Raw genomic sequence first — 111,491 nt, 5'->3', positions numbered from 1 at the left:
AAGAACAAGATACCATAGCGAACACGATTGCTAAGGGCAACAATGCTCTAAACATTTTTGCTTTCATAGTAGTAGGTTAAGTTTTTAATAAAGTAGATGTGGGGCAAACACTTTATTTAATTAATAATGACAGAACGTATTGTTTGATTTGGTTGAGCAATACTACATATTTTATCGTTTAAAATACAAATAAAATCGATGAAATACACTTTTTATTTTATTATATAAGATAATTTCTTACTTATATATTGTTTTTCGATTGTTTTAATCGGATACCTGCAAAACTAAAAAACCACTCCGAAGAGTGGTTTATATAATTACGGGATTTGTTTATAATATTTCAAGGTGACAGACGGTCAATCTTCCAGGAATAGTCTTCCTGAAGCTCGTATCGAATTCGGTCGTGAAGTCGGTTCGCCCTACCCTGCCAAAATTCAACTGCTACCGGGCGCACTAAAAAGCCTCCCCAATGTTCGGGTCTTTTAATTTCTTTTCCTTCCATGGCGGCTTCAAGCTCTTTTAACTTTTCATCTAAAAAGTTTCGAGACGGAATGACTTCACTTTGAGGCGATACTATAGCACCCAATTTACTGCCTTCCGGTCTTGAATCGAAATAATTATCAGAGGTTATGGTAGAGGTTTTTTCGGCTATTCCTTTGATGATGACCTGACGTTCCATACTGTGCCAAAAAAAGGATAGGCAGATTTTTGGATTGGCAGCTATGGCTTTTCCTTTTTCGGAGTTATAGTTGGTGTAAAAAATAAACCCTTCTTCGTTAAACTTTTTAAGCAAAACAACTCTTGATTTTGGGAAACCGTCTAAACCAATGGTAGATACCGTCATGGCGTTTACCTCCTCGGTTCCGTTAAACTCTTCGGTTTCGTAGAACCATTTGTGAAAAAGGTTGATAGGGTCTTCCGGAATTTGGGTTTCGAGTAATTCACTTTTTTCATAGGATTTTCTATAGTCGCTTAAGTCTTTCATAGTATTGTAAGTTGTGTAGTGTAAAGGTATTAAGTTTTTGGGTAAAATATGGACTCCTCTTTAGCCCCGATGGGAGCAACTACCGTGTAGTGCGGACAGCGGGAATTGCCATTCCAGGCACACACCGAGCCATTCGCTCCTAATCGTATTCGAATACTTTACCATCATCGGCCAAGACCGTATTGGGGAAAATGGTTGTGGCTTCCTCTCTGAACAGTTCGATATTGGCGTAGCGCGTGCTGTAGTGGCCGAGTATGAGTTGACCTACATTGGCTTTGAGTGCAATAGTGGCGGCTTCTTTAGCTGTGCTGTGCATGGTTTTTTCGGCTTTGTCGGCTTCGGTTTCTAAGAACGTGGTTTCGTGGTACAACACATCGGCATTTTGAATGAGAGGCACAATAGATTCATCATACATGGTATCGCTGCAAAAGGCGTAGCTCTTGGGTTTTATGGGGTCGAATGTCAGCTCGTCATTTGGGATGACGGTTCCGTCGTCGAGGGTGATGTCTTTTCCGTTTTTAATTTTTTGGTAATAACACGCGTCTATTTTGTATTCGCGCACAGCATCGATGTCGAGTTTGCGATCGCCCACTTTTTCCTGAAATAAAAATCCGTTGGTGTAAATGCGGTGTTTTAAGGGTATAGTTTTCACCACTACTTTTTCGTCTTCATAAACAACTTCGCTGGTTTTAGCTTCTAATTCATGGAAATACAGGTTGTAACCGGTAAACGAATTGGAATAACGCAACTGTAGCAATACGATTTCTTTGATGCCTTTGGGTCCGTATACATGCAAGTCGGTTTGACGGTTCAGAAGCATGAAGGTAGATATCAATCCTACCAATCCGTAAAAATGATCGCCGTGCAAATGTGAAATAAAAACATGATTGATTTTGGAAAACTTGAGTTTGTTTTTGCGGAGCTGTACCTGTGTTCCTTCGCCACAATCGATGAGGAACATGTGGTTTCTGATTTCGAGTATTTGTGAAGTTGGGTTGGTAATGGTTCTTGGTGTGGCTGCATAGCAGCCCAGTACGGTTAATTTCATTCTGTTAAAATCCTAAATCGCGTTCAATTTCTTCCAATTCGATGATGTCGTGAGCTTCTAATAAAGTAGGAACCACCGTAATGCTTTTGGGTACAGCATTGAAGTTCACATTATCGGCTACCAATACCAAAGACTTTTTTTCTTTTTTATGCGATTTGGTAATATCGGCAAATGCTTTTACATCATCAACCGTCAGTGCTTTATCATGGGATAAGTCGAGAATCAGATTTTGATTTTTAAAAGTATGGTATTCGTGAAGCAACTTTTGAAGAAATTCTTCGGTTTTACCTTGGGTATTTTTGATAATAGTGGTGTGCCCTTTGTGTTCTACTTTCATTTTTGATTAAGAATTAAAGATTGTATGATTGAGAATTCAGCAAACCAATTAAAGTCCTGATTCCTTTTTCCCAAATCCTGCATTTTGATGACGCTAATTTACTAAGATTTGGTCACTCATCGACTATCCAATCGGTAAAATGTAAAGGGGGTTGTCGTTCATGGAATATACTGGTTTTTCATCGATAAAACACCTCTTTTTTTAACACTTTCTAGACAAACTGCATCAAAAAAACGCTGAAAACCCCCGAATTCACTGGTTTTGTGCTTTAATCGAGTTTTGGAGTTAGTTATCGAAATTTTTTTCGCTCTGAGTACCGTCGCCGTAGTTTTGACTCAGAAATAACAACAAAAACAAAATATCATGACAACAGCTAATAACACTACAACTCAAAAAAATGTAACTAACGTTAGATTATTTGTTTTATTCGTTTTATTAGTATTATCATCAACCGGAGTTTTTGGACAAAACACTACTGTTACAGTTTTACCAACAACTACAACTCAGGTTACTGTTGCCAAAGAAACTACAATGACCGTTACTACTGAAAACGCTGTAGCTTCAAACAATATGGACGTTGCAGCTTGGTTAGTTGGGGGAAACAACACTAACAGTGTTAAAACAAACGCTTCTAACTTCGGTAAAAAACAATTGATTAATGCCGGCGTAATCACTAACAGTGTTTTGGTTAGATCATTCTTGAAAAAAGTAATCTCTCAAGAAAGCAGCGTAGCATAACAACAATAGAATTTGGTTAGATTCAATATATAATTTGGTTAGTTTTGGAAATGAAGAGTCCCGATGAAAATCGGGACTTTTTTTATTTTGTATTTTGTTTGAAATAAACCTCGGTGGCACCCGAACCGTACTTTTGATAATTGGCATCCTGAAACGAAAGGTTATCATAACGGCTCAACATAAAATCGAGTTCCGATTTTAAAACCCCTTCCCCCACTCCGTGTATGAACACAATTTTGGGAATGCGGTTTCGCATGGCAAACTCGATGTGGTATTTGGCGGTGTCCATTTGCAGGGTCAGTATATCAAAGTTATTCATGTGCTTGAAATTCTTCACCAGCTTTTCGATGTGCAAATCAAACTCGGGTACCGGAAGCTCTTTTTTTGATTTTTTCTCTTTATTGATATAATTAGGCTTAGCAATTTCCTTTTCACTGATGATTTTGCTTTTATTGAAACTGAAATTCATGGTTTCATCTTCAATTTTAATCAATTCATAGCTTTTAAATGTCATAGTAAAACCATCAGCTGTTTCAATGGTCACCTCTGAACCGGCTACCGAAACCACAATACCGTCAATGGAATCATCTAATACCGAAACTTTGTCTCCTTTATTCATCACTTTCTTGATTTTCTTCAGATTCGTCTTTTGAACTGCGGTTTTTATAATGCAGGGTTTTAGCACTCAACTGCATCATCCCGTACATGAATATGACTATAGCTACAATTAAAATGTAGATGTTGGGTTTGGCTTTGGTTTGTTCGTATAAAGCAACTGCGATTGCCACCAGCATAAGGGGCAGTATTATTTTTTTCATTTGAATAAATTGAAGAATCAAAAATAAAAAAACCAGCCGGATAAGCTGGTTTTAACTGAAATATATTTTGTCTTACATACCCGAAGCCGCACCCGCCATACTTACGGCAAAAATCATAGCTCCCACAAACAATAATACGTACAACGAAATGATGACAATAGTCATAATACCCAAAAATTTGTGATGCGATTTGAGGTAAACCAAGGCTTCAGAAAGTATGTCGCTGTTACTCGATTCTAAAGCATCTTTCATTCCTTTGGCATATTTATATAAATAATATATCGGAAAGAAATACACTACCGCTAATACGATATACATCGCCGAAAGAACTCCTCTCATAGCACCAAAAATTCCGGCTCCCATGCTTGGAGGCATCCCTGCTCCTGCTTCTGCCATAGCCATATCGGGTATAGCCGACATTGTAGCATACATAACCATAGCACCGATTAAGAGTAATCCCAGTCCGATGAATCCGACTATGGATAAAAAAAGACACCACCTGCCACTAACTCTCAAAGCATCAACAGCCTGGTCGTTTAACGTTAAATTGTTTTGGTTTTCCATAAATATAAAGGTTTGGTTGGTTACCGGCGGATATTATTTTTCGAATTGCTTTAATGTTTTGATGATTATCGAAACACAATCCAATAATTGTTCTTCATTCATGACCAATGGCGGTGCAAAACGAATGATATTGCCATGAGTGGGTTTGGCCAATAAACCGTTATCGCGCAATGCCATACAAATGTTCCAAGCCGTATCACTTTCTTCCGTATCGTTAATAACCACGGCATTCAACAAGCCTTTACCTCGCACTAAAGTAGCAACGTTAGAAGTTTCGATGTATTTGGCCAGTTCAGCACGGAAAATTTTTCCTAAACGTTCTGCGTTGTCAGCCAAATTCTCGTCTTTCACCACTTCAAGTGCTGCAATGGCAACTGCCGCTGCTACCGGATTACCGCCAAAAGTTGATCCGTGTTGTCCCGGTTTGATTACATTCATGACAGTATCATTGGCCAAAACTGCCGAAACCGGATAAGCACCTCCGGAGATAGCTTTTCCTAAAATCAGAATGTCTGGTTGGATATTCTCGTGGTGTACGGCTAATAATTTTCCGGTACGGGCAATTCCGGTTTGTACTTCATCAGCAATAAACAGAACGTTGTTGTCTTTACACAACGACTTAGCTTTGGCCAGATATCCTTCACTTGGCACATACACTCCGGCTTCGCCCTGAATAGGTTCTACTAAGAAACCGGCAATATTTTTTGACGATTGGATGGCTCTTTCCAAAGCATCAATATCGTCGTAAGGAATTTTTATAAATCCGGCTGTATACGGCCCGAAGTTTTTACGGGCATTTTCATCATTGGAAAACGAGATGATCGTAGTCGTTCTTCCGTGGAAATTACCTTCGCAAACAATGATTTGTGCCTCGTTTTCGTGTATGCCTTTCTTTTCATAAGCCCATTTTCTGCAAAGTTTTAAAGCGGTCTCAACTGCTTCGGCACCCGTATTCATCGGTAATACTTTATCAAACCCGAAATATTTGGTTACGTATTCTTCGTAAACACCTAATTTATCATTGTAAAAAGCACGTGATGTTAAGGTTAACGTTTGTGCCTGCTCTATCATGGCTCCTACTATCTTAGGATGGCAGTGGCCTTGATTTACGGCCGAATAAGCCGAAAGAAAATCGTAATATTTTTTACCTTCTACATCCCAAACATAAACACCTTCTCCTCTGCTGAGTACTACCGGCAGCGGGTGGTAATTGTGGGCTCCATACTTGTCTTCTAATGCAATAGCATCGGCTGAAGTTACTTTTTCTAAAACTGACATTGTAATTGAATTTTTAATCTGTTCCGGCGTTTCGGAATTTTTACAGATTATTTATTAAATCGCCATTCCTTCTTAGTGGAGAGAAATCATCCATGTTTTACAAAAGTAAAACTTAATTACGAATTATAAATTACGAATTACAAATTGTTAGCTCGTAATGTTTTTTGAATAGCACCAATTGATGTTCCTGAGCGTCATAACTGTTTACTTAATACAAATTCTTTCTTTTCTGCAGATAAAAGTTGGTTATCCTTTTACAACTCTGACTGCAAAAGCTTAACTCTCAACCTGAACCATATTTTCTTTCATCAAATCTTATAACATTTACATTCATAATTCGCAATTTTCAAATTAATTGAAAAACTGTAAATAAAGGAGTGTCACCGCTGCCGCTGTCATTAGTATCAAAGCAGCAAAGCCGAGCAGGTTTGAAAATCTGCTGTTGGTAAAATTACCCATTACCCTTTTGTTATTTGAAATATGCAAAATAATAGCAATCAGAACCGGAGCAGTCATACCGTAAAGAATGGCTGTATAAATCAACGCCTTTACCGGAGAAACACCTATGTAATTGAGTGACAATCCTAATATGAGTGAAATAGCCATTACTATATAAAAAGCTTTGGCTTCGTGAAACTTTTTATCCAATCCCTGCTCCCATCCGAAAGTTTCGGTAATAATGTACGACAGTGAACCACTCAATACCGGAATGGCTAACAAGCCTGTACCTATGACCCCAATGGCAAACAATAAATAAGCAAAGTCACCGGCCAAAGGTTTCAGGGCAGCAGCAGCCTGTTCAACAGTATCAATTTGATGAACACCTCCTTTGAATAATACGGTTCCGGTGGTCAGGATGATAAAGAACATCACCACTCCTGAGAATCCCATACCAAAGTCAACATCCTGCTTCATGTCGTGAATGATTTTTTTGTTGACAATCAAATGTTTTCGTTTATGTTCCATCTCTTCAACCTCCATAGAAGCCTGCCAAAAAAACAGATATGGAGAGATTGTCGTACCTAAAATTCCCACCAAAACCGCTACGTAGTCTTCATTGAACTGCAGATTAGGAATAAACGTATTCTTGGCAATATCAAACCAATCTTGTTTGTATAAGAACGGTACGATTAAATACACCAAGAGTACTATACAAAGGTATTTAAGGATAGCCGCAATTTTCTGATACGGCAAGTAAATAATCAGAAATAAGAGTATTATGGTAAATACCACACTAAAATAAGTAGCTTCAATTTTTGGAAATAACAAATTACCGACGGCTCCCATACCGGCAATATCGGCACCAATATTCATTACAATAGCCGGAAAACTAAAGAGCAACATTAAATACAAGACCCACTTAGGATAATGGGTTTTCAAGGCTCCGGTAAGTCCTTGTGAAGTAACCAAACCGATTTTGGCACACATTTGTTGTATAGCCGCCATCAATGGAAAGGCAACTATAGAAGTCCATAAAGTAGAAAGCCCATAAGCTGCACCGGCCTGAGAATAAGTAGCAATACCCGAAGGATCATCATCACTGGCACCAGTAATCAGACCGGGACCGAGTATCTTCCAAAAACGCATAAACTTGTTAGGTCGCTTCACTTTGATGTATTTACAGCTAATTTACAATTAAAAGCTATTAGTCTGAGAACGCTCTTGAAACATTTTCAACAAAGTATTAACGGTATTCCAATTGCGGGTGGTAGAGATTACGTTCATGCTTTTTTCAATCCACTTATTGTCGAGTTTTGTTTTGGCGGGGGAAGTATCGTATTTCAGGTAAATGCGTTTGCCATCCAATTGAATTTCATCGGGATGAATGAAGTTTAAATTGAGCTGTGTAATCATGTTTTCGGGCAATTCCGAAGAAATAAAAGAAACGTAAAGCTTTTTCAAATCAACCCCTTCTTCATTCAAAAACTCATTGCGGTCTAAACAGGCCTGCAAATCTTCCTGACCTATGACAATAACCGGTACATCGTGACCAAACTGTTTATAAATTTCCTGTTTAATCAGAAAACCAACTTTGGCCGGACTCTCTTCCTCGGTATCTACAAACACGTTTCCCGATTGAATGTAAGTGACCACATTAACAAACCCAATGCCTTCTAAAACCTTTTTTAAAGCTTCCATCTTTATCATTTTGTGTCCCGAAACATTAATGCCGCGGAGAAGTGCCAGGTGGGTTTTCATGGAATTTATATTGAGTATTCATCAATCATTATTTTTCAAATATACTAATTCTTTAGACCAGTGCGATTTAAAAACCGGTAGATTCAACCTACTGTTTATCCGTTTGCTTTTGTCTTTCTTCGGTAGTTGTTCGGTAAATATCCCGTTTTACCGAAGCGTTGCCGAACAAGTACCGAAGAAGTATCGAAGAAAACCCCTAAAAATCAGCACAAACCGGACATTTTAGGACAATTCAGGACTTTTACGGACAAATGGGGACAATTGCAGACAGTACTAATTAGTAGTACAAATTATAAACTAAAATTGTAACTCATAACTCCAAATTACCAACAACTAATCTCCAATTCGTAATTGGTAATTGCTAATTCGTAATTCTTAACTACTTTTGCGCCATGGGAAGAAAAACAACAAAAAAAGTCATTTTTGAAAACATAACGGTTTTAGATGCCGGTGCCAAAGGCGTATCGGTAGCCAAAGCCCCCGAAGGTCAGGTCATTTTCATACCCAATGTCGTTCCCGGCGATGTGGTTGATGTACAGACTTTCAAGAAACGCAAAGCCTATTTTGAAGGCAAAGCCATTAAATTTCATCAGTACTCTACTGACAGAGTTGAGCCGGTTTGCCAACACTTCGGAGCCTGTGGCGGTTGCAAATGGCAAAACATGAATTATGACAAACAGTTATTCTATAAAAATCAGGAGGTATTCAACAACCTTAAACGCATCGGGAAAATTGAACTCCCAGCTTTTGAACCGATATTGGGCTCTGCCAAACAATTCTTTTATCGCAACAAAATGGAGTTTGGTTTTTCTGATAGTCGTTGGATGACCGAAAACGAAATCAAATCGGGGAAAGAATTTGACGATAAAAATGCCTTGGGCTTTCACATTCCGAAAATGTGGGATAAAATATTGGATATTGAAAAATGCCATCTGCAGGAAGATCCGTCAAATGCTATCCGCAACGAAATCAAACGTTTCGCAACCGAAAACGGACTAACTTTTTTCAATGCCCGAAACCATGAAGGCTTGCTGCGTACCTTAATGATTCGCACCGCATCAACAGGAGAAATCATGGTGCTGATTCAGTTTTACCAAGATAACAAAGCCCAAAGAGAATTGTTGTTGAATCATATTTATACTGTGTTTCCGCAAATTACTTCATTGCAGTATGTGATTAACGGTAAGGCCAACGATACACTTTATGACCAAGACATCAAACTCTACAAAGGCAGGGATTATATATTAGAAGAAATGGAAGGCCTGCAATTCAGCATCAATGCCAAATCATTCTACCAAACTAATTCTGATCAAGCCTACGAACTATACAAAATAACCCGTGAATTTGCCGGATTAACCGGAAATGAAGTGGTTTACGATTTATACACAGGAACAGGAACTATTGCCCAATTTGTTTCCAAACAAGCCAAAAAAGTAATTGGTGTAGAAGCAGTTCCCGAAGCCATAGTGGATGCCAAAGAAAATGCCCGACGCAACAGTATTACCAATTGTGAATTCTTTGTAGGCGATATGAAAAACGTATTCAACGATGCCTTTATCGCCCAACACGGTCAGCCCGATGTAATCATCACCGACCCACCAAGAGATGGTATGCATAAAGATGTGGTGGAACAAATCCTGAAAATAGCGCCTGAAAAAGTGGTATATGTAAGCTGCAACAGTGCTACACAAGCCCGAGATTTAGCCTTGATGGATGAACAGTACCGGGTAACACGGGTAAGGCCTGTGGATATGTTTCCGCAAACGCACCATGTAGAAAATGTTGTACTTTTGGAAAAAAGATAGAAGAATTACGAGCTGCGTTATGAAAAAAATACTTTTAGTGCTGTTGATTGCTTTTTCGTTCTCCGCTTGTGAGAAAGACGATATTTGTACAGAAGAAACCACACCCCGATTGATTTTGGAGTTTTATGACATTTCCAATCCGGCGAATACCAAGAATGTAGTAAGCTTGAAAGTAAAAGGTTCCGGAGCTTTTGATGACTTGGATTTGGGTGTTTTTAGTGGGGAAAGCAAAATTAAACTCCCTCTCAATCCGACAGCAACTACTACCAAATACAGCTTGATACTGAACAGTGCGAACACCACCTTGGCCAATGAAGATTTCATCGAGTTCAATTACACCACACAAACCGTTTATGTGTCCAGAGCCTGTGGATACAAAACTACGTATCAACTGAACAATCAGGATGGTGTAGTACAAAGTAATGCCGCCTCTCCAGATGTTCCTTGGATTCAAAATCTTACTATTCAAACCAATTCAATAACTACTGAAAATGAAACACATATCAAAGTTTACTTCTAGTACAATCTTGGTTTTGCTTTCATTTTTAAGCATGGCGCAAGAACAAAACACAACGGTCAAAGATTCGATTAAAAAAGACAGTATAGTTCCCAAAAAAGAGCGTTATGGGTTACGTGTTGGAGTCGATTTATTCAAACTGACCCGTTCTTTTTATGAAAAAGATTACCGCGGTTTGGAACTTGTAGGTGATTATCGTTTGACCAGAAGACATTACTTGGCGGCAGAAATTGGTAACGAAGACAAAACCGTTGATGATGATCGGGTAAATTTTACCACCAAGGGAACCTATATAAAAGTTGGTTTTGATTACAATGCCTATCAAAATTGGGGCAACATGGAAAATATGATTTACGTAGGATTGCGATACGGGGTAAGCAGTTTTAGTCAAACACTGAACAGTTATCTGCTTTACAATCCTTACCCTTATTTTGGTCAGGCCACCGAAGTAACATCAGGAGAACCATTCAACGGATTATCCGCTCAATGGATTGAAGTGGTTACCGGTGTAAAGACACAAATTTTCAATAATTTTTATTTAGGATTCAGTTTCCGCTTAAACCGTCTTTTATCACAAAAAAAACCGGATACCTTTGACAATCTTTACATTCCGGGATTCAACCGAACCTATAACGGTAACTTTGGGGTAGGCTTCAACTATACAGTTTCCTATTTCATTCCGCTTTATAAAGCAACTGTAAAAGCCAAAAAAACAGCAGCAAAAAAACAGCAAAAATAAAGCCCCATTTGCCGATAACAGAAAAATTCGTAATTCGTAATTCGTAATTCGTAATTATTTAATTTCTTTTACTCCCTTTATAAACAACCATTTCACAAACAATTTTTCTCCGTCTTTGGTTTGCACAGCCTGAAACTTAGGTCCCACCAAAGTCAGGACAACAAACGCTGTAACCGGCACCCAAATTCCTCTTAAACTGGTATATTCCTGTACCACATAAATAAAGGCTACAAAAAGAATTACAAACGAAATAAGGTTGAAAAGAAAAGCTTTTATCTTTTTAGACATGATAAGATTTGTTTTAGAATGCCAAAGATAAACAAATTCCCAAACCGAAAAATAAGCCGTCAAAGATTCATCCTAAGCTTTTTTGATTAAATTTGGGTATTGTATCGCGATACTCAATACTGATTTACAAACTTTTAACTTTACGGATTATGAAAACGCTGAACCAACTCATGCAGGACATCATACAGTTGACTACCGTGATAGAAACCCAATATCCTGAGCTCTACAAATATTTGAGTGAAACCCCCATTTCTTTGGGAGTAGCACAGGAAAAGAAAATCAGCACAACTGATTTGAATCAGTATCTGGAAACATTAAAATCTCAATTACAACACCATATAGACACCCACAATGGCAAAAAATAAACTCAACCTTACCGCAATCAAATATACCGCTGCCGGTTATTTCATTCTCATTGCAACATTGAATTTGGCCGTAACGGTATGGAATTCTAAGGCCAACGCCTGGCAAGATGTTTTAATACTGGCCATGGTTTCTCTTCCGCTACTCATCAACAAAAAGTGGCTATATTTGGGATATGGTATCCTTTTGAGCTTGATTAGCTTAACCATACTAACGGCTTATATAGCGACGTACTATGATACTGCATCCAATAACTTTTTGGCTTACTTTGTATTGGGCTGTTTCATCCATCTTTTTACATTAGGGTGTGCTTTGGCACTCGTTTATGTTGGAATATACGATTTGAAGAAAAATTACAACGGCGTTTAAGATAATTGCTAATCCGTTCCAAATTTTCTGTAACGTTTCATCACTTCTTTTAACTTATAGCTTAAATTTAGAGTCAATACTAAAGATGAGCCGTTTGGTTATTGCCGTTGTTTTAACAAAAATAACTCACAACTCAATTCATTTAAAATAATCCTCTCTTTTCATCCGAAGTATTCACTCCAAACAGAAAAATCAAACATCATAAAAAACAACAATGAAATCAACTCTGAAAATTTGTCTCATCCTTGGGATGCTGATTATGAATCAGACCGAAGCCCAAAACAAGATGAGAGCGCGGGAATTCGGAATTCCGTTTGAAGGTAAAACCGGAACGTTCAATGCCATTACCGATGTCTCCGGAGTTTTGGTGGGATATAAAACCAAAATAACAGGCAGCGGAAAGTTAGAAACCGGTAAAGGCCCCGTAAGAACAGGCGTCACCGTAATTCTTCCTAAAGGAATATCCAACGACCCTGTGCCTGCAGGATGGTTTTGTTTAAACGGAGATGGCGAAATGACCGGCACTACGGTTATTGATGAATACGGATTCAATTATGGTCCTATTGGTATTACCAACACCAACAGCGTGGGCGTCGTAAGAGATGCTATAGGAGAATGGAACATCAAACATTTTTCAAAGGGAGCGTTCATTGATTTTTCATTCGGTCTGCCCGTTGTAGCCGAAACATTTGACGGCATTCTTAATGATATTAATGGTTTACACATCAAAAAAGAAGATGTTTTTGAAGCCTTAGATAATGCACACTCCTGAAAAATTGCAGAGGGCAACGTAGGTGGTGGTACCGGTATGTGTTTATTTCTATTCAAAGGCGGAAGCGGCACCTCGTCGAGAATTGTTTCAGTAGATACTAATCAGTACACTGTTGGGGCTTTTGTGCAGGGAAATTTCGGAGGAAGAAAAGACCTTACCATTGCCGGAGTTCCGGTGGGTAGAGAATTAACAAGTGCCAAACCCATTATTACAACCAAAGAAAAAGACGGTTCTATCATTGTGGTCATAGCTACCGATGCCCCACTTTTGCCTATGCAACTGAAACAAATTGCCAAAAGAGCTTCGCTGGGCGTAGCAAGAACCGGAGGAATAGGACGCAACAGTTCGGGAGATATTTTTCTGGCTTTCAGCACCAAAACTCCAACTCTGAATGAGCAGGAAACGCTTGAAACCTGGCAAAGCATACCAAAAGATCAGATGGATGTCTTATATGAGGCCGCAGTGCAGGCCACCGAAGAAGCAATCATAAACGCCCTGATGGCCGCTGAAACCATGGAAGGAATCAACGGTAATACGTTATATGAAATCCCAAAAACTGAATTAAAAAGCCTATTGCAAAAATACAACCGATACAAGAAATAATGATTACCATCCAAACCTTAGCAAATACCGATATCAATACCATTCTGAACACTTTTAATCTGGCTTTCTCCGATTATGTAGTGCCCATGCGGATTACAGAAGAACAATTAATCAACAAAATGAAAACCGAAAATATCCGATTGGAGTATTCGGTGGGGGCTTTCAACCAAAACGAACTGATTGCTTTTATACTGCATGGTCAGGATACCCTCAACGGAAAATCAATTGTTTATAATGGCGGAACCGGAGTCATTCCTCAGCAGAGAGGGCAAAAACTCACCGCTCAGTTATACGAATTCATACTTCCAAAATTAAAAGCCGAACAAATCGATTCTGTATTACTCGAAGTCATTACCACCAATATGCCGGCGGTTACCACTTATGAAAAAATAGGATTCAAAACCCTGCGCACTTTAGACTGTTTTAAAGGCAACATAATTCAGCAACCCATTAATCAAGCCTATGAAATTAAGGAACTCAAAAATTGGGATTGGAACCAATTAAGTTCTTTTTGGGACTGGGCTCCAACAAGCCAAAACGGCATCTCTGCTGTTGAAATCAACCAAGCGTATCTGATTTCATTGGGTATTTATCAAAATGAAGAACTCTGCGGGTATCTGATTTTCAATCCGAAAAGCAATCGCATTCAGCAGTTTGCTGTCGCCAAAACACATAGGAACAAAGGATTGGCAAGCCAACTTTTCGGTTACATTGCCCAAAATTATACTGCAGAGGTTTCAATGATTAATATAGATCATGCTTCTGCAACTACTTTGTCATTTTTACAAAATATCGGATTCGAAAAAACAGTTTCCCAGTACGAAATGGAACTAAAACTGTAATCTTTTTTTATTTCATGTAAATTCCTATTTTAGTGGCTTAATACTAATAAATATGAAACTCTTAGGAATAGGCTCCAGAATTAATCACTCCGAATATGGTAAAGGTGTAGTAACCAATGTATCATCTAAAGACTATTGGGTCACTTTTATAGATGGTGGTTTAGAAACCATAGCTATTGACAGCGAATTTGAAGTGATTGAAGCAGCAGAAAACGAAGTTGATACGGTCAGCTTTTACGATGTCGAACAAAGTCTGTTATCCATCCTGAAAAAATGGAACGGTCTTGGCGAACCTGTGGCCATTGGCGACAAATGGAAAGGCGGCAACATGAAATTAGAACCGGGACAACCGGGACTGGCCAGCAAAGATGTGCCTATTGATACGTTTTTTCACAAAATTGTCATGCTTCGTGACCGTCTGAGAGTCATGGAACAAAAGATAAATGCCAGCAATTTAGAAGAAATCGAAAAAGTAGAATTACAACAATACATTACCCGTATTTACGGTAGTTTAACCACATTTAACGTGTTATTCAAATCGCAAAGCGATTATTTTGTCGGAGAAAAAAGCAAATAAATTTTAACCCAATTTTAAAAAATCCCATCAGGTTATTGCGTACATTTATGCTTCTAAAATAAGCTCTTATGAAAAAAATAATCTTGGGAATAGCAGCACTTGGTTTGTTGATATTCAGTTGTAAAAGTTCAAATGCCAATGACAACTCCAAAAAGCTTGACATTACATTTGAATCTAAAAGCGGCAGCAATGTAAAAGGAAATGCCGTATTCACCGAAAAAAACGGAGAAGTTACTCTCGTTGCCAAACTAACAGGATTAAAACCGGGGATTCACGCTATTCACATCCACGAAAAAGCAGATTGTTCTGCAGCCGATGCCGCCTCTGCGGGAGGACATTGGAACCCAACTTTCAAAAAACACGGTAAATGGGGTGACGCAGAACACCACAAAGGCGATATTGGAAACTTTACGGCCGACGTAGACGGAAATGCAACTGTTTTATTCAAAACAGATGAATGGTGTATCGGTTGCGGTGATGCCACCAAAGACATTTTAAACAAAGGGCTGATAGTGCATGCCAATGCTGATGATTACACTACTCAACCCACCGGAAATGCCGGAGGAAGAGTAGCTTGCTCGGCTATTATTAAATAATACTGTTTGGAAGAAAAAGAACACTTATACTTTAAAAATGCGCAGGAATGGCGGGAGTGGTTGCATGACAATCACCTGACGTCAGCCGGTGTTTATCTTATCTTTTATCGGGTAGACAGTGAATTTGAAAGCATGCGATGGGAAGAAGCTGTACAAGTTGCCATATGTTATGGCTGGATAGATTCAACCGTGAAGAAACTGGATGAACACAGGAGAAGGCAAATGTTTACTCCACGTAAAGACAAAAGCGTTTGGAGTAAACTCAACAAAACATATATCGAAAAGCTGTTGGCTGAGAACCTGATACACGAAAGTGGTTTGCGAAAAATTGAAATCGCCAAACAAAACGGTTCTTGGTCGGCTTTAGATCATGTAGAAGATTTGGTAATTCCGGATGATTTGGCTCTTGCATTTCAAAAAAATAAAACAGCTTTTGAAAATTATAACAATTTCAGCAAAAGCTATCGAAAAGGATACTTGTATTGGCTGAACCAAGCCAGAAGAGAAGAAACCCGCGCTAACAGAATTGCAGAAATTATCCGTTTGTGCGAACAAAACATCAAATCGCGCGGTACATTTTAAATTTGATAACACTAACGGTACACAATCATTCTAAAAATGATTTAGTTTTGCAGCATCAAATGATCAAAGATGATTAACCCCTCGGTTCACGGTTGGATAGATAAATATTTTGCAGAACAGCAACCTTTACCTCAAACTTTCAACAGTAATGAGGAGTTATTTTATACGCAAACCAGAGCTACCGGCTTTATATTTGGGCACATCATCAGTTTTGATACGCCCAGTCCTATTGAACAGCAAGACTGGTTGCCCGAAGAAATTTCGAAATTGGGTATGCTCAATACGCTTTTTCAGATGTATCGCCTTACCAGGCAAAATAATGATTTTGGTCATTTCATCAACGAAGCGGTAGCTTTTTACCATCTCTTGACTCCCAAAGGATTTAATCCGTTGCAAAAAATGTTGGCGAGCAGTTCTCCTTCGAGCAAATTGGAGAAAATCATACACGAAAGAGTACAAACCAACGAAGATTTATTCAGCAAAAATTTTTCACATGTCATTACCAATGCGCTGCTTTTTATTGACGTATTGGCTTTTAAGCAGTATTTAGAAAATGGCTCTTTGCCCGAAAAATATTTTAACCGTATTGAAGATACAGTCATCAGTGTGATTTCGCTTTCATTAAAAACCAAAACCGGAATTTCACCTCATGATGATTTACTGCTGAAACTGTTTGAATCTTCAGTAAGGTATAACAAATTCAGCCCAACCACCATTCCCAATGTTGAAAGTTTGGATTTGAGTTATCTGCAAAATGATCTGGAGAAATTTTACATCATTGATTTGGCCGGAATCAGTTTGTGGAGCGATGCTAAAGTTGAAAATGAAGAACGTTATTTTTTGTATAAACTGGGAGAACGGCTAAACATCCCCGATACTTTTGTATTAGAGAGCATTCATTTTGTCAACGAATTTATCTCTCAACACAAAGCGGAAATTCCGTATTTCAACAACTCGAATCCGGTTAAAAACTTTTATGATCAAACAACGGAAAGTGTTGTGGTGCTTATCAAAAGAAACAAAAACCGTTTCCTCAAAGAAATAACAGAGAGCAAAGAACTGATGCAGCTTTTGGCCAAATCAACCCATAAAGATTTGGATAAAGAAGAAAAGAAAAAAATCAAAAAACAATTGTTGGACATCTGTAAAACTGTGCCTTCGCTAACGATATTTCTTTTGCCGGGCGGCAGTTTGTTATTGCCTATTCTGATAAAATTCATTCCGAAAATGCTTCCTTCCGCTTTTAACGAAAACGAGGAATAAGAATAAAAAAAGTCGCTTTACAGCGACTTTTCTCTTCTTCATAGCAAATTAATTAATCATGGAGAATTTCTTTTAAGAATTCAACTTCACCGGTTTCTACGTCATAATAGCCTCCGGCAAAGCCAATTTCTCCATTATCGAACATCTCACGCAATACAGCGCTGCGATTTAATATTTCATCCATAACGTGAATTACGTTGAAGTGCGCCACTTCCTCCACAAATTCAGGTGACGTTTTCTCCGTTTTTCCCTGAACAGAAACTTCATTAATAGCCGGTTTAATTTTGGCCAATAAACCCGTCAAATTACCCAACTCAACTCCGGAACATGCTCCTTTGATAGCACCACATTTACTGTGACCGAGTACCATTACCAATTTGGAACCGGCGACTTTACAAGCAAACTCCATACTGCCTATAATGTCATCGTTCAGGATATTTCCGGCAATTCGGACACTGAAAACATCACCCAGTCCCTGGTCAAAAATCAGTTCAGCCGAAGTTCTTGAGTCTATACAGCTCAGGATAATCGCAAATGGCCACTGTCCATTTTTTGTGTCGTTGACCTGTTCTAAAAGATTGCGGTTCACTTTTAAATTGTTCATGAATCGCTTGTTTCCTTCTTTTAAAAACTGCAGGGCTTTATAAGGAGTTAAGGAAGATTGTGTTTCTAATGTATGTGCTTTCATATTATTTTTTTTTATTTGTGTTCAACAAAAACGTGTTTTTCTTCTTCGCCTGAATTTACTAAATCATACGATTCTTTAAACCCGACTAATTTAACTTTTATATTTTCATCTTCAGCTCTGATATTTTTGAATTCATTGATTAAATCCAATACATCGTGCGCAATATAAACGGTGTCCGAGGCATTAATGATTACCGAAGAATTCTCGGGTATAGCTGCCAAGGTTGATTTTATTGCAGCTTTATTGAGGAAAGAAACCTCCTGTGCCAAATCAATGTGAATGACATCACCATCTTTGTATTCATCTTTTCTGAATTGGTAAGCGCGTTTCATATTTCCTCTGACGATGAACAAAATGCTGATGATCATTCCCAGCGCAACACCTTTTAGTAAATCGGTAAAAACAACCGCTACAAAGGTAGCCATGAAAGGAATAAATTGATACTTTCCTTTGGTCCAAAAATGAACTATGTGTTTCGGATTGGCAAGTCGATATCCAACTAACAGTAAAATAGCGGCTAAAGTTGCTAACGGAATTTTATTCAGAATTGCCGGGATTGTTACAACACTTATTAACAATAAACCACCATGAATAATTGCAGACATTTTTGACTTAGCACCGGCATTATTGTTAGCCGAAGTTCTTACGACAACCGAAGTCATTGGCAAACCACCCAAAAGTGAACTCACTATGTTTCCGATACCCTGTGCCTTGAGCTCTACATTGGTATTTGTGTAGCGTTTTTGAGCATCCATTCTGTCGGCTGCTTCAATGCATAACAGTGTTTCAATCGAAGCTACTATTGCTATGGTTAGCGCTACTATCCACACTTTAACATTTACAATACCTGAAAAATCAGGCAGTAAAATAATATCTTTAAATTCGGAAAAAGATTGTGGAACCGGTAAGGAAACCAAATGCTGTTTTCCAATAGCCAGGCTACTGCCGTTTTGGATAAAGATTTCATTCAAAACAACACTGAAAACCACCGCAATTAAGGCCGCCGGAATCAATTTCACCTTTTGGAGAAAACCAAATTTTGTCCAACCAATCAAAATGAAAAGGGATAATACCGTAATAATAACCGAACCCAAATTAACCGCATTGAGAAAGGAGAAAAATTCTGAAAAAGCATAACTGCCATTTTCTTTCAAAAAGGATTCGTCACCTTCAAAATTGGCATCATAGCCTATAGCATGCGGAATTTGTTTCAGAAAAATGATAACGCCTATACCTGCCAACATTCCTTCTATGACACTGGTGGGAAAGTAGTTGGAAATAGAGCCGGCTTTTATAAAACCTAAAAGCAATTGAATAACTCCGGCTAAAACACCGGCTAAAAGAAACAATTCAAACGAACCTAAATCCGTTATAGCTGTTAACACTATAGCTGTTAACCCGGCAGCAGGACCGGAAACACTAATGTGGGATTGACTTAAATACCCCACTACAATTCCGCCAACAATACCCGAAATAATTCCTGCAAAAAGAGGTGCACCGCTGGCCAATGCAATACCCAGACACAAGGGTAAAGCCACGAGGAAAACCACTAAACCTGATGCAAAATCAGCTTTAAGGTTTGCCAAAAGATTAATTTTCTTTGTCATACCTGTAAATTTATTTAATACATAAACACTCCGATCACTCAGAACGAAGCAAAAACGGCTGTATTAAATCAACTCGGGAGGTGGTGAAAATATAGAAGAGAAAACATTATCGTGTTTGGATAAGTTTTCAAAAGTAATTTTAGCATTTTTTTGTTGACTCCAATCGAAGAATACAAAGGGCACATCACCATTTAAATTGGCTTTAATTTCTTTGCAGTTTTTGTGGATTTCCTCTTCGGAGAAATTGTAGAAGACAGAAACATCTGTGTTCTTTTCTATCAAAGTCACTATAGTTGGTGTTGAAAGAAAAGTAACAAACAAGAGTATTAATAATCCCGCTATGTGTTTCATATTGCAAAAGTAAACATTCAACTAATGAAAATACAACTGTTATAAAAAATTTAACACCTAATTGCCATAATCCAAATTGATAGGTTTTATATTTGTATAAAATTTTACTATAAATGACTATTACTCAACTTAAATACGTGTTGGCTGTAGCCGAACATAAAAATTTTACCCTAGCAGCCGAGAAGTGTTTTGTAACACAACCTACCCTGAGCATGCAGATTCAAAAAATTGAAGAAGAGCTTGATGTTCAGATTTTTGACCGAACCAAAAAACCCATTCAACTTACAGAAATTGGGCAAAAAATTGTCAACCAATCTAAAAATATCGTCAACGAAGCCGAACGAATTCAGGATATAGTTGACCAGCAGAAGGGTTTTATAGGTGGAGAATTTCGTTTGGGCATCATCCCCACTATAATGCCTACGCTACTCCCTATGTTTCTGAATAATTTTATCAAAAAGTACCCCAAAGTAAAACTGATCATTGAAGAGTTAAACACCAATGACATCATCGAAAAACTGAAAAACGGACATTTAGATGCAGCCATTGCCGCTACACCTTTGGAGGAAGAAAAAATAAAAGAAATTGTCTTGTATTTTGAGCCATTTGTGGCATATATACCTGAAAATAATCCGGCTCACCATAAAAAAGAAATCAGCATCGACGATTTAAATATAGACGAAATTTTATTATTGCAGGACGGTCATTGCTTCAGAGACGGAATTTTAAATTTATGTAAAAATCAAAATCAAAACGAAAAGAATCACTTTCAACTTGAAAGCGGTAGTTTTGAGACTCTGATTAAATTAGCGGATGAAGGTTTAGGCATAACACTTCTGCCCTACCTACATACCATGAATCTAAGCGAAAAGGACCAACAAAAATTAAGACATTTTGCAGAGCCGAAACCGGCACGTGAAGTAAGTCTGATTTATCCTAAAAATGAATTAAAAATTCACATTATTGATGCCTTAAGAAACACGATTTCGGGCATTATAAAAGGAGCCATTACTTTTCAAAACGTTCAAATCATCAGTCCACTACAAAAAAAATAAGGAGCTGTTGCACCAACTCCTTATTTTTTCTGTTAACTAACTACAGATAAACATTGCTTCAATTCGGGATGTTCATTAGTGAAATATTGAAGCCATTTTTTTAATTGTTCGACCTCATAGGGCAGTAAATTTTTAACTGCTTTTTTTAATTCTTTAGCAAAAAGAATCGGATCGAAGCTCACTCTTTCGAGTACCGATTTTGTGTAATCATAAATCATTCTAGGCATAATAGTTAAGATTTGGGGTTATCTTAGTGTAAGAACGTTTAGTAAATGTAAAACAAAAAAAGATTTACTGCAACATTTTTCATCAAAAAACATCGTTAAAACACGTATTTAATCGTTAAAATACAATTTTAATATATTTTTTAAAGATTTAACTTACTAACTTGTTTTTATCCAAATACTCATAGAGCCAATTTTTTAATTCGGGTTTATCGGCCGTAAAATAAAACAACCAATTTATTAGTTTATCCCATTCATAAGGCATTAATCGCTTTGACGCCTTTATTAATTCTTTGTAAAAAAGTGACTTATTGCTGCTCACTTTTGTGATGGCTGATTTTGTGTAATCATATAGCATTTGTCCCATGACTTTCAAATTTAAAGTTACTACACCTATATGCATGAAAACAAGTAAATCAGATTTTTCCCTGCCATTAAACCATAAAAAAAGGAACCATTTAAGTTCCTTTTAGTTTTATTAATTATTAATACGCAACACACAATGTTGCAATTCGGGTTTTTCTTTGGTAAATTGTAAAAGCCATGATGTTAGTTCTTCTAACTCGTAAGGCAATAATACTTTAAAGGCTTTTTCAAGCTCTTTGGTAAAAAGAGAGGCATCAAAACTTACTCTTTTCAATACAGACTTGGTGTAGTCTAACATTGATTTGGACATAAAAAGTAATTAGATTAGGTTAAATGTGATTAAGTAAGAACGAATTTTTATATCTCAAATTTAATTAATCTGTTTCGATTTAAAGTTAAAAATTACCTTGTAAAATGTTAAAGTTTGTCTGTTGTTTTGATTGCTCGTAACATTTCTCTTTTACCCGGAGCCCCCGGTAGTTTTTGCACGGTAAAACCCGCTGTTTGCATAGCCGATTTAATAGCCGTACGACAGGCATAAGTGACCAATACTCCGTTGGGCTTCAAAGCAGTATACATTTTGGCAAAAACAGCTTCTGACCATAATTCGGGTTGCACACGAAAACCAAAAGCATCAAAGTAAATCAAATCAAAAGACGCTTCATCACTAATATCCTGAAAAAATTGTTTACGTTTAGTCAGGGTAAAATTTTCTGAAATCACATTTTTCCGTTCCCAATCAACTTCATGCAGTTGTCTGAAAACAGTATTTTCAGATGCTTGAATTTCGTGAGCATAATTCATTTGTAAAGCTTCATCTAAAAGAACAGGATAAGCCTCTACTCCAACATAATCAACATTCTGATTATTCTTTTTAGATTCTAAATAAGTAATAAAACAATTCAGTCCGGTACCAAAACCGATTTCTAAAACAGTAATGGGTCTTCCCTCAAACAGAGAAAACCCATTTTTTATAAACACATGATATGCTTCTTGTATGGCACCGTGTTTTGAATGATAACTTTCATTCCATTCCGGTAAATGTATGGTGGTCGAACCATCATTGGTTTTGATGATTTCTCTTTTCAAAATCTACTCGATATACAGTTTTTTAATTCTAGGAATAGGCCCTCCACATTTTTGTTGATGACACTGAATACAGGCATCCACTCCGGCATTAAAATGCACCTTGGCATTCTTTGGATCTTTATAAATAAGTTCCTGTGCTTTGATAAATTTTGCAGCTTGCTCTTTGAAAAAAGCATCGTTATCAGAATCATCAGTCATTACAGCTTTATGAATTTTGAGGAAATGCTGAGGAAACTGACCAATAGTGTCGCCCTTTTTTATACGCTCTTTCAGTCGTTGATTATCTACATACATCTGTTCCATCAAAGCAGCCATTTCTGACATTTGATACATTTCGAGCTTTTTGCCCGAACCCGATGTACATTCCTTCTTCTCTTCTTTTTTTACTTCCTTCTTTTCTTCCTTTTTTTGGCAAGAAAACAAACTCATCGCAACAACAACTAAGATTATCTTTTTCATGTTGTTCAGGGATTATTTTTTGATATAAACACCCTCTGCAGTAAACGAGTAAGTAACCTCGGGCTTAGTGATTTTAGCAATTTCAGCAGCCGATTTTCCGCCGTCTTTGGCATAATGTCTTAACTCATCAACCGATACTACGTCAACAAAAGCTTTTCCGTTTACAATGGCTGTACTGTTATCTGCGTTCAACGGAACAAAGAATCCGTAATCTTTAAATTTCACAAATGATTCATCATCACCGGCCAATTCCATTTTCATCCAACATCCTTTCTTTTTACAAACCGCCTTGATATTAGATTCAAATTGCACAGCAATAGTATCACCCTTTTTGAGGTTTTTGTACTTTTTTAGCATTTGGTCTTTGGTCAAAATCTTGCCTACTTTAAATTTCTGACCAAATAAAGCATAGTCTTTACTGTCAAATTTCTTTGATGTTTTAGCCGTTGACTGTGCCATGGCGGTAACACCCACAAACAGTGTTAAAGCAAGAAAAATAGTTTTTATTGTTCTCATAAGTTAAGTTTTTTTAATTGTGATACAAATGTAAACAGATAAACAAATCCACATAATGATTTGAAGATTAATTTTATGAATCCAGTTAAAATTAACTTGTGCCATTGAGGATAACTATCGGGATTTGGAAAAATTTTCACACTTGCCCAAGACAATTATATTTTTATTAGTTTTACAGAAAAATAACAACACAACACTAATTCTCAAGAAACAGAATTAAGTATTTGATTATGATATACTTACATTCTAATCCTGATTAAAAAAAATCTGAAATATGTTAAAAAACTCCTCTGAAATCGACATTACAAGAGTTACTCAATCCAAAATTAAAGACGTCGATTTTGAAAATCTTACCTTCGGAAATGTATTCACAGACCATATGTTGATATGCGATTACAAAGAAGGAAAATGGCAAAAACCCATCATCAAACCTTATGAACCTTTTCTGATTGATCCGTCAGCCAAGGTTTTTCATTACGGTCAGGCTATTTTTGAAGGAATGAAAGCCTATAAGGATGAAAACGATGATGTTTGGCTATTCAGACCTGATCAGAATTTAGACCGATTCAATAAGTCAGCCATACGATTAGCAATGCCCGAAATATCAGAACATATATTTATTGACGGCTTAAAAACCTTGGTGGATATGGAAAGAGACTGGGTAAAAAAAGGATTGGGAAATACCTTGTACATCAGACCTTTTATGATTGCCATAGGTTCGGGCGTTATTGCACAACCTTCCACACAATACCGATTCATGATTATTCTTTCGCCTGCCCGTTCTTATTACTCTGGAGAGGTAAAAGTTACCATTGCTGAACACTTCAGCAGAGCGGCCAATGGTGGAATCGGTGCGGCCAAAGCTGCCGGAAACTACTCCGCTCAGTTTTATCCGCAGAAATTAGCTCAGGAACAAGGATTTCAACAAATCATTTGGACGGATGATGCCACACATACCAAATTGGAAGAAGCCGGAACCATGAATGTATTTTTCCGAATCAATGACACGATTTACACCGCACCGGTTAGTGAGAGAATTTTAGACGGAGTAACCCGTAAAAGTTTGATTGAACTGGCTAAACGCGAAGGCATCAAAGTTGAAGAACGTTCGGTATTGGTAGATGAATTGGTAGTTGCCGCCAAAGACGGAAGCCTCAAAGAGATTTTCGGAGCCGGAACCGCCGCAGTCGTGAGCCCAATCGTAGGTTTTCAATACAAAGAAACTTATTACGAACTGCCTAAAACAGAAGACTCTATTGCTTTACAACTAAAAGATAAATTGACGAAAATTCAATACAAACTGGCCGAAGACACCTTTGGCTGGACCGTAAAAATCTAATAGATAATTCGAACGAAAATCCTCTTAACAGAGGATTTTTTGTTTCTATGATAATTGTCATTTTTATTCTGTCAAAGGGCTGTTAATTTTGACTTTGCAAATAATTTTAGGTATGGCAATTTCATTAGTACAAAAATACAACGTTCCCGGTCCGAGGTATACCAGTTATCCTACGGTTCCCTATTGGGATGAAAGTACTTTTACCCCACAATTATGGGAAACAACATTCATCAAAAGTTTTAAAAAAAGCAATGCAAATGAGGGTATCAGCCTTTATATCCATTTGCCTTTTTGCGAAAGCCTTTGCACTTTTTGCGGGTGTCATAAACGCATAACCAAACGACATGAGGTAGAGCATCCCTACATAGATGCTGTTCTAAAAGAATGGCAATTGTATTGTGATTTGTTTCCGGAGAAACCCATTATCAGAGAGATTCATTTAGGAGGCGGTACACCAACTTTTTTTTCACCCGATAATTTAGAACGATTGATTCTCGGAATTTTAAGTCGGGCCAAAAAAGCAGCTCAACACGAATTCAGTTTTGAAGGACATCCTAATAATACAACTCGAGCACATCTTCAAAAATTATATGATTTAGGCTTTCGCAGAGTCAGTTTTGGTGTGCAGGATTATGCCGAGAAAGTACAAACAGCCATCCATCGCATACAGCCGTTTCACAATGTTGCAAAGGTTACTTTTTGGGCTCGTGAAATTGGATACACCTCTATTTCGCATGATTTGGTTTTTGGCTTGCCGTTTCAAACACTGGAAAATGTGATTGATACGATAGACAAAACCAATTCATTGGCTCCCGACAGATTAGCGTTTTACAGTTATGCACACGTTCCCTGGATAAAAGGCAACGGGCAACGCGGATTTAAAGATGAAGATGTCCCTAAAGATGAAGCCAAACGCGAATTATATGAAGTGGGAAAAGAATTACTGGCGCAAAAAGGCTATCATGAAATCGGGATGGATCATTTTGCTTTGGTTAATGACAGCATGTATACGGCTTTCAAAGAGGGAAAATTGCACCGCAATTTCATGGGATATACTGCATCTAAGACTCAACTGATGATTGGTTTGGGTGTTTCATCTATCAGCGACAGTTGGTATGCGTTCGCTCAAAATGAGAAAGAACTGGAAGCTTATTATAGCCGTTTAGCCCATAACGAATTAGCGGTATTCAGAGGTCATGTTTTAAGCTCTGAGGATCTAATCATTCGAAAACATATTCTGAATCTGATGTGCCGATTTACTACTTCTTGGAAAAACGACGACACAACTTTTTCAGCATTGCCTGAAGTCCTCAACCGTTTAGCTGAAATGGAAAAAGATGGTTTAGTCAGACTTTATGAAGATCACATAACCGTAACCGACAAAGGAAAACCTTTTGTGCGCAACATTTGCATGGCCTTTGACTTGAAATTACAACGCAATGTTCCAAAAACCCAATTGTTTTCTATGACAATTTAAGTGCTTTTCAGTACCTTTATTTGTTTCTAAAACTACCCTATTGGATTATTTGATTTACTTTATTCTATTGGCACTCCTGGCAGAAATTTTGGGAACTGTCGGAGGTTTCGGTTCTTCTTTATTTTTTATTCCGATTGCCGGTTATTTTTTAGATTTTCACTCCGTTTTGGGTGTAACAGCTTTGTTTCACGTATTGAGTAACACGACCAAAATTGCTTTTTTTCATAAAGGTTTTGACAAAAAACTGATCGTCAGTTTGGGAATTCCCGCAGTTGTCTTTGTTATTATAGGTGCCTATCTGAGTCAATTTATAGCTACCCAATGGCTGGAAATGAGTTTGGCTGTTTTCCTGATAGCATTGAGTTCACTTTTTCTCATTTTTAAAAATATCGTCATCAAACCTACTCACCTGAACAGTGTGGGTGGCGGAATAGCCTCAGGGTTTGTTGCCGGAATATTAGGTACAGGAGGGGCCATCAGAGGGATAACTTTAGCGGCTTTTAACTTAAAAATGGAGATTTTTATAGCTACTTCAGCCATCATTGATTTGGCAATAGACAGTAGCAGAGCAGTCGTTTACGGATTCAATGGATACATTCACAAAGACGACTTGTATTTAATTCCTATACTTTTGGTGGTGAGCATCTTTGGAACTTACATTGGCAAAAAAATATTGACTAAAATATCTGAAGAACAATTTAAAAAAACGGTGTTGGTCTTGATTTTAATCACCGGAATTACGACTGCCGCTCGTGTCATACATGCCTTATAAAATAAAAAAAGCACGTCAATTACGTGCTTTTTTTCAAATTGAATTGTTTTATTTATTCAAATGAGCATAAATCTCATCTTTAATGAATAACAATTTGGCTTTTAACTCGTGAATAAAATTATCATTGGCAACTTCTGAACCCATATTAATGCGGTGGATTTGATGTTCTATTTCATGGTATTCATCAAATAATTTTCTGAAATGCTCATCCGAAATTTTAAGTTCGTGAATTTTTTCCTTGTGTTCTGGGAATTCGTGTAATAAATCGTGTTTTTCCATACTATATTATTTTGGTGATTATTATTCTTATCTGTGGCAATTAGCCACTGCCTGCACAAACAAATGCACATTGCCGGGCGATATGTAAGCAATATCTAACCCCATGCCTCTCAAGATAAAGAGCATCCCAATTACAACTGTAACTATAGGTACAGCCTTTTGAAGTTTATTGCGAAAAGGCAAGGCTAAAAAATTGGCCACATAAACTACAGCACTCATCAACGGAATGGTTCCTACTCCATAGAGTATCATGTATAGTGTACTTCCTGTAATATTTTGCATGGCTATGGCTCCAAATAAAGCGGCATAAACCAACCCGCAAGGTAGCAAACCATTAAACAAACCTATGGTAAACAAAGCATCGGGGGATTTTCTTTTGAACTGTTGCCCCAAACTGCTTTTTACTTTTGATATGGCTGTATAAATTGGTCTTGAGAAATTATATTTGGCAAAAATTTTCTCAGGCACCACTGCAATGGCAATCATCAAAACTCCAACCGCTATAGAAATGTGTTGCTGAATCCCTGCCAAATACAACCCTTTCCCCAATAATCCGAAAAGAAACCCAAGCGTAGCGTATGATGTCAATCTTCCTGCGTGATACAACATGATTTGAATTGCTTTCTTGGCCGAATTGTTTCGGGAAACCGGTAACATCATAGCTATAGGGCCACACATGCCAATACAGTGCAGGCTGGAGATTAATCCGAATATGAGAGCCGTGTAAAGCATGACTTACTGAAAATACAGTTGCTCTTTATTCAAATAGGATTTGCCTTCATAGGTCCATTCTACAGCAATATCCCAAAGACCGCCCACCAGATTATTTTTAGGTATGAGCAAATCGGAGTTAGAAAGTGTAATTGGGTTAACAAAGTCTAACTTTTTGTTGGACGGTCTGTAAAGGGATACTTTTCCTTCTATTTTTTTAAAATCTAAATCTTTCGGAAAGCTAATCAATATACCTTCCGTAGTGTTACTGATGGTTAGTTTCTGACTCAAAGCTTTGGCATTTTGTTCGCTGTCGATGTCACTCTGAACTGTTGCCTCTTTCTTATAATATTCATCCGTTACTAACTCATTATCGTACTTGCTGTCCGATTGTACCCGGAATACAAAAAACAATATAAAACTCATAAATAATGCAAACGCTATAACGATTGCAGTTCCCCAATTAATTTTAATTCTCATACCTATTTATTTTTGTTACTCGAAACTTCTCGGCCCAAGGAAATTGGTGACTTCAGTATCGATTAACTTGTTATCATTATAAACATCTAATGTCAGTTTGGTCTTATCACTCTCCAGTAATGCTTCTTTTATTTCAATAAACAGTGTCCCTTCGGTAATACCTTCTTTAGGCACCTTGAAATAGCGCGACCCAACCATTTTCACTTCTCCTTTTTGATTGGCCAATTCAATATGCACTTTATCAAAATTAATCGAAGTTTTATTGACAATTTTGAACGTGTACACATTACTGATTTTATCGCCTTTACGTTGAAACAATTGTCCCGGAAGGCGCAATATGGTGGCTTCTACCTCATTTCTTAAAAACAACATACCAATGAACACTCCGGTTAATATAGCCAAAATTGCTACGTAGCCTTTCATTCTGTTGGTAAAGACGAACTTTTCTTTTTTGACAATTTCGTCTTCACTGGCGTATCGGATTAAGCCTTTAGGCAAGCCCACGTTCTCCATCATACTGTCGCATACATCAATGCAGGCTGTACAATTGACACACTCCAGTTGTGTTCCGTTTCTGATATCTATTCCGGTTGGACAAACATGTACACACAAACTGCAGTCAATACAATCACCTTTACCCGAAGCAGCTCGATCTTCTTTTTTATTGAATTTGGCTCTTCCTTTTTCTTTTTCTCCCCTTACGTGATCATAAGCGACATTAATGGATTTGTTATCCAATAAAACTCCCTGCATTCTTCCGTAAGGACAGGCTATGATACATACCTGCTCTCTGAACCAGGCATAGATAAAATAAAAAACACCTGTAAAAATTAATAAAGCTATGAGCGTTGATTTGTTGTTGGTTGGTCCTTCTTTTATGAGTTGAATCAACTTATCGCTGCTAATCAAATAGGCCAAAAATACATTGGCAATCCAAAACGAAATCACAAAAAAGATAAACCATTTGGTCAATCGCTTTCTTATTTTTTCAGCATTCCATTCTTGTTTATCCAGCCGAATTTGGGCTCCGCGGTCACCGTCAATCCAGAATTCAATTCGACGGAATACCATTTCCATAAAAATGGTTTGGGGGCAAAACCAACCGCAAAAGATGCGTCCGAAGGCTACTGTAAAGAGCGTTAATCCGACAACTCCAATAATCATAATGATTACGAATATGTGAAAATCCTGTGGCCAAAAAGGAAAACCAAACAGATTAAAACGACGCTCTAACACGTTGAACATCAAAAACTGGTGATGGTTTATCTTTATAAAAGGTGCAGAAAACAGAAACAGCAGCAAGAAGTAACTCAACCATTTTCTGCGCTCGTATAACTTTCCTTTTGGTATTTTCGGAAAAATCCAAGCTCTTTTACCTTTGGCATCAATAGTACTTATACTATCTCTAAAACTTTCATCGTGCTCGTCGGACATTTTTTATAATTTTAATAATCGCGTTTAATTCAATTATTTCGCGGCTACTTTAGTACTGTCAGTAACAGCTGTAGCGGCAGGAGCAGCAGCTCCGTCTTCTTTCCATTCTTTAGCTTCCGGCTCTGTCGGTTTAGGATCTTTCGGATTGGTTCCTTGTAATGACAGTACATAACTGGCTACTTTTTGTATATCAGAAGGTTTGATGGTAGCTTTCCAGGCAACCATTCCTTTTCCGTCGCGTCCGCCTTCCATAATAGTGTTGAATACATTTTTGATTCCGCCACCGTTTATCCAGTAGTTATCGGTTAAGTTTGGACCAATCTGCCCTCCACCGTCAGCTCTGTGACAAGCTATACAATTGGTTTGAAAAATTGCTTTACCGGCAGCAATACTTGGCGCATCAGTTAGTAGAGTCACTTTATCTTTGCTCATCATATCCGGAGCTGTTTTCATGTAAGCATCAACTGCCGCTTTGGCTTCATTCATTTCGGTTTGAAATTCCTGATCTTGGTTGTAATCACCCATGATGTGGAAACGAACCAAATATATACCTGCGAATATGATGGTTCCGTAGAATAGATACACCCACCACGGTGGCAAAACATTGTCTAACTCACGAATTCCGTCATAATTATGGTCGAGCATCACATCGGCTTCCTGTTCAACACTTTTGGAACGGGTTAGTTTTTTCAAGATATTTTTATAGAAAGTACTTTCGGTGAAAGGAACAGATTGCGCTTCATCCAATTGTTTTTTCTGTTCTTCCGTCAACATGTGGTAAGTAACGTTGTCAACCGCACTGACTACCATTTCAATGGCAATCAGCAAGAAGAGAAACACTACTAAAAACAAGGCGACCATAGGGTATTTGATAAAAGCTGGTCGGTCGCCAGAGTCGATGAAATACTCTAATGCTGCAAATACACAGACAAAGATCAACGGAACTCTGACATATACTGGGATTAATTTTTTCATGATTATAACTTTTGGTTTATTATTCTTTGATAGGAAGTTCACTCATTTCCTGAATCTTTTCTTTTTTATAGGTAAAGACCCAAAAGAACAGACCCACAAAAAATGTAAAGCAAATCAGCAGAGAAATAATCGGATAAATGGCTACTCCGGCTATTGACTCTAAATTGTGTTGAACAAACTTTAACATGGCTTTACTATTTATTATCTTTTACTTTAATATCTGTTCCTAATCGCTGTAAGTAAGCAATCAAAGCAACGATTTCTCTGTCTTTCATCGGAACGAAAGTTTCTCCTTTAGTCAAAGCTTTTGCTTTACTGGCCTCATACGACTTTACAAAGTCGGGATCATTGTGCAGATTTTGTTCGATAGTTGCAGCCTGCGTTTCTATACTTTGTTTCGCATTAGCAATGTCAGCTTCTGTATACGGAACTCCTAATGTTTGCATCACTCTCATTTTAGCTTCGGTAGTTGAGTAATCCATAGCTTTATTGTCAAACAACCATTTGTAAGCCGGCATTATTGAACCTGGTGAAATACTTTGCGGATTCCACATGTGATTGAAATGCCAGTTGTCATTGTACTTACCTCCTTCTCTGTGCAAATCCGGACCGGTACGTTTAGAACCCCATAAGAACGGGTGATCATACACATACTCTCCTGATTTGGAATAATCACCGTAACGCACTACTTCTGAACGGAAAGGACGAATCATTTGAGAGTGACAACCCACACAACCTTCACGGATATACAAATCACGACCTTGTAATTCAAGCGGTGTATATGGTTTTACAGCGGCTATAGTTGGAATGTTTGATTTTACCATAATGGTTGGCACAATTTGTATAACACCTCCAATTAAGATAGCAATTGTTGCCAAAATAGTTAACTGGATAGGACGTCTTTCTAACCAAGGGTGGAATTTTTCACCTTTTAATCTTCCGGTTGAAATTTTGGCTAATTCAGGTGCTTCGGCTAATTCATCTTCAACTGCACTACCTTGTTTAACGGTTTTTACAACGTTGTAAATCAATACAATCATACCTATTAAATACAAAGAACCTCCAATAGCTCTCATCCAATACATTGGCATAATTTGCGTAACGGTTTCTAAGAAGTTACCATATTGCAAGGTACCGTCCGGTTTGAATTGTTTCCACATTGAGGCCTGTGTAAATCCGGCCACATACATTGGTAAAGCATACAACACGATACCTAAAGTTCCAATCCAAAAATGGAAGTTGGCTAATTTTTCAGAGTATAAAGTAGTTTTAGTCAAACGAGGAATCAACCAATAAATCATACCGAAGATTAGGAATCCGTTCCAGGCTAATGCTCCCACGTGTACGTGAGCAATAATCCAGTCGGTAAAGTGGGCAATTGCGTTAACGTTTTTAAGCGATAACATCGGACCTTCAAATGTAGCCATACCATAACCGGTAATGGCAACTACGAAAAATTTCAAAACTGAATCGGTACGCACTTTGTCCCAAACTCCTCTAAGAGTTAACAAACCATTAATCATACCACCCCATGATGGTGCAATCAACATAACTGAGAAAACAACCCCTAAGTTTTGTGCCCAATCCGGTAAAGAGGAGTACAACAAGTGGTGAGGTCCAGCCCAGATGTAAATGAAAATCAAAGACCAGAAGTGGATGATGGAAAGTCGGTAAGAATAGACTGGACGGTTAGCGGCTTTTGGTACAAAATAGTACATCATTCCCAAGAAAGGCGTAGTAAGGAAAAAAGCAACCGCATTATGTCCGTACCACCATTGTACTAAGGCGTCTTGTACTCCGGCATAAACCGAATAACTTTTTAAGGCAGTAACGGGCAATTCTAAACTATTGAAAATATGCAACACTGCAACGGTAACAAAAGTAGCAATGTAGAACCAGATGGCCACATACAAGTGACGCTCTCTTCTCTTTAAAATAGTACCAATCATGTTGATACCAAAGGCAACCCAAATCAACGCAATGGCAATATCAATTGGCCATTCCAATTCGGCGTATTCTTTAGAAGATGTGTATCCTAACGGAAGCGTGATTGCTGCCGCTACGATAATCAACTGCCATCCCCAAAAGTGAAGATTGCTTAAAAAATTACTGTACATTCTGGCCTTCAGCAAGCGTTGCAAAGAGTAATACACTCCGGCAAACATGGCATTACCCACAAAGGCAAAAATTACTGCATTGGTATGTAAAGGTCTCAATCGACCGAAGCTTAAAAACGAAATCCCGTCAGTTAAGTTCGGAAAAAGAAAAAATAAGGCCAATAAAAGCCCCACCAGCATACCTACAAGACCAAATACGATAGTCGCGTAGATGAACTTCTTTACAATTTTGTTGTCGTAATAAAATTGTTGCATTTCCATTGTTTAAATTATTTTGGTTTTTATTTTAGTTTGGATATTCTCTTTTTTTGAAGTCGGAAGCTCTTTTTTGCCACTCCCTTTTACCAACTCATCGTCAAAAAGCATTCGGACAGATGGGGTATAATCATCGTCATACTGACCCGTCTTCACGGCTCTCAAAAAAGCGTACAAAAACACTATCGCGACAATGATACTGATGGAAATTAATAAATAAATGACACTCATACCTCTAATTTGTGTAAGCAAAGTTACTCTTGGAACTACTCTTAAAATATGATAAATATCATACCTCTATATTTATTTTCTTGCGAAATAATTACTCATAATCGTTACAAAACTAACTATGGTAATGGTGCTCAACGGCATGATGATAGCCGCTACTATTGGCAATAAATTTCCTGATACTGCGAAACTTAGTCCTACAATATTGTACAATAAAGATAAACAAAAACTCATATAAATTGTAATCATAGCGTTTTTTGAATACCTTAAAAAGAAATCAATCCGCTTAAATTGGCTGGCATCTAAGATTCCGTCACAGGCAGGAGAAAACACATTCACATTTTCAGAGATAGAAATTCCCACATTACTTTGGGCCAGTGCGCCGGCATCGTTCAGACCATCACCAATCATAAGGACATTCTTCCCTTGCTTCTGAAGGTTCTCGATAAAAGCTAATTTTTGTTCCGGCTTTTGATTGAAAACCAATTCGGTATTTTTAGGAAGTAATTGCTCTAACACTTCTTTTTCACCTTCATTATCTCCCGAAAGTACCTTGACTTCGTATTTTTTACTCAATTGACTGAAAAGTTCTTCCAAACCATCGCGATATTGATTGTCAAAAATGAATTTTCCTGTATAAATACCATCAATGCTTACGTATACATTAGTTTGTTTCAGCTGGTTTTCTTCAGCATCGCCAACAAACGAAGCTGAACCAACTTTTATGGTTTTTCCGTTAACTATGGCCTGAATTCCCTTTCCTGTTGTTTCCTCAAAATGAGTAACGGCAGCCACGGGAAATTCGGGCAGATAATCATACAATCTTCGACTCAGCGGATGGTTAGAACCCCTTAAAGCATTTTTGAGTAGAACCAAATCAGATTCCTCAAAAATTCCTTCCTGAACTATCGCCGATTTTTTATGAGTGGTGATGGTTCCGGTTTTATCGAAAACAATAGTGTCAACTTTGGCCAATTGTTCAACTACTATAGCATTTTTGAGATACAATTTACGGTTGCCCATAATGCGCAAAACATTACCCAAAGTAAACGGAGCAGTCAAAGCTAAAGCACACGGACAAGCCACTATCAAAATAGCGGTAAATACATTAAATGCCGTGGTAACATCTATAAAAACCCAGTAAGTAAACGAAATTATGGCTAATAATAACAATGCAGGTGTAAAGTAATGGCTGATTTGGTCAGTAATAGACTTGTGTTTTTGCTCAACTTTTTTCTGAAAAACATCATTACTCCACAACTGGGTCAGATAACTTTGAGATACTGAAAACATCACTTCCATTTCGATAACTTTACCAAGTTGTTTCCCTCCGGCAAAAATTTTATCACCCGATTTTTTTTCGATGGGGACCGCTTCACCCGTCACAAAACTATAATCAATGGAAGCCGAATCGGAAATTAATATTCCGTCAACCGGAATCAATTCCTGGTTGCGAATCAACAGCCTGTCGCCCTTTTCAATATCATACACTTGTACCGCTACTTCTTTACCACCGGGCAAAATTTTGGTAATGGCTATAGGGAAATAGGATTTGTAATCACGTTCAAATGAAAGAAAATCGTAAGTCTTTTGCTGGAATAATTTCCCCAACAACATAAAGAAAATCAAACCGCACATACTGTCAAAAAAACCCTGTCCGTAGTTAAAAACGATATCAACAGTGCTTCGGACGAACATTACCACTATGCCCAGAGCAATAGGAATTTCTATGTTCAGCATGCCTTGTTTAATGCTTTTCCATGCCGCCACATAATAACCGGAAGCCGAATAAATAAACGCCGGTAAGGAAAGTAAAAAAATCAGCCAACGGAAAAAATCTTTGTATTGATCAATCCAGAATTCATTGACTTCAAAATATTCGGGAAACGACAACAGCATAATATTTCCGAAGCAAAAAAATGCTACCCCAATCTTGTAAATCAACGAACGGTCAACCTTCTTTTTGCCTTCATCATAATTTTCCAAACTGATGTATGGTTCGTATCCAATAGAACAAAGCATCTCTACAATTTCCTGTAGCGAAGTTTTTTCGGGATTGTATGTAATACGGACTTTCTTCTCGGGGAAATTAACCTGAGAAGTACTTATTCCTGCCTGAAGCTTTTGTAAATTCTCCAAAATCCAAATACACGAACTACAGTGTATATGAGGAATGTAGAGTGAAACAATATGTGTTGAATTCTCCTTGAATTCCAACAATTTGTCGACAATATTTTCATTGGCTAAAAAATCATATTTACCTTTTATGTCCTGCGGAGTAGCACCAGGATTGGCTTGAAAATCGTAGTAACAGGACAAATCGTTTTGACTGAAAATTTCATAAACGGTCTTGCAACCGTTGCAACAAAAACTTCTGTCATCAAAAAGAATCTCTTCTTTCTTTACGACCTCGTTACCACAATGGAAACACTGTGATGTATTCATAATTTGCTCATTTACCTGATGCAAATATTAAATTTTGTTGAAAATTAAAATATGATAATTGTCATACTTTAGATATATTTGTAAAGGTTAAACCCTTATTTGGAATTATGAGTAAATGTGAACAGTGTATCGTTAGACAATTCAGCTCGCTCAAGGCTTTGGGTAAAGAGGAACTTTTAAAAATAGCTGAATGTAAGACATCCTACACGATTAAAAAGGGTGAACCGGTTTTTGAAGAAGGTGAAATGACTAATGGTATTTACTGTGTAAAAGATGGCGTGTGTAAACTTTCAAAACTCAGTTCCAACGGTAAAGACCAAATCGTCAAACTGGTAAAACCCGGAGAATTATTAGGCCAGCGTTCCATGATTAGTGAAGAACCGGCCAACCTCAGTGCCGTAGCCTTAGAAGATATGGAGGTGTGTTTCATTCCCAGAACAGAAATCATGCAGTTCTTCAATCAAAACAATCAGTTTTCTATGAATGTGATGAAAACCATTTGTGGTGACTTAAAAGATGCTGACGAACACATGGTCAATATGGCTCAAAAAAGTGTAAAAGAACGCTTAGCCGGTACCCTTATTTATCTCGAAGAAACCTTTGGCAAAGAAGCTGACGACACTTTGCGGTTACAACTTTCACGTGAAGAATTAGCCGGTATGATTGGTACTGCAACCGAAAGTTGCATCAGGCTGCTATCAGAACTCAACAAAAATAACCTGATTGAATTGGTAGGTAAACGCATCAAAATTATTGATAAAGCCAAACTACGACGCTTATCCGAATAATTACATCACTTCTTTTGAAACAAATTAAATCCTTACTGTAACAGCGGATACTTTTTTACTACTAAAGGGTATCCTTTTTTTATACATTTATCACAACAAACAAATACTTAATTATGAACAAAAAAATAGTTTTGGCATTCACATTCTTTATTGCTGTTTCGATGCAGGCGCAATTAAAGAAAATTACCTTAGACGATGCCGTAATGCAGCAAAACAGAGCCTTCAGAGCTGATAAATTATTAGGCTTTCAATGGATTCCGAACACGAATCGCTATGTGTATTATACCGACACATTTACCAAAATGATGACGGCCGACACCAAGAACAGTAAGGCAACTGAACTCATAACACTTGCTGACATCAATAAAGAATTGGGCACCAAACTGAAGAATTTTTTCGGAGTCTCGTTTATCGATTCCAACACCCTGTTAATCAATGATACCAACAAGTATTACACTTACAATATGACCTCAAAATCAGGGAAACTGATACAGACCACCGAGGAAGAAGCTGAAAATCCAACCTTTGACAGCAACCATGCCAACTTGGCTTTCACGGTAAAAAACAACTTGTACTTTTACAACAGCAAAGGAGAAAAAATTGCCGTAACTCAGGAAACAAACGAAGCGATCGTTTCGGGACAGTTTATTGCCCGCAACGAATTTGGTATCAACAACGGAATTTTCTGGTCACCTAAAGCCACTTTTTTAGCTTTTTATCAAAAAGATCAAACCGAAGTCGCCGATTATCCTTTGCTCGATATCAATGAAACTCCGGGCAAATTAGACAACATCAAATACCCGATGATTGGACAAAAATCGGAAAAACCCAAAGTAGGAATTTACAATTTGACCACTCAAAAAACCGTATTTATTTCACCTAGAGGCAATTCCGATGACTATTTGACGAATCTTTCCTGGACTCCGGATGAGAAATATGTGTTGATTGCTGAATTAAACCGCGGTCAAAACGATATGAATTTGAATGTATACGATGCCAATACCGGGGCTTACGTGCGAACAATTCTCAATGAAAAAAATCCAAACTGGGTAGAACCGGAGCACGAAGCATTCTTTCCGAATCCGAAATCCAATAATTTTGTGTGGTTCAGCGAAAAAGACGGTTTCCAAAATCTATACTATTACAGCATCGACGGGAAATTAATTAAGCAATTGACCGCTAATAAATTCCCGGCCCGAGAAATCCTGGGCAGCAACCCGGCCGGTACCGAAATTTACTTTACCGCAACAGGAGCTAATCCTACCAATATGTTAGCCTATAAAGTAGATTTAAAAGGAAAACAAACTCTAATCACCAAAGACGAAGGCGTACACGCCGTTTCGGTTTCTACTGATGGAAATTGGTTTTTTGATGAATTTTCAAATCATACCACACCGTCAAAATCATTATTGTACGACAAAAACCTGAAAGCAACCACTTTGTTGGTCAGCCCAAACAAATACGAGGGCTATGTGATGGGAACTTCCGAAATCAAAACTATCAAAGCGGCAGACGGCACGACCGATTTGTATACACGTTTGATTAAGCCCAGCGATTTTGACCCCAACAAAAAATATCCGGTTTTGGTGTATGTCTATGGCGGACCTCATGCGCAAATGATTACCAATTCGTACTTAGATGGTGCCAACCTTTGGATGTATTGGATGGCAGAGCAAGGCTATTTGGTTTTCACGGTAGACAATCGCGGTTCGGATAACCGAGGATTTGCTTTTGAAAGCGTAATCCATGGCAAATTAGGGACCAACGAAATTGAAGATCAAATGAAAGGTGTTGATTATTTGAAATCCCTACCTTATGTTGATGCCAATCGTTTGGCCATTCACGGTTGGAGTTTTGGTGGATTCATGACAACCTCTATCATGTTGCGCAAGCCCGATGTCTTTAAAGTAGGGATTGCCGGCGGACCGGTAACCGATTGGAAATACTACGAAGTGATGTATGGCGAGCGTTATATGGATACACCTGCGGAAAATCAAAAAGGATTTGACGAAGCCAGTACCTTGAATTATGTCAAAAATTTAAAAGGCAAATTGCTTTTAATCCACGGTACCAGTGATGATGTAGTCGTAATGCAAAACAACTTTGCTTTGATTAAGAAATTTGTGGAAGCGCAGAAACAGGTTGATTTCTTTGCCTATCCTATGCACAAACACAACGTAATGGGTAAAGACCGTGTGCATCTTATGACCAAAGTATTGAATTATGTGATTGACAATAATAAATAATTGAAAATACCGGATTATCAGTAAATGTAATCCCGATGAATCAAGACTAAAAAAAATCCCAAGCAGAAGCTTGGGATTTTTTTATTTTATGTTTTTTGCGGTTTCTTTCTTGCTGCCGGAAACAAAACATTGTTCAAAATCAGCCTGAAACCTGGTGAATTAGGATGTAAGTCCAAAACCGTTGGTTCGTCTCCTACTCTATGTTGGTAATCCTCGGGATCGTGACCACCGTAGAACGTGAAGAAACCTTTTCCTTTTTGCCCATGAATATAGCGAGCTTCATCATTGAGTTCGTTTTTTCCTAAAATCAAAACATTCGATTTAATCAAATTACTGTCAAAAGCCGTGGTCTGTCCCATAAAACCTTTAACGAGTTGCGTATGATTTTGACAAAGCATACTCGGAATTACATCCCATTTTGCTGAAAATTCCATTAATGTAAAATAATCCTTTTCAAACGGAATACGGCGTTTTTCGGTCATATCAATATCCGAGAATTCATAATGATCCGGTTTTCTGTCTAAAATAAAATCTTTGAAGGCAAAAGTTTTGGAGTAATCAATTTTTGATTGATAATTTGCATCGCTTCCATCCCCGTCAAACATGGGCTCACATATATCAACCCCTTCTGCAGATAATGCAATATCAAAACTATCCGTTGCCGAACACATGGCAAACATAAAACCACCTCCAATAACAAAATCCCTGATTTTTTTGGCCACCGCCAATTTTTCCTGTGATACTTTGGTAAATCCTAATTTAGTCGCTAAAGCTTCGGCTTCTTTCTTTTGATCAATATACCAAGGGGCATTTCTGTAGGCTCCGTAAAACTTACCATATTGACCGGTAAAATCCTCGTGATGCAAGTGCAACCAATCATACAAGAGCAATTGATCGCTTAATACCTCTTCGTCATAAACCACTTTAAACGGAATCTCCGCATACGTCAGCACCATGGTAACGGCATCGTCCCAAGGTTGCTTGCCCGGTGGTGAATACACCGCAATTTTAGGCGCTTTTTCTAAAACTACGGTTTCCATATTTTGAGACGGACTTGAGATATCATCCAGAATGGATTGTGCCTCTCCATCGGATAATATTTCAAAGCTTACACCTCTGATTTGACATTCTTTTCGAATCTCGGAAGCATCTGGCAAAAGGAATGAACCACCTCTGTAATTCAGTAACCAACTCGCCTTGTAATGTTTATCCAAGGCCCAATAGGTAATTCCGTATGCTTTAAGGTGATTTTTTTGCGCCGTTTCATCCATTGGCAGCAAAATAAAATTGGCTTTAACGGAGAAAGAAATCAGCAAAAGAATACTAAAGATTGATTTTTTAAACATCTTTTAAAAAAATTATATCCAAAGATAACAGATTTACTGTGAAGAAAAGCATAAAAAAATCCCGATGCACGGGATTCATATTTTTAGAAAGGAACATCACTGTCATCATCATCATCACGATTAATATTGCTGCCGAAAGCTTCATTTGGTGATGGCAAATTCTTGGTAATAAACGGATTGTCATCGAGATTCATTTTAGAAGGTAAATCATCAAAGGCACTGCCGTATTCTTCAAGGTTGTCAAACTTACCAAGACTTCCGATGAATTTCAATCGGATGTTTTCCAACGAACCATTACGGTGTTTGGCTATGATAAACTCAGCCTGACCGGCGGTTGGAGTTTGTTCATCATCATCCCATTCGTCAATTTTATAATACTCCGGACGGTAAATAAACGAAACGATATCCGCATCCTGCTCAATGGCTCCCGATTCACGCAAATCGGAAAGCAATGGTCGCTTGCTCGAACCACGGGTTTCAACCGCACGCGACAACTGCGATAAGGCAATAACCGGAACTTCCAATTCTTTGGCCAAGGCTTTTAAGTTTCTGGATATGGTCGAAATTTCCTGTTCGCGATTTCCGCCGCCTTTTCCATTGCTGCCTCCGGCGGTCATCAACTGAAGATAATCAACAATAATTAGCTTGATGCCGTGTTGTGATGATAAACGTCGCGCTTTGGCTCTTAAATCAAAGATGGAAAGCGAAGGAGTGTCATCAATATACAATGGTGCTTTTTCTAAATCTTTAACTTTGGTGGAAAGCTGTTCCCACTCGTGTTTTTCCAGTTTTCCGGTTCTCAACTTTTCAGAAGATAATCCGGTTTCAGAAGAAATTAAACGGGTAATCAACTGTACCGATGACATCTCTAACGAAAATACAGCTACGGGTTGGTTGAAATCTATTGCCATATTTCTTGCCATCGACAATACAAAAGCGGTTTTACCCATACCCGGACGAGCCGCAATAATAATCAAATCTGATGGTTGCCATCCGGAAGTAACCTTATCCAACTTCTCAAAGCCGGTTGGTATCCCGCTCAATCCTTCTTTGTTGGCTATCTCTTCTATCCTTTTTTTGGCCTGAATTACCAAACTTTGTGCTGTTTCCGAGCTTCGTTTGATGTTACCTTGAGTTACTTCGTACAATTTAGATTCAGCTTTATCCAACAAATCAAACACATCCGTCGACTCATCATAGGATTCTTCAATAATTTCGGAAGAAATTTTGATCAGGCTTCGCTGAATATATTTCTGAAGAATAATTCTGGAATGGAACTCGATATGTGCCGATGAGGATATTTTTTGAGTAAGTTGAATCAAATAAAAATCGCCTCCCGCCAATTCCAGCTTCCCATTCTTTTTTAATTGAGCCGAAACCGTTAATAAGTCAATAGGTTGAGAATCTGTGAATAACTGAAAAATAGCTTCAAAAATATGTTTGTGAGCATCTTTGTAAAAGGCATCAGGCTGCAGTATGTCAATGACCTCGTCTACCCCTTTTTTATCAATCATCATGGCGCCTAAAACTGCCTCTTCCAAGTCCATAGCCTGAGGAGGAAGCTTGCCTTTTTCTAAATTGATAATGGTGGTTTTATCAACTTTTATCGGGTTTATATTTCTGAGATTTTCCATAAGACGAAAGTAGCTATTTTATAACAAGTATCGGAGATGAGTTATCCCAAACCAATGTTTATAAGTTTAAGTTTTTTGTTAATAACCAAAAAAAAATCCGAAACCAGAGGGCTTCGGATTAAGATATTTTTTATAAGAAATTACTCTTTAAATTCACCCATTTTGCTGTATTTATCCATCCTTTGTGCTACTAATTCTTCTGTTGATAAATCTTTCAACTCATTGAACGCTTTCATGATGTATTGCTCTACAGTTTTGAAGGTTGTTTCTTTATCGTAATGAGCTCCGCCCAGCGGTTCAGGAATTACGTCGTCTACTAATTTCATTTTTTTCATATCAGATGACGTCAGTTTCAATGCTTCAGCCGCTTGCTCTTTGTATTCCCAGCTTTTCCACAAGATAGAAGAACAAGATTCAGGAGAAATAACCGAATACCAGGTATTTTCCATCATCAATACTCTGTCTCCTACTCCAATTCCTAATGCTCCTCCCGAAGCGCCTTCTCCTATAATCACACAAATAATCGGTACTTTCAGACGGACCATTTCCAGAATATTACGGGCAATAGCCTCACCTTGACCTCTTTCTTCAGCCTCTAAACCAGGATAAGCTCCCGGAGTATCGATTAATGTTACAACCGGAATGTTGAATTTTTCAGCCATTTTCATCAAGCGCAATGCTTTGCGATAACCTTCAGGACTGGCCATACCGAAATTACGCAACTGACGCATTTTGGTATTGATTCCTTTTTGTTGCCCGATAAGCATGAACGATTGTCCGTCAATTTTTCCTAAACCGCCTACCATGGCCTTGTCGTCTTTGAAATTTCGGTCACCGAACATTTCCAAAAAAGTACCTTTGGTCAGGTTAGCAATATGTTCTAAAGTATAAGGACGATTAGGATGGCGTGAAAGTTGTACACGTTGCCAAGCTGTTAAATTTTTATAAATTTTACGCTTGGTTTCCTCTAGTTTTTTTTCAATTTGTTTACAAGTAGCACTGACATCTACATTTGATTCAGCACCTATTAACTGGCATTTATCGAGTTGTTCTTCTAATTCTTTGATTGGAAGTTCAAAATCTAAATATTCCATAGGGTTGTTGGTTTTATTTAATCGAGCAACAAATATAAAATTTTATATCGTGATAAAAAGCACTTTTTCAAGATTACTTTTAAATAAAAATTAACAATAGCTGTCGTCTAATTTAATTGATTCTTTCTCGATTTAATGATGGCATTTAAAACAACTGTTACTAAGATGATAACAGCGCCCAAGTAGAATTCAAAGCTCATTTTTTCTTTTTCTTCAAAAACAATCACAGCCAAAATAATTCCGTAAATGGGCTCTAAATTAATAGTAAGCATCACTGTATAGGGGCTCAAAAATTTCATTACCGAAGTGGAAGCAATAAATGCATAGGCCGTACAAAAGGAACTCAGGATGAATAAATAGAATAAATCATTAACCGAAAGTACAAAAAAATCAGAAGAAAAACTACCGGTAAACAACAAGAATAAAGTAAAGAAAATCACTCCTCCGCTGAGTTCATAAAACGAAATAACGGTTGCCTCGTGTGACTTTACCAGTTTACTGTTGATGACTGCAAAAAGGGCAGAAAGAAAAGCAGAAGTCAGCGCTGTCATCATTCCCCAAAAGTAGTTTCCTTCCACGTTAAAAATGATGTACAATCCGGCAACTACGAGCAAGCCGAAAAAAACTTCATACCAAACTATTTTTTTTCCGAACAAAACAGGCTCTAACAACGAGGCAAATAAAGCTCCGGTAGAAAGACAGGCCAAGGTTACAGATATATTAGAAATCTTGATGGCATGAAAAAAGGTATACCAATGCAGGGCAATGATTAACCCGGAGAACAAAAACTGGACTAAGGCTTTTGCAGAAACTTTTACGGAAAGTTTTTTGAAATAAATATAAATTCCGATAAAACCAACCGCAAAAAGCATTCGGAACCAAACCAACGGCAAGGCATCAAGGGTAATTAAAGCCCCTAAAACCGCTGTGAATCCCCAAATAAAAACAATAAAATGGAGATGCAGGTAGCTTTTTACATTATCGCTTGGCATTGCGCAACAGATAAATGGCTAAAATTCCGAAAACAATATTGGGAATCCATACAGCTATGATGGGCGGCATGGTTGATTTTTCGGCGAGAACACCGAAAATTTTATCAAAAAAGACAAATGAAAAAGCCAGGATGATTCCGATGGCTAAATTGGCTCCCATTCCCCCTCTTCGTTTCATGGAGGAAACGGCCACCGCTATAATAGTAAGAATGAAAGCCGAAACCGGAATGCTGTATTTTTTATATAAAACCACCAAATAAACATTGATATTGGAAGACCCACGGGCCTTTTCCTTTTCGATGAATTTATTTAAATCTCTCAGGTTAAGCGTTTCCGCAATGTAAACTACCGGTGCTAAATCTTCTAAATCAAAGTTAAAAACAGTATCTTTTTTTTCTCCTGATTCGATAATATCCCCAAACTCTCCAATCTTTCTTTTGTTGTAATTGTAAAGTGTATACGTACTGTCTTGGGGATTCCATTTAATTCTTCCGGCAGTGAGTTTGTATTGCAGTTTATCGTCTTTAAATTTCTCCATAGAAAAATTAAACGCCATTTTGGAAACATCATTAAAACTACTCACAAAAATATATTCGTCTTTACTAATTTGACGAAAAACATCGGAGTCGTCGCGCATTTCGCTGATACCGTTTCCTATGAGGTAGCGGTACCTGAAATCCTTAAACCCGGCACTGGCATTGGGTACCAAAAAAACACTCATTATCAAAGCAAACAATGAAACTATGGTTGCTCCTATTATATAAGGACGCAGAAATCGTGAAAAAGAAATTCCCGAACTCAAAATGGCAATAATCTCGGTGTTGTTGGCTAATTTAGAGGTGAACCAAATGACCGAAAGGAATAAAAATATCGGAAATAATAAATTGGCAAAATAAATAGTGAAGTCGAGATAATACTTAGCAATGGCACTAAAAGGTACTTTGTTTTCAATCATCTTATTGACCTTCTCCGAAACATCAATCACAATTCCAATCGGAATAAACATCAACAACATTACTATAAATGTAACTAAGTAGCGTTTAAGGATGTATTTGTCAATTATTTTTAACATCGATTGTTAGATTATTTAGAAAGTTAGACTTTTAATGGGTCTGCCGAGTCTAAGTACCGCAAAGTTCTATAGACGTTGGCTCATTTGTTTCACCATCATGTCTTTCCAAACTCTGAAATCTCCTGCTAAGATATGCTTTCTGGCTTCACGAACCAACCACATGTAAAAACCCAAATTGTGAATAGTTGCAATCTGTTTCCCCAGATATTCGTTAGCGGCAAACAAATGACGTAAGTAGGCTTTGGTATACTCGGTATCCACAAAGGTATGCCCCATTTCATCAATCGGAGAAAAATCATCTTCCCATTTTTTATTTTTGATATTGATGGTTCCGTTGGCCGTAAATAACATTCCGTTACGGGCATTCCGGGTTGGCATCACACAGTCGAACATATCAATTCCCAAAGCTATATTTTCCAGAATATTTATTGGCGTTCCCACTCCCATCAAATAACGAGGTTTGTCTTGGGGCAGAATTGCAGTGACCACTTCGGTCATCGCATACATTTCCTCGGCAGGCTCTCCTACTGATAATCCTCCGATGGCGTTGCCCTGAGCTCCGGCATTGGCAATATACTCAGCTGATTGTTGACGTAAGTCTTTATAAGTACTTCCTTGAACAATTGGAAAAAGTGTTTGCTCGTAACCGTACTTCACCGGTACTTTTTCCAAATGATTGATACATCTGTCTAACCATCGGTGCGTCATGTGCATAGAACGTTGGGCATAACGGTAATCGCACGGATAGGGTGTACATTCATCGAATGCCATGATGATATCGGCGCCAATAGTGCGTTGAATTTCCATCACATTTTCGGGGGTAAAGAAATGATACGAACCATCGATGTGTGATTTGAATTTCACTCCTTCTTCTTTAATTTTTCGGTTGGAAGAAAGGGAATATACTTGGTACCCGCCACTATCGGTCAGAATATTGCGGTCCCAGTTCATGAACTGGTGCAAACCACCGGCTTTTTCCAAAATATCGGTTTGCGGTCGCAAATATAAATGGTAGGTGTTTCCCAAAATAATATCAGGATTAACTTCTTCTTTTAATTCGCGTTGGTGTACCCCCTTAACAGAGGCAACAGTTCCAACCGGCATAAATATAGGGGTTTCAATCACTCCGTGGTCAGTGGTAATCGTTCCGACACGGGCTTTCGAATTGGGATCATTCGCTAGTAATTCAAATTTCATTATAGGTAATTTTCAGTCGGCAAAGATAAAAGAATTAGGTTTTAGGATTCGAGGATTTAGGATTTTATTTAACAGTAGATTTTTTTGTGAAGGATTTAAGTTGAGATGGATATATTATTTTCAAAACAGAGAATATAACAATCAAATTATGTAGAATTACTCTAAATTTTCCAAACAATACAAACAAAAACGTTTTTGTTAGTAACTTTGTGAATCGAAATTTAAATATTTCAATCCTAGCATGAAACGAATATTGGCCTTGGCCTTTTTATCGCTTTACTTATTTTCGACAACCGAATTCCACGAGTTGTTGAAGCTACCTGCTATGGCCGAACACTATGACGAGCATAAAAAAGAAAAACCCGAAATTTCAGTATGGCAGTTTTTGTGCATTCATTACGCCCATGGTGATGTCAACGACCATGACCACGACAAAGACATGAAGTTGCCTTTCAAGACCCATGACAATTGTAGTTCTCCAAATTTTATTTCTCTGATTCCCGAACACAAATTCACTATCGAAAAACAGGCTTTATTTGTAACAGCCAAAAATACGCCCAATTACTACAAAGAAGTCCTTACGACTCATTCTTACAACAGTATTTGGCAACCGCCCAAAATTAGTTAGTTTTTTATCTCAATAAAAATCATGTGTTCTGTAAAAAGACTCTTGATTTGTCTCTTATCGAAGTAAAAACTAATTAATAGTTACATTCATGCTAAATAAAATTATCGAGTTTTCTGTTAGGAACAAACTCTTGGTAGGGCTCATGGTTATTGCCCTTGTAGGTTACGGTATATACGAAACCACTAAATTACCCATTGATGCGGTACCCGATATCACCAACAATCAGGTACAAGTTATCACCATTGCTCCCTCATTCGGAGCCACCGATATTGAACGGTTGGTAACCTTCCCCATAGAACAAGCCAATACCAACATTTCCGGATTAAAGGAAATCCGAAGTTTTTCGCGTTTCGGCTTGTCATTGGTCACCATTGTTTTTGATGATGAAACCGACATCTATTGGGCGCGCCAGCAAGTAGCCGAGCGCTTGCAAAAAGTACAAACCGAAATCCCGCAAGGTATTGGGACTCCCGAGCTGGGACCGGTTTCTACCGGTTTGGGTGAAATTTACCAATACGTCGTTCGCCCCAAAAAAGGCTATGAAAAAAAATACACCGAAACCGAATTGCGCACCATTCAGGATTGGATTGTCAGAAGGCAGTTACTGGGCGTAAAAGGGGTGGCCGAAGTCAGCAGTTTTGGCGGGAAATTAAAACAATACGAAATTGCAGTAAACCCCAATAAGCTACAGTCGCTCGGACTCACCATAGCCGATGTCTTTACTGCCGTCGAAAAAAACAACCAAAATACCGGCGGGGCTTATATCGAAAAAGGCGCTACTTCCCTATTCATCCGAAGCGAAGGATTAATTGGTACTGTCGAAGACATTCAAAACATCGCCATCAGAACCGAAGCCTCGGGAACCCCATTGTTTATTCGTGATGTAGCCGATGTCAAAATTGGGTTTGCTACCCGCTACGGCGCCATGTGTTATAACGATGAAGGCGAAGTTTCGGGAGCTGTTGTAATGATGCTCAAAGGGGCTAACAGCAGTGATGTCATCAAAAACGTGAAAGAACGCGTGGCACAAATTCAAAAAACCTTACCCGAAGGTGTGGTGATTGAGCCGTTTTTAGACCGAACCAAAATGGTCGATCACGCTATTGGTACTGTAGAAAAAAATTTATTGGAAGGTGCCCTGATTGTAATTTTTGTTTTAGTGTTGTTTCTCGGTAATTTCCGAGCCGGATTATTAGTGGCCTCGGTGATTCCGCTGGCTATGTTGTTTGCCATCATCCTCATGAACACTTTTGGCGTAAGCGGCAACCTGATGAGCTTGGGAGCTTTAGATTTCGGATTGATTGTTGACGGAGCCGTCATCATCGTCGAAGCCGTAATGCACCAACTGGCTCACAGTAAAAAATTCAGCAATGTAGAAGCTTTATCGCAACCCAAAATGGATAAAACGGTGGAAAGCGCTGCCGGAAAAATGATGAACAGCGCCGTATTCGGGCAAATCATCATCCTGATTGTGTACTTACCCATTTTCACCTTAGAAGGTATTGAAGGCAAAATGTTTAAACCAATGGCGCAAACGGTGGCTTTCGCTTTATTGGGGGCATTTTTGCTTTCCTTAACCTATATTCCGATGATGAGTTCGCTGTTTTTGAGCAAAAAAATCAAACACGAACCCAATTTTTCAGACCGCATGATGATTTGGATTGAAATCAAATACCAACATGCTTTAGAGAAAATCCTCGGTTATTCAAAAACCGTGATTATTTCCGTGATGGGTCTTTTTGTAGTGGCCGTCATTACGTTGAGTTCTTTGGGAGGCGAATTCATTCCGGCACTCGAAGAAGGCGACTTTGCCGTAGATACCCGCGTCCTCACCGGAAGCAACTTAACAACCACCATTGCCAGTACGCAAAAAGCAGCTCATATTTTAAAGTCCCAATTCCCCGAAGTGGAAAAAGTAGTCACCAAGATAGGCAGCGGCGAAGTCCCCACCGACCCAATGCCCATGGAAGCCGGTGATATGATGGTCATTATGAAAGACAAAGAGGAATGGAAATCAGCCAAAACCTTTAATGAAATGGCGGAAAAAATGAGTAAAGCGTTAGAAGATGTGCCCGGTATAACCGTCGGATTTCAATATCCGGTGCAAATGCGTTTTAACGAATTGATGACCGGAGCGCGCCAGGATGTGGTATGCAAAATATTTGGTGAAAATTTAGATACTCTTGCCGTTTATGCGGATAAATTGGGCAAAATTGTCTCATCAGTCGAAGGCGCTCAAAACCTGTTCATAGAACCCATAACCGGTATGCCGCAAGTAGTCATAGATTACAACAGAAACACCATTGCGCAATACCATTTGAGCATTGATGACATCAACAAAGTAGTCAATACAGCCTTTGCCGGACAAACCACCGGATTGGTTTTTGAAGGCGAAAAACGTTTTGACCTGGTGGTTCGCCTCAACAGCTACCAACGAAAAGATCTTGAAGATGTACAAAACCTTTTAATCCCTACGCCACAAGGCACTCAGATTCCGTTATCCCAATTGGCAGATGTGAGCATCAAAAACGGTCCAAACCAAATTCAGCGCGAAGATGCCAAACGGCGCATTGTGGTTGGATTCAACGTCAGAGGCCGCGACGTGCAAAGCATCGTACACGAATTGCAACAAAAAGTAGAGAAACAAATCAAACTGCCAACCGGCTACTACACTACCTATGGCGGAGCATTCGAAAACCTGAACAAAGCCAAAGATCGTCTGATGATTGCTGTTCCGGTATCTTTGTTGCTGATTTTTGTTTTATTGTTCTTCGCTTTTAATTCGGTCAAACAGGGATTGCTCATTTATTCCGCTATTCCACTTTCGGCCATAGGCGGTATTTTCTTTTTAGCCCTGCGCGGCATGCCGTTCAGCATCAGTGCCGGAGTTGGTTTTATAGCCCTCTTTGGTGTGGCCGTTCTAAACGGTATTGTACTGATATCCGAATTCAACCAACTGAGAAAAGAAGGCCTGACCGATTTACACCGCATCGTCCTCATGGGAACCAAAGTCCGTTTACGCCCTGTATTGATGACTGCTTTTGTAGCCTCATTGGGCTTTTTACCAATGGCACTGAGTAATGGCGCCGGTGCCGAAGTGCAACGACCACTGGCTACCGTTGTGATTGGCGGTCTAATGATTGCCACGTTCTTAACGCTTTTTGTACTTCCTATCTTATACATCACTTTTGAAAAAGGATTGAACATGAAACCCCTCAACAAAACCGCTACACTGATTGTTCTATTGGTTACTTTGTCGTTTACCAAAGCCGAAGCCCAAAACCCAATACGTTTGGAGGCCGCTATCGAAACGGCACTGAAAAACAATGCAACGGTAAAAAACGAACGCTTGAAAGCCGATTATCAAAAACAATTGATCAAAACAGCGGCCAATGTACCGGCCACCAATATTACCGGTGACTACGGGCAAATCAACAGTTTCTATAACGATAACCGCATTGGCATTGCCCAATCCTTCAACTTCCCAACGGTCTACAGCCGACAAAAAAAATTGTATACCGAAGAGTGGAAAACAGCGACCCTAAACGTGGCTTTGAAAGAAGCCGAATTGAAAAAAGAAGTAACCCAACTGTTTTATGCACTGGTGTATCTGTCCGAAAAAGAGCGTTTGCTGCAACGAAGCGACAGTCTGTTTAGTGTGTTTGCCCAAAAAGCCACGCTGCGTTTCAAAAAAGGCGAAAGCAACATTCTGGAAAAAACCACAGCCGAAACCCAACAGGGAACCATACAAACCCAGTTGGCCCAACTTCAGCAGGAAAAAGCCGTTTTGCAAAGTAAATTTCAGTTGACGTTAAATTCCGAAACCCTTGTCGTTCCCGAAACTGACCAATTGAAATTGGCTTTGACCGTTTCAGCCGACAGTACTGCCGTGGCCAAACACCCAACAATTCAGGTGTTGGAACAACAAAAGAAAGTGACCTTGGCAGCCACCAAGGCGGAACGTTCCAAACTGTTACCGAGCATTACACTGGGATACAACAGCGCGACCATCACCGGAACCGGAGCTGACAACGTGTATTATGACAAAAGCACCCGTTTCCAATCGGTACAATTTGGACTAGGGATTCCTTTATTTGGCGGCGCACAACGGGCAAAGATTAAAGCGTCAAAACTGTCTGAAACCATGGCCGATAACGAATATCAAAAAGGAAAAATGGAACTGCAACAGTTGCTTTTAAACACCCAATTGCAATATCAAAAAAGTGCCGAACGCTTAGAATATTATGAAAAAACGGCCTTGCCCAATGCAAAAACCATTACGGCTACTGCGAACAAACAATTCTATAACGGGGAGATTAACTATCTCGACTGGGTGATGCTTATTCACCAGAGTATTGCCATACAAAACGATTACATCAACATGGTCAATCAGTACAACGATGCCGTAATCGAACTCCATTACCTTACTTCAAAAAATTAACATATGAAAAAGATCATCATAACCTTAACAGGACTATTGGTTTTGAGTTGTCAGTCCAAAAAAGAAGAACCGGCTGCAAAACCCGAAACAATAAACGAAACCACCGTATCGCTAACCGAAGCCCAATTGAAAAATGCCGATTTGGCTTTGGGACAATTGGAAAAAAAATCATTGTCAGCGGTCTTGAAAGTAAACGGACAAATTGATGTACCCCCGCAAAATCTGGTATCCATCAGTATGCCGTTGGGCGGTTATTTAAAATCCACGCAATTATTACCCGGAATGCACATCAACAAAGGCCAAATAATCGCCACGATGGAAGACCAGCAATACGTTCAATTGCAACAGGATTACCTCACAACCAAGTCGCGCCTGTATTTTGCCGAAAAAGAATACGACCGTCAAAAAGAACTCAATCAAAACCAGGCCAGCAGCGACAAAGTCTACCAAATGGCCGATGCCGATTATAAAACGTTGCGTATCACATTGAATGCTTTGGGCGAAAAACTGAAATTAATCAATGTCAATCCGAACACCTTATCCGAAAAGAACATTTCTAAAAGCGTGAACGTGTATGCGCCCATCACCGGATTTGTTTCCAAAGTAAATGTCAATATTGGCAAATATGTCAATCCGGCCGACGTGTTGTTTGAATTGATCAATCCCACCGACATTCATCTCAATTTGAAAGTTTTTGAAAAAGACATCACCAAATTGGCTATCGGACAAAAATTAGTGGCCTACACCAACAACCAGCCCGAGAACAAGCATCAATGCGAAATTATTTTGATTAGCAAAGATTTGTCAATCGACGAGCATTCGGCGGAAGTGCACTGTCATTTTGAAGACTATGACAAAACGCTCTTGCCGGGAATGTACATGAATGCCGAAATTGAAATCAAAAGCCACAACGTTTTAACCTTGCCCGAAGCCGCCGTGGTCACCTTTGAAGGCAAAGAATACATTTTTACCGCATTGGACAAAACCAACTTCAAAATCACCGAAGTCACCACCGGTACGCGTGAAAATGGGTTTATCGAAATTGTCAACGGTGAAAACTTCAACGGAAAAAGCATCGTGACCCAAGGGGCTTATACCCTGCTGATGAAACTCAAAAACAAATCAGACGAATAATTCTATCTATAAAAAAAGCCCCCCGTTGAGGGCTTTTTTTTAATCTATGTCATCCGTATTGGTTTGAAACTTTGTTCTCTTACTGCCGGCATACATTTCGTATTTTACGAGGCGCGCTTCTAAACTACCGTTAAAAAGTTTGATTTTGCGAGAAGGTCGCAAGCCCACAAATTTCAACGCTTCCAAATTGGCTGTGATAAACCAAGCATTCGTATTTGGATAATTGTTTTTCAAGGTATCCCCCAATTCGCGGTAAAAACGCTCCAAATCGATATCCAAACGCTCACCATACGGCGGATTGAAGACCATGTGCAACGGACCGGCATTTTCCTTTTTGGTATCAAAAAAATTAGCTTGCTGTACCGTCACGTAATCGTCTAAATTGGCATTAGCAATATTGTCTTTGGCTTTGTTGACTGCGCTTGGCGCTTTGTCATAACCGGTAATCGTATAATGGAACTCTTTGGTTTTCTTCATGAGTGAATCGATAATCTGATCGAACAAATCATTGTCCCAGTCGTTCCATTTTTCAAAGGCAAATTCTTTACGGTTAATGTTGGCCGGAATATTACAGGCAATCATGGCCGCTTCGGCCAAAATGGTTCCCGAACCACACATCGGGTCGAGGAAATCACAACTGCCGTCCCAGCCCGACAACAACAGCATACCTGCCGCTAACACTTCATTAATCGGAGCAATATTGGTCGCCGTTCTATACCCTCTGTGGTGCAATGATGCTCCCGAAGTATCCAAAGAAACCGAACATTGGTCGCGGTCAATGTGGATGTTGATTCGCAAATCAGGAAAGTCTTTGTCGATGCTCGGGCGTTGGCCAAACTTCTCGCGAAACTGGTCAACGATGGCATCTTTCGCTTTTTGGGAAACGAATTGCGAATGCTTGAAATGATCGGAATGTATCGTCGTATCAATCACAAATGTTTGATTGGCATTCAAATACTTAGACCAGTCTATGTTTGAAATTCCTTTATACAAACTTTGATCGTTAAAAGCCCGAAAATGATAGATGGGTTTTAAAATTTTCAAAGCCGTACGCAACGATAAATTGGCTTTGTACATAAATCCCTTATCCCCTTTGAAACTGACGGCGCGTGTGCCGATTTCAATATCCTGCGCTCCCAATTGCTGTAATTCTTTCGCCAGTATTTCTTCAAAACCAAAAAAGGTTTTGGCTATCATTTTAAAGTTCTCCATAATCCGCTGTAATTCGAATTCCAAATTTGAAAATCCTCGGCAAAAATACACTAAATTTGCACGTTCAGAATTCATTTGAAAAGAATAAATGTCAGATACTGCAAATTGTAAAGCCGAAAATTGGTATGCCTCTTGGTTTGATACCCCGTATTACCATATTTTATATAAAGATCGGAATTACCGTGAAGCGCAAATCTTCATGGACAATCTTACCCATTATTTAAACCTGCCCGAAAAAGCCAAAGTCTTGGATTTGGCTTGTGGTAAAGGCCGTCATTCGATTTATTTGAACCAATTGGGCTACGATGTCATCGGGGCCGATTTGTCAGAAAACAGTATAGCCGAAGCCAACAAAAATGCCAACGACACCCTGCACTTTGTAGTGCATGACAAACGCGAACCGTTTGAGCAGAAATTTGATGCGATTTTCAACCTATTCACCAGTTTTGGGTATTTTGAAAACGAAGCCGATGATTTAAAAACGTTATTGGCTATTAAAGAAAGTCTTTCGGAATATGGGTTTGCCGTGATTGATTTTATGAATGCGCACCAAGTGATTGAAAATTTGATTCCCGAAGAAACCAAAGAAGTTGACGGTATTGTTTTCCATATCAAACGCTATGTTTCAGATGGATTCATTATCAAGGAAATTGATTTTGAAGACAATGGTTGTCCGCATCATTACGTTGAAAAAGTAAGAGCCTATACGTTGGAAGATTTTCAGCGTATGATGAATGAGGCCGGAATTTATTTGTTAGACACTTTTGGCGATTACAAACTGAAGAAATTCCACAAAAACAGTAGTGAAAGACTAATCATGATTTTTAAATAATGAACTATATACTTCCATTACTATCCGTCCTTTTGGGTTATGCCATTGCTATAGGATTAAAACCCAAAGACAAAAAAGGATTGAAGCTCTTGTTGGCGTTCAGTGGTTCATTCTTGTTGTCCTTAACCGTGATGCACCTGCTCCCCGACGTGTATGAGAACAGCAATAGTTCGGTGGGGATTTTCATCATGGTGGGGATCTTATTTCAAATCATTTTGGAGTTTTTTTCCAAAGGCGCCGAACACGGTCATGTACACGGCCATGGCAAAATTTCACAAATGCCCTGGTTGTTGTTTGTTAGCTTGTGCCTGCACGCGTTACTCGAAGGGTTTCCGGTAGGGCATCATCACGATTTAGCCTATGGCATTGCCATTCACCACTTACCCATCGCGATTATACTGACTACTTTTTTTCTTCAGGCTGAATTGAATAAAACAGTGTTGTTTTTCTTCATGCTCACCTTTGCCATCATGACGCCGCTGGGAACCTTTGTGTCCGATAGCTTTCCGATTTTAAACCAATATTACACCCAAATCACCGCAGTGGTTATTGGAATCCTGTTCCATATTTCCTCGACCATTATTTTTGAAAGCAGCGAAGGACACAAGTTCAATATCGCCAAAATTTCGATGATTATTTTAGGGATGGTTTTTGCGAGTTTTTTATAATCCAGAAGGCAAAAACTTTGTAACTTTGGGACTTTGCAATGTAACGCTATGTCCTTTACCAAAACCACCGAGCAATCCTCGTATTACGACAGTCTCGAACACATGTCGGTTCACGACTTACTGACCCACATCAATAACGAAGACAAAACCGTGCCGCTGGCGGTAGAAAAAGCCCTACCACAAATCGAAGTTTTAGTATCGAAAGTGGTTGAGAAAATGAAACACGGCGGCCGTTTATTCTATATTGGCGCAGGAACCTCAGGAAGACTCGGCATTGTAGATGCTTCCGAATGTCCTCCTACCTTTGGCGTTCCTTTTGATTTGGTCAACGGCATCATAGCCGGAGGCGACAAAGCCATTCGCAGAGCGGTTGAAAACGCCGAAGACGACCAACAGCAAGCTTGGATTGATTTGCAGGAACACGGGATTACCGAAAATGATGTGGTAATCGGAATTGCTGCTTCAGGCACTACGCCTTATGTCATTGGCGGATTGGAAAAATGCAATGCCAACAACATCACAACCGGCTGTATTACTTGTAATGAGGGAAGCCCGTTAGCATTGACCGCGAAGTTTCCGGTGGTGGTGGTGGTGGGTCCCGAATTTGTTACCGGAAGTTCACGTATGAAAGCCGGCACCGCGCAAAAACTGGTACTCAACATGATTTCAACGGCAACCATGATACAATTAGGGCGGGTAAAAGGCAATAAAATGGTAGATATGCAACTTAGCAATGACAAACTTGTTGACCGTGGTGTAAGGATGATTATGGGTGAAATACCGGTAAGTTATGAAGAAGCCTCGGCTTTGCTGGCAAAACACGGCAGCGTACGAAAAGCGGTAGATAGTTACAGTCGTTAAATGATAAGATGAATAGATAATAGACAAATACAACTTAAATATGTCAGCTAACAAACAATTGCTCGATAAGGGAATCAAATTCATGCTTTATGCATTGCCCATGATGTTTATAGGTCCGAGCATTATTTATAATGCATTTATCAACAAACAAAATGTGTGGCATTACTTGGTTTTAGCAATAGGCATAGCCATTTGTCTGACAGCGGTTTATTTTATGTTTAAAGGAATCAAAACATTAACAGACGCACTTTTTAATCATGACAAATAACCATTACTTAGAAAGCGTAAAAAAGCAATTTCTCTACTATAAAACGTTGGGAGAAAAAGCCATAGCACAATTGGAACCCGAACAACTTTTTGTTTCGGTGAACGAAGACACCAATTCGATTGCCGTGATTGTACAACACCTCGTGGGGAATATGCTCTCGCGTTGGACGGACTTCTTAACCACCGACGGCGAAAAAGAATGGCGAAACCGCGATGGCGAATTTGAAGAGACGCTCAAAACCAAAGAAGAACTGATGGCGCTTTGGGACAAGGGCTGGACCTGTTTCTTTGATGCCATTACCCCACTAACGGAAGAACAATTGTCAAACATCATTTATATTCGCAACGAAGGCCACACCGTGATGGAAGCCATCAACCGACAATTGGCACATTATCCGTACCATATTGGGCAAATCGTATTTTATGCCAAAATGCTCAAGAAAACCGAATGGAATTCACTTTCGATTCCGAAAAACAAATCGAACAGTTATAATGCGGATAAATTTGCCAAAGAAAAAAGCATCAGGAATTTTACCGATGACGAACTCGAAAAACTGAAATAAAACTAGCCCCGATAGGAGCTGGCTACCATGTAGCGCGGATAGCGGGAAACAGCTCCTAATTATAAATACTGAAAAGCATCAATGAAAAAAATACTACTACTCTTGTTGGCTCTGCCATTGGTTTCCTGTTCTGATAAAGAACGCAACTGCAAGGATTTTAAAACCGGTACTTTTGAATTTACCCAAGTGATTGACGGTAAAAAGCTGACATCAACCTTTGTAAGAACCGATAGTTTACAAATTGAAACCTTTAACGGAAAAACGGATACGGCTACTGTGCGCTGGGTAAACGATTGTGAATTTGTACTGCGCAAACTACATCCTAAAACCATGAACGAACGTAAGGCTATCAGCATGACGATACTGTCTACCGACAAGAATAGCTACACTTTTGATTATTCTTTTGTAGGCGACAGTAAAAAACACCGCGGTACTGTAACAAAATTGAAATAATTGCGTTTAACCGCTAAACTAACTTAATTATAACCCATGGAAGTATTTTTAAATCCGGATGCCTGGATTGCCTTGTTAACCTTAACGTTCTTAGAAATTGTTTTAGGGATAGACAACATTATTTTTATCTCGATCGTAACCGGAAAATTACCGGAAGAAAACCGCAAAAAAGTCACGCAAATCGGGTTGTTTTTAGCCATGTTCATGCGTATCGGATTGCTGTTTGGCATCACCCTTTTAATTGCCATGAAAAAACCACTTTTCAGTTTTGACTGGGGCTGGTTTAGTGCCAATTTTACCGGACAAGCCTTAATTTTATTGTTAGGAGGTATCTTCCTAATTTATAAAAGCACCAAAGAAATTCACGAAAAAGTGGATCACAAAGGCGAAGAAGAGAAAGATTTGAAAACCTCAGCCACGAAATCCATCGGTAATGTGATTATGCAAATACTTCTGATTGATTTGATTTTCTCGGTCGATAGTATTTTAACCGCTGTGGGCATGACCAATGGTGTCGAAGGCGCGCTCACTATTATGATTTGCGCAGTGGTGATTTCGGTGGCCGTCATGATGTTGTTTGCCGTTCCGGTGGGTAATTTTGTCAATGCCAATCCATCGATTCAGGTTCTGGGCTTGGCCTTTTTAATCCTCATCGGATTCATGCTGATTACCGAAAGCATGCATTTATCTGAAGCATCTTTGGCCGGGCAACACGTAGGAACAGTGCCCAAAGGCTATTTATACTTTGCCATTGCTTTTTCATTGGCGGTGGAATTCATCAATATGAAAATGCGTAAAAAGAAACACTAAAATCAGGAGCGAATGGCTCGGGACATCCCTGCCGTCGTAATTCCTGCTGTACACTACAATAAAAAAGCCCCGAACACCGGGGGCTTTTTTATTTTCACTCCCATCAGGGCTAGATAGGATGGGTATTGATTTTTATTCTAATGACAGTGTGATTTGACCGTCATCATCTGTCTCGGTTTGAATGTCATCGGAAACATTATCTTCACCGGTTACTTCAACATCTTCGGGTTGTACTTCTTCCGGTTCTTCGTAAGGCAGTGGTTCCAACAAATTGACCTGTTTTAGTTTGTCAGTCGTTAATTGATTACCAATCGCCTTGATGCCTTTAATAGCAATAAATTGTTCTAAGTCAACCGTAATCGGGTCTTTTTGGACACCTTTCACTTTGGCAAAAACAATTTCCGCCATCGGTCGCCAATCAGTAGAAACAACTTCCAATTGTGATTTTTCGTGTTCGGTGATAAAGATTTCTTCTTTGTTTTCGTTTTCTACCAAGAAGCGTTTTACAAAATAGCGTTCTTTTTCACCGTCATAATAAATCGCGGAAATCGGTTTCTTCGGATGCCACTTTTCTAAAACAATCATGTCTTCATCAAAATGCGTCGTCAACTCAGGTATAATGGTTTTCAGTTTCCCCGATTGGTTGATGATAAGCAAACGATCATTCGGTCGGAACTCGCCCAGTAACTCCCCTCTTCCATCTACATTCAAACGCTGCACTGTATCATCAAACCAAACTTTACGCGGACGCAAAGTAGAAATTCCCTTTTCTTTTAATTCGATTTTCTTAATCGGATATTTGGTCACGGTATTCCCGCGGGAAGCTCTTCCTTTGATGGCAATATCTGAGAAATCAACATCCCATTTCAGCTTTTTAATACTGCCGATTTGGCGCAACAATATGGTAACCGTTTCCGCTTCTCCGTTAGGATTAGCCGAGAAATACAGTACCTGACTTCCGGCCTTTTCCTGTGTTAAATCGTAAAACTTGTCGCGGGTAATTCCGGAAACATTGAATCGTTTTATGAAAGCGGAACCGTTTTTACCGTCGCGGTAAATCATGTTGTAAATGGTGCGCTTATCGTTCTTATCAAACACCGCAATATGAATGATGTCTTTACCGACGAATTTTTTATCATCAACCTTAGATACCATCATTTTCCCATCGCGCAAGAATACAATTACATCATCAATATCCGAACAATCGGCCACATATTCGTCTTTCTTCAAACCGGTACCAAAAAAACCTTCTTCGCGGTTGACATACAGTTTGGTGTTACGAAGCACTACTTTGGTAGCTTCTATGTTGTCAAAACTTCTCAGTTCTGTCTGACGTTCGCGTCCTTTTCCGTATTTGTCTTTCAGTTTTTGGAAAAAGTCGATAGCAAAATCGATGATGTGATCTAAATGATGCTTCACTTGTTCCATATCGGCTTCCAACTTAGCAATGGCTTCATCGGCCTTATCCGAATCAAAACGCGTGATGCGAATCATCGGAATTTGGGTCAGCTTTTGCAAATCGTCGTCGTTAATTTCGCGCACAAATGACTTGACAAAAGGCTTAAAACGGTCGTACATATAGGTGTAAAGCGACTCTCTGTCGGAATACAACTTGAAATCGATGTACATTTCTTCGCGAATGAAAATTTTCTCTAAAGTGGAGAAATGCCATTTGTTTTCGAGTTCGTCCAATTGGATTTCCAACTCGCGTTTCAGCAAATCTACGGTACGATGTGTGGATATTTTCAACATATCGGAAACACCGATGAATCTGGGTTTGTGGTTTTCGATTACACAACCCAATGGGGCTACTGAAGTTTCACAGGCCGTAAACGCATACAACGCATCGATGGTTTTATCAGGAGATACACCCGGTGGCAGATGGATTAAGATTTCTACCTCGGCGGCGGTATTGTCTTCTATCTTTTTAACTTTAATTTTCCCTTTTTCGTTGGCTTTCAATATACTGTCAATCAAGGTTGACGTATTGGTAGAAAACGGAATTTGGGTAATGACTAAAGTCTGTTTATCCAGTTGATTGATTTTGGCACGAACACGAACACGGCCGCCACGCATCCCGTCGTTATACCCCGAAACATCAGCGATTCCGGCTGTTGGAAAATCGGGATAAAGGGTAAAAGGTTTATTTTTTAATACTTTAATCGAACAGTCAATCAGTTCATTAAAATTATGTGGCAACACTTTGGTTGATAATCCTACGGCAATTCCTTCGGCTCCTTGGGCTAACAAGAGCGGAAACTTAACCGGAAGATTTATCGGTTCGGCTTTTCTTCCGTCGTATGACAATCCCCATTCGGTTATTTTAGGCGAGTACAATACATCGTGACCAAATTTGGAAATTCGCGCTTCAATATAACGCGGAGCCGCAGCTGAATCACCTGTGAGTATATTTCCCCAGTTTCCCTGCATATCGATGATGAGGTCTTTTTGTCCTATCTGAACGATAGCATCACCAATACTGGCATCTCCGTGTGGGTGGTACTGCATAGTATGCCCTACTATATTCGCCACTTTGTTGTAACGACCATCATCCAGTTCTTTCATAGAGTGCATAATACGACGCTGTACAGGTTTGAATCCGTCTTCAATGGCCGGTACCGCTCGCTCCAGAATTACATAGGAAGCATAATCGAGAAACCAATCTTTGTACATTCCTGTAACCTTAGTAATGGTATCCTCCGGATTTTCGTCGTTTTCGTAAAAATGACTTCCGTTTGAAGGCCGGATTACGTCTTCAAAACCTTCATTGGCCGCGTCATCAAACGATTCGTTGTTTTCGTCTTCGTTCGGAATAATATCGTCTTCTTCGTCTTTCATGTAAGCTGAATGTTCAGTATGCTGTTCTTAATTTTTTTCGACTACGTCAAGTTCTACCTTCAAATTGTTGATGATAAAATCCTGTCTGTCCGGGGTATTTTTACCCATATAAAACTCGAGTAACGTTTCTATCGAGGTAGCTTTGTCTAACATTACCGGATCTAGGCGAATATCCTGTCCGATAAAATGCTTGAACTCGTCGGGTGATATTTCTCCTAATCCTTTGAATCGGGTAATTTCGGGTTTTGGTTTCAACTTTTCAATGGCATCAACCCGTTCTTGTTCAGAATAACAATAGATGGTTTCTTTCTTGTTGCGGACACGAAATAAAGGCGTTTGCAGGATGTACAAGTGTCCTTCTTTGATTAATTCGGGGAAAAACTGCAAAAAGAATGTAATCAACAACAATCGGATGTGCATTCCGTCAACATCGGCATCGGTAGCAATGACAATGTTGTTGTAACGCAGGTTGTCGTAATCCTCTTCAATGTCCAAAGCGGCCTGCAATAAGTTAAACTCTTCGTTTTCGTACACTATCTTTTTAGTCATACCGTAGGAGTTCAACGGTTTACCGCGCAAACTGAATACCGCCTGAGTATTTACATCCCTACTTTTGGTAATTGAACCCGAAGCCGAGTCTCCCTCGGTAATGAATAAAGTACTTTCTAAGCTTCTCGGATTTTTGGCGTCGGTTAAATGCACCCGGCAATCCCTTAACTTCTTGTTGTGCAGACTTGCTTTTTTAGCGCGGTCTTTGGCTAATTTCCGAATTCCGGACAACTCTTTACGCTCTCGTTCCGCCTGAAGAATTTTGCGTAACAGCAAGTCAGCAGTTTCAGGATTTTTATGTAAAAAATTATCGAGCTTAGTTTTGATAAAATCGTTGACAAATGTTCGTACCGACGGGCCTTTCGGACCAATCTCAGTTGAGCCCAATTTGGTTTTGGTTTGCGACTCAAACACCGGCTCTTCGACTTTTACCGAAATAGCCGAAACAATTGATTTTCTTATATCGGAAGCTTCAAAAGGTTTGTTGTAAAATTCTTTAATCGTTTTGACTATAGCCTCGCGGAAAGCCGCCAAATGTGTTCCACCTTGTGTAGTGTTTTGTCCGTTAACGAAAGAATGGTATTCTTCTGAATATTGCGATTTACTGTGGGTTAATGCTACTTCAATGTCATCACCCAACAAATGAATGATGGGATATTGCATATCCTCTTCGGCAATGGTTTCTTCTAATAAATCTTTTAATCCGTTGTTGGAAAAAAACTTTTCGCCGTTGTAATATATAGTCAATCCTGTGTTCAAATAACAATAGTTTTTGAGCATGCGGACTACATATTCATTACGGTATTTGTAGTTTTTGAAGATGGTTTCATCGGCTACAAAAGCAACTTTGGTTCCTTTGCGCTTGGTTGATTCCTGAATATCTTCCTCCATTGTTAAATTTCCGGCTGAAAATTCGGCAGCTTTTTGCTGATTGTCGCGAACCGATTCTACTCTGAAGAAATTGGACAAGGCATTTACCGCTTTGGTACCCACCCCGTTCAAACCTACCGATTTCTTAAATGCTTTGGAGTCGTATTTTCCTCCGGTATTCATTTTAGAAACTACATCAACTACTTTACCCAAGGGGATACCACGACCGTAATCGCGCACAGTCACCATTTTGTCTTTGATGGTAACCTCGATAACTTTTCCGGCGCCCATGACAAATTCATCGATACAGTTATCAATGACCTCTTTAAGCAAGATATAGATACCATCATCGGGCGACGACCCGTCTCCGAGTTTTCCGATATACATTCCGGGACGCATGCGAATGTGTTCTTTCCAATCGAGCGAGCGAATATTATCCTCGGTATATTGATTTTGTTCTGTCATTTTAAATAGTAACGATTTAAACTGGGTTGCGTTAGACCATTGTATTGGCAACAACCTCTGATGCGCTAATATAGTGGATTTACAAGGATTTTTGAAATCAAATCTGTCAAAGTTATTAAGAATGTTTTTGACAAAAAAACATTTTGTTTTAACCAAAAGGAATGGTTGTAAAAAAGTCAAGTTTCATTTTTTTTTCGTTATTTTGAAATGAAACAAAAATAAACCTTACCTCAACAAAAAATAGTTTTGATGTAAGCGATGATGAGTCAAATTTTGCAAAAAGTCGCAAATGAATTGATGTTCATCACCATCAACTTACAAGCCTACACATGAAAGACTTTCAACTCAATTTAGACGGAGACAGTTTGAACGAACTTTTTCCGTTTTACATTTTAATCGATGAGAACCTCATGATTGAGCGGGTGGGCAACAGCATACACAAACTTTTACCCGAATTAAAAGGACAATCATTTCCTGAACACTTCACTTTACTTAAACCGTTTATCGAAAAGATAACAAAGGAACATTTTGTTGATTTTTCTAACCAATCCATAGTTTTTGCAGCTAAAACAAACAGTGAAATTATATTTCGGGGACAAATCAGACCGCAAGACCGAGGGTTTCTTTTTGTTGGTTCTCCATGGCTTATTTCTATGAAAGAAACCACGCGCAAAAAACTCTCGCCTAATGATTTTGCCCCTCATGACCCCTTGCTGGATGTGCTGCATATTTTAAAAAATCAGGAAGCCAACAATACCGAATTGAAAGAGCTGGTCATTAAGGTAGATGAGCAAAGTAAGCAGTTAACAAAAGACAAAGAAGAGTTAAACAAACTCTCCTTGGTGGCCAGTGCCAATAAAAACGGTGTGGTTTTAACCGATACCGATGGAAAAATTTTGTGGGGCAATACCGCTTTTTTAAAAATTATTGAGAGTGATTTGAAAAAAACAGTAGGAGAAAATATTTTAAAAATCGGTCCAAGTAAATTATCTCAAAAATCTGAAATAGAAACTGTTATTGACGGATTTAAAAAAGGGATTTTGTTTGAATCGGAAAACGCTTATCAAAACAAAAACGGACAGCTCTCGTGGTACAAAACTACCAAACAACCCATCAGAAATGAAACGGGAGCCGTGATTTATTATTTTGCCATTTTAGAAGACGTCACCACCGAGAAAGAACGGGAAGAACAGTTGTTGCTCTTGTCTTCGATTGCGGAAACCAACAGCAACCCGATTTTTATTTCAGACAAAGACGGGAGAATTGACTGGGTAAATTCTAGTTTTCTGGAACTCACACAGTATTCCCTAGCTGAAATCATTGGCCAAAAACCCGAACTGTTACTTTACGGGTCGGGAACCGACCCGGAGATGATTCGTTATTTGGCGGAGCAAATGCGAGAAGGATTGCCGTTTGACGGTGAAATGATTTTCTACGATAAATTTCAAAAGAAATATTGGGTTCGCATCCAGGGGAAAGCCATCCGGGATGACAATGGCGATATTAAAAAATACTTTACCATTTTGGCCGATATTTCGTTTGAAAAAGAATTCAACCAACAATTAATTGAATCCAAAAACCGTTTGAATGCCATTATCGCCAATTTGCAAACCGGTATCATTTTGGAAGATGAAAACCAAAAAATACTTTTGGCCAACAAAAAATTCTGTGAACTTTTTGGCATCACTCCGGAACCTGATGCAATCAAAGGACTCGACAGCGGTTTGATGGCGCGCGGTACAACGAGTATTTTCAAAAACCAAAATCGTTATTTCAAACGCGTAGAAGAAATTCTCCAAAAGAAGGAAATGGTCATTGCCGAAGAAATTGAATTGACCGATGGCCGATTTTTTGAGCGGAGTTTTATCCCCATTGCCAATATCGACAACCAATACAGCGGCCACTTGTGGAGTTATGACGACATCACGATAAAGAAAAAATACAAAGAAAGCCTGGAGGCCGAAAAAGAAAAATACCGCAATATAATAGCCAACATGAATATGGGGCTACTCGAAATTGACACGAACAACGTCATACAATTGGCCAATCAGTCATTTTCTGATATGAGTGGTTATAGCATTCCGGAACTTATCGGGCAAAAAGTAGCGGAATTGTTCCGCCAAAATGAAGCATTAATTACAGAACAAAAAGGCGACAACACGGCTTCCTCCGAAGTAAAGGTAACTGTAAAATCGGGCGAAGAAAAATACTGGTTGGTCAGTGGAGCGGCGAATTATAACATGAACGGCGAATTGGCCGGAACCATTGGGATTCATTTGGACATAACCGAGCAAAAAAAATTGGCGCTTCAAAAAGAGGACTTATTGAAAAAGCTCGAGCGCCAAAATGAATATCTGAACGAATACGCTCAAGTCGTTTCTCATGACTTAAAATCGCCATTGAGGAGCATCCATACCTTAATTTCCTGGATTAAACAAGACAATGACAAAGAATTGAATTCGTTATCACAGGAATACATTAAATTGATTGAGAGCAAAGTCGAAAAGATGGACAGCCTTATTCAGGGTATCCTGACCTATTCAAAATTGGATGCCAGTAAAGAATTCAACGAGCTGGTCAACCTCAACGAAGTGGTGCAAAACTGCATTAATATCATCCACATCCCCGAAAATGTTACGGTAACCGTTAAAGACACTTTGCCTACCTTGGAAATTGACAGTTTCAGAATGCAACAACTGTTTCTAAATCTGCTCAGCAACGCAGTGAATTATATGGATAAAGAAAAGGGATGGGTGGAAATACGCTGTAGCGAAAGTGATACAGATTATCTGATTTCGATTCAGGATAACGGACAAGGAATTGACCCCAGATACCAGTCTAAGATTTTTGATCTTTTTCAATCGTTCGCCAAAGTAGAGAAATCGACCGGCATCGGGCTATCGATAGTCAAACGGATTATGGATTATTACAACGGCGATATTGAGTTGGAAAGTACTTTGGGCGTTGGGACAACGTTCTTCATCAGGCTACCGAAAAACCATCGAAAAGCATATCTCTAGCGTTTACCTAATATCCGCCAACATTTCAATCTTCAACGGCTTGTTAAAATATTTTTTCACCACACTATACTGCATCGCCCGCTCAATGTCATCTTTATTGTTGGATGAGGTCAGCATGGCTACAAAACACTGATTTTCGATCAGTTTCGGGAATTTGATAATTTCATTTAAAAACCCAAAACCATCCATCAAGGGCATGGCCACATCCAGGAAGATTAAATCCGGGAACTGTTCGAAATCATCCCGTATGGTTCTCAAATATTCTAAAGCTTCAATGGCGGAATTTTTGACCGTGATTTTTTCGGCAATCTCCGCTTTTGAAATGACGTGATGGGTAATAAAATTGTCGATATCATTGTCGTCTATGAGCAATATGTGTGTCGTTTTCATAACCTATCTTTTTTGATTGACTGTAACTGATTGGGAATCTCAATATAAAACGTTGTCCCTTCGGGCACTGTTGATGTTACTTTGATGGTTCCGTTCAATTTTTGAAGCGTTTCCTTCACAATATAAAGCCCTAAACCGGATCCTGTTGAGAGTATAGTAGAGCGATAAAACATATCAAATATTTTGTCTTTCTCGGTATCGGGTATGCCAATACCATTGTCTTCAATTGTTATTTTGGCCCACTGATCGTCGCAATCAAAAGTTACTTTGATGAAAGAAGTTTCCTTAGCAGTGTCACAGTATTTGTAGGCGTTAGATAAAATATTATTCAAAATGACCGTCAAACGCTTCGCATCGGAAACAAACTTGCTTTTACTATTGTCCTGCACGATAAAGTCAATAGCTCTGTGGGTTTGTGAATATAAGAAATTCGCATGGATATCGTATATCAAATTTTTAAAATCAATTTCGTTGCTTTCCAACTCCAAACGGGCATTGCGCGAATAATTGAGTATGTCTTCGATAAAATTATCCAGTTTGGTCACACTTCTGTTTAACATTTCAAAACGTTCGGTCAACATAGTTTTATCACAATCAGCCGATTCTTCCAACTCATTTTTGGTAATATCAATCAGTCCCAGCATTGATTTTAGCGGCGCCCGTAAATCGTGGGAAGCACTATACACAAACCGATCCAACTCAGAATTGGTCTTTTTCAATTCTTCATTGTAATGAATCAAATCGTCTTCAAATTTTTTGCGTTCTGAGATGTCGCGCATGATTTTGGAAGCCCCTATAATTTGACCGGTAGCATCTTTGATAGGTGAAATGGTCAAGGAAACGTATATAATCTCTCCGTTTTTTTTCCTTCGTTGCGTTTCGTAATGATCTATGGAACTTCCTTTTTGTATTTGATTTAAAATTTCCAACTCCTCGCCTTTTAAGAAATCGGGAATTAGCATCGCAATAGAATTGCCAATGGTGTCTTGAGCGGCATACCCAAGTAATCGTTCAGCACCTTTGTTCCAGGAAATGATAGTTCCTTCTAACGATTCACTGATAATCGCATCATCAGAAGTATTGACTATCGAAACCATGTATGCCTGTTGCTCTTCGAGTATTTTACGATTGGTAATATCGCGGTAGTTGATGATAATGGACCGGATGTTTTTATTATCTAATAAATTAAGTGCCGTTCCCTCTACCCAAATTATCTTACCCGATTTGTGAATTACCCTGAATTGGTTATTAATCGGTTCGTTAGGAGCCCGGAGTACTTGAGTCAAAAACGCTTTGGCAATTTCCAAATCCTCTGGATACACAAAATCAAAAATAGATCGCGAAGCAACATCCTCGTAGCGATACCCGGATATCTGTTCGGCCGAAGGACTGTGAAACGTTATCCGCAATTGTTCATCAACCAGTACAATGGCATCACTTATGTTTTCGGTAAGTGCGCGGTATTTCTCTTCACTCTGCATGAGTTGTTCTTCGGCTTTTTTGCGCTCCGTAATATCGGTGGCAAATATCAATATGTGTGTGACCTCATCGTTAGTTTTCAGAGGAACCAAGCGGGAACGCACCCAGCGCCCTTGCGTCAGAGTATTTTCTATTTCCTTCTTTTCGCCGGTTTTAAAACAGGCTTCCAATGTGCGTCTGACCAACTCCCGACTTTCTTCCGGCAAAACCGCTATACAATCGGCTCCCACCAACTCTTCTTTCGATTTGCCTTCCGGATTTCCACGGTTGATGGCTTCTATTTTATAAAACTTATTGATGTACAAAATGATATCGGGCGAGTTTTCAAATTGGTTTTTGAACAACTCTGTGGCTTTTTTTCGTTCGGTGATGACTTCGGTAAAAAACAGCAATCCGCCGACTTCCCCATTAGCCTTGTACCACGGGTGAATTTCCCATCGCAACCAATCGACACTGCCATCGGCTCTGATAAAAGTATCCTCATCTTTCTTTTCACTAAATCCCTTAAGACAGTGTTGGTGAATGCGTTTCCATTCGTCTCCGATTTCGGGAAACACTTCATAATGCGACTTACCGATTATCTCCTGATTCGAAAGGTTGTAATCGGTTATCCAGCGTTTACTGGTAACAATATATTTTAAATCTTGGTCTAACATTGCCAAGGAAGCCGGACTATGTTCAATAAACAATTGCAGCTGCGCTTCACGTTCGGCCAAACGTTCTTCGGCTTTTACTTTCTCAGTAACATCATTGGCCAATGACAATATGGCTTTTCGGTGGTTGTACACGATTTTGTGCGAGGCAATTTCCATGAGCATCTCTTCGCCATTTTTTTTATAATGACGCCAATATCTTTTGGTAATTGGTTCATCATTGTACTGCATGAACCGAGCAAACTCTTTTATCCTTTCATATTCCTCTTTTGGGCGGTAATCCAATACCGTCATTTTTTGCCACTCTTCTTTACTGTATCCATACTTTTGCAGCACATTATCGTTGATTTCAAGAATTTTGAGCGTTTCCAAATCCCAAATGATAATATAGGCCGGACTGTTGTTAAATAAATAACGGTACTTGGCTTCGGACTCTTTTATTGCGAGTTCATTTTTATTTCGCTCAGTGATATCACGAATGATTGAAAAAAAGCCTCTTCCTTCCATTACTCTGTTTGTAATTTCGGTTTCAATATAGCTTCCGTCTTTACGTTTTACTTTGCGATACAATAAGGCAATCCTATTTTTTCTTGCTTTGGTTATATCTACCTTTTGCTTTTTAACATCTTCTGAAGCAATCAAATCGGAAATTTGCATCTTGAGCAATTCCTCTCTGTCGTACCCTAAAAGAGTACATGCCAATTCGTTAACATCAATGATTTCGGTATCCTGATTGAGTATTAAAATGGCTTCACCGGCATACTCTATAAGGTTGCGGTAATTGTCTTCTGTGAGATGCAGCTTTGCTCTTCCAAGATTGAAGCTATTGATAATCCGCGCATTTTTTCTGATAATGTAATATGAAAAAGGAAGTGCCAGTACTAAAACAATAAATAACGTCCAATAAAACAATTGCACATAACTGCCGTATACTTTGGAATTGTCGCGATAAATCCTTTTTCCGACTTGAACTTGTAATTTGAGGAGATTACTGACTTCATCCTCTAAAGTATAGAGATTCCTTTTTAATTCGCTGTTCACAAGGTTCGTCAGAGCTACTTTGTCTTGTTTTTGAAGTGTAACCTGCAACTTATCAATTATCTGAGACGATTTGTTCAGCAAAGGGGTTATCTTGACCACCATTTGCCTTTCCTGTGGCGTAAGCGACGTACGCGAGTAATTTTTCCAGTTAGCAGTAATACTGTCCTGAGCCGATTCAATGATATTCAATGATTCTTTAAAAGAAATCTCTCCTTGATCTGTTTGATGAGCGGTAGCGATTACGACCGATGTAAAATAACGAACATCCCCCAATTGATCCATCGGAATCATTCGGTCATTGAATAATTCTTTTGAACTTTTATTCAAAACCCGAATTTCAACGACAGCATAAATTCCGATGCCAATGATTAAACAAGACAAAACCAAAACCAACAAGGACAGTTCTAACGATGCTTTTGCCTTATTAACCATAAAAAATAAAAGAGATAACGTAAATGCTCATGACCCAACCTAATGACCCAGGTTACTCACAAATGTAATTAAAACTTTAACATATTTTAACAAAAAAATCAATTTAAATTCAATCTGCAAAAGATGTTAAAATCACCTGAAAAAGAATGAATTCGCAGTTAATTTGTAACTAAAACAAAAAAAGTTGCCGGTGAACCCAACAACTTTTTTCTATAAAAACTTTATATTTTAAGGACTAAACGTTGAAACGGAAATGCATGATGTCCCCATCTTTTACTATGTAGTCTTTGCCTTCTACTCTCAGTTTACCGGCTTCTTTTACTTTGGCTTCTGAACCGTAGTACGCAAAATCTTCATAGGCAATCACTTCGGCACGGATGAATCCTTTCTCAAAATCGGTATGAATCACACCGGCTGCTTTCGGTGCGGTATCCCCAATATTGATGGTCCAGGCGCGTACTTCTTTAACACCGGCCGTGAAATACGTTTGTTGTTTCAATAGTTTATAAGCGGCACGAATCAATACGGAACTTCCCGGTTCTTTTAACCCTAAATCCTCCAAAAACATTTGACGTTCTTCATAAGTTTCCAATTCGGTGATATCGGCTTCGGTTCCTACGGCCAAAACGATAACTTCAGCATTTTCATCTTTTACCAATTCGCGTACTTGATCGACATATTGGTTTCCGGTGGCCGCCGATTCTTCATCCACATTACACACATACAAAACCGGCTTGGTGGTAATCAACTGAAAATCTTCCATCAAGGCTTCTTCATCGGCATTTTGAGGCACCACCGTACGGGCTGATTTGGCCTGTAATAGCGCTTCACGGATTCGGTCTAAGAATGCTTTTTCAACCTGAGCTTCCTTGTTTCCGGTTTTGGCGGCACGATTGACTTTTTCCAAACGTTTTTCCACCGTTTCCAAGTCTTTTAGCTGTAATTCTATGTCGATGGTTTCTTTATCGCGAATGGGATTAACACTGCCGTCAACGTGGACAATGTTATCGTTGTCAAAACAACGCAGTACGTGGATGATGGCATTGCACTCTCTGATGTTGGCCAAAAACTGATTCCCCAATCCTTCGCCTTTGCTGGCGCCTTTGACCAATCCGGCAATATCAACAATATCAACGGTAGCCATCTGAACGCGCTCCGGTTTAACCAATTCTTCCAGTTTATTGATTCTCGGATCGGGAACGTTTACCACTCCGATATTCGGCTCAATGGTACAAAACGGAAAGTTGGCGCTTTGTGCTTTGGCATTTGACAAACAATTAAATAACGTTGATTTCCCCACATTAGGCAATCCTACAATTCCTGCTTTCATAGTTTTGAATATTTTAGCTGTTGAGCCGATTATTGTTGTACCGACAAACAGTCATTTTATTTTTAAAAAGTGTGCAAATATAACGGAATAAAACCAAGTTACAAATACTGGTAAACAGGAGTTTTTGAAAAAGGAAAAGACAATTTTCTATTGGCGATCGGCCATTTTCAGAACAATTTGCTGTTCCTCATCAGTAGCCGTTAAGCCTGATACATCCCAATAGCTGGAGAGTATTACATTTTTTTTGTTGTAAAGGGTTTTATCTTTAAAAACCTCACTGTCTTTATAACTAAAATTGTGGTTGCTGAAACTGGTGGTGACGAAATAATTGCGGACCTCTATCTCAGTTTTTTTATTTTTTTCAATACGTTCAAAACCAATTTCTTCCTTAGAACTAACTAAATAATAATTTTCATTTTCAATACGGTAAATAGTTTTGAAAATCGACTTGTATATGTTCTTGGAACCGACACTTGTTTTTTCTTTTACATTGGCAAAAGACAACGGTGAAATAGCCGAGCTTACTTCAACTATTATCTTTTTTTTACTGTCATAAATAATTTTAAAATCATCCCGAAGCTCCCCATCCGTATCTACGGGAGTAACCAACATAACATTATAATCCGAATTTGTTGTATATCCTTTGATGATGAAGTCGTATTTCTTCTTGGCATTGGGTTCTAAAATAGGATCCAAGTATTTGAAATTATAATAATTCTGCATGATATCGTTGAGATTATATCCCAACACATCAGAAGTAATCTCTTCATTAATCAATCCGAAAGAACGATTTTGTTCTACCAAAATATCGCTTTTAAAATTTTTATCATGACCAAAGAGTTGAAAATTCATCAAGCCGTCATTATAGTAAGTGTAGTCGCCGTTCATTTTAAAAAACTCTCTGCTGTATACTTTGAGCCGGGCCGGCACCGTTAACTTTTTTACCGAATTACCCACCAAAGTTTTCAGGATTTTCTGCGGATGTTGTTTAGTAACTATAATCTCATCTAGGTCATTAACATTACTTTTCAGATAAATGACGTTATCGGTTTTCACCAAAGCTGAGGAACGAACAGTTACACCAATATAAGAAGAATGCGTAACTTGTATATTAGACGAACCTGTTAACAGAAAGGTGACATTTCCTTCTGAATTGCTCAAAAAGGTTTGCTTTGTTTTCAATACATAAATGGTAGCATCTTCAATAGGGAGGTTGGTTTCAGCATCTTTTAAAGTAATCGATTTTTCACCGTTCTGAGCCAAAACGGTAAAACTAAAAAACAAAGAAAAGAATAACAGTACTGTTCTCTTCATACGCCTGCAATTTCAACAAATCTACTAAAAGTTGTGGCAAAATAAGCATTCGCATTTTTTATTTTATCAATAATCGATTGTTGAAAATGAAGCCATTACTGTTTAGTGAAGATTTTGTAACAATTGAAAGAAATACTGTAACGAAGCCTACATTGTACGACTGTACATTTGTGATGTATTAATCTTTAAAATCAATGATTATGAAACGTTTTTTGTTAAGTTCGTTAGTCATGTTATCGTCATTGAACGGTATCGCTCAGAATACCAATACCAAATCAGAAGTTAAAACGGTGATCACTACCATTAAAGACTCAGCAGGAGAGAAAAAAATTGTAAAATCAGAAGAAACCAAAGAAATCCAAAACATTGAATTAGAAGAAGCTAAACCCAATACTTTAAACATTCCGATGAAGGATAGCCCGGTGGCTGTGACAACAAAAACCAAAGTGATGGTAGATGGTGTAATTAAATCGGAAGAAGTAAATCATTCCGCCTACTATTACATGAACGGCAACAAATACCAAATCGTTTCCGATAAAACCGGATATACTATGACAACTCCCAACGGAAAGGACTTGTCACTTTTGCGAAAAACTTCCAATAACAATTATATTTTCAAAAACAAGGATAAATTCTCTGTGGGGTATTTTGATACAGAAGGCAATCTCGTTTTGGAGACTTATGACGAAAAAACAGACTCGGTAATTCTTGAGAAATATACTGTTGTGAAGCCTTAATATATTTCATGTTTTGTTTTGTAAAAAAGCCCAAGCAACTTTCTATTACTTGGGCTTTTTTTATTCATTGTGTAAAAAGGATTGTCGGTTGAGGAGCGTTTCTTCGCTCTCCACGTGATTATCATCCGGAATACAACAATCTACCGGACAAACCGCAGCACATTGTGGTTCTTCATGAAATCCTTTACATTCGGTACATTTACTCGGAACGATATAGTATATATCATCTGAAATTGGAGTTTGAGCAGCATCTGCATCTACTTCGGTACCATCAGGTAAAATAACTTTACCGCGTAATTTGGTTCCGTCTTTATAGCGCCAATCATCGGCACCTTCGTAAATAGCTGTATTTGGGCATTCCGGTTCGCACGCACCGCAATTGATACATTCGTCTGTTATTATGATTGCCATAGCTTATTTTTAATTAATTTTGCGCAAAATTACAATCAAAACCATTCATAAACAAGCTACATATGGTACAAATCGATAAAAAAAAATGTTTTGTAGAATTAGGAAGGTTTTTAAGCCAATTTTCATTGGATAACAATGAAAAAAACGAAACCGTACTGCACAACGATTTGTATTATGATTCTTTTGTTGATTTAATTCACTTATCACAATCACACAACGGATGGTTTACTCCGGAGCAGGTTTACTTTGCCATACAATCCTGGGCCGAAGCTTTACAGGAAGACAATTTAAATCAATGGCTTTCCGGATATAATTTCTCTGATGTAAAACCTAAGACCGTTGGATTGATCCTGGCCGGAAATATTCCGTTAGTGGGGTTTCATGATTTTCTTTCGGTATTAATTTCCGGGCATAAGGTTTTGGTGAAAACGTCTTCTAATGACCAACACCTGATTAAGTTTTTGGCCAAATATCTAATTGCCGTCAATTCGGAAATTGAGAATTTCATCACCTTTACCGAGGGCAAACTCGAAAATTTTGATGCGGTAATCGCCACCGGAAGCAATAATACAGCACGTTATTTTGAATTTTATTTCAAAGACAAACCCAATATCATTCGCAAAAACAGAAATTCGGTTGCCGTATTAACCGGAAAAGAAAGCCATGCCGATTTGGTAAATTTAGGAGAAGATATTTTCCGTTACTTCGGTTTGGGATGTCGCAACGTTTCTAAACTTTTTGTGCCGAAAGCGTACGATTTTCAACCGTTTTTTCAGGCGATTTATGAGTACAGAGATGTCATTTTCTACGAAAAATATTCTAACAACTATGATTACAACAAAGCGGTTTTCCTGATGAGTAACTTTAAACTACTCGACAACGAATTCCTGACGCTCAAAGAGGACAACAGCTATGCCTCTCCTATTTCATCGGTGTTCTATGAGTTTTATGATAACCTTGAAGAATTGCAACTTCGTCTGAAAAACGAGGCCGATCAAATTCAGTGTATCGTTTCCGGAGGAGCAATCGAAAACTCTATTCCGTTTGGACAAACACAAAAACCAAAACTTTGGAATTATGCTGATAATGTGGACACCTTAGCTTTTTTAACATCTTTGAATAACTAATTAAGAAAGAAAATCGGATAAACAATAATTAGAATTGAACTAAAGTTCTTCAATCTGAAGCCTAGCGGGCTTTTATTAGTTTCCTTCATACAGTTCAACCTTCGGTCTTGGGTCAGTTTTTTAATTTCAAATATTATAAACTATAACGTTTTCGTTGATAACATGAGGTCATTACCGGTGAATTGAGATAACGGTTTTAATTGCAGTTTCCGAAATTTGCCTCTTCATTTTTCAATCACCTATCATGAAAAAACACAACTTTAGCGCCGGACCATGCATCTTGCCACAAGAAGTATTTGAAAAATCAGCGCAATCCGTTTTAAATTTCAATCATTCTGATTTATCTATTTTAGAAATTTCGCATCGCAGTAAAGATTTTGTTGCTGTGATGGAAGAAGTTCGTGCCTTGGTTTTGGAATTTTTAGGATTAGAAGGTAAAGGATATCAAGCTTTGTTTTTACAGGGTGGTGCCAGTTTAGAATTTTTAAGGGTTCCGTATAACTTACTGAACGTTGACGGCAAAGCTGCATATTTAGACACCGGTACTTGGGCAAACAACGCTATCAAAGAAGCTAAATTGTTTGGTGAAACAGTGATAGTGGCTTCTTCTAAAGAAGAAAATTACAACCACATTCCAACGAATTACACGATTCCGGAAGATGCCAGTTATTTTCACTGTACGAGCAACAATACCATTTTCGGAACCCAAATGAAATCGTTTCCTAAAACGGCGGTTCCCATCGTGTGTGATATGAGTTCGGATATATTTTCGAGAACGCTCGATTTTTCACAATTTGATTTGATTTATGCCGGAGCTCAAAAAAATATGGGCGCTGCGGGAACGACTTTGGTGGTGGTAAAAGAATCTATTTTAGGCAAATCGGGCAGAGCCATTCCAAGTATATTGGATTATCAAAAACACATTAAAGCTGAAAGCATGTACAATACTCCGGCGGTTTTTGCTGTTTATACCTGTCTTTTAACTTTGCAATGGTTGAAAAAACAAGGCGGAATAGCGGGAATTGAAAAAATAAATGAAGCCAAAGCCAGTTTACTATACAACGAAATTGACCGCAATACGATGTTCAGAGGAACTGCAGTCAAAGCAGACCGAAGCATCATGAATGCCACTTTCTTACTCGAAAATCCTGAGCTCCAGGAATCGTTTGACAAAATGTGGAAAGAAGCCGGAATCTCGGGGTTAACGGGTCATCGCTCTGTGGGCGGATATCGTGCTTCGATGTATAATGCTTTACCATTGGAAAGTGTTCAGGTGTTGGTAGATGTGATGAAAGAGTTTGAAACTTTGTACAGCACTCAATCACAACTAGCCGAATAACCTAGCCCGGATTGCAGTGGAAATCCTCGAAGAGATTGTAAAGGAAAGCCGGAAACAGCTCCTAAAAAAAAATAAAACAATAATATTGAACAGCATCGGAAGATGTTGGGACAAATTCAGCATAAAAATGAAAGTATTAGCAAACGACGGAATTTCAAAAAGCGGCATCGAAGCCTTAGAAAAAGGAGGTTTTGAAGTCATTACTACCAAAGTGGCTCAGGAACAAGTGGCCAACTACATCAATACGCACAATATTGCGGTACTTTTGGTAAGAAGTGCAACCAAAGTGCGTAAAGATATCATAGATGCCTGCCCCGGATTGAAAATCATAGGCCGTGGTGGTGTGGGCATGGATAATATTGATGTGGATTATGCCCGCAGTAAAGGATTGCACGTGATCAATACTCCGGCATCTTCCTCGGAAAGTGTGGCCGAATTAGTGTTTGCTCATTTGTTTACCGGAGTTCGTTTTCTGCACGATTCCAACAGAAATATGCCTTTGGAAGGTGACACCAACTTTGACGGTTTGAAGAAAGCCTATGCCAACGGAATTGAGTTACGCGGCAAAACATTAGGAATTATCGGTTTTGGCAGAATAGGTCAAGCGGTAGCCAAAATGGCTTTGGGATTGGGCATGAAAGTAATAGCGGCCGATAAGTATGTGGATAAAGCCGACGTGAAAGTAGATTTCTACAACGGGCAATTCATCAATGTAGAATTTGAAACCGAGCCTCTAGAAGATGTGTTGAAACATGCTGATTTCATTACGCTTCATGTTCCGGCACAAGAAGGATATGTGATTGGAAAGGAAGAGTTCGAATTGATGAAAAATGATGTAGGAATTGTGAACTGTGCCCGTGGTGGTGTGATAGACGAAGTAGCTCTGGTAGAAGCCTTAGACAACGAAAAAGTGCTGTTTGCCGGTTTGGATGTTTTTGAAAACGAACCTACACCCGAGATTCAAATTCTGATGCATCCCAAAATTTCACTGACCCCTCACATAGGAGCAGCTACGTTAGAAGCTCAGGATCGTATAGGAACTGAATTAGCCGAACAGATTATCAGTTTATTAAAAGTAGAGAATGCATAATTCATTCTCAACGTCGTATATCTGAAAACCACACCCAGAGCGTGGTTTTTTATTTGTTAAAATTGCTGCAGGAGGCTAGGTTTTTTAGTAATTTTATACAAAATAATAAGTCATGAAAAAGATTGCTTGGTCACTCCTGCTTATTGTTGCCTTAGCCGCTTGTCATTTTGATAAAAACATTACAGAAAAGGCTAATAAACCGGACAAACCCAAAAGTTCGGACACTATTCGTATTGCTAATGATGCTTTGGAATATGAAGTGATTATAATTGATCCGGGGTTTAACGGTTGGTTGGCAGGAAGAGCCAAGCCCCGAGGATACTACTCAGAAACCTATCTGGAAAGCCGGAATCAGATTTATGTAAACGAATGGAACAGCAGAGCTATGCAGCCGCAGCGGTACAACCCCAACTTGTATGAAATGCAGATTAATTACGACCCGAATATTCATTATGGCTACGAGGTAAATTATTTGATTTATAATTACTTCATTTATTTCCAAATAACCTACAAACAACAATTGGCGGGATTTGTGCCCAGACCATAAATTGCTTAGATTTGTGACAGTTTAATGATTTATGGCAAACTTTAAAGAACGTTGGAATATCAAATCGAATTGGCAGATGGCAGTCATCATAATAGTGTTTGCCTTTACCGGTTCTACAGCGGCCTATCTTTCTAAACCGATATTGGCTTTGTTTGGCATAGTCAAAGGAAGTATTTCCGGCTGGATTTACTATCCGCTTTACATCCTCCTTATTTTTCCTGTTTATCAGGTTTTATTGGTTAGCTACGGATTTTTATTCGGACAATTTACGTTCTTCTGGGCTTTCGAAAAGAAGCTTTTGAAAAGTTGCGGGCTCGGGTTCCTATTCTCCAAAAAAGAAAATCCCGAATAAATTCGGGACTTTCCAACCAAAAATATATAAACGTAACTAAAACTCTTATTTTTCCTGCTGAATTAAGTTAAAGAAATCGTTTCGGTTTTCCTTTTCGTTAAAAATACCGCCGTATTGGATGGTTGAAGTATAACTGCTCTCATCCTTTATTCCTCTGCTGGAAACACACAAATGCTTGGCTTCCATAACCAAAATCACATTTTCGGTTTGCAGTACGGTTTTCAGTTCGTTAAAAATTTGCATCACCAAACGTTCCTGAACTTGAGGTCTTCGGGCGTAATAATCCACTATTCTATTTAATTTGGATAAACCTATTACCTTACCACTGGATACATAACCAATGTGGGCCTTACCGATGATAGGTAGAAAATGATGTTCACAAGTTGAATTAAAACTAATATTGGCTTCAACCAGCATTTTATCGTACTGATAGGAATTTTCAAAAACCGAAATCTTTGGTTTATTGGCCGGGTTAAGTCCGGAGAAAATTTCCTGAATAAACATTTTGGCTACTCGGTGAGGTGTTCCTTTTAAGCTGTCATCGGTCATATCCAACCCCATTTCTTCCATGATGTTGTAAAAATGGTTTTCTATACTCAACATTTTTTCCTCGTCCGATTTAATAAAAGCATCCGGTCTGAGTGGCGTTTCCGCAGAAGTCATTTGATGATTGTCGCCTATCAATTCAAATAATTCTTTTTCAATGGTAGTGTTCATAAGAATTAATTTTTGTTTAACAAATATAACTATAAATTAAACAAAATATTTTAATTAACATAAATTTATAAACTATCCAACCATAAATAAATCCTATTCACGCCGATAAAAGAAAATACTTTGTTACTTTGTGAAAAATTGAATCGAATGATAATTGCCAAAAACATTCATAAATATTACGATACTTTACACGTTTTAAAAGGCGTTGATTTGCACATAAAAAAAGGTGAAATTGTTTCTATAGTTGGGGCTTCTGGTGCCGGAAAAACTACCTTACTTCAGATCTTGGGAACGTTGGATACCGCCTCAAAATCAGCAGAAACTTCGTTGGAAATTAATGGCGAAAGTGTATTGAAAATGAATGACAAAGCACTGTCAAAATTCAGGAATCTGCACTTGGGATTCATCTTTCAGTTTCATCAGCTATTGCCCGAATTTACTGCTCTGGAAAACGTGTGCATTCCCGCTTTCATAGCCGGAAAAGATAAAAAAGAAACCGAAACGGAAGCCAACAGGCTACTCAGCTATTTGGGATTGGCCGAAAGAAGCCACCATAAACCCGCTGAACTTTCGGGCGGTGAACAACAACGTGTGGCTGTTGCCAGAGCTTTAATCAACAAACCAGCCGTTATTTTTGCCGATGAGCCTTCGGGAAATTTAGACACCGCTTCAGCCGAAAATCTGCATCAATTATTTTTTAAGCTTCGTGAAGAATTTGGACAAACTTTTGTCATCGTGACGCACAATGAAGAATTAGCCAATATGGCCGATAGAAAATTAGTCATGAAAGACGGCTTAATCATGTAAAATATGATACTAATTCTCCTTAGTTGGGTTTACATTTTTTTTACAGCGCTCAGCTTGGGAATTGTATTTTCAAAAATGATACGCATCCCTTCATCGGATGCTACTTTTACAATTGTTTCGGGTTTATTTGGTATAACACTTTTAGCCAGCATTTGGGCTTTTTGGTTTCCTATTGATATCGGTTTTCATTTTATTTTATTAAGCCTCTCGCTTTTTTTTGGCAATAAAAACAAAGAAAACATAAAAGCAGTTGTGAAGGATGCTTACACTCAACTGAAAACTTTCAACAAACCTGTTAAGCTGTTATTTTATCTTAGTTCATTGTTAATATTAGCCCAATGTGCCACTGTTCCTTACATCATTGACAATGAAACATATTACATCCAAACCATCAAATGGCTGAACGAATACGGTTTTGTAAAAGGATTAGCTAATTTGCATTTATTTTTCGGGCAAACCAGCGGTTGGCATATCACTCAAAGCGTATACAGCTTGTCGTTTCTTTACGATCGTTTTAATGACTTGAACGGATTTTTGTTGCTTCTGGTCAATTTCTTTGCTTTTAAAAAGTGGCAGGAGTATACCATTCATCACAAAAGAAATGATTTGCTTTTTGGTCTGATTCCTCTAACCTATGTTTTTATTTTTCAGTTCATCAGTGCTCCCTCGCCCGATTTGGCCGTATATCTCCTGAGTTTTCTGCTCTTTTCCTGTTATCTTGATAAAAGCGACTCTCTATCGACTCAACTTAAACAAATGAGTGTGATTGCTCTTTTTTCCGTTTATATCAAAATTACTGCTGTCGTGCTTTTAATCATTCCACTTTTGGTATTTGTTAAACATTACAAAAAGACAAATAATGAAATGTCATCAATCAAAATCCTCAGTGGTTTGACTTTTACAATATTTCTGCTGAAAAATACAATCCTCACCGGTTATCCGCTCTTTCCGTTGCAATTCAAGGTATGGCCTGATTTGAATTATCAGGTACCGACAGCAATCATGAATTTCTTTTTCAGTAAAAACATGCTGCATTCTTTTTACATACCTTTTAATGCTTATGCTGATGTCTCTGTAATTTATATGATCAAGCAATACTTTTTTCACAGCGGAATTGACAGTATCATGGCTTTAATTAGTCTTGCGGTATTATTGTTATTCCCTTTGATGAGCAATCAATTTGATGCTAAAAAACGGTTTTGGACAATCTATGGAAGTTTTGTTTTACTCATCACATTGCTTTGTTTTAGTTCGCCTCAATACCGCTTTTACATTCATTTCACTCTTTTCTTTGCATTGTTGTTACTGACTACAGTTTTGAAAAATCAAAAAACAATTCAAATTTTTCAAGTAAGCAGCCTGATAATAGTTGCTCTATTGCTTTTTCGTCCGGTTTCCTTTAAACACTTAACCAATAATCCACTATTGGCTGACAACAGTTATTTTCATATAAAAAATATCATTCAACCTGAGCCAAACACCAAATATCCACTTGAATTCAAAGGCGATAGCAGAGGAAATTTTAAATTCCACACTCCTGTTGACCCACCATTATTTTGGATGAACGGCAACGGTGAATTACCCTGTGTAAACTCGGAACAACTCAATTATTTCGAAACCAATTTTCATTACATGCCGCAACAAAGAAGTCATAATTTAGCCGATGGTTTTTATTCACAAAAGTTAACCGGTCATGACTAAATCCGAACTCCAAGAATTTCTTGACGAAAAGGTCATTCTATACAACAATCCGAAGTTTATTGACAGCGATCCGATTCAGGTTCCGCACCGGTTTTCCTTAAAAGAAGATATTGAAATAGCCGGTTTTCTGACGGCAACCATCGCTTGGGGTAATCGCAAAATGATCATCAACAATGCCACCAAACTAATGGAACTGTTGGGCAATTCTCCGTATGATTTTGTGATGGAACACCGGGAACATCATTTAGAATTGTTAGAAGGTTTTGTTCATCGCACTTTCAACGGTCAAGACACTATCACTTTTATCAAGGCTTTACAACATATTTATACCAATCATGGCGGTTTGGAAATGGCTTTCGCCAAAAATCAACAGGCATTTTCAATGCAAGAAAGTATTTCTGATTTTAAAAAATTGTTTTTCGAAATCAAACACCTACCGCGAACGACCAAACACATTTCAGATCCCGCTTCGGGTTCGGCAGCCAAGAGATTGAATATGTTTATGAGATGGATGGTCAGACAGGACAACCAAGGCGTAGATTTCGGTATTTGGAAAAGTATACCAACAGACGCACTTTCCTGTCCGCTCGACGTGCACTCAGGAAATGTAGCCCGAAAGCTTGGCTTATTACAGCGCAAGCAAAACGACAACAAAGCCTTATCAGAACTGGACAATGCTTTGCGCGAAATGGATGCCAATGATCCGGTGAAATACGATTTCGCTCTTTTCGGATTGGGTGTTTTCGAAGGATTTTAAAAAACAAACCGCCCAATAAAATTATTGGGCGGTTTACTAATTAGCGATAGTTTCGAAGTTCATGCTTCCCACTTTCATAATACTCAATGCACAAGAATATTGAAGTATCAGTCGTATTGTCTCTTTTTTGGGTAGCATAGTTGTTTTTGCTAATTTTCGTTTAGAGTAAAGTTTTGCCATATATATGCTGTAAAGTATTTAGGTACAACTATAACGCAAAAAATTACTTTTTATTGTTTACGAAGGCAGATAAATTTTATTTTTTTCAATAACTTTTCTCAGGTTGGTCATGGCGTAACGCATTCTGCCTAAGGTAGTATTAACGCTAACCCCTGTAAAATCTGAGATTTCTTTAAAACTCATATCCAAATAATAACGCATCATTACCACTTCTTTTTGATCGTGTGGTAATTCCTCAATGATGTTTTTCAAATCAATTTCTACCTGATTCTTTATCATCTTAGTTTCAACGTTTAAAGCGTTGTCGGTAATTTTTGAAAAAACAGAAACTTCATCCGTATCCCGGTTCAAAGGCATTTTTTTATCATTTCTGAATTTGTCAATAATCAAATTACTGGCAATACGCAATACCCATGACAAAAATTTGCCCTCTTCATTATAGTATTTCTTTGTTTTCAGCGTATGAATAACCTTGAAGAACGTTTCCTGAAAAATGTCTTCCGTCACATCCCTATCCGAAACTTTCGAATAGATATACCCATAAATTTTCGATTGATGTCTGTTGACCAATATAGCCAGGGCATTCTCATCGCCTGCAATGTACTTGTCTACCAATAAAGCATCTGGAAGTTGTGATTTAGCCATAATATTACCTTTTAGGAAGGGTTAAAAAAGTGGGTTTTTAATCTAAAAAGTAATGTTTTGCTATAGGCTAATCTTTGTTTGTGAATTAATTATGAACCAAATTTAACATAATTTTAAACAAATAAACAAATTTATGCTGAAATTTTAACTAAAAAAGTCGGTGAGATACTTTGAATAGTGTACTTCAGCCTCTGTTTGAGATATAATTTTAATACAATCAGTAATTGATTATCTTTGTGCTCTTTCCTTTTTTTGCTATGAAAAGTACCGATATTGCTACATTAGAACCCAAAAAAAATATCCTCATCAAGGGTGCGCAAATCCACAATTTAAAAAATTTAAATGTGGTCATACCCCGAAACGAATTGGTGGTTATTACCGGGCTTTCGGGTTCAGGTAAATCCAGTTTGGCTTTTGATACGCTTTATGCTGAAGGGCAACGCCGCTACGTGGAAAGCCTCTCTTCCTATGCACGACAGTTTTTGGGAAGATTAGACAAACCCAAAGTAGAATATATCAAAGGGATAGCTCCGGCAATTGCAATTGAACAAAAAGTAAATACAACCAATGCCCGTTCAACGGTTGGAACTTCGACCGAAATTTATGACTACTTAAAATTGCTTTTTGCCCGCATAGGAAAAACGTATTCACCCATTTCGGGCCATGAAGTTAAAAAAGATACCGTAACTGATGTGGTTAAAGCCGTAACCCAATTTGATACAAACAGTAAATGGTTACTGCTTTCTCCTATTCATTTGGAAGAAGGAAGAAAACTTGAAGATAAACTAAAAGTATTGCTCCAACAGGGATTTGCCCGAATTTTGGTTGACAACGAAATGGTACGCTTAGATGAAATCGACCAACACTCTCTGGACAATAAAGACATATTATTGATTATTGACAGAATCATTGTCAAGACAGAAGAAGACTTCTATAACCGTTTGGCGGATGCCGTGCAAACTGCTTTTTTTGAAGGAAAAGGGGTTTGTTATTTACAGGAATTAGAAACCAACAAACGCTTGGAATTCAGCTCTAATTTTGAACTGGACGGCATTACGTTTTTAGAACCTAATATTCATCTTTTCAGTTTCAATAATCCTTACGGGGCATGTCCAACCTGTGAAGGATACGGAAACATCATTGGTATAGATGAAGAATTGGTTATTCCAAATACTGCGCTTTCAGTTTACGAGAATGCCATATTTCCGTGGAGGGGTGAAAGCATGAGTTGGTACCGCGATCAACTGGTTAACAATGCATACAAATTCGACTTCCCGATTCACAAGCCCTATTTTGAGCTGACTGATGAACAAAAAGATTTGGTTTGGAAAGGCAATCAATACTTCACCGGTTTAAACGATTTCTTTCAGGAATTGGAAGAGAAAAACTATAAAATCCAAAATCGGGTAATGCTGTCGCGCTACCGTGGTAAAACGAAATGTACTACCTGTAAAGGCAAACGTTTACGCAAAGAAGCTAATTACATCAAAATTGGCGGCAAAACAATATCCGAATTAGTCGATATGTCTATAAAACGACTGATTCCTTTTTTTGGAGAATTGCAACTCTCGGAATATGATCAAAAAGTAGCCAAAAGACTTTTGATTGAAATAAACAACAGATTGGCTTTCCTGAGTGATGTGGGGTTAGATTATTTAACATTAAACCGTAATTCGGCCACGCTTTCGGGAGGAGAATCACAACGCATTAATTTAGCTACATCTTTAGGAAGCAGCTTAGTAGGCTCAATGTATATTTTAGACGAACCCAGTATTGGTTTGCATCCCAAAGACACCGAACGCCTGATAAAAGTATTGAAGAATTTACGCGATTTGGGTAACACCGTAATTGTGGTTGAACACGACGAAGATATCATGAAAGCGGCCGACAGAATCATAGATATTGGTCCCGAAGCCGGAACATTTGGAGGTGAATTGGTTGCTGAGGGCACCTTTGACGAAATCCTGAAAGCTGATTCTTTAACCGCAAAATATTTGAACGGTCAACTGGAAATTTCTATTCCGAAAAAACGCAGAAAATCAAACAATTTTATAGAAATAAAAGGAGCCCGCGAAAATAATCTGCAAAACGTAGACGTGGCATTTCCGTTGGAAAGTTTAACAGTCATTACCGGGGTTTCCGGAAGCGGAAAAAGTACCTTGGTAAAGAAAATCCTCTACCCGGCTGTACAAAAAAAGATAGAAGGTATTGGCGACAAAGCCGGACAATTTACGGAATTAACCGGGAGCTTTTCGCACATCAAACACATTGAATATGTAGATCAGAATCCAATAGGCAGAAGTTCACGTTCCAATCCGGTTACTTATATTAAGGCTTACGACGATATTAGGGACTTGTATGCAAAAGAAAAACTGTCAAAAGTTCGCGGTTACCAGGCCAAACATTTCTCTTTTAATGTAGATGGCGGACGATGTGAAACCTGTAAAGGTGAAGGTTCAATCAATGTTGAAATGGTATTTATGGCTGATGTTTCATTGCCATGTGATACCTGTGGTGGTAAACGTTTCAAAAAGGAAGTATTAGAAGTAACGTTTCAAAGCAAAAATATTGATGATATTTTGACCATGACTATTGATGATGCCATCGCTTTTTTTGCAGAACATAAACAAACCAAAATAACCCAAAAACTGCAGCCTCTGCAAGATGTTGGTCTAGGATATGTTCAGTTAGGTCAGTCCTCTTCTACTCTATCCGGTGGTGAAGCCCAACGCATTAAACTGGCTTCGTTTTTGGTAAAAGGAGTAACCAAAGAAAAAGCATTGTTTGTTTTTGATGAGCCCACAACAGGCTTACATTTTCACGATATTAAAAAGTTGTTGGCTTCTTTCGATGCTTTGATAGAAAAAGGACACTCAATTATAGTTATCGAACACAATCTCGATTTAATCAAATGTGCCGATTGGATTATAGATCTGGGTCCAGAAGGTGGTGAAAACGGCGGACAACTCTTGGCTGTTGGAGCTCCGGAAGACATTGTTAAAAACAAAAAATCAATAACCGGTCAGTATCTCAAAGACAAATTATAAAAAAGCCTCTCATTTTGAGAGGCTTTTCATTTAAATTCGATTTATTCCAATATAATTTTTTTAGTCACCCTTTTGGTTTTGGTTTGTAAAACAGCCAGATAAACGCCACCGGATAAACCTTGTAACGAAATGGTCTCTATTGAATGGGCATTGTCAATTTGTTTCCGTAAAACTTCTTTTCCCTGTAAATCAACTAATCTAAAACTTAAAGCATTATCCGTCAGGGTACCCATATTTATATTCAGAGTATCTTTGGCCGGACTCGGATAAAAACTCACCTGAAAATCATTCTGAAAATCTTCATTCTCCAATGCTGTAGTCACTGCTTTAGAAAAATGCAGAGTGGCGCCTATAGCCGCTTTGGCAACATTATAATTATACACCGGATCCATGTAAATCAACAAATCGGTATTGGTATGTTTGTGTGTAGTTTCGTTAGTTTCAAAAAAACCGGTAATGATTTCATTATTGCTTTGAAACGACATGTAATCTGACGCATAAGCATAAGATAAAACAGGATTCAATGGTGAATACAATGATACACAATTCATCAATTCATTGGTCATAGTACTAGACAATGCATTATTAGTTGAGGGTGAATTAGTGGTGTCTCTTTCACAAGTAATAGAATCGTTGGTTAATCCGGCAACACCGCCCACTTCATCTAAGTTAAAAACCAGCCTGATGTCCATTTTTGGGGTAGTTCCGTTGACTACGGCTGATACAAAATGCTGACTTCCTTTTAAACCATCTTCTTCACCACTGAAATTAATGAATTTTATTGAATATTCCGTTGGTATGTTTTGCAACAAACGGGCAATCTCTAAAATTGAAACTAAGCCACTCCCATTATCGTTTGTTCCGGTTCCTCCGGTAGAATCGTAATGACCGCAAACGATTACGTAAGTATTGGGGTATAACGTTCCTGTTTTTGTTACTATCAAATTTTTACAGACAGCCGTTGAGCCACTATAGGTATAGGAGTCTTCCTGAAGTTGACTGGCTGTATAACCGTAACTCAGGTATTTATTTTTGAGCCAATCCAGAGTATTTTGCAAAGCTTGAGTACCTCGTTTTTTTACTCCCAAACTTTGATATTCGGTCAGATTAGTTGTGATGTTAGATTGTGAACATTGTGCTACTATGTCGCCGTAGTATGGAATAAATTCCTGAGCCAATCCTAAATTGGTTGCCCATAATAATAAGAATGAAAATAGCAGGTTTTTCATTTGAGGTTTATATACTTTTTGGAATAAATGTTAAAAATCGGAACCAAATGTACTAAAAAAACAACAGTCACGTGAAATCTTTTAAGATTTTTAAACTGACAAAAACATAACTTAATCCATTGAATTTATGACACTTAAAACCTCTTAATCAAACCTTAAGAAATAATCGAGCTGTTTTGGCACATGTATTGAAATATGCCAAACAACAGCATTTAGTTCTGTTCGAAGAAGCTGAAAATCGAAAGAGTAAGCAAAAATTCAAATACGAATGATTATGAAAAAAATTACCTTTTTAGTAGCTGTTGTTTTACTGTTAGGAAATGCAGCGAATGCATCAGAAATAATGAAAAAATCTGGTGAAGAAAAAAGAAATCCATACAACTACGATGACCCAATTTCATTTACAGAAAGAGGGATTGAGTTTTTTGTATTTCCAAATGGTGATTTTGATTTTAATACCCGTCCGCAAGACAGTCAAGGCGACTACTATTACAGAACTGCCGGTAAAAGAGAAACTAAAACCGCAGCAAGAAGACCGGTAAATTACGGAGTTCTGATTGAACATGATAGTTTTGGCAGAGTCAGAAGAATTGGTAACACATTCATCAACTATGATTCAAGAGATAGGGTAAATCGAATTGGTAGTGTTTATATGAAATACAACCGATATTCATTAACACAAATTGGCGGAATGCGAATTGTGTACAACTACAGAGGAGAAATTATTGATATGATTGGAAAAATTAAAGGCAGAGGAAGTTATGGTTATGCCTACAACTATGACAACGATCGAGATGAAAATGATTACTCTTCTTACAACAACGGTGGTACATACTACTACAGACAAGATGGCTCAAAAGCCAGTACAGAAGATAAAAATTAAAGGTTAGTTAGATTTGATTGGTTAGAGTTTTGATGAAGAAAATCCCGCAAAGTTGCAAAACAATGCGGGATTTTTAATTTATATATTTATTGAAATTTAATGACTTCCTTCGACTTCTACATCATCAACATCTATATTTTGCTTTTTTAGAATGCTTTTTGCCAAAACAGCAAACAGCGTCAAATAAGCAAAACAAATAACCGCAACAAAATAAGACTGATGGATTCCCATAATATCAGATAATTTTCCTTGAATCGGAGGTATAATTCCCCCGCCTAAAATCATCATAATCAAAAAAGCAGAACCTTGTGAAGTATATTTTCCTAAACCAAGTACCGATAAGGTAAAAATTGCAGGCCACATGATACTACAAGCCAGTCCACCGGCAAGAAAAGCATAAATAGCTATTGTACCCGAGCTGAATAATCCAACCAACATAGCCAACATTCCAAAGCTTCCGAAAATCATTAAGGTTCGTGCCGGTTTGTCTTGGCTTAAAAAGAATGCGCCTATTTGTAACAATACACAGAAAACATAATAATACAAAGGCTTCATATCTTTTCCCGAAATAATATTTACTCCCAAAATAACTGCAAAAGCAATAAGCGGAATAACAATCAGAGCGATAGTTTTATTGATTCCTTTTAAATTAAAAACACTGATAGCGCCTGCCCATCTGCCAATCATTAAACTTCCCCAGTACATGGATATGTAAGGTGCGATCTCTGATGATTGCAAACTGCCAAACTCTTTCAAATTTAGTAAACTTCCCAAATTACTTCCTATGGCAACTTCTACCCCAACATAAGTAAAAATGGCCAACATCCCCAATACTAATTGTGGATACTGCATTGCTCCCCAACCCTCTGCTTTCTTTTGAGCCGAAACATAAGAAAATAATAATCCGCCTACAACAACAGCTAAGGCTCCAAAAAGCCAATACATTCTGTATTGTTCTAAGGCTTCTATTTGCAACTGGTCGTATGTGGTAGTATCAATTTGGTAGGTTCTGAATATAGAAACAAAACAAGCTGCCAGTAAAATGGTCATTAGTACCAACATCTTCAGAGCTTTATTTGCCTTTTCAATCGGTTCATTAGCTCTTCCGTCAGGTACTTTTTTGGAGAAAAAGAATAATGCGGCGGCCGCTAAAAACAACAACCCTACACCCACATACAGGAAAATAACTTTATTCAAAGCCAAACTTTTAATTTGATCTTCCGATACAGAAGCTGCCGTTCCAAATAACGCTAAGGCTACCACAATGGGACCTATGGTGGTTCCGAAGGAATTAATTCCACCGCCCAAATTTACTCTACTTGCACCTGTTTTAGGATCTCCTAACAAAATAGCAAATGGCTGAGCAGCTGTTTGTTGCAACGAAAAACCTAAAGCAACAATAAACAATCCCAACAACATTCCTGCATACACATTTGCTTCTACGGCTATTATCATGGCTCCGGCTCCTAATGCCGAAAACAACAATCCATAAACAATGCTTCTTTTATATCCCCATTTCCCAACTACATCATTCCCAATGCTATTGCCAAAAGCAAATAACAAAAGAGCTCCGATGTAATATGCTGTATAAAAGGCAAAGTCAACCAACTGCGATTGAAATTGATCTAACGAAAAATAACTTTTACAAAAAGGAATAAAAATACTGTTGCCCGCCGCAATAAATCCCCAGAAGAAAAATACCGTAATCAGGGTATACAGCGCAGGATAATTAGTTTTCACATGATTTGAACTCATAATTTTTGGTTTGGTTGATTAGTTTTGATGTTAAGCCAACAAGCTATAAAAGCCATCGGTTATCCAAATGTAATTTAATTTTTGGTTTAGGTAAAAAAAAATCCCGAACGAATCGGGATACTTTTTATTTTCCATCAACATAATCCTGAAGATAGGCAAATCGTGGGGTTAGTTTTCCATTCTCGGTTATCTTGGCTCTTTGCAAAATTCCGTCTTTATCGCCATTGAAAAAGGCCGGAATAACGTGTTGCATAAACATCTCACCAAAACCTTCACTGGCGTCTTTGGGTAACTCACACGGCAAGTTATCAACTGACATTACCATAATTGAACCCGGATGTGTATAAGGAACCTCCTTATTCTCACTTGGCAAATACCCAAAAAACGGGTCGGCAATAGTTGATGCTTTTGTGGTGCAGGCAATAGGTCCGTCAACGTCGCACGAAATATCCGCAACTACTTTAATTTTACAATCGGGAGCATTGAGCATTTCTCTCGTCAAAATATCGGGAGCCCCATTTCCATGAAAATGTCCGGCTATAAAAATATCAGCCACTTTACTGAAACGTTCAAAATCGGATGTATATTCTTGAGGATTTTTATAAAAATCCAGTTTGTCTGAAACCTGACCGTCTTTTCGTTTATTATAATCCAAAATGTCTATTTGGGTATAAACCGGCTGTGTGTATACTTTATTCAGAAAATCTTCAACCGATACTTGTTTGATTTTCATAGCGTCCAACATTTCTTTGGCTCCCATCCCCACTTTTCCATGTCCGGTTAACACAATTTTAATGTTAGGCAACATAGGTCTTCTGAGTCTTTCTATCAAATCAGCTTGGCTGTGTAGGGTTTCGGCTTTCGGTAAGTTGAACAGTTCGTATTTAATCCCAAAAGCTCTGAAACCATTGTAAGCACCCACAATTCCGGCATAACGACCAAAACCAATCAATCTTTTGTTGTTAGCATCCACTATAGTTTCGTGGTCATATAACTCTATATTCTTCTCTAAAACAGCCTGAAGTAGTTTTCTGTTGTGTGCTTGTTTTTTTATGGTGTGCGAAAAGAAAAAGTACTTTTTATTCGGAATTAAATAATCAACAGGAATTTCTTTTACTCCAAAAAACACATCGCAATCCGAAACATCCGTTGTTACTTCTATTCCAAGTTGGCTATACTCTTCATCATTAAAAACACGAATATCCGAACTCTCTACTTTTAGCACAGCTTGGGGGTATTCCTGTTGCAATCGAAGCAACTCCTGCGGGGTAAAAACCACTCTTCTGTCGGGCGGATTTTTTCTTTCTTTTATAATTCCAAATTTCATAACTGGGACAATTAATTTGGCCTCAAAAGTAGTTGTATCGAAAACGTTTTCAAAACTTTTTTCCAAAAATAACATGTCTTTATTTTTGAGATGTGTCTTGATGTTTACCGTTTTAGAAAATCCTGATTTCAAATTGTGAAAAACCTGTTAATAGCTTTCTGAAAAAGCCCTTTTTGCAGTGCTTTGATTAGTTATATTTGCTATCCAATTTTTTCAAAATGTCTCAAAAACTCACACGATATATCTCATTATTTTTTGCATTTGCAGTTCTTTTTACGGCCTGTACCAAACAAGAAAAAACAAAAGACGGAATTATTAAAGTCAATAAAAACGGGATTCCGGTGATGCAACCTTTGCAAGAGCCTCTACCGGCTTTGAAAACGGCCTATATCAATGACAAAAAGTATGGGGTATCTCGTTTCTTTGAAAAAGAATGGTCGGAAAAAAATGATAACGTTGCTTTTTTGGTTGCCAAAAACGGTCAAATCATTTATGAAAATTACATGGGATATGCCAACAAAAGAACCGATGAAAGAATAACCAAAGACACTCCCTTACACATAGCCTCTGTCAGCAAAGTATTGACTGCCACAGCCATTTTGATGCTCATTGATACCAAGAAAATTACTTTAGAACAAAAAGTAAATACCATCATCAAAAACTTTCCTTATCCTGATGTAACCATTCAAACCCTGTTGAATCACAGAAGCGGCATGAAGAATTATGCTTATTTCACCTATGAAAACGGCAATTGGGATAAAAAAATAACATTAACCAACGAAGATATTGTTAAGGTAATGGTAGACAAACAAATTCCGCTGGAATCAAAAACAAATACCCGTTTCAGCTACTGCAATACCAATTATGCGATGTTGGCCTTAATTATTGAGAAAATAACCGGATTAAAATATCCTGAAGCTATGCAGGAAATGATTTTTAAACCTCTCGGAATGTCTCATACTTTTGTTTTCGACATAACCAAAGACAAAGGAAAAATAGCTCCTTCTTATAAAGGGAATAATGTAGAAATTGGTATTGATTATTTAGATGGAATTTATGGAGATAAAAACATTTACTCAACTCCGAGAGATCTTTTAAAATTTGACGTGGCACGTTATGCACCTTTTTTCCTCAACGCCGACTTGCTTAAAAAAGTGTACAAAGGCTATAGTTATGAAAGCAAAGGCCAACGAAATTACGGACTGGGTGTCAGAATGATGGAATTCGAAAAAGGAGAACCCTTCTTCTATCACAACGGGTGGTGGCATGGGAATACCTCATGTTTCATTACTTTGAGAAAAGAAAAAGTGACCATGATTGTCTTATCCAACAAATTTACCAAGAAAACATACAGGACAAAAAAACTGGCTTCTCTGTTTGGTGATTATCCGTTCAAATTAAATGACGACGGAGAAGAATAAAACACTTGACTTAGCTTTTTAAATACTATATCTTTGCCAAATAATTACGCATTTTTATCTATTCGTAATTACCTAACTGGGGTCGACTGGTTTTGACAGCAGGTCGAATTGAACAGTAAGCACGTCGAGCTTTGTGCTTTTAGCTCGTAAATCCAAAGGTACAACTCTATAAACGGCGAAAATAATTACGCTTTAGCTGCTTAATCCGAAGTTTAGTACGATGAGCCAAGTCTCGACAAGGTCGGGAAGCTGGATTCTCCTCAGAAGCCTTGGTTTATGGCGGCTGGTCAAGGGGAACCGTAAAAGTAAACCTAGGAAAGGTAAGGCTCTAAATCCTTTCTAACACGCACAGAGCTAAGCATCGGGTTGCGGTCTTTGGCATAGCCCGATGTCGAAAATTCAATCAAAGACTAAACGTGTAGAAAGCTCTTTAGTTGCCTGTTTGGACGGGAGTTCGACTCTCCCCGACTCCACAAAAACTACTTTATTTTAAACCAAAAGCCTGTAAATCGTATGATTTACAGGCTTTTATGTTTTTACTTCTAGTCAAATTATTCATTAAAAATCAAATTGTTGGTGAGTAATTCGGTTACCCGAGAAATTTAAAATTTAGGGTAACCGAATTTCTCGGGAGAGCCAGTAAAATAAGGTGTTCACAAAATGTACATCTTGTGTCAAAACAGGCAAAAAGTTAAATTAAATAACCTAAAAGTCACCACAAAATGAAGCACAAAATGTCAATACTCTTTTACGCAAAGAGTGCAAAATCCAGCAAAGATGGCTTAACCCCTATCTACTTAAGAGTTACAATTGATGGACAAAGGATTGAACTAAGCACCTCAAAGTTTGTTGAAAAATCAAAATGGAACCCTTATGCGGGCAAAGTGAAAGGTTTAACGGAGGAAGCCCGTTCAATAAATAGTTATCTCGACATTCTGAAAAACAAGGTTTATGAAGTTGAAAAAGATATGGTAAATAATGACCTTGAGATTACCGCTCAAACTTTTAAAAATAGATATTTGGGGATTGACGAAAACCAAAGAAATTTAATCGCCATTTTTGAAGAGCATAACCGTCGGGTAAGAGAACTCATTGGTAAAGAATATGCCGAGAACACCTACAAAAGATTTGTAACCGCATTGAGTCATACAAAAGATTTTCTCCAACAGGAATACAATCGTAATGATATATCAATCACCAAAATAGACACCGCATTCATAAACGATTTTGATTTTTACCTCAGAAACACCAGAAATTGCAACAATAACTCGACCTTAAAATACATCAGAAACTTTGGCAAAATAGTAAAACAATGCTATGCGAATGGTTGGATTGAAAGAGATCCATTTTTAAACTATCGCGGAAAAATAAAGGTTGTCGAAAGGGTCTACCTAACCTCAGATGAATTACAAGCTTTAATGGATAAGAAGTTTAAAATTGAACGTTTGGATTTAGTTCGCGATATCTTTGTCTTTAGCTGCTTTACCGGCTTGGCTTATATAGATGTGAAAAACTTAACAAAATCTCATCTGAGTATTGGTATCGATGGTGAAAAATGGCTTTTTACCCATCGACAAAAAACCGATACACCATCAAAAATTCCCTTGCTGCCTATTCCATTAGTGATTATTGATAAATATGAAAATCATCCGCAATCCAGCAATGAGGATAGTTTATTACCGGTGTTAAGCAACCAAAAGATGAATGCCTATCTCAAAGAAGTTGCAGACATGTGTAGCATCCAAAAGGAACTAACCTTTCATATTGCTCGGCACACATTTGCCACCACTGTGACACTGTCAAATGGTGTACCTATTGAAAGTGTCAGCAAAATGCTGGGACATAAAGATTTAAGGACAACCCAACACTATGCCAAGATATTAGACAAAAAAGTAAGCGATGACATGGCTATTTTAAAGCAAAAACTACTGTACCAAAATGTAGCAAAAAGTTCCTAGCTACACCTTTCAAACACTGGAAAATTCGATAAAAATTATAGTATTTAATTCCCGAATCGCACACTATACTGTTTGATTCGGGAATTGCTTTTATATAGCTTTGTTCTGGCTGCACAACTACTTCAGCGCTTTTTCCGACATCTACAGCACCATCATATCACATGCAAGGCTCAGAACAACAGCAACGACTTAAAATCATCTACAAGATGCTTTTTGAATTGGCAATAGGCAATCTTAAGTTTCGCATTGAACTTCGGGGTGAAGATAGTGTCGTAGAAAAAATAGCAACTATACTTAATGGCATTGCTGCCGAATTAGAGAAAATAGAACAGCCTTCACAATTCACCTCCTTACTGGCACATAACAACCCACTCGAATCCGAAGCAGCAATCATTAAACAAGTACACGAGTACATTCTCAATCATCTCGACGAACCCCTAATTTCAATTAAACAACTATCAGTTCATTTCAAGATAAATGAATTTAAACTAAAAACAGGCTTTCGCGAACAATACAATACAAGTATTTATCAATTCTACAATGATCAACGACTATCTAGAGCAAAGTATCTAATCACTAAGACCAATATTCCTTTAAAAAAAATTGCTTTTATCTGTGGTTTTAATTCGTATTTGAACTTCTATAAAGCGTTCAAAAAAAAGTTTGGATGCTCACCCGGCGAAATCACTAGAGACATCAAAATTTGATAGTTAAAATACTGATTTGCATATTATTAAAAATATAAAAGCCTAAACTTTACACTGGTAATTTCAAAAACACTACTGTAATGAAGGTATCAAACTCTTTTAAAACCAACCTTATTTACATTGCTGCATTACTACACATTGTACTCTTTACTTATGCAGCCATTAGTAAACTGCTCGACTTCCAAAACTTTCAAATCCAGCTTGGTCAGTCCCCTCTGCTTAGTGTCTATGCATCAGTAATCTCGTTAGCGGTTCCGGCAGTAGAGTTGGTATTAGTCATATTTCTAATGATACCCAAATACCGAGTCATGGCTATTTATGACAGTTGTTTTCTGATGTTCCTTTTTACGGTTTACATCATTTTAATTCTCAATTTCACATCATTTGTTCCTTGCTCCTGCGGAGGTGTATTGGAAAAGTTAGGCTGGAAAGAACATTTGGTTTTTAATATGGCATTTGTGCTTTTAGGGCTCATCGTTATTACTTTACATAAAGGCATTATTCATTTGTTAAAAATGACAGCTATCGGTGGCCTTTTAGGAACAAGTTTAATGGTTGGTCTATTTCTCTCTTCCGAAGATATTATGCTAAAAGAAAACCCTTTTATTCGTCGTTTTCCGCAGGGAACAGCAGCACAAGTAGCACAATTAGACTTGCGAAATACCGATTACTACATTGCCGGTGTAACCGCTGAGCACATTTACTTGGGAAATCACAAAGCACAGCTACAGATTTTTATTATTGATAAAAATTTAAAAAACCGCAGGCAGTTTGGGGTAAAATTGGAACGCGAAAATTTTAATTTCACCCACATTACTTTACGTGTGCATGGTAAATACTTTTACGCCTTCGATGGCACAGCGGGGGTTGTGTACCGGGGCTCAACTAGCGATTGGAAAGCTAAAGTGATTAACGATAAAAAATATGCGTTTAATGACATTGCGTTTATCGATGTTGATGATGTAATCATAAGAGGCCAAAAACCAAAAGATCACACTAACATATTAGCCAAAGTAACAGGAAAAGAAAGTATGCAATTCGTAATTAATGACAAATTACTGGAAAAGCAAATAGACGGTTTTTTTGACACTGACGGAACACTAAACTACAGCTTTGACTACGATAGGATGATATATGTTTACCATTACCGTAATCAGTATATTGTTGCAGATAAAAATCTGAAACTCCTGCACCGCGGTAATACTATCGACACAACTACTAAGGCGCGCATTAAAATTGCAACCATACAAAAATCAGGTGATACTAAATTAGCCGCACCTCCTTATCTGGTAAATAAATTATCAGGCGTAACTTCAAATTTATTACTGGTTAATTCAATGTTACGTGGCAAATTTGAAAACAAAAAAGTGTGGGACAATGCTACAGTCATAGATGTATACGACTTTACCTCTTATCAATACCTGTTGAGTTTCTATGTTCATGACTACAACGGGTTCCGTATGAAGGATCTCTATGCAACTCACGACGCTGCCTATATAATATCAGGACCTTATCTTTTAAAGTATGGATATGGAGAAAGAATCAAATCTAAAATGAGATATGAAGAATTACCGGCCGGTAACAGGTAGATGATCAAAACCTGGAAAAAAGCAGATCAAATTAATTAATCAATAATTTTTAAAATCATGAAAATGAAAATCTTTAAATTGTTTATGCTGCCGGTGGCGGCATTTACATTGGCAAGTGCAGCTGCGGTTACAACCGACAACTCACACAAAAGCAAAACAGAAGATGCTTTGATGATTGGGTACATCCACAATCCTAACGTAAACGACTGTGCCGAAGTACTGGTTGATTGTAAAACTGCCGGAAGCACAACTTGTGTTGAAGCTGGCTGGACAGTTTTTGCATTTGACTCACCGGTAACGTGTAACGCTACGTTAAAACGCGACTAATTCTGGTTGCTCTTTAAAAGGTAATGCAGTTTCTCATAGAGAAACTGCATTATTTTTTATTCAGGAAGTATTCCATTACTTATCCATCCAATATTTGCATTATCCTTTAGGAAATAATCAAACCATTGAATTATTCTACTGGTTAAATCTTCTTGATTCTCGGGCTTCGACAAGTCGTGTCCCTCATCTGGGTAGGCAACCATTATAGTTTGTCGGCCAAGCCGCCTTAGAGCAAGGTAAAATGAAACACATTGATCAAATGGAATCGTATCGTCAAGCTTCCCATGCCACAGCAATATAGGAGTTTTTACATGATCAGCATGCATAATAGGAGAATTATCCCAGTAGCCTTGTTTAGCATCAAAGAAAGAAGCTCCCATTCTCCACTGTTGGTTTTCATACCGAAACAGGTCTGTATTGGTAAGATTAAAAGCCAGACCAAAATAACGGCTTATGGTATTACTTATTCCCGCGCCTGAAACGGCTGCTGCAAAAATATCAGTTTGAGTTATGATAAAATTAGTTTCATAACCTCCATACGAATGCCCCATCAATCCCACCTTCTTAGGGTTAATAGAGGCTTTACTTAGCGCGGCCATTACTGCAGCAGTCACACAGTCCGTCGCCGATAGTCCCGGCTTTCCAATTTCTAATTCAAAGTCCGGAAATAGAACAAAGTATCCTGCAGCAGTAAAATTTGCTACCACAGAGCCATCTGATGATAAGAGTGTCTGACTACTGTAACGATGAATAGCTTTCGACTTTTTTTCATAAATCACCACTATCATTGGGTATTGTATTCCGGCATCGTATCCGTCAGGATAAAATAACGCCGATTTTAAAGTCGTACCTTTACTGTTTGTATAACTGATTAACTCGGCTTTTTTAACGGGTTGTTTAGGCATTGGGCTACTGTATAATAATTTTGGCTTAACTTCCCTTGCTTTCACATAAACAAGCTGTGGTGCTTTGGCGTAGGTTTCCGTCAAATAGGCTAAGTCATTGGTTTCGCTTTTGTGCAGATTGCTGCAATAATGAGCGCCATAGTCAATACTTTGTAAACCTTTCCCGCTGCGGTAAATAGCATAACCTGTAGACCAGTCGTTTTCACTTTCTACAGTTAACAACAAATCTTGCTGCTCACTAATTATCAATCGCTTCTCTGAATTGTACGGTCTGAATTTCAGATTTGCAGTAGCAGATTTATCCAACCGGTACCTCTTATACCATTCGCTTCCTTTGGTCATATTAGTACAGTAACCACCGGCCAATGCCACTTTCCAAATATCATACTTGTCATATAAAAACACCGATTTTCCATCGGCTGACCACCCGGCCAATCCGTATACGCTGACAGAAATTGGTGCATCAATATCGCTATTGTCCCATTTGGTATGTACACTGCTTGTTAAACATATAGTTTCATCCGTCTCCGGATTGTATAACCACCATTGTCCTTCGCTGTAATAGGCAATCGAATTAGTAAGAGGAGAAAAGCAAAGCATTGTGGTGTCTTGCCGTTGCTTCTTCAGCAAAAGTTTCTCGGCACCCGTATGCACATTTTTAATGTAATAATCAACCAGCTCAGGATATGAGGGCTCCAAACCATAGGAAAAAGGATCTGAAACAACTACATAATCATTCAGCCCAGAAAGCCTGACGCAATACCTTGCTTCATCATTAAGCACACGGAAACTGCCCGACTCAGGAAACCACACCCCAATTACAGGAACGCCACTAGCAGCGGTAGACTGCTGCACAGGATATAACATCCTATCATTACCGTTCCATACTTCAGGCCCCTTCAGCAAGGATCTTTTTTCTGCCAATGCTAGGCCTACAAATACTTTCTTACCATCAGCAGACAAAGCAACCGGATAAATCGGATTGCTACTAATTACCTTCCCTTGTTCCAATAGCTTAGCGGCAGACAGTTTGAAACTCTTTTGCGTCTCTAAATTAACATACTCTAGATTGCCGCCACTAATAAAGGCGACCGCCTTACTGTCTTCACGCCACATAAGTTTAGTTATAGCTTCCTTTGTTGTGGCCAGAATGCGATTTTTGCTAAAATTGGCCCCAAGTATGCCTACTTCAAAATTATCTTTTGTATTACTGCTGTATAAAAGGACATCTCTGGTTTCATTCAACTCAAAGCCCGTAATTCCTTCTATAGTTTGCACCACCTTGTTTCGGGTATTACGTAGCTCAAGGATGTGTTTGGTGTTCAAAGTTGCTAGACAAGTGCCGTTGGCGAGAAAAAAATAACGGCTGATATTTGGAACCACAAAGCTCCTTCCTGATTCCAACGACAAAACAATTAAATCATTCTTCCTTATGCAAGCAAAGAAACGCTTGCCGCCAAAATGCGATTGTGTACCTTTCGGAAACAGCTGTCGTGCTTTGGTGACAGTGTTTTGCAATACCAAAGTATCAGTACCACTCTCGTAGGATATCCCATAGCTAATCCATTTTCCGTCGGCAGATAATTCGTTAATCAGCACTTTGCCCTCTTTTCCAAATCCGGCACTATTCTTCACTACCTGCCTAGCCTGCCCAAAAATTGGGCAGGATAAAAGCAGACAACATGAAAAAAATAAGTACTGGTATGCCTTAAAAGTGTTATTCCGCTTCATTTTAATACCCGGGATTTTGTGGATTTAAATTGGGATTAATAACTAGCTCGTTAGCAGGTATAGGCCAAAGTTTATCTGTAGGACTCCAGCCTGTCTTAACAGTTGGTAAGACAGTATCAGCCAAACCACTCCGCTTCAAATCAAAAAACCGGTTCCCGAATTCGGTAAACAATTCAAAGCGGCGTTGGTTCAGTATTTCAGCAATCAAATCAGACTGGCTTACGGCCGTTGTCGGCAGTAAACCGGCCGTGATTCTGATTAAATCCAAATCTGCTTTTGCATTAGTGAGCTCTCCTAACCTGGCTCTTGCTTCCGCTCGAATTAAAACCTGCTCAGCAAGGCGCAGCACTACCGAGTACTCCATAGAAGATGGTGTACTGGCTTGTTGCTTGTATTTGTATGCATGGTACCACGTGTTCGCCCCATTGGTTACTGCTTTAGTCCATTTTGCTTTTCGTTGGTCATTGGCTTCAAATGCGCCTACAAAGTCATTACGCAAAGCTACATTGGCAGGAGGTCCTGCAGTAAAAATAAACAGGTTCCCTTCGCTGGTATTATTCCCATTGGCAGCTGGGCTAAATTGCCAAATTGTTGTCGTACTGTTTTTTACGAATACTTTGTTCAGGTCAGGCTCCCAAACATACAAAGGGCTATTCAAAACTGTCGAAGCGGCATTAGAGGCCTCTGCATATGCGCCCCTATACAGGCAAACTCTCGCAAGCATGGCGTACGCGGCAAACTTATTGGGGCGAACTCGCTCCGCAGTGACATAGGATTCCGGTAATAAACTGATGGCCTGCTCCAAGTCCGATTGTATTAGTGTATACACCGTTGCAGTTGGAGTCCTGCTTACGTGACTATTAGCAATGTAGTCTGTAGTAGTAATATAGGGCACATCACCATATAAGTTTACTAAGTAAAAATGAAGTGTCGCCCGCACAAAAAGAGACTCACCAAGTAACTGATCCCTTCCCGCTACAGGAAGCGTAGTCGAATTGTTTAAGCCCTCAATAATTGAGTTGGCCTCATATATCTGATGATAGGTGTTATTCCACAAAGCGGCGTTACCTGCCTCAGCCGCAATCAGACTGTTATTGTAAAAATTAATATTTCCGGTTTGGTAGTAATCCAATTCATCGGCATACATTCCCGCCAAAGCAGAAACCCCCAGCCCATTCCCGGCTAAGGGTCCACTACCTCTCAGTTTTGCATAAAGCCCCGACATCGCTGCGGTAGCTGTTGTCATATCTTCAAAAACTGTTTTGCCAATCAGCTGCGAGTTCGGCCGGTCTACCTCAACAAAGTTGTCACACGACTGATTCGCCATGAGCAATGCATACCCAAGCACTGCCAACGCTAGGCGAACAAGCGGCATTCTTAATAATATAATTGATTTCATAATGAATATTTTAACGTTAAAAGCTTAGTTGTACACCTCCCGTAATAACACGCAACGGAGGTAAAAATCCTGTGGCTCTGAATTCGGGATCACCACCCTTGTAATTGGTAAATGTCAATACGTTCTGTCCTTGTACAGTGAGTTTACAGTTCATTGTTTTGTATTTCAGCGGTACAGTATAGGTCAGAGCAATGTTTTTAAGGCGTATGTACGACCCATCCACTATTATAGCATCACTGGCCGTATAACGCGAAAACGCGGTAACTGCGGCGCTGTTTGCGCCCGATGTATTCATTTGATACGCTGCCATATCTCCGCTTTGTTGCCACACATTGGCATAATCTGTGCTCTGGTTAAAAAATGTACCGTTTGCTGATCCCGGTGTATAATTGTAGGTCTGTTGCTTCACAAACTGAAAAAGGAAATCCAAATCCCAGTTTTTATATTTCAATTGGTTTTGAAAGCCTCCAAAATATTTAGGGGTTAAATCGGCTACATAGTGTTTGTCTCCTGCCGCATTAATAATACCGTCGCCATTAAGGTCGGCAAATTCAAATAGTCCGGTTTGTGCATTAACGCCCTTGTACTGATAAAGTTTTACAATGGTAATGGGCTCACCTACCACATAAGTGTTGGCATAAGTCGAGGTTTCCAGACCGGGAAAAGAAATCAGTTTATTTCGGGCGGTAGCAATAGTAACATTTGTACTCCATCTCAAATTCTTACCTCTCAAATTATCGGTATGCACTGTGATTTCCAAACCTTGATTCTGCACTGTAGCGTCAAGATTAGCATTGATAGATGAAAAACCGGTTGTACCCGAAAGCGGTACCCCAACCAACTGATTTGAAGAACGGTTCCTGTAAAAGGCCGTGGTCAAAACAATCCGGTCACTCAGAAACCCCGTTTCCAAAGCTACCTCTAACTTGGTGCTCTTTTCCCAACCGAATTCCGGATTGAATAACCGCGTGGGCTCCAGTCCGGTAATCCCTTGATAAGCCTGTCCAGAGCTTGCGTAGGTATTCAGATATTGGTAATCACCAATCTGGTCGTTTCCGGTAGTACCATAGCTGGCTCTCAGTTTACCAAAACTTAGCCATGAACTGTTCTTCAAAGAAGTTTCATTGGTAAAGACCCAGGCGGCACCAGCAGCACCAAAATAGGCAAACTGTTTCCCCGGTCCAAAGCGGCTCGAACCGTCACGTCTACCAGTCAGGTTCACAATATACTTGTCGTTGTAGTTATAATTTACACGTCCAAAAAATGCCTGATACTTATATTCTGTAACATCACTGGCCAATACAAATTTGTTGTTGGCCGATGCCATATTGGTAATGAGACTGTTGCTCGCAAACCCCTGCCCCAGAGTGTATAATCTTCCCGTAGTCTGCTTTTGTGCAGTACCGCCAACCAGTATATCCAGTTTACCCTTCCCAAAGCTGTCCGCCCATCTGATTTGCGGTTCTATAATCGTTGATTCACGCGTGGTTACATTTTCATAAAGCAATGAAGAAGAACTGCTGATGTTTAACGACGGGTTATTAATACTAGAAGGCTGAAGCCGTTGCTCGTGATTATCCAGATTGGTATACCCCATGTTAGCTTTGATTTCCCATTTTGGTGTCAGGGCATAGTTTAGCGTTACATTAGCAATCAGGTCATTAGTTTTTACAGTACTATAGCCCCGTAATAATGCCAACGGGTTAGAAAACGTATTGTTTTCCCAATTCAGTTCACCATCTGCGGTATATAATGCAGGGGCATTAGGTGCAAGGTTCCTCGCCAACCTTGTTAAGTCGGTGGTTGATTGTTTATTGAACTGCTTTGTATACCCACCCGAAAGCGCCAACTTAAACCGGTTATCCTCACCGGCATGGTTCATACTAAAATGTCCTGCGGCTTTGCGATACCTGAAATCACCCGGAATCACAGCAGTTTCCGTATTAGTAGTTCCGCTGAGCAAATACTGGGTTTGGGCACTCCCTCCGCTTACACTCACATTAAGATTCTTGAATTCGGCAGTGCCACCCAGCAGTTCTTTTTGCCAGTCGGTGTAGCGGTTTTGATCCCAAGTGCCGTTTACATCATAGGCAGATGCAGGATAAGTAGTTATATTATCCTTGGCAAATCCGTCCTTACGCATAGCCAGATACTGTTCCGTATGCATCAGGTCTATAAATCGGGTGGCTTTCCCGGTTCCGGAAGTGGCATTTACGGTAATCTTTGTCCGGCCGACCTTACCTTTCTTAGTAGTAAGCAGTACAACGCCATTCGCCCCGCGACTACCGTATATCGCGGTCGCATCGGCATCCTTCAATACCTCTATGCTTTCAATGTCACTGGGGTTAATGCTGTTCAACGGACTCGTAGGCGATGCCATCCCCGAATTGATAGAGGCATATCCAATAGATTCCGACGAATACGGAACCCCGTCAATTATGTACAAAGGCGAATTTCCGTCAGCCCGCAGACTGTTGACACCGCGTATTTTAATTTGAAAACCACCGCCGGCAGTACCGCCATCTTGTATGATATCAACCCCCGCCATCCTTCCCTGCATGGCTGCAAGTACATTGGTTACAGGTTGTTTCTCCAACTCCTTTGAAGTAATCTTGCTGATACTACCCGTGAGCTCCTTGTCTTTCACGGTATAGTAACCTGCATTTACGGTTACTTCTTTAAGCGTGGTAGCATCCTCCTGCATAATCACATCATATACACGGCGACTGTCCACAGTAACAGTCACAGCCGCATAACCTATGTAACTAAAGACAAGCACATCTCCCACTTCAGCAGCTATACTAAACTGCCCATTTTCGTTGGTTATCGTACTTACAGGTTTGTTTTTTACAGAAACGGTAACTCCCGGAAGTCCCCCATGAGCATCACTAACGGTTCCGGTAATAATACTTTGTTTTATTGTCATTCCGACAAAGGAGGAATCTCCTCCATTTACAGCAAAAAGTCTCTTGCTTCTTGTCTCTTGCTTCTTGTCTCCAAAAGCAAACGTAACCTGAAAACAAAGGCACAAAAGGAATAGATATATTCCCATATTGCCAATAGGCTTTTTATTCATATTTTTGGTTTAGTTAAATGAAACATTAGTTTTGTTTGTCTACCGGTCCTCTGTTCAACCGCCAAGAAGATGCAGAGGGCCTTTTTTTTTGTGTTTTAAGTTCGTTGTGTTTGTTATACCATAAGCTGTAGCGTTAAAGGATTAATAATTGTTTTGTTCTCATTAACAAGAAAATCGTAATTCATAATTCGTAATTCGTAATTCATAATTCGTAATTCTAATGGCGTTGAGGCAGGGTCTATTATTTATGTGTCCGTCAGTTCGAGTATCCGCCTTGGCGGATATATCGAGAACCTCATGTATGGAAAATCCACACACAACTGTTTCATAACAATCAGTAAATCATGTAGCAGAGTGTAACGCATAAAAAAAGGCGCGGCTCAACTTAAACGACTTGAGGTACTGGTATACCCGCACACGAATAAGAGAGCCCACGCCAATTTAGCGTGAGCATCATACTTATCATCCCGTGTGCAAAAAGTACCAGTTTTCAAGTCGGGATTCAAAGCGAATGCTTCATATATTTTATAAGAAGTATCGCAAATTTATATAATCGAGTGCAATATACACAAATAATTTTAAATACGGTCGTTCGACCGTGAATATTTATTGAGCAAACATTTTCTTTGTTAACATGATAGATGCCAATAGCAAAATATGTGGATATATTACAAAAGAGTGGTTGAATCCTTGGATGAAAGAGGGTAAATCACAGACTGCATTTGCTAATGCTCATAATGTTGAAGAAAGTACAATTCGAAAAATAAAAGGGTCAAAAAACTATAGAATTCCAGTCGAAACATTACAAAAAATCTGTGAAGCAAGAAATCTCAAACTTTCAGAGTTTTTTAAACTCATAGGATTATAAAAGTTAATTCAAATACCTCAATATTAAGACGCCAAAAAGCGTGTCTCTTCTTTATCTCAAACTACATACAGATAATCCCGAACTACATACTTCCTTGAAGTAGCATTTTTTATTTCGACAACTTTAAAAATTTAAATATGAGATGGTATGAAATCCTACTTACGATACCGGTGATTATAATCGTTGAAACATTCGTAACAAAATCTACTAGCACAGAAAAAAAAACATCACAATGATAGTTGGTGAAATAAAAAAGACACTATCCAAAAAAGTTTATGAGTCAAAAATTACGGGGTTTTTAAACCTCATTATCTTTTATACTTACATAGTTAATGAGATGCTACCAAAAAAAGAGGCTGGTAAGTCTCCCATTGAATAGAAATTTACAAACTTATTTTATTTCAATCGCATGTGGTGTATTAATTATTATTTCTGGTTTTCCCTTATATAATTTGATCGTCCCAGTAATACAAATAGTTTTTCCTTTGTAATAAGTAGACGGTACAAAATCAAAATTCTTCAACTTATCAGCGTAGATAACAACCGTTAAAGGTGCACTAGGATACTTGCCTCCAACATTTAAAAAAGTCATGCCGTTTGAGTCTAAAACTTTTGTTGAGTATACTTTAGAACATATACGAACCAATTTACCTTCATAGTCAGCAGCTTTCGTTACGTCAATATCAGTAGATAATGCTACCACATCTGTAACTTCAGAGCTGGGAGGAATTTCCTTAACTTGAGTATTAGCTACCACATTAACATCTTTAAAATAATGCTCTAATATAGAAGCCAATCGCAACCCGGCTTTCAAAATTTGTTGTTGTATGATGGTATAATTAGAATCAATATAATAATCCGATACTTTGGCATTGTCTAAACTGTAGGCATTCTTTAAAAAACTTCTGCTGTCTTTTGTCCAGGCAATAACATCTATTTTTTTAATGGCTGCCAAATCAGCGGCACTATATGTATTCATCTTTAATTCATCGTTCAAATCCAAACCTTTATACTCTATAATATCAGTGTCCCACAATGCATGTAAATTGGTTCCTCTTCCTAAGAAAGAAACTTGAACAGTGTTTCCTCCTTTATCATCCTTATAACCAACATGCAGCGGCTGATGTAAATCACCCACCAAATGAAAGATATAAAGCAACTTCATTCTTATTTCCTCATTAGATAAACCTTTCATGTTATCCAAATCATTCAGAGATTTAGTAAGTGTATTGATGATATTGTCACCTTCAAGTTCCTTTACCGTAGTATTCCTATCAATATTAACGTAGTGATAAGGTTTCATAAAATCATACTGCTTATCACTCCTCATAGAGTCCATCCAATTGGCTGCATCTTCAATGCTCATACCATTAAGATAAGCCAATACATTTTTTTTTGTAGTGGCATCCAAATAGTGAAAAGCTATCTCAGCAACCAATGAGTGTCCTTTATGCCCCCATGCATAAGAAGCCGAACTAGTGAAAAAAGTCAAACAGGTAATGATCAAGACTACTGTACGTTTCATATATATAGCTATTTTTACACAAAGCTAGCTAATTCAACGAAAAAGCAAAAAGTATTACAGATTAAATAAAACTAAAATCTATAAGTACAAAAAGAACAGTAACTATAATGATAGTTCAAGCCTCAGCATGAACCCTGTGGCGCGGATTTGCAATCCGTTCATTTATAAACTTAAATGGCAATCATTCCCAAATTAAAATATTAAAGTTCCTCAATTACGTAGTATAGCTAAATCCACTTAAGGACATTGGCAATTCACCAAAATAATTTCCTTCAATGCAATGTTATGATAGTTTGGTTATTGCTTTCACCTATGTTGCGCATCTATCTTACTGAACCTTATAAACAGTCTCGCAAAAACCGACACCACAATGACATCTAGAAAAGCAGGAAAAAGTAAAAAAATACATATATTTGGATATATTAACCAGTTGCTGGCAAGCTTAACGACCACAACTTGTCAAGACAAAAAGCAAAGTCAAAAAATATTGAAGAAAAAATATTTTAATTTAAAAAAAAAAATAATATCTTTATTCAAATACCACATTTTTCATTAAACAAATCTTTGTTAGTTTTTCTAACGAAGTAACGTATTTGTAACCAATTAAACAGATATATTATGAAAACAAAAATTTTACTAGTGGTAATTATGATTTGCTGTCAAATTCACAGTCAAGAACAAGAGTGGACATTGAGTAAATCATATAAAACTTCAATTGATTTGACCGTAAATTATTTAGATGGCACAACTGTCAAACAACGAACAGCATTAGCTGGTCTAAAATACAAATACAAAGAAACTGTAGATGGAAAAGTATATATTAAATTTCTCAAAATTATAGTATCAACTGATCCAAAAAAAGATGATGATTCGTTTGTAAACTCTACAAATGATAATATAACTTACTTTGTTGAAAGCTCAAAATTAAATGCTCTTCACAAACAAAAAACGAGCAGTTTAGTCAGTGGAACTTTATTAGCCCCTATTAAAATTAGACCTGATGAAAATGTAAATGGAGTTAATTATCCTTGGGAACTTTCAACAGACATATCTCTTGGACAATACTTAGGTTATAGATTTCCTTTAAGTCGAACAAACCCTTATTACATAACAATTCCAACATTTACGCTTGGAACAAGTTTATTATCTATTAATAGTTCAAACACTACTCCGGAGAAAGAATCTTCAACAACTCTAGGATTGACTTGGTCAACAGGAATAATTTTAGATTTAAATGGTTTTAATGTAGGATTGTTGGTTGGGAAAGACTACGCTCCTGGTCAAGCAGGAAAGGACTGGATTTACAATGAAAAAACTTGGTTTAGTATAGGATTTGGGATTAGCTTAACCTCGAAAAATAAGGATTTATAAAAGCCTGCCACTGCCACCAACAGAGGTTTCACGCAATGGCTCAGTAGAAGTTAAACTTCACGTTTTTCTTTCCAAAAAAAACAATATCTTAGACCAAAAGAAATCAATTCACTGCATTTCCACTAGGTGATATCGCGGAACGTTAGTCGAAATTGTATGTTTGTGCTTAATTTAAAATAAAAATCCAATGTCAAAGTACGTATTTTGCTGGATTCCTATGGTCATTACTGCAGTTATAAATGGAACGGCTAGAGATCTGTGATATAAAAAATACATGACTGAATTAACGGCTCACCAACTTTCAACATTTTCACTAATTACACTTCTAGGTATTTATATTTACTTCGCTGTAAAATGATTTCCTCCTAGTTCTGAAAAACAAGCTTTCATAATTGGTATAATTTGGGCATCATTGACTTTGGCTTTTGAGTTTGGTTTTGGAATTATTCGAGGACTCTCATGGAAACAATTATTATACGCATACAATTTTACTAAAGGTCAAATCAGGATTCTTATTCTAATCTGGCTAAAAGTTGCTCCATTAATAGCTTATAGAATTATCATTAGATAAACTAAACAACAACTTCATCTAAAAGTAGTGTTGTGCAATTGTTGGTTTTAATTTTTACGTGTCCAAGACCGGAGACAGTGAACGGTTAAAAGCAAACAATGTTTATACTTAAAAAAAATAATCAGTTCGCTGGCATCCCAAGTGTCACAAAGCCGCAAAACATCTCCGGCAACTTTATCACGATTGTTCTAAAAATCATAATTTAACAAAAACAAAAAAACTGTTAGTCATGGAATACAAAAACATATTTGAGAATAAAGAATTTGACCCTAAAATAAACTCCATCAAACTCAAGATTTCAAATTACATAAATGAACATTAAATTGATTTAGAAGATTTGGATATTGATAACTTAATTCAATGAAACGATGTGCCCAAGAATGGTTTATGCAAATGAAAATTGCATAGACGAAATAAAAAATAAAATAACCGAGTTTATTAAGGAAGAATTTCAACTCATGAAATAATCATTAACTATCAAACCGATTGAAATGAATACATTTATCAAAATCTACACAAAAGGTAATAAAACAATTTATCTAAACATTTCGCAAATTGTAAAAATTGAGGCTGGCTCTGATCAAGGTGCAAGAATTATTTTGATTAATGGCGATTTGGTCGAAACCAGTCAAAAATTGGATAGTATTTTACAGATACTAAATGTTGTTTAAAAGATTTAATTAGTCAAAGTTGCCGACAACAGTGATTTCGTGCACAGCTAAATTTATTTAAACTTCACTCATTTTTTATGAAACATTTCTTAAACTGAAATTAATGCGTTAGCTGACTTCGATACTATATTATAGTTTCTGCTCTTTGGATAAAAGCACTACAAGTCTTGGACAATTCAATGACATTTATTTTAGAAGTACTTATACCTATAAATAAAGTATTTGGTCGATGAAATTTTATAAAACAAAATCAAATGCTTTCATTTGACATTATCTAAATAAAATAATTATGTCTAAACTCTATTTTAATAGAATTCATTTAGAGGTTCCCAGTAATACAAATAAAAGAGCGTTTATTTTAGATAGTCTGCAAGGACGTGCTGCGACCCCATACAATGACTTCTCATACAAAATTTCAGATCTTCAGATTCTTGATGACTATGTAGTTGGATATATGATAAAATATGACCCATATGGAAGAGGAGAATATCTTGATGAAAATACGGGTCAAAGACGACGTGGAGGTACTGTAAATAATATTGTTGCAAAATCATTATTTATTTTACGCTTAAGTGAAATGGTAATTGCTTTTGAAGAAATAACAAATCATATCTCAAAACGAAATTTTAAAGAACGTTTATTAGAAATCGTCAGAGAAAATAATCCAGAAAGAAATTATGATTTTTCAATTAGAGCTATTACTGAAGAATATTCATTTGTAGAAAGAGTTCGAACTCTACGAAAAATAAACAAAATCACTATTTCTCTAGTTCCATCAAATCCGAGATTCTCTGATCGCTGGAGAAATGTAGATGAACGTCTTCGTGAATTACATATCACATCATATAAAGAAATCCAAGAATCTCGTTCTTCAGAGGGTATAGAAATTGATGAGGAAACCGAAAGCAAAATGGCAATGTCTGAAGATGGGTATGGTAAAAGTGTGGCATCAGGCTTTGATGAAACTGGAAGACTAATAACTATAGCCACAGATCAACGAAATCAAGAAGTTTCTCAAGATTTACCTCATAGTGTTGAAGAGAGAGGATTCCGCAGTGTAATTGAACACGTAACCGAAAAATTTAATGACATCGCCGCAAGAACAGAACACACTGAAGGAGAAAATTAATATGATAATTTTCAGTTGGGATACCTACATTTCTGTGGGTGTTACTATATTGCTTATCATTATTATGCCAGAATACTCCCAAATGAAGTTTCTATTGTCATTTTATAACATTGCCATTTCTGTTCTTTCAATTATATTTTCTTTATTTTTTGCAGCATTAGCCATAATCATGTCTTCTTCTGATAATGATTTTGTTTCCTTTCTTGACGAAGATGGTACATTTACTTATTTGATGTGGACTTTTAAGGCTGTATTAATCTCATTGTTCATCAGTTTAGTTTACTCCATAGTACTTTATACAGGAACTTCATATTATATCGAAACAAAAGATCCTCAAATATGGCTTCAGCACAAATCGCTTTTTATTTCTTTAGTTTTATTATTTACTTACTGTATGATTGCAACTGGATTGAGTGTAAAACATACTATCAAATTTTCAGAATATCGATCAACGTTTCTCAGAATTAAAAGAAAAGAAGAGCAAGCAAAAAAAACAACTCAAAATAATTAATATGTACCAACAGCTAACAAAGAACTGTGCTTGCAACCAAATAAAAAATGATATTTTTTAAATAAATTTAGGCATAGGGCTTCTGTACTCTTTATTGTATTCGACTCCTGATTTTGCGATGGCAAAAGCCTGTCTTAACAGCTTATTACAAACAGCTATTAATGCCAGTTTTTTACTCTTCCCTTTTGCTGTAATTCTTTCATAAATCTCTCTACAGGCTTTATTGCATTTACAGGCTGTAAAGCTGCACATAAAGAGAAGATTTCTAAGTTTAGCATTTCCTATCTTACTTATTCTGGTTCTGCCCTTTAT

Annotated in this window: 101 protein-coding genes, 1 other RNA gene and 1 pseudogene; 51 read left to right on the top strand and 52 right to left on the bottom strand. The window is 38.2% G+C overall.

Translation table 11 applies throughout. The annotated features are described in order from the left end of the window. Positions 1–340: 340 nt before the first annotated feature. The 3 genes from pdxH to EZL74_RS09930 form a co-directional block, all read right to left on the bottom strand. Positions 341–985 (bottom strand): pyridoxamine 5'-phosphate oxidase, encoded by a 645-nt coding sequence (gene pdxH / locus EZL74_RS09940; protein ID WP_131476458.1) that lies wholly within the window; start codon positions 983–985, stop codon positions 341–343. 139 nt (positions 986–1,124) lie between these two features. Next, positions 1,125–2,033: a ribonuclease Z gene (locus EZL74_RS09935; protein WP_131476457.1), complete on the bottom strand. Its 909-nt coding sequence runs from the start codon at positions 2,031–2,033 to the stop codon at positions 1,125–1,127. A 4-nt stretch (positions 2,034–2,037) separates the two neighbouring features. Further along, positions 2,038–2,370 (bottom strand): ribonuclease Z, encoded by a 333-nt coding sequence (locus EZL74_RS09930; protein WP_131476456.1) that lies wholly within the window; start codon positions 2,368–2,370, stop codon positions 2,038–2,040. Positions 2,371–2,733: 363 nt separating this feature from the next. Between EZL74_RS09930 and EZL74_RS09925 the strand changes: the two genes are divergently transcribed. Beyond that, positions 2,734–3,108 (top strand): hypothetical protein, encoded by a 375-nt coding sequence (locus EZL74_RS09925; protein ID WP_131476455.1) that lies wholly within the window; start codon positions 2,734–2,736, stop codon positions 3,106–3,108. Between the two features lie 82 nt (positions 3,109–3,190). Here EZL74_RS09925 and EZL74_RS09920 read toward each other — a convergent pair whose 3' ends face one another. From EZL74_RS09920 to EZL74_RS09895, 6 genes are all read right to left on the bottom strand, one after another. Further along, entirely contained in the window at positions 3,191–3,730 is a 540-nt protein-coding gene (locus tag EZL74_RS09920) for a Smr/MutS family protein (RefSeq protein ID WP_131476454.1), read from the bottom strand. Then, entirely contained in the window at positions 3,720–3,926 is a 207-nt protein-coding gene (locus EZL74_RS09915; RefSeq protein WP_131476453.1) for a hypothetical protein, read from the bottom strand. Before EZL74_RS09915 ends, EZL74_RS09920 begins: the two co-directional genes overlap by 11 nt. Before the next feature lie 72 nt (positions 3,927–3,998). Then, positions 3,999–4,490: a DUF5362 family protein gene (locus tag EZL74_RS09910; RefSeq protein WP_131476452.1), complete on the bottom strand. Its 492-nt coding sequence runs from the start codon at positions 4,488–4,490 to the stop codon at positions 3,999–4,001. Between the two features lie 33 nt (positions 4,491–4,523). Further along, positions 4,524–5,768, bottom strand: coding sequence for an ornithine--oxo-acid transaminase (gene rocD / locus EZL74_RS09905; RefSeq protein ID WP_131476451.1), 1,245 nt, complete (start codon positions 5,766–5,768; stop codon positions 4,524–4,526). A 351-nt stretch (positions 5,769–6,119) separates the two neighbouring features. Then, positions 6,120–7,355: an NRAMP family divalent metal transporter gene (locus tag EZL74_RS09900; RefSeq protein ID WP_131476450.1), complete on the bottom strand. Its 1,236-nt coding sequence runs from the start codon at positions 7,353–7,355 to the stop codon at positions 6,120–6,122. A 48-nt stretch (positions 7,356–7,403) separates the two neighbouring features. Then, positions 7,404–7,967, bottom strand: a complete 564-nt coding sequence (locus EZL74_RS09895) for a DUF1697 domain-containing protein (protein ID WP_131476449.1) — start codon at positions 7,965–7,967, stop codon at positions 7,404–7,406. Between the two features lie 392 nt (positions 7,968–8,359). On the opposite strand from EZL74_RS09895, the gene rlmD reads away from it, so the two are divergent. Genes rlmD through EZL74_RS09880 form a run of 3 tightly spaced genes read left to right on the top strand, consistent with a single transcriptional unit; the run spans position 8,360 to position 11,028 of the window. Then, on the top strand, positions 8,360–9,772 hold the full coding sequence (rlmD, locus tag EZL74_RS09890) for a 23S rRNA (uracil(1939)-C(5))-methyltransferase RlmD (protein WP_131476448.1): 1,413 nt from the start codon (positions 8,360–8,362) through the stop codon (positions 9,770–9,772). Between the two features lie 19 nt (positions 9,773–9,791). Beyond that, a complete protein-coding gene (locus EZL74_RS09885; protein ID WP_131476447.1) occupies positions 9,792–10,292 on the top strand; it encodes a DUF6452 family protein in 501 nt (166 codons plus the stop codon). Beyond that, positions 10,264–11,028 (top strand): DUF6048 family protein, encoded by a 765-nt coding sequence (locus EZL74_RS09880; RefSeq protein WP_131476446.1) that lies wholly within the window; start codon positions 10,264–10,266, stop codon positions 11,026–11,028. Before EZL74_RS09885 ends, EZL74_RS09880 begins: the two co-directional genes overlap by 29 nt. Before the next feature lie 54 nt (positions 11,029–11,082). Here the strand turns inward: EZL74_RS09880 and EZL74_RS09875 are convergent, their stop codons facing one another. Beyond that, positions 11,083–11,316 (bottom strand): hypothetical protein, encoded by a 234-nt coding sequence (locus EZL74_RS09875; RefSeq protein WP_131476445.1) that lies wholly within the window; start codon positions 11,314–11,316, stop codon positions 11,083–11,085. A gap of 149 nt (positions 11,317–11,465) precedes the next feature. Here EZL74_RS09875 and EZL74_RS09870 point away from each other — a divergent pair, with 149 nt between their 5' ends. The 8 genes and pseudogenes from EZL74_RS09870 to EZL74_RS09835 all read left to right on the top strand — a co-directional run bounded on the left by EZL74_RS09870 (position 11,466) and on the right by EZL74_RS09835 (position 17,283). After that, positions 11,466–11,681: a hypothetical protein gene (locus EZL74_RS09870; protein WP_131476444.1), complete on the top strand. Its 216-nt coding sequence runs from the start codon at positions 11,466–11,468 to the stop codon at positions 11,679–11,681. Continuing rightward, the gene (locus tag EZL74_RS09865) at positions 11,668–12,048 is read left to right on the top strand and encodes a hypothetical protein (protein WP_131476443.1); all 381 of its coding nucleotides are present in this window, start codon (positions 11,668–11,670) and stop codon (positions 12,046–12,048) included. Before EZL74_RS09870 ends, EZL74_RS09865 begins: the two co-directional genes overlap by 14 nt. Positions 12,049–12,262: 214 nt before the next feature. After that, positions 12,263–13,423: pseudogene (locus EZL74_RS09860) on the top strand (DmpA family aminopeptidase). After that, complete coding sequence (locus tag EZL74_RS09855; RefSeq protein ID WP_131476442.1) at positions 13,423–14,265, top strand: GNAT family N-acetyltransferase; 843 nt, start codon at positions 13,423–13,425, stop codon at positions 14,263–14,265. Before EZL74_RS09860 ends, EZL74_RS09855 begins: the two are co-directional and overlap by 1 nt. 52 nt (positions 14,266–14,317) lie before the next feature. Further along, positions 14,318–14,842 (top strand): hypothetical protein, encoded by a 525-nt coding sequence (locus EZL74_RS09850; protein ID WP_131476441.1) that lies wholly within the window; start codon positions 14,318–14,320, stop codon positions 14,840–14,842. Positions 14,843–14,910: 68 nt separating this feature from the next. After that, entirely contained in the window at positions 14,911–15,438 is a 528-nt protein-coding gene (locus EZL74_RS09845) for a superoxide dismutase family protein (RefSeq protein WP_131476440.1), read from the top strand. Between the two features lie 6 nt (positions 15,439–15,444). Continuing rightward, complete coding sequence (locus tag EZL74_RS09840) at positions 15,445–16,020, top strand: YdeI/OmpD-associated family protein (protein ID WP_131476439.1); 576 nt, start codon at positions 15,445–15,447, stop codon at positions 16,018–16,020. A 69-nt stretch (positions 16,021–16,089) separates the two neighbouring features. Beyond that, positions 16,090–17,283 carry an LETM1-related biofilm-associated protein gene (locus EZL74_RS09835; protein ID WP_131476438.1) on the top strand — a complete coding sequence of 398 codons (1,194 nt, stop codon included), beginning with the start codon at positions 16,090–16,092 and terminating at the stop codon, positions 17,281–17,283. Positions 17,284–17,335: 52 nt separating this feature from the next. On the opposite strand, the gene EZL74_RS09830 is transcribed toward EZL74_RS09835, so the two are convergent. The 3 genes from EZL74_RS09830 to EZL74_RS09820 all read right to left on the bottom strand — a co-directional run bounded on the left by EZL74_RS09830 (position 17,336) and on the right by EZL74_RS09820 (position 19,929). Further along, on the bottom strand, positions 17,336–17,971 hold the full coding sequence (locus tag EZL74_RS09830) for a carbonic anhydrase family protein (protein WP_131476437.1): 636 nt from the start codon (positions 17,969–17,971) through the stop codon (positions 17,336–17,338). 11 nt (positions 17,972–17,982) lie between these two features. Next, on the bottom strand, positions 17,983–19,578 hold the full coding sequence (locus EZL74_RS09825) for a SulP family inorganic anion transporter (RefSeq protein ID WP_131476436.1): 1,596 nt from the start codon (positions 19,576–19,578) through the stop codon (positions 17,983–17,985). Between the two features lie 63 nt (positions 19,579–19,641). Next, the gene (locus tag EZL74_RS09820; RefSeq protein WP_131476435.1) at positions 19,642–19,929 is read right to left on the bottom strand and encodes a hypothetical protein; all 288 of its coding nucleotides are present in this window, start codon (positions 19,927–19,929) and stop codon (positions 19,642–19,644) included. A gap of 113 nt (positions 19,930–20,042) precedes the next feature. Here EZL74_RS09820 and EZL74_RS09815 point away from each other — a divergent pair, with 113 nt between their 5' ends. Then, positions 20,043–20,984: a LysR substrate-binding domain-containing protein gene (locus EZL74_RS09815; protein ID WP_131476434.1), complete on the top strand. Its 942-nt coding sequence runs from the start codon at positions 20,043–20,045 to the stop codon at positions 20,982–20,984. A 32-nt stretch (positions 20,985–21,016) separates the two neighbouring features. Here EZL74_RS09815 and EZL74_RS09810 read toward each other — a convergent pair whose 3' ends face one another. From EZL74_RS09810 to EZL74_RS09785, 6 genes are all read right to left on the bottom strand, one after another. Continuing rightward, positions 21,017–21,211 (bottom strand): hypothetical protein, encoded by a 195-nt coding sequence (locus EZL74_RS09810; RefSeq protein WP_131476433.1) that lies wholly within the window; start codon positions 21,209–21,211, stop codon positions 21,017–21,019. 148 nt (positions 21,212–21,359) lie between these two features. After that, the gene (locus EZL74_RS09805; RefSeq protein ID WP_131476432.1) at positions 21,360–21,575 is read right to left on the bottom strand and encodes a hypothetical protein; all 216 of its coding nucleotides are present in this window, start codon (positions 21,573–21,575) and stop codon (positions 21,360–21,362) included. A gap of 111 nt (positions 21,576–21,686) precedes the next feature. Then, the gene (locus EZL74_RS09800) at positions 21,687–21,884 is read right to left on the bottom strand and encodes a hypothetical protein (RefSeq protein WP_131476431.1); all 198 of its coding nucleotides are present in this window, start codon (positions 21,882–21,884) and stop codon (positions 21,687–21,689) included. Between the two features lie 107 nt (positions 21,885–21,991). After that, positions 21,992–22,663 (bottom strand): tRNA (5-methylaminomethyl-2-thiouridine)(34)-methyltransferase MnmD, encoded by a 672-nt coding sequence (gene mnmD, locus EZL74_RS09795; protein ID WP_131476430.1) that lies wholly within the window; start codon positions 22,661–22,663, stop codon positions 21,992–21,994. Positions 22,664–22,666: 3 nt separating this feature from the next. After that, on the bottom strand, positions 22,667–23,122 hold the full coding sequence (locus EZL74_RS09790) for a hypothetical protein (RefSeq protein ID WP_131476429.1): 456 nt from the start codon (positions 23,120–23,122) through the stop codon (positions 22,667–22,669). Positions 23,123–23,134: 12 nt separating this feature from the next. Further along, a complete protein-coding gene (locus tag EZL74_RS09785; RefSeq protein ID WP_131476428.1) occupies positions 23,135–23,638 on the bottom strand; it encodes a DUF4920 domain-containing protein in 504 nt (167 codons plus the stop codon). Positions 23,639–23,912: 274 nt separating this feature from the next. Between EZL74_RS09785 and EZL74_RS09780 the strand changes: the two genes are divergently transcribed. The 3 genes from EZL74_RS09780 (at position 23,913) to EZL74_RS09770 (ending at position 27,226) form a co-directional block, all read left to right on the top strand. Continuing rightward, on the top strand, positions 23,913–24,977 hold the full coding sequence (locus EZL74_RS09780; protein WP_131476427.1) for a branched-chain amino acid aminotransferase: 1,065 nt from the start codon (positions 23,913–23,915) through the stop codon (positions 24,975–24,977). A gap of 112 nt (positions 24,978–25,089) precedes the next feature. Beyond that, a complete protein-coding gene (gene hemN, locus EZL74_RS09775) occupies positions 25,090–26,454 on the top strand; it encodes an oxygen-independent coproporphyrinogen III oxidase (RefSeq protein ID WP_131476426.1) in 1,365 nt (454 codons plus the stop codon). A 40-nt stretch (positions 26,455–26,494) separates the two neighbouring features. Next, positions 26,495–27,226: a sulfite exporter TauE/SafE family protein gene (locus EZL74_RS09770; RefSeq protein ID WP_131476425.1), complete on the top strand. Its 732-nt coding sequence runs from the start codon at positions 26,495–26,497 to the stop codon at positions 27,224–27,226. A 48-nt stretch (positions 27,227–27,274) separates the two neighbouring features. Here the strand turns inward: EZL74_RS09770 and EZL74_RS09765 are convergent, their stop codons facing one another. The 9 genes from EZL74_RS09765 to EZL74_RS09725 form a co-directional block, all read right to left on the bottom strand. Further along, on the bottom strand, positions 27,275–27,505 hold the full coding sequence (locus EZL74_RS09765) for a YdcH family protein (RefSeq protein WP_131476424.1): 231 nt from the start codon (positions 27,503–27,505) through the stop codon (positions 27,275–27,277). Between the two features lie 27 nt (positions 27,506–27,532). Next, the gene (locus EZL74_RS09760; RefSeq protein ID WP_131476423.1) at positions 27,533–28,237 is read right to left on the bottom strand and encodes a sulfite exporter TauE/SafE family protein; all 705 of its coding nucleotides are present in this window, start codon (positions 28,235–28,237) and stop codon (positions 27,533–27,535) included. Between the two features lie 3 nt (positions 28,238–28,240). After that, a complete protein-coding gene (locus EZL74_RS09755) occupies positions 28,241–28,696 on the bottom strand; it encodes a FixH family protein (protein ID WP_317125807.1) in 456 nt (151 codons plus the stop codon). A 15-nt stretch (positions 28,697–28,711) separates the two neighbouring features. Then, positions 28,712–30,130, bottom strand: a complete 1,419-nt coding sequence (ccoG, locus tag EZL74_RS09750; RefSeq protein ID WP_131476422.1) for a cytochrome c oxidase accessory protein CcoG — start codon at positions 30,128–30,130, stop codon at positions 28,712–28,714. A 33-nt stretch (positions 30,131–30,163) separates the two neighbouring features. Beyond that, positions 30,164–31,105, bottom strand: a complete 942-nt coding sequence (locus tag EZL74_RS09745; protein WP_131476421.1) for a cbb3-type cytochrome c oxidase N-terminal domain-containing protein — start codon at positions 31,103–31,105, stop codon at positions 30,164–30,166. Positions 31,106–31,124: 19 nt separating this feature from the next. Beyond that, positions 31,125–31,292, bottom strand: a complete 168-nt coding sequence (locus tag EZL74_RS09740; protein ID WP_131476420.1) for a CcoQ/FixQ family Cbb3-type cytochrome c oxidase assembly chaperone — start codon at positions 31,290–31,292, stop codon at positions 31,125–31,127. 7 nt (positions 31,293–31,299) lie between these two features. Beyond that, entirely contained in the window at positions 31,300–33,483 is a 2,184-nt protein-coding gene (ccoN, locus tag EZL74_RS09735) for a cytochrome-c oxidase, cbb3-type subunit I (protein ID WP_131476419.1), read from the bottom strand. A 3-nt stretch (positions 33,484–33,486) separates the two neighbouring features. Next, a complete protein-coding gene (gene ccoS / locus EZL74_RS09730; RefSeq protein ID WP_131476418.1) occupies positions 33,487–33,708 on the bottom strand; it encodes a cbb3-type cytochrome oxidase assembly protein CcoS in 222 nt (73 codons plus the stop codon). 72 nt (positions 33,709–33,780) lie between these two features. Continuing rightward, positions 33,781–36,150, bottom strand: coding sequence for a heavy metal translocating P-type ATPase (locus EZL74_RS09725; protein WP_131476417.1), 2,370 nt, complete (start codon positions 36,148–36,150; stop codon positions 33,781–33,783). Between the two features lie 107 nt (positions 36,151–36,257). On the opposite strand from EZL74_RS09725, the gene EZL74_RS09720 reads away from it, so the two are divergent. Continuing rightward, positions 36,258–36,938 carry a Crp/Fnr family transcriptional regulator gene (locus tag EZL74_RS09720; RefSeq protein WP_131476416.1) on the top strand — a complete coding sequence of 227 codons (681 nt, stop codon included), beginning with the start codon at positions 36,258–36,260 and terminating at the stop codon, positions 36,936–36,938. A 113-nt stretch (positions 36,939–37,051) separates the two neighbouring features. After that, on the top strand, positions 37,052–39,184 hold the full coding sequence (locus EZL74_RS09715; RefSeq protein WP_131476415.1) for a S9 family peptidase: 2,133 nt from the start codon (positions 37,052–37,054) through the stop codon (positions 39,182–39,184). An 86-nt stretch (positions 39,185–39,270) separates the two neighbouring features. Here EZL74_RS09715 and EZL74_RS09710 read toward each other — a convergent pair whose 3' ends face one another. The 6 genes from EZL74_RS09710 to tgt form a co-directional block, all read right to left on the bottom strand. Next, complete coding sequence (locus EZL74_RS09710; RefSeq protein ID WP_131476414.1) at positions 39,271–40,530, bottom strand: asparagine synthetase B; 1,260 nt, start codon at positions 40,528–40,530, stop codon at positions 39,271–39,273. Between the two features lie 83 nt (positions 40,531–40,613). Continuing rightward, positions 40,614–42,164 carry a replicative DNA helicase gene (gene dnaB / locus EZL74_RS09705; protein ID WP_131476413.1) on the bottom strand — a complete coding sequence of 517 codons (1,551 nt, stop codon included), beginning with the start codon at positions 42,162–42,164 and terminating at the stop codon, positions 40,614–40,616. 140 nt (positions 42,165–42,304) lie between these two features. Then, complete coding sequence (locus tag EZL74_RS09700) at positions 42,305–43,258, bottom strand: acetyl-CoA carboxylase carboxyltransferase subunit alpha (protein WP_131476412.1); 954 nt, start codon at positions 43,256–43,258, stop codon at positions 42,305–42,307. A gap of 107 nt (positions 43,259–43,365) precedes the next feature. After that, the gene (locus EZL74_RS09695; protein ID WP_131476411.1) at positions 43,366–44,250 is read right to left on the bottom strand and encodes a DMT family transporter; all 885 of its coding nucleotides are present in this window, start codon (positions 44,248–44,250) and stop codon (positions 43,366–43,368) included. Further along, complete coding sequence (locus EZL74_RS09690; protein ID WP_131476410.1) at positions 44,237–45,322, bottom strand: LptF/LptG family permease; 1,086 nt, start codon at positions 45,320–45,322, stop codon at positions 44,237–44,239. The genes EZL74_RS09695 and EZL74_RS09690 overlap by 14 nt, the downstream gene beginning before the upstream one ends. Before the next feature lie 66 nt (positions 45,323–45,388). After that, positions 45,389–46,519, bottom strand: coding sequence for a tRNA guanosine(34) transglycosylase Tgt (gene tgt / locus EZL74_RS09685; protein WP_131476409.1), 1,131 nt, complete (start codon positions 46,517–46,519; stop codon positions 45,389–45,391). Between the two features lie 241 nt (positions 46,520–46,760). Between tgt and EZL74_RS09680 the strand changes: the two genes are divergently transcribed. The 3 genes from EZL74_RS09680 (at position 46,761) to EZL74_RS09670 (ending at position 52,722) form a co-directional block, all read left to right on the top strand. Then, entirely contained in the window at positions 46,761–47,147 is a 387-nt protein-coding gene (locus EZL74_RS09680; protein ID WP_131476408.1) for a hypothetical protein, read from the top strand. An 88-nt stretch (positions 47,148–47,235) separates the two neighbouring features. Continuing rightward, positions 47,236–51,588, top strand: a complete 4,353-nt coding sequence (locus EZL74_RS09675) for a CusA/CzcA family heavy metal efflux RND transporter (RefSeq protein ID WP_131476407.1) — start codon at positions 47,236–47,238, stop codon at positions 51,586–51,588. A 3-nt stretch (positions 51,589–51,591) separates the two neighbouring features. Then, the gene (locus EZL74_RS09670) at positions 51,592–52,722 is read left to right on the top strand and encodes an efflux RND transporter periplasmic adaptor subunit (RefSeq protein WP_131476406.1); all 1,131 of its coding nucleotides are present in this window, start codon (positions 51,592–51,594) and stop codon (positions 52,720–52,722) included. 39 nt (positions 52,723–52,761) lie between these two features. On the opposite strand, the gene EZL74_RS09665 is transcribed toward EZL74_RS09670, so the two are convergent. Continuing rightward, entirely contained in the window at positions 52,762–53,934 is a 1,173-nt protein-coding gene (locus EZL74_RS09665) for a THUMP domain-containing class I SAM-dependent RNA methyltransferase (RefSeq protein ID WP_131476405.1), read from the bottom strand. A gap of 88 nt (positions 53,935–54,022) precedes the next feature. Here EZL74_RS09665 and EZL74_RS09660 point away from each other — a divergent pair, with 88 nt between their 5' ends. The 7 genes from EZL74_RS09660 (at position 54,023) to EZL74_RS09630 (ending at position 58,388) form a co-directional block, all read left to right on the top strand. Further along, positions 54,023–54,766, top strand: coding sequence for a class I SAM-dependent methyltransferase (locus tag EZL74_RS09660; RefSeq protein WP_131476404.1), 744 nt, complete (start codon positions 54,023–54,025; stop codon positions 54,764–54,766). Beyond that, the gene (locus tag EZL74_RS09655) at positions 54,766–55,434 is read left to right on the top strand and encodes a ZIP family metal transporter (protein ID WP_131476403.1); all 669 of its coding nucleotides are present in this window, start codon (positions 54,766–54,768) and stop codon (positions 55,432–55,434) included. The genes EZL74_RS09660 and EZL74_RS09655 overlap by 1 nt, the downstream gene beginning before the upstream one ends. Before the next feature lie 48 nt (positions 55,435–55,482). Next, positions 55,483–56,295 (top strand): N-acetylmuramic acid 6-phosphate etherase, encoded by an 813-nt coding sequence (gene murQ, locus EZL74_RS09650; protein WP_131476402.1) that lies wholly within the window; start codon positions 55,483–55,485, stop codon positions 56,293–56,295. Positions 56,296–56,335: 40 nt separating this feature from the next. Continuing rightward, positions 56,336–56,563 (top strand): DUF6095 family protein, encoded by a 228-nt coding sequence (locus tag EZL74_RS09645; protein ID WP_131476401.1) that lies wholly within the window; start codon positions 56,336–56,338, stop codon positions 56,561–56,563. Continuing rightward, positions 56,553–57,125 (top strand): DUF1572 family protein, encoded by a 573-nt coding sequence (locus tag EZL74_RS09640; RefSeq protein WP_131476400.1) that lies wholly within the window; start codon positions 56,553–56,555, stop codon positions 57,123–57,125. The genes EZL74_RS09645 and EZL74_RS09640 overlap by 11 nt, the downstream gene beginning before the upstream one ends. An 81-nt stretch (positions 57,126–57,206) precedes the next feature. Continuing rightward, positions 57,207–57,578: a DNA topoisomerase IV gene (locus EZL74_RS09635; protein WP_131476399.1), complete on the top strand. Its 372-nt coding sequence runs from the start codon at positions 57,207–57,209 to the stop codon at positions 57,576–57,578. A gap of 36 nt (positions 57,579–57,614) precedes the next feature. Further along, positions 57,615–58,388 carry a TerC family protein gene (locus EZL74_RS09630; protein ID WP_131476398.1) on the top strand — a complete coding sequence of 258 codons (774 nt, stop codon included), beginning with the start codon at positions 57,615–57,617 and terminating at the stop codon, positions 58,386–58,388. 132 nt (positions 58,389–58,520) lie between these two features. On the opposite strand, the gene EZL74_RS09625 is transcribed toward EZL74_RS09630, so the two are convergent. Continuing rightward, positions 58,521–61,226 carry a DNA gyrase/topoisomerase IV subunit A gene (locus tag EZL74_RS09625; RefSeq protein WP_131476397.1) on the bottom strand — a complete coding sequence of 902 codons (2,706 nt, stop codon included), beginning with the start codon at positions 61,224–61,226 and terminating at the stop codon, positions 58,521–58,523. A gap of 27 nt (positions 61,227–61,253) precedes the next feature. After that, entirely contained in the window at positions 61,254–63,110 is a 1,857-nt protein-coding gene (locus tag EZL74_RS09620) for a DNA topoisomerase IV subunit B (protein WP_131476396.1), read from the bottom strand. Positions 63,111–63,439: 329 nt separating this feature from the next. On the opposite strand from EZL74_RS09620, the gene EZL74_RS09615 reads away from it, so the two are divergent. Next, positions 63,440–66,130, top strand: coding sequence for a PAS domain S-box protein (locus tag EZL74_RS09615; RefSeq protein WP_131476395.1), 2,691 nt, complete (start codon positions 63,440–63,442; stop codon positions 66,128–66,130). 3 nt (positions 66,131–66,133) lie between these two features. Here the strand turns inward: EZL74_RS09615 and EZL74_RS09610 are convergent, their stop codons facing one another. The 4 genes from EZL74_RS09610 to EZL74_RS09595 all read right to left on the bottom strand — a co-directional run bounded on the left by EZL74_RS09610 (position 66,134) and on the right by EZL74_RS09595 (position 72,769). Continuing rightward, entirely contained in the window at positions 66,134–66,520 is a 387-nt protein-coding gene (locus EZL74_RS09610; protein WP_131476394.1) for a response regulator, read from the bottom strand. Then, the gene (locus EZL74_RS09605; RefSeq protein ID WP_240034583.1) at positions 66,517–70,074 is read right to left on the bottom strand and encodes a PAS domain S-box protein; all 3,558 of its coding nucleotides are present in this window, start codon (positions 70,072–70,074) and stop codon (positions 66,517–66,519) included. Before EZL74_RS09605 ends, EZL74_RS09610 begins: the two co-directional genes overlap by 4 nt. Before the next feature lie 286 nt (positions 70,075–70,360). Continuing rightward, positions 70,361–71,455 carry a redox-regulated ATPase YchF gene (gene ychF, locus EZL74_RS09600; protein ID WP_131476392.1) on the bottom strand — a complete coding sequence of 365 codons (1,095 nt, stop codon included), beginning with the start codon at positions 71,453–71,455 and terminating at the stop codon, positions 70,361–70,363. Between the two features lie 147 nt (positions 71,456–71,602). Next, positions 71,603–72,769, bottom strand: coding sequence for a peptidase associated/transthyretin-like domain-containing protein (locus tag EZL74_RS09595; protein ID WP_131476391.1), 1,167 nt, complete (start codon positions 72,767–72,769; stop codon positions 71,603–71,605). Positions 72,770–72,969: 200 nt separating this feature from the next. Here EZL74_RS09595 and EZL74_RS09590 point away from each other — a divergent pair, with 200 nt between their 5' ends. Then, positions 72,970–73,506 (top strand): hypothetical protein, encoded by a 537-nt coding sequence (locus EZL74_RS09590; protein WP_131476390.1) that lies wholly within the window; start codon positions 72,970–72,972, stop codon positions 73,504–73,506. 60 nt (positions 73,507–73,566) lie between these two features. Here the strand turns inward: EZL74_RS09590 and EZL74_RS09585 are convergent, their stop codons facing one another. Then, complete coding sequence (locus EZL74_RS09585) at positions 73,567–73,917, bottom strand: 4Fe-4S dicluster domain-containing protein (protein ID WP_131476389.1); 351 nt, start codon at positions 73,915–73,917, stop codon at positions 73,567–73,569. Between the two features lie 62 nt (positions 73,918–73,979). Here EZL74_RS09585 and EZL74_RS09580 point away from each other — a divergent pair, with 62 nt between their 5' ends. The 5 genes from EZL74_RS09580 (at position 73,980) to EZL74_RS09560 (ending at position 78,372) form a co-directional block, all read left to right on the top strand. Continuing rightward, positions 73,980–75,044, top strand: coding sequence for an acyl-CoA reductase (locus EZL74_RS09580; RefSeq protein ID WP_131476388.1), 1,065 nt, complete (start codon positions 73,980–73,982; stop codon positions 75,042–75,044). A gap of 244 nt (positions 75,045–75,288) precedes the next feature. Then, the gene (gene serC / locus EZL74_RS09575; protein WP_131476387.1) at positions 75,289–76,383 is read left to right on the top strand and encodes a 3-phosphoserine/phosphohydroxythreonine transaminase; all 1,095 of its coding nucleotides are present in this window, start codon (positions 75,289–75,291) and stop codon (positions 76,381–76,383) included. A 127-nt stretch (positions 76,384–76,510) separates the two neighbouring features. Further along, on the top strand, positions 76,511–77,473 hold the full coding sequence (locus EZL74_RS09570; protein WP_131476386.1) for a D-2-hydroxyacid dehydrogenase: 963 nt from the start codon (positions 76,511–76,513) through the stop codon (positions 77,471–77,473). A gap of 112 nt (positions 77,474–77,585) precedes the next feature. After that, positions 77,586–78,020, top strand: coding sequence for a DUF6146 family protein (locus EZL74_RS09565; protein ID WP_131476385.1), 435 nt, complete (start codon positions 77,586–77,588; stop codon positions 78,018–78,020). A gap of 31 nt (positions 78,021–78,051) precedes the next feature. Then, positions 78,052–78,372, top strand: coding sequence for a DUF6787 family protein (locus EZL74_RS09560; protein WP_131476384.1), 321 nt, complete (start codon positions 78,052–78,054; stop codon positions 78,370–78,372). Between the two features lie 45 nt (positions 78,373–78,417). Here EZL74_RS09560 and folE read toward each other — a convergent pair whose 3' ends face one another. Next, positions 78,418–79,089, bottom strand: a complete 672-nt coding sequence (gene folE, locus EZL74_RS09555; protein ID WP_131476383.1) for a GTP cyclohydrolase I FolE — start codon at positions 79,087–79,089, stop codon at positions 78,418–78,420. A gap of 147 nt (positions 79,090–79,236) precedes the next feature. Between folE and EZL74_RS09550 the strand changes: the two genes are divergently transcribed. Genes EZL74_RS09550 through EZL74_RS09540 form a run of 3 tightly spaced genes read left to right on the top strand, consistent with a single transcriptional unit; the run spans position 79,237 to position 82,354 of the window. After that, on the top strand, positions 79,237–79,896 hold the full coding sequence (locus tag EZL74_RS09550; RefSeq protein ID WP_131476382.1) for an ABC transporter ATP-binding protein: 660 nt from the start codon (positions 79,237–79,239) through the stop codon (positions 79,894–79,896). Positions 79,897–79,899: 3 nt separating this feature from the next. Further along, a complete protein-coding gene (locus EZL74_RS09545; protein WP_394345864.1) occupies positions 79,900–81,597 on the top strand; it encodes an LIC_10190 family membrane protein in 1,698 nt (565 codons plus the stop codon). Beyond that, positions 81,590–82,354, top strand: a complete 765-nt coding sequence (locus EZL74_RS09540; protein WP_131476380.1) for a TIGR02757 family protein — start codon at positions 81,590–81,592, stop codon at positions 82,352–82,354. Before EZL74_RS09545 ends, EZL74_RS09540 begins: the two co-directional genes overlap by 8 nt. Before the next feature lie 237 nt (positions 82,355–82,591). On the opposite strand, the gene EZL74_RS09535 is transcribed toward EZL74_RS09540, so the two are convergent. Next, a complete protein-coding gene (locus EZL74_RS09535; RefSeq protein ID WP_131476379.1) occupies positions 82,592–83,179 on the bottom strand; it encodes an RNA polymerase sigma factor in 588 nt (195 codons plus the stop codon). A 257-nt stretch (positions 83,180–83,436) separates the two neighbouring features. On the opposite strand from EZL74_RS09535, the gene uvrA reads away from it, so the two are divergent. Then, the gene (gene uvrA / locus EZL74_RS09530; RefSeq protein ID WP_131476378.1) at positions 83,437–86,226 is read left to right on the top strand and encodes an excinuclease ABC subunit UvrA; all 2,790 of its coding nucleotides are present in this window, start codon (positions 83,437–83,439) and stop codon (positions 86,224–86,226) included. A 41-nt stretch (positions 86,227–86,267) separates the two neighbouring features. On the opposite strand, the gene EZL74_RS09525 is transcribed toward uvrA, so the two are convergent. Next, positions 86,268–87,455, bottom strand: coding sequence for a M28 family peptidase (locus EZL74_RS09525; protein WP_131476377.1), 1,188 nt, complete (start codon positions 87,453–87,455; stop codon positions 86,268–86,270). A 274-nt stretch (positions 87,456–87,729) separates the two neighbouring features. On the opposite strand from EZL74_RS09525, the gene EZL74_RS09520 reads away from it, so the two are divergent. Beyond that, positions 87,730–88,338, top strand: a complete 609-nt coding sequence (locus EZL74_RS09520) for a hypothetical protein (RefSeq protein ID WP_131476376.1) — start codon at positions 87,730–87,732, stop codon at positions 88,336–88,338. A gap of 96 nt (positions 88,339–88,434) precedes the next feature. Here the strand turns inward: EZL74_RS09520 and EZL74_RS09515 are convergent, their stop codons facing one another. Together EZL74_RS09515 and EZL74_RS09510 are read right to left on the bottom strand one after the other, a co-directional pair. Beyond that, positions 88,435–90,093 (bottom strand): MFS transporter, encoded by a 1,659-nt coding sequence (locus tag EZL74_RS09515; protein WP_131476375.1) that lies wholly within the window; start codon positions 90,091–90,093, stop codon positions 88,435–88,437. Between the two features lie 124 nt (positions 90,094–90,217). Beyond that, positions 90,218–91,420 carry an NAD(P)-dependent oxidoreductase gene (locus tag EZL74_RS09510; protein ID WP_131476374.1) on the bottom strand — a complete coding sequence of 401 codons (1,203 nt, stop codon included), beginning with the start codon at positions 91,418–91,420 and terminating at the stop codon, positions 90,218–90,220. Between the two features lie 218 nt (positions 91,421–91,638). On the opposite strand from EZL74_RS09510, the gene EZL74_RS09505 reads away from it, so the two are divergent. From EZL74_RS09505 to EZL74_RS09480, 6 genes are all read left to right on the top strand, one after another. Beyond that, complete coding sequence (locus tag EZL74_RS09505; protein ID WP_131476373.1) at positions 91,639–92,841, top strand: serine hydrolase domain-containing protein; 1,203 nt, start codon at positions 91,639–91,641, stop codon at positions 92,839–92,841. 78 nt (positions 92,842–92,919) lie between these two features. Beyond that, positions 92,920–93,317, top strand: a transfer-messenger RNA (tmRNA) gene (ssrA, locus tag EZL74_RS09500). A gap of 258 nt (positions 93,318–93,575) precedes the next feature. After that, positions 93,576–94,799, top strand: a complete 1,224-nt coding sequence (locus EZL74_RS09495) for a site-specific integrase (RefSeq protein WP_317125806.1) — start codon at positions 93,576–93,578, stop codon at positions 94,797–94,799. Positions 94,800–94,960: 161 nt separating this feature from the next. Then, complete coding sequence (locus EZL74_RS09490) at positions 94,961–95,506, top strand: helix-turn-helix transcriptional regulator (RefSeq protein WP_131476371.1); 546 nt, start codon at positions 94,961–94,963, stop codon at positions 95,504–95,506. An 80-nt stretch (positions 95,507–95,586) separates the two neighbouring features. Next, complete coding sequence (locus tag EZL74_RS09485; RefSeq protein ID WP_131476370.1) at positions 95,587–97,095, top strand: MauE/DoxX family redox-associated membrane protein; 1,509 nt, start codon at positions 95,587–95,589, stop codon at positions 97,093–97,095. A 63-nt stretch (positions 97,096–97,158) separates the two neighbouring features. Further along, complete coding sequence (locus EZL74_RS09480) at positions 97,159–97,422, top strand: DUF6520 family protein (protein WP_131476369.1); 264 nt, start codon at positions 97,159–97,161, stop codon at positions 97,420–97,422. A 56-nt stretch (positions 97,423–97,478) separates the two neighbouring features. Here EZL74_RS09480 and EZL74_RS09475 read toward each other — a convergent pair whose 3' ends face one another. From EZL74_RS09475 to EZL74_RS09465, 3 genes are read right to left on the bottom strand one after another with little or no spacing between them, the layout of a single operon-like run. Then, positions 97,479–100,058 (bottom strand): S9 family peptidase, encoded by a 2,580-nt coding sequence (locus tag EZL74_RS09475; RefSeq protein ID WP_131476368.1) that lies wholly within the window; start codon positions 100,056–100,058, stop codon positions 97,479–97,481. Position 100,059: 1 nt separating this feature from the next. Continuing rightward, complete coding sequence (locus tag EZL74_RS09470) at positions 100,060–101,457, bottom strand: RagB/SusD family nutrient uptake outer membrane protein (protein WP_131476367.1); 1,398 nt, start codon at positions 101,455–101,457, stop codon at positions 100,060–100,062. A gap of 16 nt (positions 101,458–101,473) precedes the next feature. Continuing rightward, positions 101,474–104,533, bottom strand: a complete 3,060-nt coding sequence (locus EZL74_RS09465) for a SusC/RagA family TonB-linked outer membrane protein (RefSeq protein WP_240034582.1) — start codon at positions 104,531–104,533, stop codon at positions 101,474–101,476. A gap of 634 nt (positions 104,534–105,167) precedes the next feature. Between EZL74_RS09465 and EZL74_RS09460 the strand changes: the two genes are divergently transcribed. Continuing rightward, complete coding sequence (locus EZL74_RS09460) at positions 105,168–105,401, top strand: helix-turn-helix domain-containing protein (protein ID WP_131476366.1); 234 nt, start codon at positions 105,168–105,170, stop codon at positions 105,399–105,401. 391 nt (positions 105,402–105,792) lie between these two features. Here the strand turns inward: EZL74_RS09460 and EZL74_RS09455 are convergent, their stop codons facing one another. Further along, entirely contained in the window at positions 105,793–106,926 is a 1,134-nt protein-coding gene (locus EZL74_RS09455; protein ID WP_131476365.1) for a S1/P1 nuclease, read from the bottom strand. 618 nt (positions 106,927–107,544) lie between these two features. Here EZL74_RS09455 and EZL74_RS09450 point away from each other — a divergent pair. The 4 genes from EZL74_RS09450 to EZL74_RS09430 all read left to right on the top strand — a co-directional run bounded on the left by EZL74_RS09450 (position 107,545) and on the right by EZL74_RS09430 (position 111,179). After that, entirely contained in the window at positions 107,545–108,297 is a 753-nt protein-coding gene (locus EZL74_RS09450; RefSeq protein ID WP_131476364.1) for a hypothetical protein, read from the top strand. A 1,062-nt stretch (positions 108,298–109,359) separates the two neighbouring features. Then, on the top strand, positions 109,360–109,539 hold the full coding sequence (locus EZL74_RS09440) for a hypothetical protein (protein WP_131476363.1): 180 nt from the start codon (positions 109,360–109,362) through the stop codon (positions 109,537–109,539). Between the two features lie 289 nt (positions 109,540–109,828). Beyond that, positions 109,829–110,668: a DUF4747 family protein gene (locus EZL74_RS09435; RefSeq protein ID WP_131476362.1), complete on the top strand. Its 840-nt coding sequence runs from the start codon at positions 109,829–109,831 to the stop codon at positions 110,666–110,668. A 94-nt stretch (positions 110,669–110,762) separates the two neighbouring features. After that, positions 110,763–111,179 carry a hypothetical protein gene (locus EZL74_RS09430; RefSeq protein ID WP_204745135.1) on the top strand — a complete coding sequence of 139 codons (417 nt, stop codon included), beginning with the start codon at positions 110,763–110,765 and terminating at the stop codon, positions 111,177–111,179. A gap of 57 nt (positions 111,180–111,236) precedes the next feature. On the opposite strand, the gene EZL74_RS09425 is transcribed toward EZL74_RS09430, so the two are convergent. Continuing rightward, positions 111,237–111,491: transposase (locus tag EZL74_RS09425; protein ID WP_154669983.1), on the bottom strand; the 255-nt coding region annotated here is incomplete at its 5' end.

The organism is Flavobacterium silvisoli (assembly GCF_004329815.1).
In the GTDB taxonomy this organism is placed as follows: domain Bacteria; phylum Bacteroidota; class Bacteroidia; order Flavobacteriales; family Flavobacteriaceae; genus Flavobacterium; species Flavobacterium silvisoli.
Note: the sequence above shows the minus strand (reverse complement) of the source record. Positions and strands in the feature narration are given on the sequence as shown.

What these genes read in the sequence shown, in the direction of transcription:
- EZL74_RS09620 (WP_131476396.1), bottom strand. Translation starts at nt 63,110, where the DNA reads ATGACAGAACAAAATCAATATACCGAGGATAATATTCGCTCGCTCGAT.
- EZL74_RS09780 (WP_131476427.1), top strand. Translation starts at nt 23,913, where the DNA reads ATGTTAAAAAACTCCTCTGAAATCGACATTACAAGAGTTACTCAATCC.
- serC (WP_131476387.1), top strand. Translation starts at nt 75,289, where the DNA reads ATGAAAAAACACAACTTTAGCGCCGGACCATGCATCTTGCCACAAGAA.
- EZL74_RS09635 (WP_131476399.1), top strand. Translation starts at nt 57,207, where the DNA reads ATGAAAAAAATACTACTACTCTTGTTGGCTCTGCCATTGGTTTCCTGT.
- EZL74_RS09480 (WP_131476369.1), top strand. Translation starts at nt 97,159, where the DNA reads ATGAAAATCTTTAAATTGTTTATGCTGCCGGTGGCGGCATTTACATTG.
- EZL74_RS09805 (WP_131476432.1), bottom strand. Translation starts at nt 21,575, where the DNA reads ATGGGACAAATGCTATATGATTACACAAAATCAGCCATCACAAAAGTG.
- EZL74_RS09505 (WP_131476373.1), top strand. Translation starts at nt 91,639, where the DNA reads ATGTCTCAAAAACTCACACGATATATCTCATTATTTTTTGCATTTGCA.
- ccoS (WP_131476418.1), bottom strand. Translation starts at nt 33,708, where the DNA reads ATGAGTGTCATTTATTTATTAATTTCCATCAGTATCATTGTCGCGATA.
- EZL74_RS09665 (WP_131476405.1), bottom strand. Translation starts at nt 53,934, where the DNA reads ATGGAGAACTTTAAAATGATAGCCAAAACCTTTTTTGGTTTTGAAGAA.
- EZL74_RS09725 (WP_131476417.1), bottom strand. Translation starts at nt 36,150, where the DNA reads ATGAATACATCACAGTGTTTCCATTGTGGTAACGAGGTCGTAAAGAAA.
- EZL74_RS09675 (WP_131476407.1), top strand. Translation starts at nt 47,236, where the DNA reads ATGCTAAATAAAATTATCGAGTTTTCTGTTAGGAACAAACTCTTGGTA.
- EZL74_RS09545 (WP_394345864.1), top strand. Translation starts at nt 79,900, where the DNA reads ATGATACTAATTCTCCTTAGTTGGGTTTACATTTTTTTTACAGCGCTC.
- EZL74_RS09630 (WP_131476398.1), top strand. Translation starts at nt 57,615, where the DNA reads ATGGAAGTATTTTTAAATCCGGATGCCTGGATTGCCTTGTTAACCTTA.
- EZL74_RS09610 (WP_131476394.1), bottom strand. Translation starts at nt 66,520, where the DNA reads ATGAAAACGACACACATATTGCTCATAGACGACAATGATATCGACAAT.
- EZL74_RS09465 (WP_240034582.1), bottom strand. Translation starts at nt 104,533, where the DNA reads ATGAATAAAAAGCCTATTGGCAATATGGGAATATATCTATTCCTTTTG.
- EZL74_RS09715 (WP_131476415.1), top strand. Translation starts at nt 37,052, where the DNA reads ATGAACAAAAAAATAGTTTTGGCATTCACATTCTTTATTGCTGTTTCG.
- dnaB (WP_131476413.1), bottom strand. Translation starts at nt 42,164, where the DNA reads ATGGAAAATCTCAGAAATATAAACCCGATAAAAGTTGATAAAACCACC.
- EZL74_RS09720 (WP_131476416.1), top strand. Translation starts at nt 36,258, where the DNA reads ATGAGTAAATGTGAACAGTGTATCGTTAGACAATTCAGCTCGCTCAAG.
- EZL74_RS09765 (WP_131476424.1), bottom strand. Translation starts at nt 27,505, where the DNA reads ATGGAAAAACACGATTTATTACACGAATTCCCAGAACACAAGGAAAAA.
- EZL74_RS09695 (WP_131476411.1), bottom strand. Translation starts at nt 44,250, where the DNA reads ATGCCAAGCGATAATGTAAAAAGCTACCTGCATCTCCATTTTATTGTT.
- EZL74_RS09910 (WP_131476452.1), bottom strand. Translation starts at nt 4,490, where the DNA reads ATGGAAAACCAAAACAATTTAACGTTAAACGACCAGGCTGTTGATGCT.
- EZL74_RS09655 (WP_131476403.1), top strand. Translation starts at nt 54,766, where the DNA reads ATGAACTATATACTTCCATTACTATCCGTCCTTTTGGGTTATGCCATT.
- EZL74_RS09585 (WP_131476389.1), bottom strand. Translation starts at nt 73,917, where the DNA reads ATGGCAATCATAATAACAGACGAATGTATCAATTGCGGTGCGTGCGAA.
- EZL74_RS09515 (WP_131476375.1), bottom strand. Translation starts at nt 90,093, where the DNA reads ATGAGTTCAAATCATGTGAAAACTAATTATCCTGCGCTGTATACCCTG.
- EZL74_RS09810 (WP_131476433.1), bottom strand. Translation starts at nt 21,211, where the DNA reads ATGCCTAGAATGATTTATGATTACACAAAATCGGTACTCGAAAGAGTG.
- EZL74_RS09525 (WP_131476377.1), bottom strand. Translation starts at nt 87,455, where the DNA reads ATGAAAAACCTGCTATTTTCATTCTTATTATTATGGGCAACCAATTTA.
- EZL74_RS09680 (WP_131476408.1), top strand. Translation starts at nt 46,761, where the DNA reads ATGAAACGAATATTGGCCTTGGCCTTTTTATCGCTTTACTTATTTTCG.
- EZL74_RS09740 (WP_131476420.1), bottom strand. Translation starts at nt 31,292, where the DNA reads ATGTTAAAGTTTGTTCAACACAATTTAGAGTCAATAGCCGGAGTAGCC.
- EZL74_RS09595 (WP_131476391.1), bottom strand. Translation starts at nt 72,769, where the DNA reads ATGAAGAGAACAGTACTGTTATTCTTTTCTTTGTTTTTTAGTTTTACC.
- EZL74_RS09930 (WP_131476456.1), bottom strand. Translation starts at nt 2,370, where the DNA reads ATGAAAGTAGAACACAAAGGGCACACCACTATTATCAAAAATACCCAA.
- EZL74_RS09440 (WP_131476363.1), top strand. Translation starts at nt 109,360, where the DNA reads ATGAATACATTTATCAAAATCTACACAAAAGGTAATAAAACAATTTAT.
- EZL74_RS09670 (WP_131476406.1), top strand. Translation starts at nt 51,592, where the DNA reads ATGAAAAAGATCATCATAACCTTAACAGGACTATTGGTTTTGAGTTGT.
- rocD (WP_131476451.1), bottom strand. Translation starts at nt 5,768, where the DNA reads ATGTCAGTTTTAGAAAAAGTAACTTCAGCCGATGCTATTGCATTAGAA.
- EZL74_RS09450 (WP_131476364.1), top strand. Translation starts at nt 107,545, where the DNA reads ATGAAAACAAAAATTTTACTAGTGGTAATTATGATTTGCTGTCAAATT.
- EZL74_RS09760 (WP_131476423.1), bottom strand. Translation starts at nt 28,237, where the DNA reads ATGCTTTACACGGCTCTCATATTCGGATTAATCTCCAGCCTGCACTGT.
- EZL74_RS09640 (WP_131476400.1), top strand. Translation starts at nt 56,553, where the DNA reads ATGACAAATAACCATTACTTAGAAAGCGTAAAAAAGCAATTTCTCTAC.
- EZL74_RS09785 (WP_131476428.1), bottom strand. Translation starts at nt 23,638, where the DNA reads ATGAGAACAATAAAAACTATTTTTCTTGCTTTAACACTGTTTGTGGGT.
- EZL74_RS09845 (WP_131476440.1), top strand. Translation starts at nt 14,911, where the DNA reads ATGAAAAAAATAATCTTGGGAATAGCAGCACTTGGTTTGTTGATATTC.
- hemN (WP_131476426.1), top strand. Translation starts at nt 25,090, where the DNA reads ATGGCAATTTCATTAGTACAAAAATACAACGTTCCCGGTCCGAGGTAT.
- ychF (WP_131476392.1), bottom strand. Translation starts at nt 71,455, where the DNA reads ATGAAAGCAGGAATTGTAGGATTGCCTAATGTGGGGAAATCAACGTTA.
- EZL74_RS09580 (WP_131476388.1), top strand. Translation starts at nt 73,980, where the DNA reads ATGGTACAAATCGATAAAAAAAAATGTTTTGTAGAATTAGGAAGGTTT.
- EZL74_RS09850 (WP_131476441.1), top strand. Translation starts at nt 14,318, where the DNA reads ATGAAACTCTTAGGAATAGGCTCCAGAATTAATCACTCCGAATATGGT.
- EZL74_RS09815 (WP_131476434.1), top strand. Translation starts at nt 20,043, where the DNA reads ATGACTATTACTCAACTTAAATACGTGTTGGCTGTAGCCGAACATAAA.
- EZL74_RS09435 (WP_131476362.1), top strand. Translation starts at nt 109,829, where the DNA reads ATGTCTAAACTCTATTTTAATAGAATTCATTTAGAGGTTCCCAGTAAT.
- EZL74_RS09900 (WP_131476450.1), bottom strand. Translation starts at nt 7,355, where the DNA reads ATGCGTTTTTGGAAGATACTCGGTCCCGGTCTGATTACTGGTGCCAGT.
- EZL74_RS09645 (WP_131476401.1), top strand. Translation starts at nt 56,336, where the DNA reads ATGTCAGCTAACAAACAATTGCTCGATAAGGGAATCAAATTCATGCTT.
- EZL74_RS09660 (WP_131476404.1), top strand. Translation starts at nt 54,023, where the DNA reads ATGTCAGATACTGCAAATTGTAAAGCCGAAAATTGGTATGCCTCTTGG.
- EZL74_RS09490 (WP_131476371.1), top strand. Translation starts at nt 94,961, where the DNA reads ATGCAAGGCTCAGAACAACAGCAACGACTTAAAATCATCTACAAGATG.
- EZL74_RS09565 (WP_131476385.1), top strand. Translation starts at nt 77,586, where the DNA reads ATGAAAAAGATTGCTTGGTCACTCCTGCTTATTGTTGCCTTAGCCGCT.
- tgt (WP_131476409.1), bottom strand. Translation starts at nt 46,519, where the DNA reads ATGAAATTTGAATTACTAGCGAATGATCCCAATTCGAAAGCCCGTGTC.
- EZL74_RS09835 (WP_131476438.1), top strand. Translation starts at nt 16,090, where the DNA reads ATGATTAACCCCTCGGTTCACGGTTGGATAGATAAATATTTTGCAGAA.
- EZL74_RS09915 (WP_131476453.1), bottom strand. Translation starts at nt 3,926, where the DNA reads ATGAAAAAAATAATACTGCCCCTTATGCTGGTGGCAATCGCAGTTGCT.
- EZL74_RS09540 (WP_131476380.1), top strand. Translation starts at nt 81,590, where the DNA reads ATGACTAAATCCGAACTCCAAGAATTTCTTGACGAAAAGGTCATTCTA.
- EZL74_RS09800 (WP_131476431.1), bottom strand. Translation starts at nt 21,884, where the DNA reads ATGTCCAAATCAATGTTAGACTACACCAAGTCTGTATTGAAAAGAGTA.
- EZL74_RS09790 (WP_131476429.1), bottom strand. Translation starts at nt 23,122, where the DNA reads ATGAAAAAGATAATCTTAGTTGTTGTTGCGATGAGTTTGTTTTCTTGC.
- EZL74_RS09710 (WP_131476414.1), bottom strand. Translation starts at nt 40,530, where the DNA reads ATGTTTAAAAAATCAATCTTTAGTATTCTTTTGCTGATTTCTTTCTCC.
- EZL74_RS09625 (WP_131476397.1), bottom strand. Translation starts at nt 61,226, where the DNA reads ATGAAAGACGAAGAAGACGATATTATTCCGAACGAAGACGAAAACAAC.
- EZL74_RS09485 (WP_131476370.1), top strand. Translation starts at nt 95,587, where the DNA reads ATGAAGGTATCAAACTCTTTTAAAACCAACCTTATTTACATTGCTGCA.
- EZL74_RS09865 (WP_131476443.1), top strand. Translation starts at nt 11,668, where the DNA reads ATGGCAAAAAATAAACTCAACCTTACCGCAATCAAATATACCGCTGCC.
- EZL74_RS09700 (WP_131476412.1), bottom strand. Translation starts at nt 43,258, where the DNA reads ATGGAATATTTAGATTTTGAACTTCCAATCAAAGAATTAGAAGAACAA.
- EZL74_RS09870 (WP_131476444.1), top strand. Translation starts at nt 11,466, where the DNA reads ATGAAAACGCTGAACCAACTCATGCAGGACATCATACAGTTGACTACC.
- murQ (WP_131476402.1), top strand. Translation starts at nt 55,483, where the DNA reads ATGTCCTTTACCAAAACCACCGAGCAATCCTCGTATTACGACAGTCTC.
- ccoG (WP_131476422.1), bottom strand. Translation starts at nt 30,130, where the DNA reads ATGTCCGACGAGCACGATGAAAGTTTTAGAGATAGTATAAGTACTATT.
- EZL74_RS09550 (WP_131476382.1), top strand. Translation starts at nt 79,237, where the DNA reads ATGATAATTGCCAAAAACATTCATAAATATTACGATACTTTACACGTT.
- EZL74_RS09470 (WP_131476367.1), bottom strand. Translation starts at nt 101,457, where the DNA reads ATGAAATCAATTATATTATTAAGAATGCCGCTTGTTCGCCTAGCGTTG.
- uvrA (WP_131476378.1), top strand. Translation starts at nt 83,437, where the DNA reads ATGAAAAGTACCGATATTGCTACATTAGAACCCAAAAAAAATATCCTC.
- EZL74_RS09745 (WP_131476421.1), bottom strand. Translation starts at nt 31,105, where the DNA reads ATGAAAAAATTAATCCCAGTATATGTCAGAGTTCCGTTGATCTTTGTC.
- EZL74_RS09570 (WP_131476386.1), top strand. Translation starts at nt 76,511, where the DNA reads ATGAAAGTATTAGCAAACGACGGAATTTCAAAAAGCGGCATCGAAGCC.
- EZL74_RS09535 (WP_131476379.1), bottom strand. Translation starts at nt 83,179, where the DNA reads ATGGCTAAATCACAACTTCCAGATGCTTTATTGGTAGACAAGTACATT.
- folE (WP_131476383.1), bottom strand. Translation starts at nt 79,089, where the DNA reads ATGAACACTACCATTGAAAAAGAATTATTTGAATTGATAGGCGACAAT.
- rlmD (WP_131476448.1), top strand. Translation starts at nt 8,360, where the DNA reads ATGGGAAGAAAAACAACAAAAAAAGTCATTTTTGAAAACATAACGGTT.
- EZL74_RS09820 (WP_131476435.1), bottom strand. Translation starts at nt 19,929, where the DNA reads ATGAAACACATAGCGGGATTATTAATACTCTTGTTTGTTACTTTTCTT.
- ccoN (WP_131476419.1), bottom strand. Translation starts at nt 33,483, where the DNA reads ATGGAAATGCAACAATTTTATTACGACAACAAAATTGTAAAGAAGTTC.
- EZL74_RS09755 (WP_317125807.1), bottom strand. Translation starts at nt 28,696, where the DNA reads ATGAGAATTAAAATTAATTGGGGAACTGCAATCGTTATAGCGTTTGCA.
- EZL74_RS09885 (WP_131476447.1), top strand. Translation starts at nt 9,792, where the DNA reads ATGAAAAAAATACTTTTAGTGCTGTTGATTGCTTTTTCGTTCTCCGCT.
- EZL74_RS09855 (WP_131476442.1), top strand. Translation starts at nt 13,423, where the DNA reads ATGATTACCATCCAAACCTTAGCAAATACCGATATCAATACCATTCTG.
- EZL74_RS09825 (WP_131476436.1), bottom strand. Translation starts at nt 19,578, where the DNA reads ATGACAAAGAAAATTAATCTTTTGGCAAACCTTAAAGCTGATTTTGCA.
- EZL74_RS09475 (WP_131476368.1), bottom strand. Translation starts at nt 100,058, where the DNA reads ATGAAGCGGAATAACACTTTTAAGGCATACCAGTACTTATTTTTTTCA.
- EZL74_RS09510 (WP_131476374.1), bottom strand. Translation starts at nt 91,420, where the DNA reads ATGAAATTTGGAATTATAAAAGAAAGAAAAAATCCGCCCGACAGAAGA.
- EZL74_RS09690 (WP_131476410.1), bottom strand. Translation starts at nt 45,322, where the DNA reads ATGTTAAAAATAATTGACAAATACATCCTTAAACGCTACTTAGTTACA.
- EZL74_RS09935 (WP_131476457.1), bottom strand. Translation starts at nt 2,033, where the DNA reads ATGAAATTAACCGTACTGGGCTGCTATGCAGCCACACCAAGAACCATT.
- EZL74_RS09495 (WP_317125806.1), top strand. Translation starts at nt 93,576, where the DNA reads ATGTCAATACTCTTTTACGCAAAGAGTGCAAAATCCAGCAAAGATGGC.
- EZL74_RS09560 (WP_131476384.1), top strand. Translation starts at nt 78,052, where the DNA reads ATGGCAAACTTTAAAGAACGTTGGAATATCAAATCGAATTGGCAGATG.
- EZL74_RS09460 (WP_131476366.1), top strand. Translation starts at nt 105,168, where the DNA reads ATGATAGATGCCAATAGCAAAATATGTGGATATATTACAAAAGAGTGG.
- EZL74_RS09880 (WP_131476446.1), top strand. Translation starts at nt 10,264, where the DNA reads ATGAAACACATATCAAAGTTTACTTCTAGTACAATCTTGGTTTTGCTT.
- EZL74_RS09895 (WP_131476449.1), bottom strand. Translation starts at nt 7,967, where the DNA reads ATGAAAACCCACCTGGCACTTCTCCGCGGCATTAATGTTTCGGGACAC.
- EZL74_RS09590 (WP_131476390.1), top strand. Translation starts at nt 72,970, where the DNA reads ATGAAACGTTTTTTGTTAAGTTCGTTAGTCATGTTATCGTCATTGAAC.
- EZL74_RS09875 (WP_131476445.1), bottom strand. Translation starts at nt 11,316, where the DNA reads ATGTCTAAAAAGATAAAAGCTTTTCTTTTCAACCTTATTTCGTTTGTA.
- EZL74_RS09830 (WP_131476437.1), bottom strand. Translation starts at nt 17,971, where the DNA reads ATGAAAGCACATACATTAGAAACACAATCTTCCTTAACTCCTTATAAA.
- EZL74_RS09615 (WP_131476395.1), top strand. Translation starts at nt 63,440, where the DNA reads ATGAAAGACTTTCAACTCAATTTAGACGGAGACAGTTTGAACGAACTT.
- EZL74_RS09455 (WP_131476365.1), bottom strand. Translation starts at nt 106,926, where the DNA reads ATGAAACGTACAGTAGTCTTGATCATTACCTGTTTGACTTTTTTCACT.
- EZL74_RS09925 (WP_131476455.1), top strand. Translation starts at nt 2,734, where the DNA reads ATGACAACAGCTAATAACACTACAACTCAAAAAAATGTAACTAACGTT.
- pdxH (WP_131476458.1), bottom strand. Translation starts at nt 985, where the DNA reads ATGAAAGACTTAAGCGACTATAGAAAATCCTATGAAAAAAGTGAATTA.
- EZL74_RS09520 (WP_131476376.1), top strand. Translation starts at nt 87,730, where the DNA reads ATGAAAAAAATTACCTTTTTAGTAGCTGTTGTTTTACTGTTAGGAAAT.